The sequence below is a fragment of the Micromonospora sp. L31 genome, assembly GCF_052068075.1.
GTDB lineage: Bacteria > Actinomycetota > Actinomycetes > Mycobacteriales > Micromonosporaceae > Micromonospora > Micromonospora purpureochromogenes.
On record NZ_JBQHDC010000003.1, the window covers coordinates 504,858 to 617,892 of the forward strand.

The 113,035-nt window shown below is 73.2% G+C and carries 105 protein-coding genes and 2 pseudogenes (2 of these 107 only partly in view); 40 read left to right on the forward strand and 67 right to left on the reverse strand.

Features of this window, described 5'->3' with window-relative positions:
• Window positions 1-340, reverse strand: partial view of a hypothetical protein gene (locus tag ACTMS9_RS12035; protein WP_441164917.1) — the 5' portion only. 101 nt of this gene lie to the left of the window's left edge; only the first 340 of its 441 coding nucleotides appear in the window; it begins with the start codon at window positions 338-340; its stop codon lies beyond the left edge, outside the window.
• Window positions 341-597: 257 nt separating this feature from the next.
• On the opposite strand from ACTMS9_RS12035, the gene ACTMS9_RS12040 reads away from it, so the two are divergent.
• Complete coding sequence (locus tag ACTMS9_RS12040) at window positions 598-1,014, forward strand: helix-turn-helix domain-containing protein (RefSeq protein WP_441164918.1); 417 nt, start codon at window positions 598-600, stop codon at window positions 1,012-1,014.
• Window positions 1,015-1,042: 28 nt separating this feature from the next.
• Here ACTMS9_RS12040 and ACTMS9_RS12045 read toward each other — a convergent pair whose 3' ends face one another.
• The 10 genes from ACTMS9_RS12045 to ACTMS9_RS12090 all read right to left on the reverse strand — a co-directional run bounded on the left by ACTMS9_RS12045 (window position 1,043) and on the right by ACTMS9_RS12090 (window position 10,421).
• Window positions 1,043-2,215 carry a hypothetical protein gene (locus tag ACTMS9_RS12045; RefSeq protein ID WP_441164919.1) on the reverse strand — a complete coding sequence of 391 codons (1,173 nt, stop codon included), beginning with the start codon at window positions 2,213-2,215 and terminating at the stop codon, window positions 1,043-1,045.
• Window positions 2,208-2,435 carry a heavy-metal-associated domain-containing protein gene (locus ACTMS9_RS12050; protein WP_441164920.1) on the reverse strand — a complete coding sequence of 76 codons (228 nt, stop codon included), beginning with the start codon at window positions 2,433-2,435 and terminating at the stop codon, window positions 2,208-2,210. Before ACTMS9_RS12050 ends, ACTMS9_RS12045 begins: the two co-directional genes overlap by 8 nt.
• Window positions 2,436-2,593: 158 nt before the next feature.
• Entirely contained in the window at window positions 2,594-4,714 is a 2,121-nt protein-coding gene (locus ACTMS9_RS12055; protein WP_441142274.1) for a DEAD/DEAH box helicase, read from the reverse strand.
• A gap of 173 nt (window positions 4,715-4,887) precedes the next feature.
• Window positions 4,888-6,012, reverse strand: coding sequence for a branched-chain amino acid ABC transporter permease (locus ACTMS9_RS12060; RefSeq protein WP_357618148.1), 1,125 nt, complete (start codon window positions 6,010-6,012; stop codon window positions 4,888-4,890).
• Window positions 6,009-6,899, reverse strand: a complete 891-nt coding sequence (locus ACTMS9_RS12065; protein WP_441142273.1) for a branched-chain amino acid ABC transporter permease — start codon at window positions 6,897-6,899, stop codon at window positions 6,009-6,011. The genes ACTMS9_RS12060 and ACTMS9_RS12065 overlap by 4 nt, the downstream gene beginning before the upstream one ends.
• Window positions 6,896-7,624, reverse strand: a complete 729-nt coding sequence (locus ACTMS9_RS12070) for an ABC transporter ATP-binding protein (protein WP_441164921.1) — start codon at window positions 7,622-7,624, stop codon at window positions 6,896-6,898. Before ACTMS9_RS12070 ends, ACTMS9_RS12065 begins: the two co-directional genes overlap by 4 nt.
• Window positions 7,621-8,364 carry an ABC transporter ATP-binding protein gene (locus ACTMS9_RS12075; RefSeq protein ID WP_334571236.1) on the reverse strand — a complete coding sequence of 248 codons (744 nt, stop codon included), beginning with the start codon at window positions 8,362-8,364 and terminating at the stop codon, window positions 7,621-7,623. The genes ACTMS9_RS12070 and ACTMS9_RS12075 overlap by 4 nt, the downstream gene beginning before the upstream one ends.
• 3 nt (window positions 8,365-8,367) lie before the next feature.
• Entirely contained in the window at window positions 8,368-9,573 is a 1,206-nt protein-coding gene (locus tag ACTMS9_RS12080; protein WP_441142271.1) for a substrate-binding domain-containing protein, read from the reverse strand.
• 255 nt (window positions 9,574-9,828) lie between these two features.
• Window positions 9,829-10,122, reverse strand: coding sequence for a hypothetical protein (locus tag ACTMS9_RS12085; protein ID WP_441164922.1), 294 nt, complete (start codon window positions 10,120-10,122; stop codon window positions 9,829-9,831).
• Window positions 10,119-10,421 carry a DivIVA domain-containing protein gene (locus ACTMS9_RS12090; RefSeq protein ID WP_441164923.1) on the reverse strand — a complete coding sequence of 101 codons (303 nt, stop codon included), beginning with the start codon at window positions 10,419-10,421 and terminating at the stop codon, window positions 10,119-10,121. Before ACTMS9_RS12090 ends, ACTMS9_RS12085 begins: the two co-directional genes overlap by 4 nt.
• 276 nt (window positions 10,422-10,697) lie before the next feature.
• On the opposite strand from ACTMS9_RS12090, the gene ACTMS9_RS12095 reads away from it, so the two are divergent.
• Window positions 10,698-10,964 (forward strand): GntR family transcriptional regulator, encoded by a 267-nt coding sequence (locus ACTMS9_RS12095; protein WP_231925276.1) that lies wholly within the window; start codon window positions 10,698-10,700, stop codon window positions 10,962-10,964.
• Between the two features lie 437 nt (window positions 10,965-11,401).
• Here ACTMS9_RS12095 and ACTMS9_RS12100 read toward each other — a convergent pair whose 3' ends face one another.
• Entirely contained in the window at window positions 11,402-12,538 is a 1,137-nt protein-coding gene (locus ACTMS9_RS12100; protein WP_441164924.1) for a glycerophosphodiester phosphodiesterase, read from the reverse strand.
• Window positions 12,539-12,681: 143 nt separating this feature from the next.
• On the opposite strand from ACTMS9_RS12100, the gene ACTMS9_RS12105 reads away from it, so the two are divergent.
• Both ACTMS9_RS12105 and ACTMS9_RS12110 read left to right on the forward strand, forming a co-directional pair.
• Complete coding sequence (locus tag ACTMS9_RS12105) at window positions 12,682-14,016, forward strand: TrkH family potassium uptake protein (protein ID WP_441142268.1); 1,335 nt, start codon at window positions 12,682-12,684, stop codon at window positions 14,014-14,016.
• The gene (locus tag ACTMS9_RS12110) at window positions 14,006-14,671 is read left to right on the forward strand and encodes a potassium channel family protein (protein WP_441164925.1); all 666 of its coding nucleotides are present in this window, start codon (window positions 14,006-14,008) and stop codon (window positions 14,669-14,671) included. Before ACTMS9_RS12105 ends, ACTMS9_RS12110 begins: the two co-directional genes overlap by 11 nt.
• 39 nt (window positions 14,672-14,710) lie before the next feature.
• Here the strand turns inward: ACTMS9_RS12110 and ACTMS9_RS12115 are convergent, their stop codons facing one another.
• From ACTMS9_RS12115 to ACTMS9_RS12145, 7 genes are all read right to left on the reverse strand, one after another.
• The gene (locus ACTMS9_RS12115) at window positions 14,711-16,345 is read right to left on the reverse strand and encodes a serine/threonine-protein kinase (RefSeq protein ID WP_441164926.1); all 1,635 of its coding nucleotides are present in this window, start codon (window positions 16,343-16,345) and stop codon (window positions 14,711-14,713) included.
• Between the two features lie 71 nt (window positions 16,346-16,416).
• Entirely contained in the window at window positions 16,417-17,970 is a 1,554-nt protein-coding gene (locus ACTMS9_RS12120) for a fused MFS/spermidine synthase (protein WP_441164927.1), read from the reverse strand.
• Between the two features lie 36 nt (window positions 17,971-18,006).
• The gene (locus tag ACTMS9_RS12125; RefSeq protein ID WP_346538042.1) at window positions 18,007-19,020 is read right to left on the reverse strand and encodes a coiled-coil domain-containing protein; all 1,014 of its coding nucleotides are present in this window, start codon (window positions 19,018-19,020) and stop codon (window positions 18,007-18,009) included.
• 392 nt (window positions 19,021-19,412) lie between these two features.
• A complete protein-coding gene (locus ACTMS9_RS12130) occupies window positions 19,413-20,222 on the reverse strand; it encodes an inositol monophosphatase family protein (RefSeq protein WP_441142263.1) in 810 nt (269 codons plus the stop codon).
• Complete coding sequence (locus ACTMS9_RS12135; RefSeq protein ID WP_441142262.1) at window positions 20,215-20,667, reverse strand: response regulator; 453 nt, start codon at window positions 20,665-20,667, stop codon at window positions 20,215-20,217. The genes ACTMS9_RS12130 and ACTMS9_RS12135 overlap by 8 nt, the downstream gene beginning before the upstream one ends.
• Entirely contained in the window at window positions 20,664-22,445 is a 1,782-nt protein-coding gene (locus ACTMS9_RS12140) for a sensor histidine kinase (RefSeq protein WP_441142261.1), read from the reverse strand. The genes ACTMS9_RS12135 and ACTMS9_RS12140 overlap by 4 nt, the downstream gene beginning before the upstream one ends.
• Window positions 22,442-23,659 carry a PP2C family protein-serine/threonine phosphatase gene (locus ACTMS9_RS12145; protein ID WP_441142260.1) on the reverse strand — a complete coding sequence of 406 codons (1,218 nt, stop codon included), beginning with the start codon at window positions 23,657-23,659 and terminating at the stop codon, window positions 22,442-22,444. The genes ACTMS9_RS12140 and ACTMS9_RS12145 overlap by 4 nt, the downstream gene beginning before the upstream one ends.
• 269 nt (window positions 23,660-23,928) lie before the next feature.
• Here ACTMS9_RS12145 and ACTMS9_RS12150 point away from each other — a divergent pair, with 269 nt between their 5' ends.
• On the forward strand, window positions 23,929-26,355 hold the full coding sequence (locus ACTMS9_RS12150) for a M28 family peptidase (RefSeq protein ID WP_441164928.1): 2,427 nt from the start codon (window positions 23,929-23,931) through the stop codon (window positions 26,353-26,355).
• An 81-nt stretch (window positions 26,356-26,436) separates the two neighbouring features.
• On the opposite strand, the gene ACTMS9_RS12155 is transcribed toward ACTMS9_RS12150, so the two are convergent.
• Both ACTMS9_RS12155 and ACTMS9_RS12160 read right to left on the reverse strand, forming a co-directional pair.
• A complete protein-coding gene (locus ACTMS9_RS12155) occupies window positions 26,437-27,600 on the reverse strand; it encodes a PP2C family protein-serine/threonine phosphatase (RefSeq protein ID WP_441164929.1) in 1,164 nt (387 codons plus the stop codon).
• 83 nt (window positions 27,601-27,683) lie between these two features.
• Complete coding sequence (locus tag ACTMS9_RS12160) at window positions 27,684-28,490, reverse strand: alpha/beta fold hydrolase (RefSeq protein ID WP_441164930.1); 807 nt, start codon at window positions 28,488-28,490, stop codon at window positions 27,684-27,686.
• Window positions 28,491-28,869: 379 nt separating this feature from the next.
• On the opposite strand from ACTMS9_RS12160, the gene ACTMS9_RS12165 reads away from it, so the two are divergent.
• Window positions 28,870-30,201: a low temperature requirement protein A gene (locus tag ACTMS9_RS12165; RefSeq protein WP_441164931.1), complete on the forward strand. Its 1,332-nt coding sequence runs from the start codon at window positions 28,870-28,872 to the stop codon at window positions 30,199-30,201.
• A 132-nt stretch (window positions 30,202-30,333) separates the two neighbouring features.
• Here the strand turns inward: ACTMS9_RS12165 and ACTMS9_RS12170 are convergent, their stop codons facing one another.
• Both ACTMS9_RS12170 and ACTMS9_RS12175 read right to left on the reverse strand, forming a co-directional pair.
• Window positions 30,334-30,480, reverse strand: coding sequence for a hypothetical protein (locus ACTMS9_RS12170; RefSeq protein WP_441142255.1), 147 nt, complete (start codon window positions 30,478-30,480; stop codon window positions 30,334-30,336).
• Window positions 30,477-30,740: a hypothetical protein gene (locus tag ACTMS9_RS12175; protein WP_441142254.1), complete on the reverse strand. Its 264-nt coding sequence runs from the start codon at window positions 30,738-30,740 to the stop codon at window positions 30,477-30,479. The genes ACTMS9_RS12170 and ACTMS9_RS12175 overlap by 4 nt, the downstream gene beginning before the upstream one ends.
• A gap of 207 nt (window positions 30,741-30,947) precedes the next feature.
• Between ACTMS9_RS12175 and ACTMS9_RS12180 the strand changes: the two genes are divergently transcribed.
• Complete coding sequence (locus tag ACTMS9_RS12180; protein ID WP_441142253.1) at window positions 30,948-32,282, forward strand: low temperature requirement protein A; 1,335 nt, start codon at window positions 30,948-30,950, stop codon at window positions 32,280-32,282.
• Between the two features lie 249 nt (window positions 32,283-32,531).
• Here the strand turns inward: ACTMS9_RS12180 and ACTMS9_RS12185 are convergent, their stop codons facing one another.
• On the reverse strand, window positions 32,532-32,876 hold the full coding sequence (locus ACTMS9_RS12185) for a hypothetical protein (RefSeq protein ID WP_441164932.1): 345 nt from the start codon (window positions 32,874-32,876) through the stop codon (window positions 32,532-32,534).
• Window positions 32,877-33,118: 242 nt separating this feature from the next.
• Between ACTMS9_RS12185 and ACTMS9_RS12190 the strand changes: the two genes are divergently transcribed.
• Window positions 33,119-33,595, forward strand: a complete 477-nt coding sequence (locus ACTMS9_RS12190; protein WP_441142251.1) for a hypothetical protein — start codon at window positions 33,119-33,121, stop codon at window positions 33,593-33,595.
• Between the two features lie 452 nt (window positions 33,596-34,047).
• On the opposite strand, the gene ACTMS9_RS12195 is transcribed toward ACTMS9_RS12190, so the two are convergent.
• The 3 genes from ACTMS9_RS12195 to ACTMS9_RS12205 all read right to left on the reverse strand — a co-directional run bounded on the left by ACTMS9_RS12195 (window position 34,048) and on the right by ACTMS9_RS12205 (window position 35,640).
• Window positions 34,048-34,302, reverse strand: a complete 255-nt coding sequence (locus ACTMS9_RS12195) for a Smr/MutS family protein (protein WP_030329768.1) — start codon at window positions 34,300-34,302, stop codon at window positions 34,048-34,050.
• A gap of 110 nt (window positions 34,303-34,412) precedes the next feature.
• Window positions 34,413-34,781, reverse strand: coding sequence for a tetratricopeptide repeat protein (locus ACTMS9_RS12200; RefSeq protein WP_280839389.1), 369 nt, complete (start codon window positions 34,779-34,781; stop codon window positions 34,413-34,415).
• Window positions 34,782-34,869: 88 nt separating this feature from the next.
• Entirely contained in the window at window positions 34,870-35,640 is a 771-nt protein-coding gene (locus ACTMS9_RS12205; RefSeq protein ID WP_441142250.1) for an ROK family protein, read from the reverse strand.
• An 88-nt stretch (window positions 35,641-35,728) separates the two neighbouring features.
• Here ACTMS9_RS12205 and ACTMS9_RS12210 point away from each other — a divergent pair, with 88 nt between their 5' ends.
• Genes ACTMS9_RS12210 through ACTMS9_RS12220 form a run of 3 tightly spaced genes read left to right on the forward strand, consistent with a single transcriptional unit; the run spans window position 35,729 to window position 38,506 of the window.
• Complete coding sequence (locus tag ACTMS9_RS12210; protein WP_441142249.1) at window positions 35,729-37,366, forward strand: ABC-F family ATP-binding cassette domain-containing protein; 1,638 nt, start codon at window positions 35,729-35,731, stop codon at window positions 37,364-37,366.
• Between the two features lie 38 nt (window positions 37,367-37,404).
• Complete coding sequence (locus ACTMS9_RS12215; RefSeq protein ID WP_441142248.1) at window positions 37,405-37,722, forward strand: hypothetical protein; 318 nt, start codon at window positions 37,405-37,407, stop codon at window positions 37,720-37,722.
• Window positions 37,723-37,780: 58 nt separating this feature from the next.
• Window positions 37,781-38,506, forward strand: a complete 726-nt coding sequence (locus ACTMS9_RS12220; RefSeq protein WP_441142247.1) for a methyltransferase domain-containing protein — start codon at window positions 37,781-37,783, stop codon at window positions 38,504-38,506.
• A 102-nt stretch (window positions 38,507-38,608) separates the two neighbouring features.
• Here the strand turns inward: ACTMS9_RS12220 and ACTMS9_RS12225 are convergent, their stop codons facing one another.
• Window positions 38,609-39,616 (reverse strand): LacI family DNA-binding transcriptional regulator, encoded by a 1,008-nt coding sequence (locus ACTMS9_RS12225; protein WP_280839394.1) that lies wholly within the window; start codon window positions 39,614-39,616, stop codon window positions 38,609-38,611.
• Between the two features lie 141 nt (window positions 39,617-39,757).
• Between ACTMS9_RS12225 and arfA the strand changes: the two genes are divergently transcribed.
• The 5 genes from arfA (at window position 39,758) to ACTMS9_RS12250 (ending at window position 45,461) form a co-directional block, all read left to right on the forward strand.
• The gene (gene arfA / locus ACTMS9_RS12230; protein WP_441164933.1) at window positions 39,758-41,269 is read left to right on the forward strand and encodes an arabinosylfuranosidase ArfA; all 1,512 of its coding nucleotides are present in this window, start codon (window positions 39,758-39,760) and stop codon (window positions 41,267-41,269) included.
• A 40-nt stretch (window positions 41,270-41,309) separates the two neighbouring features.
• A complete protein-coding gene (locus ACTMS9_RS12235; RefSeq protein ID WP_441142245.1) occupies window positions 41,310-42,638 on the forward strand; it encodes an ABC transporter substrate-binding protein in 1,329 nt (442 codons plus the stop codon).
• 6 nt (window positions 42,639-42,644) lie between these two features.
• Window positions 42,645-43,607 (forward strand): carbohydrate ABC transporter permease, encoded by a 963-nt coding sequence (locus ACTMS9_RS12240; RefSeq protein WP_441164934.1) that lies wholly within the window; start codon window positions 42,645-42,647, stop codon window positions 43,605-43,607.
• Between the two features lie 10 nt (window positions 43,608-43,617).
• Window positions 43,618-44,442, forward strand: coding sequence for a carbohydrate ABC transporter permease (locus tag ACTMS9_RS12245; protein ID WP_441164935.1), 825 nt, complete (start codon window positions 43,618-43,620; stop codon window positions 44,440-44,442).
• Window positions 44,443-44,558: 116 nt separating this feature from the next.
• On the forward strand, window positions 44,559-45,461 hold the full coding sequence (locus tag ACTMS9_RS12250; RefSeq protein WP_441164936.1) for a glycoside hydrolase family 43 protein: 903 nt from the start codon (window positions 44,559-44,561) through the stop codon (window positions 45,459-45,461).
• Between the two features lie 37 nt (window positions 45,462-45,498).
• On the opposite strand, the gene ACTMS9_RS12255 is transcribed toward ACTMS9_RS12250, so the two are convergent.
• Window positions 45,499-45,771 (reverse strand): hypothetical protein, encoded by a 273-nt coding sequence (locus ACTMS9_RS12255; protein ID WP_441164937.1) that lies wholly within the window; start codon window positions 45,769-45,771, stop codon window positions 45,499-45,501.
• Between the two features lie 306 nt (window positions 45,772-46,077).
• On the opposite strand from ACTMS9_RS12255, the gene ACTMS9_RS12260 reads away from it, so the two are divergent.
• Both ACTMS9_RS12260 and ACTMS9_RS12265 read left to right on the forward strand, forming a co-directional pair.
• Window positions 46,078-47,742 carry a glycoside hydrolase family 10 protein gene (locus tag ACTMS9_RS12260; RefSeq protein WP_441164938.1) on the forward strand — a complete coding sequence of 555 codons (1,665 nt, stop codon included), beginning with the start codon at window positions 46,078-46,080 and terminating at the stop codon, window positions 47,740-47,742.
• A gap of 175 nt (window positions 47,743-47,917) precedes the next feature.
• Entirely contained in the window at window positions 47,918-48,457 is a 540-nt protein-coding gene (locus tag ACTMS9_RS12265; protein WP_441142240.1) for a phospholipase, read from the forward strand.
• Window positions 48,458-48,509: 52 nt separating this feature from the next.
• Here ACTMS9_RS12265 and ACTMS9_RS12270 read toward each other — a convergent pair whose 3' ends face one another.
• On the reverse strand, window positions 48,510-51,341 hold the full coding sequence (locus tag ACTMS9_RS12270) for an ATP-binding protein (protein ID WP_441164939.1): 2,832 nt from the start codon (window positions 51,339-51,341) through the stop codon (window positions 48,510-48,512).
• A gap of 151 nt (window positions 51,342-51,492) precedes the next feature.
• Window positions 51,493-51,714: an FmdB family zinc ribbon protein gene (locus ACTMS9_RS12275; RefSeq protein ID WP_154941724.1), complete on the reverse strand. Its 222-nt coding sequence runs from the start codon at window positions 51,712-51,714 to the stop codon at window positions 51,493-51,495.
• Window positions 51,715-51,770: 56 nt separating this feature from the next.
• Between ACTMS9_RS12275 and ACTMS9_RS12280 the strand changes: the two genes are divergently transcribed.
• From ACTMS9_RS12280 to ACTMS9_RS12290, 3 genes are all read left to right on the forward strand, one after another.
• Complete coding sequence (locus ACTMS9_RS12280; RefSeq protein ID WP_441164940.1) at window positions 51,771-53,288, forward strand: lytic murein transglycosylase; 1,518 nt, start codon at window positions 51,771-51,773, stop codon at window positions 53,286-53,288.
• 72 nt (window positions 53,289-53,360) lie between these two features.
• On the forward strand, window positions 53,361-54,377 hold the full coding sequence (locus ACTMS9_RS12285; RefSeq protein ID WP_441142615.1) for a GNAT family N-acetyltransferase: 1,017 nt from the start codon (window positions 53,361-53,363) through the stop codon (window positions 54,375-54,377).
• 97 nt (window positions 54,378-54,474) lie between these two features.
• Window positions 54,475-57,747: a lamin tail domain-containing protein gene (locus ACTMS9_RS12290; protein ID WP_441164941.1), complete on the forward strand. Its 3,273-nt coding sequence runs from the start codon at window positions 54,475-54,477 to the stop codon at window positions 57,745-57,747.
• Between the two features lie 55 nt (window positions 57,748-57,802).
• Here ACTMS9_RS12290 and ACTMS9_RS12295 read toward each other — a convergent pair whose 3' ends face one another.
• The 6 genes from ACTMS9_RS12295 to ACTMS9_RS12320 all read right to left on the reverse strand — a co-directional run bounded on the left by ACTMS9_RS12295 (window position 57,803) and on the right by ACTMS9_RS12320 (window position 64,574).
• Complete coding sequence (locus tag ACTMS9_RS12295) at window positions 57,803-58,393, reverse strand: helix-turn-helix transcriptional regulator (protein WP_441142236.1); 591 nt, start codon at window positions 58,391-58,393, stop codon at window positions 57,803-57,805.
• A gap of 505 nt (window positions 58,394-58,898) precedes the next feature.
• On the reverse strand, window positions 58,899-59,882 hold the full coding sequence (gene hemB, locus ACTMS9_RS12300) for a porphobilinogen synthase (protein ID WP_280839407.1): 984 nt from the start codon (window positions 59,880-59,882) through the stop codon (window positions 58,899-58,901).
• Window positions 59,883-59,894: 12 nt separating this feature from the next.
• Window positions 59,895-61,475 (reverse strand): uroporphyrinogen-III synthase, encoded by a 1,581-nt coding sequence (locus ACTMS9_RS12305; RefSeq protein WP_441142235.1) that lies wholly within the window; start codon window positions 61,473-61,475, stop codon window positions 59,895-59,897.
• Window positions 61,472-62,440, reverse strand: coding sequence for a hydroxymethylbilane synthase (hemC, locus tag ACTMS9_RS12310; protein ID WP_441142234.1), 969 nt, complete (start codon window positions 62,438-62,440; stop codon window positions 61,472-61,474). Before hemC ends, ACTMS9_RS12305 begins: the two co-directional genes overlap by 4 nt.
• Window positions 62,437-63,807, reverse strand: a complete 1,371-nt coding sequence (locus ACTMS9_RS12315; RefSeq protein WP_441142233.1) for a glutamyl-tRNA reductase — start codon at window positions 63,805-63,807, stop codon at window positions 62,437-62,439. The genes hemC and ACTMS9_RS12315 overlap by 4 nt, the downstream gene beginning before the upstream one ends.
• The gene (locus ACTMS9_RS12320) at window positions 63,804-64,574 is read right to left on the reverse strand and encodes a redox-sensing transcriptional repressor Rex (protein ID WP_441142232.1); all 771 of its coding nucleotides are present in this window, start codon (window positions 64,572-64,574) and stop codon (window positions 63,804-63,806) included. Before ACTMS9_RS12320 ends, ACTMS9_RS12315 begins: the two co-directional genes overlap by 4 nt.
• A gap of 433 nt (window positions 64,575-65,007) precedes the next feature.
• Here ACTMS9_RS12320 and ACTMS9_RS12325 point away from each other — a divergent pair, with 433 nt between their 5' ends.
• Together ACTMS9_RS12325 and ACTMS9_RS12330 are read left to right on the forward strand one after the other, a co-directional pair.
• The gene (locus ACTMS9_RS12325) at window positions 65,008-66,294 is read left to right on the forward strand and encodes a sensor histidine kinase (protein ID WP_441164942.1); all 1,287 of its coding nucleotides are present in this window, start codon (window positions 65,008-65,010) and stop codon (window positions 66,292-66,294) included.
• A 36-nt stretch (window positions 66,295-66,330) separates the two neighbouring features.
• The gene (locus ACTMS9_RS12330; RefSeq protein WP_088960141.1) at window positions 66,331-66,984 is read left to right on the forward strand and encodes a response regulator; all 654 of its coding nucleotides are present in this window, start codon (window positions 66,331-66,333) and stop codon (window positions 66,982-66,984) included.
• A 23-nt stretch (window positions 66,985-67,007) separates the two neighbouring features.
• Here the strand turns inward: ACTMS9_RS12330 and ACTMS9_RS12335 are convergent, their stop codons facing one another.
• From ACTMS9_RS12335 to ACTMS9_RS12345, 3 genes are read right to left on the reverse strand one after another with little or no spacing between them, the layout of a single operon-like run.
• Window positions 67,008-67,658: an HAD family hydrolase gene (locus tag ACTMS9_RS12335; protein WP_441164943.1), complete on the reverse strand. Its 651-nt coding sequence runs from the start codon at window positions 67,656-67,658 to the stop codon at window positions 67,008-67,010.
• 21 nt (window positions 67,659-67,679) lie between these two features.
• Window positions 67,680-67,934, reverse strand: a complete 255-nt coding sequence (locus tag ACTMS9_RS12340; protein ID WP_088960139.1) for a glutaredoxin family protein — start codon at window positions 67,932-67,934, stop codon at window positions 67,680-67,682.
• Entirely contained in the window at window positions 67,924-69,537 is a 1,614-nt protein-coding gene (locus tag ACTMS9_RS12345; protein WP_441164944.1) for an AMP-binding protein, read from the reverse strand. The genes ACTMS9_RS12340 and ACTMS9_RS12345 overlap by 11 nt, the downstream gene beginning before the upstream one ends.
• Before the next feature lie 469 nt (window positions 69,538-70,006).
• Between ACTMS9_RS12345 and ACTMS9_RS12350 the strand changes: the two genes are divergently transcribed.
• From ACTMS9_RS12350 to ACTMS9_RS12360, 3 genes are all read left to right on the forward strand, one after another.
• Complete coding sequence (locus ACTMS9_RS12350) at window positions 70,007-70,939, forward strand: ECF subfamily RNA polymerase sigma factor, BldN family (protein WP_441142228.1); 933 nt, start codon at window positions 70,007-70,009, stop codon at window positions 70,937-70,939.
• A 232-nt stretch (window positions 70,940-71,171) separates the two neighbouring features.
• Complete coding sequence (locus tag ACTMS9_RS12355) at window positions 71,172-72,044, forward strand: DUF5667 domain-containing protein (RefSeq protein WP_441142227.1); 873 nt, start codon at window positions 71,172-71,174, stop codon at window positions 72,042-72,044.
• A 104-nt stretch (window positions 72,045-72,148) separates the two neighbouring features.
• A complete protein-coding gene (locus ACTMS9_RS12360) occupies window positions 72,149-73,024 on the forward strand; it encodes an HAD family hydrolase (RefSeq protein ID WP_441142226.1) in 876 nt (291 codons plus the stop codon).
• A gap of 114 nt (window positions 73,025-73,138) precedes the next feature.
• On the opposite strand, the gene ACTMS9_RS12365 is transcribed toward ACTMS9_RS12360, so the two are convergent.
• From ACTMS9_RS12365 to ACTMS9_RS12415, 11 genes and pseudogenes are all read right to left on the reverse strand, one after another.
• Complete coding sequence (locus ACTMS9_RS12365; RefSeq protein WP_441164977.1) at window positions 73,139-74,026, reverse strand: lysophospholipid acyltransferase family protein; 888 nt, start codon at window positions 74,024-74,026, stop codon at window positions 73,139-73,141.
• A 302-nt stretch (window positions 74,027-74,328) separates the two neighbouring features.
• Window positions 74,329-75,402, reverse strand: coding sequence for an NAD-dependent epimerase/dehydratase family protein (locus ACTMS9_RS12370; protein WP_441164945.1), 1,074 nt, complete (start codon window positions 75,400-75,402; stop codon window positions 74,329-74,331).
• Window positions 75,403-75,522: 120 nt separating this feature from the next.
• Entirely contained in the window at window positions 75,523-75,624 is a 102-nt protein-coding gene (locus ACTMS9_RS12375) for a 30S ribosomal protein bS22 (RefSeq protein ID WP_007465623.1), read from the reverse strand.
• A 219-nt stretch (window positions 75,625-75,843) separates the two neighbouring features.
• A complete protein-coding gene (locus ACTMS9_RS12380) occupies window positions 75,844-76,053 on the reverse strand; it encodes a helix-turn-helix domain-containing protein (RefSeq protein WP_088960133.1) in 210 nt (69 codons plus the stop codon).
• Window positions 76,054-76,309: 256 nt separating this feature from the next.
• On the reverse strand, window positions 76,310-77,494 hold the full coding sequence (locus tag ACTMS9_RS12385) for an ABC transporter permease (protein WP_350799861.1): 1,185 nt from the start codon (window positions 77,492-77,494) through the stop codon (window positions 76,310-76,312).
• Window positions 77,495-77,697: 203 nt separating this feature from the next.
• Window positions 77,698-78,534: pseudogene (locus ACTMS9_RS12390) on the reverse strand (ABC transporter ATP-binding protein); the annotation flags it as partial.
• A gap of 31 nt (window positions 78,535-78,565) precedes the next feature.
• Window positions 78,566-79,909, reverse strand: coding sequence for an efflux RND transporter periplasmic adaptor subunit (locus ACTMS9_RS12395; RefSeq protein ID WP_441142611.1), 1,344 nt, complete (start codon window positions 79,907-79,909; stop codon window positions 78,566-78,568).
• Between the two features lie 129 nt (window positions 79,910-80,038).
• Complete coding sequence (locus ACTMS9_RS12400; protein WP_441164946.1) at window positions 80,039-81,523, reverse strand: hypothetical protein; 1,485 nt, start codon at window positions 81,521-81,523, stop codon at window positions 80,039-80,041.
• 587 nt (window positions 81,524-82,110) lie between these two features.
• Window positions 82,111-82,446, reverse strand: coding sequence for a YrdB family protein (locus tag ACTMS9_RS12405; protein WP_441142224.1), 336 nt, complete (start codon window positions 82,444-82,446; stop codon window positions 82,111-82,113).
• Window positions 82,446-83,012 (reverse strand): TetR/AcrR family transcriptional regulator, encoded by a 567-nt coding sequence (locus tag ACTMS9_RS12410; protein WP_441142223.1) that lies wholly within the window; start codon window positions 83,010-83,012, stop codon window positions 82,446-82,448. The genes ACTMS9_RS12405 and ACTMS9_RS12410 overlap by 1 nt, the downstream gene beginning before the upstream one ends.
• Complete coding sequence (locus tag ACTMS9_RS12415) at window positions 83,005-83,796, reverse strand: alpha/beta fold hydrolase (RefSeq protein ID WP_441164947.1); 792 nt, start codon at window positions 83,794-83,796, stop codon at window positions 83,005-83,007. Before ACTMS9_RS12415 ends, ACTMS9_RS12410 begins: the two co-directional genes overlap by 8 nt.
• Window positions 83,797-83,886: 90 nt before the next feature.
• On the opposite strand from ACTMS9_RS12415, the pseudogene ACTMS9_RS12420 reads away from it, so the two are divergent.
• A pseudogene (locus ACTMS9_RS12420) lies at window positions 83,887-84,009 on the forward strand (VOC family protein); the annotation flags it as partial.
• 1 nt (window position 84,010) lies between these two features.
• Here ACTMS9_RS12420 and ACTMS9_RS12425 read toward each other — a convergent pair.
• Complete coding sequence (locus ACTMS9_RS12425; RefSeq protein ID WP_441142221.1) at window positions 84,011-84,931, reverse strand: proline dehydrogenase family protein; 921 nt, start codon at window positions 84,929-84,931, stop codon at window positions 84,011-84,013.
• Between the two features lie 140 nt (window positions 84,932-85,071).
• Here ACTMS9_RS12425 and ACTMS9_RS12430 point away from each other — a divergent pair, with 140 nt between their 5' ends.
• The 3 genes from ACTMS9_RS12430 to ACTMS9_RS12440 are packed head-to-tail and all read left to right on the forward strand — an operon-like array spanning window position 85,072 to window position 87,113.
• Window positions 85,072-85,347, forward strand: coding sequence for a hypothetical protein (locus ACTMS9_RS12430; protein WP_441164948.1), 276 nt, complete (start codon window positions 85,072-85,074; stop codon window positions 85,345-85,347).
• A 1-nt stretch (window position 85,348) separates the two neighbouring features.
• Window positions 85,349-86,515 (forward strand): glutathionylspermidine synthase family protein, encoded by a 1,167-nt coding sequence (locus ACTMS9_RS12435; protein WP_280839427.1) that lies wholly within the window; start codon window positions 85,349-85,351, stop codon window positions 86,513-86,515.
• A 19-nt stretch (window positions 86,516-86,534) separates the two neighbouring features.
• Window positions 86,535-87,113: a CGNR zinc finger domain-containing protein gene (locus tag ACTMS9_RS12440; RefSeq protein WP_357909693.1), complete on the forward strand. Its 579-nt coding sequence runs from the start codon at window positions 86,535-86,537 to the stop codon at window positions 87,111-87,113.
• Between the two features lie 164 nt (window positions 87,114-87,277).
• Here the strand turns inward: ACTMS9_RS12440 and ACTMS9_RS12445 are convergent, their stop codons facing one another.
• Both ACTMS9_RS12445 and ACTMS9_RS12450 read right to left on the reverse strand, forming a co-directional pair.
• On the reverse strand, window positions 87,278-88,084 hold the full coding sequence (locus tag ACTMS9_RS12445) for a sugar phosphate isomerase/epimerase family protein (RefSeq protein ID WP_238450594.1): 807 nt from the start codon (window positions 88,082-88,084) through the stop codon (window positions 87,278-87,280).
• A 76-nt stretch (window positions 88,085-88,160) separates the two neighbouring features.
• Window positions 88,161-89,105, reverse strand: coding sequence for a Ppx/GppA phosphatase family protein (locus ACTMS9_RS12450; protein WP_441164949.1), 945 nt, complete (start codon window positions 89,103-89,105; stop codon window positions 88,161-88,163).
• Between the two features lie 74 nt (window positions 89,106-89,179).
• On the opposite strand from ACTMS9_RS12450, the gene ACTMS9_RS12455 reads away from it, so the two are divergent.
• Entirely contained in the window at window positions 89,180-89,989 is an 810-nt protein-coding gene (locus tag ACTMS9_RS12455; RefSeq protein ID WP_441164950.1) for a hypothetical protein, read from the forward strand.
• A gap of 9 nt (window positions 89,990-89,998) precedes the next feature.
• Here the strand turns inward: ACTMS9_RS12455 and rraA are convergent, their stop codons facing one another.
• Genes rraA through ACTMS9_RS12485 form a run of 6 tightly spaced genes read right to left on the reverse strand, consistent with a single transcriptional unit; the run spans window position 89,999 to window position 95,360 of the window.
• The gene (gene rraA, locus ACTMS9_RS12460; RefSeq protein ID WP_441164951.1) at window positions 89,999-90,481 is read right to left on the reverse strand and encodes a ribonuclease E activity regulator RraA; all 483 of its coding nucleotides are present in this window, start codon (window positions 90,479-90,481) and stop codon (window positions 89,999-90,001) included.
• Window positions 90,475-91,668, reverse strand: a complete 1,194-nt coding sequence (locus ACTMS9_RS12465; RefSeq protein ID WP_441142216.1) for an MFS transporter — start codon at window positions 91,666-91,668, stop codon at window positions 90,475-90,477. The genes rraA and ACTMS9_RS12465 overlap by 7 nt, the downstream gene beginning before the upstream one ends.
• A gap of 50 nt (window positions 91,669-91,718) precedes the next feature.
• Window positions 91,719-92,111 carry a universal stress protein gene (locus tag ACTMS9_RS12470; protein WP_210773628.1) on the reverse strand — a complete coding sequence of 131 codons (393 nt, stop codon included), beginning with the start codon at window positions 92,109-92,111 and terminating at the stop codon, window positions 91,719-91,721.
• Window positions 92,108-93,610, reverse strand: a complete 1,503-nt coding sequence (locus tag ACTMS9_RS12475) for a tripartite tricarboxylate transporter permease (RefSeq protein WP_441142215.1) — start codon at window positions 93,608-93,610, stop codon at window positions 92,108-92,110. Before ACTMS9_RS12475 ends, ACTMS9_RS12470 begins: the two co-directional genes overlap by 4 nt.
• A complete protein-coding gene (locus tag ACTMS9_RS12480) occupies window positions 93,610-94,347 on the reverse strand; it encodes a tripartite tricarboxylate transporter TctB family protein (RefSeq protein WP_441164952.1) in 738 nt (245 codons plus the stop codon). Before ACTMS9_RS12480 ends, ACTMS9_RS12475 begins: the two co-directional genes overlap by 1 nt.
• Window positions 94,348-94,352: 5 nt before the next feature.
• Window positions 94,353-95,360, reverse strand: coding sequence for a Bug family tripartite tricarboxylate transporter substrate binding protein (locus tag ACTMS9_RS12485; protein ID WP_441142213.1), 1,008 nt, complete (start codon window positions 95,358-95,360; stop codon window positions 94,353-94,355).
• Window positions 95,361-95,459: 99 nt separating this feature from the next.
• On the opposite strand from ACTMS9_RS12485, the gene ACTMS9_RS12490 reads away from it, so the two are divergent.
• Together ACTMS9_RS12490 and ACTMS9_RS12495 are read left to right on the forward strand one after the other, a co-directional pair.
• A complete protein-coding gene (locus ACTMS9_RS12490) occupies window positions 95,460-97,154 on the forward strand; it encodes an ATP-binding protein (RefSeq protein WP_441142212.1) in 1,695 nt (564 codons plus the stop codon).
• Window positions 97,151-97,825 carry a response regulator gene (locus ACTMS9_RS12495; protein ID WP_170285406.1) on the forward strand — a complete coding sequence of 225 codons (675 nt, stop codon included), beginning with the start codon at window positions 97,151-97,153 and terminating at the stop codon, window positions 97,823-97,825. The genes ACTMS9_RS12490 and ACTMS9_RS12495 overlap by 4 nt, the downstream gene beginning before the upstream one ends.
• 4 nt (window positions 97,826-97,829) lie before the next feature.
• On the opposite strand, the gene ACTMS9_RS12500 is transcribed toward ACTMS9_RS12495, so the two are convergent.
• Complete coding sequence (locus ACTMS9_RS12500; protein WP_154941669.1) at window positions 97,830-98,513, reverse strand: response regulator transcription factor; 684 nt, start codon at window positions 98,511-98,513, stop codon at window positions 97,830-97,832.
• Between the two features lie 20 nt (window positions 98,514-98,533).
• Window positions 98,534-99,805, reverse strand: a complete 1,272-nt coding sequence (locus ACTMS9_RS12505) for a sensor histidine kinase (RefSeq protein WP_441142609.1) — start codon at window positions 99,803-99,805, stop codon at window positions 98,534-98,536.
• Window positions 99,806-100,038: 233 nt separating this feature from the next.
• On the opposite strand from ACTMS9_RS12505, the gene phoU reads away from it, so the two are divergent.
• Complete coding sequence (gene phoU / locus ACTMS9_RS12510; RefSeq protein WP_210773633.1) at window positions 100,039-100,692, forward strand: phosphate signaling complex protein PhoU; 654 nt, start codon at window positions 100,039-100,041, stop codon at window positions 100,690-100,692.
• Window positions 100,693-100,749: 57 nt separating this feature from the next.
• On the opposite strand, the gene ACTMS9_RS12515 is transcribed toward phoU, so the two are convergent.
• Window positions 100,750-101,517, reverse strand: coding sequence for a phosphoglyceromutase (locus tag ACTMS9_RS12515; RefSeq protein ID WP_441142211.1), 768 nt, complete (start codon window positions 101,515-101,517; stop codon window positions 100,750-100,752).
• Between the two features lie 151 nt (window positions 101,518-101,668).
• Here ACTMS9_RS12515 and ACTMS9_RS12520 point away from each other — a divergent pair, with 151 nt between their 5' ends.
• Window positions 101,669-103,000 (forward strand): MDR family MFS transporter, encoded by a 1,332-nt coding sequence (locus tag ACTMS9_RS12520; RefSeq protein WP_441142210.1) that lies wholly within the window; start codon window positions 101,669-101,671, stop codon window positions 102,998-103,000.
• 439 nt (window positions 103,001-103,439) lie between these two features.
• The gene (locus ACTMS9_RS12525; protein WP_441142209.1) at window positions 103,440-104,744 is read left to right on the forward strand and encodes an MFS transporter; all 1,305 of its coding nucleotides are present in this window, start codon (window positions 103,440-103,442) and stop codon (window positions 104,742-104,744) included.
• Between the two features lie 366 nt (window positions 104,745-105,110).
• On the opposite strand, the gene ACTMS9_RS12530 is transcribed toward ACTMS9_RS12525, so the two are convergent.
• From ACTMS9_RS12530 to mshA, 3 genes are all read right to left on the reverse strand, one after another.
• Entirely contained in the window at window positions 105,111-106,388 is a 1,278-nt protein-coding gene (locus ACTMS9_RS12530) for a hypothetical protein (protein ID WP_441164953.1), read from the reverse strand.
• A 75-nt stretch (window positions 106,389-106,463) separates the two neighbouring features.
• On the reverse strand, window positions 106,464-106,979 hold the full coding sequence (locus tag ACTMS9_RS12535) for a YbjN domain-containing protein (protein ID WP_238451554.1): 516 nt from the start codon (window positions 106,977-106,979) through the stop codon (window positions 106,464-106,466).
• Window positions 106,980-107,036: 57 nt separating this feature from the next.
• Entirely contained in the window at window positions 107,037-108,401 is a 1,365-nt protein-coding gene (gene mshA / locus ACTMS9_RS12540) for a D-inositol-3-phosphate glycosyltransferase (protein WP_441142208.1), read from the reverse strand.
• Between the two features lie 182 nt (window positions 108,402-108,583).
• Between mshA and ACTMS9_RS12545 the strand changes: the two genes are divergently transcribed.
• On the forward strand, window positions 108,584-109,351 hold the full coding sequence (locus ACTMS9_RS12545) for an SDR family NAD(P)-dependent oxidoreductase (protein WP_441164954.1): 768 nt from the start codon (window positions 108,584-108,586) through the stop codon (window positions 109,349-109,351).
• A gap of 31 nt (window positions 109,352-109,382) precedes the next feature.
• Window positions 109,383-110,162 carry a class I SAM-dependent methyltransferase gene (locus ACTMS9_RS12550; RefSeq protein WP_441142206.1) on the forward strand — a complete coding sequence of 260 codons (780 nt, stop codon included), beginning with the start codon at window positions 109,383-109,385 and terminating at the stop codon, window positions 110,160-110,162.
• A gap of 89 nt (window positions 110,163-110,251) precedes the next feature.
• On the opposite strand, the gene ACTMS9_RS12555 is transcribed toward ACTMS9_RS12550, so the two are convergent.
• Window positions 110,252-111,343: a UDP-N-acetylmuramate dehydrogenase gene (locus ACTMS9_RS12555; RefSeq protein WP_441142205.1), complete on the reverse strand. Its 1,092-nt coding sequence runs from the start codon at window positions 111,341-111,343 to the stop codon at window positions 110,252-110,254.
• 70 nt (window positions 111,344-111,413) lie between these two features.
• On the opposite strand from ACTMS9_RS12555, the gene ACTMS9_RS12560 reads away from it, so the two are divergent.
• Together ACTMS9_RS12560 and ACTMS9_RS12565 are read left to right on the forward strand one after the other, a co-directional pair.
• Complete coding sequence (locus ACTMS9_RS12560) at window positions 111,414-112,172, forward strand: maleylpyruvate isomerase family mycothiol-dependent enzyme (RefSeq protein ID WP_357909640.1); 759 nt, start codon at window positions 111,414-111,416, stop codon at window positions 112,170-112,172.
• Between the two features lie 271 nt (window positions 112,173-112,443).
• Window positions 112,444-113,035, forward strand: the beginning of a protein-coding gene (locus ACTMS9_RS12565; protein WP_441164955.1) for an ABC transporter substrate-binding protein. 716 nt of this gene lie beyond the right edge of the window; only the first 592 of its 1,308 coding nucleotides appear in the window; its start codon is at window positions 112,444-112,446; its stop codon lies beyond the right edge, outside the window.

Sequence of the window (113,035 nt, forward strand, 5' to 3'; positions counted from 1 at the left end):
CCGATGCCGTGGGGAACGGGACGACCTTGCCCGACGTCTCGGCGTTGCCGGCCGCAGCGAAAGCGTTCCAGGAGATGTCGACCAGCAGCCGCTTCAACTCGGCGTGCCGGACGGCGGCGCTGTGCTGCAACGCCAGCCGGATGCCCAGCACCACGCCGACCAGGGTGGTGGTGATCGCGCCGGTGGCGGCCAGCACGTGCGCGCCGGTGGCGTCGTCGCCGGTCAGCACCAGCACCAGCAGCCAGATCCAGAAGCCGAGGGCGAACACGCCGGCCTTGGCCACGAAGAACATACTGACCGCACCCGGGCGGTGCGGCACCGGAAGGACGGGGTCGGCCATGCTGCTCCTCATCGGTGCGCCGGACTCGTCAGCGCCACGTCGCTGGTGGCGCCGGCGCGTCGAGCTTAGTTGATATCTGACTATCGACGCTGGATACAGGACCGGCACAAATGCCGGGACGTGACGCCCACCGACGCCGAAGTCCGGTCGGCGGGACCCTCGGGTCGATCGGTCGACGGCTCCGACGCCTTGTCGTACTACCCTGGGAGGGGCGCACCGAATCTGGGCTCCGGCCGGGAAGGGAAGACCCCGCAGGAATGGGTTCCGCAGAGGTATCACCGCAGATGGCCTTCGCACGCTTCGTGCGACGTGCCATCGACGACGCCCGCGACGAGCGGGGTTGGACGGTGAGCGACCTGGCGGCGCACACCGGGGTCGGCCGCTCCACCGTCTTCCGCTGGCTCGCCGGCGACTGGCAGGACTATCCCGAGCTGGCCAAGGTGCGCGGGTTCTGCGCCGCCCTCGACCTGCCCGTCGCGGCGGCGTTCCGGGCGCTCGGGCTGCCCGACGCCGGTCCCGCGCCGCGCCGCCGGGTCGACGACTCCCCCGTCGAGGCGGACGTGCGAGTCATCCTGGAGCGGCTGGCCAACCCGACCGTGCCGGCCGAGGAGAAGCACCACATCCGCGACCTGCTCCGCTACCTGGCCCGCCGCCCGGTCCGCCGAGCCGGCTGAGCGACCGGCCACCCGGCCGCCGTCGTCGTCAGGGCACGGTGACGGTGAACTCGGCGGTGCGCACCACGCCGGCCACCTGGAAGTCCAGGTACATCCGGTAGCGGCCCGGCCCGGGGGCGGTCACCCAGAAGGTGACCGGGTCGCCCGCGGGCGTCGCCACCGGGTGCACGTGCAGGTAACCCAGGTCCCCCTCGCGGAGGGCGACCAGGTGGCCGTACGCGCCGAGGTAGCGTTCCAGCGCGGCGGGGGCGCCACCGGCGCTGACGGTGAAGCGCAGCGGGAGGGCCTTGCCGACCTCCGGGGTGCCCTCGTACCCGACGGTGAAGCCGTCGACGGTCGTGGTGGTGGCCGGGGCGGGCAGCGGCCGAGGGACGTAACCGCCGGGCGCGACCAGGTCCACCCCGAGGGTCGCCGCCGTCTGCCGGCCGTCGTCGGCGACCGCGGTGAAGTCGGCGTACGCCCGCCAGACGCCCGGCTGCCCGAGGGTCAGCGGTACGGACCAGGTGCCGTCGGGCGCCATCGTCGGGTGCAGGTGCTGGTAGCCGCTGAGGTCCCGGCGCACCACGACCAGGTGCATCGGCTTGTCGTGCACGACGGCGAACCGGGTGACCGGCCGGCGCCGCTCGTCGCGTACCTGGAAGCGGAACTCGCCGGACCGGCCGACGCCGAACTCCACGGCCGACGGGGTGAGCGTGTAGCCGCCGGAGCTGACCGAGAGACCGCCCGCGCCGCTGTCGGCGGCCTGGTCGGTGCCGGCGCCGTGGTCGTGCGCGCCGGTGCCGGGGGCGTGGGGGTGGTCGGCGGTGGTCGCGGCGGCGCTGGTCGCCGAGGGCGTGCCCGGGCCGGGGTTGGCCCGGCCGAGGCCGAAGCCGAGCAGCACCGCGAGCACCAGCCCGCCGACGGTCAGCGCCAGCCGCAGGGTGCTCCGGTCCGCCCCCACCGGCGGCCCGCCGACCGCACCGGTCGGGAGTGCGTCGATCAGCTCACCCCGCTCGTCGTCGGCCGGACGCACCCCGAACACCGGCGGACCCGCGTCGCCCACCGGGTGCGCGTCGGCCGGGCCGGACCGCCCGCCCTCGACCGGGTGCCGGTCGCGCACCGGCGGACGCGCGTCGGCCGCCGGCTGGGCGTCGGTCACCCCGGAGCGCTCGCCGCCGGCGGACTCGGGCGGGACCGGCGGGGTGGGCGGGTGCTCAGGCACCGCCGACGGCCAGTTCGTACCCCGCCTCGTCCACGGCGGCCCGGACCGACGCCTCGGACAGCGGCGCGGTGCTGGTCACCGTCGCGGTACCGGCCGCCAGGTCGACCCGCACCTCGTCGACGCCGGGCAGCGCGGACAGCTCCTCGGTGACCGCGCGCACGCAGTGCTCGCAGGTCATCCCGGTGACGGCATAGGTGTGCGTGACGTTTCCCTCGGCCATGCGCCCACGGTACCGCCGACCCGGCTGCCGTCCGCCGTCCGGACGCCCAGCGTGGCGACGGTCGCAATCCACCCGCGCCGGGAACTTTCCGCCCGCACCCGCCGACGACCAGCGGGAACCGCGGCGACTGCGGGGAGCCGCGTCGACCGCGGGGGTCCTCAGCCGGCGACGGCGAGGGCGAGGGGGAGCACGCCCGGGGCACCGGCCCGGCGCAGCAGCCCGGCCACCATGGTCAGCGTCCAGCCGGAGTCGACCAGGTCGTCCACCAGCAGCACCGGCCCGTCCAGTCCGCCCAGCGCGTCGGCCAGCTCGTCCGGCACGGCGAACGCCCCGTGCAGCGCGCGTACCCGCTGGGCGCTGTTGCCGCGCGGCCCGCCGGCCCCGGCGGTGCCGGTCGGGACCACCTGGCCGAGCAGCGGCAGCCGGCCCACCGCGGCGATCCGCTCGGCCAGCGAGCCGACCAGCGCGGGGTGCGTGCGGGACCCGACGGCGACCACGGCGGCCGGGCGGCGCGGCCACGGGTCGTCACCGTGCGCCCACGCCTTGAGCACCTCCACCACCGCCGCCGCCACGTCGTCGGGGACCGGGCCGTCCGCCGCCTCCGGGCCGACCAGGCCGCGCAGCCGCCCACCCCAACCCAGGTCCGACAGGCGTCCCACGGCCCGCCCGGGCAGCGCCTGCTCGCCGGGGGGAATCCGCCCCTTGAGGGGTACGCCGACCGCGTCCAACCCGGTCGGCCAGAGCTTCTTCGGCGGGATCTCCACGCCGGGGCGGCCGAGGAAGGTCTGCGCGGCGGTCAACGCGGCGTCGGAGACCTCCGGCGTGAACAGGGGCGCGGCGCAGCGGTCACACCGCCCGCAGTCGCCCGCGCCGGCGTCGTCCAGGCACTCCCGCAGGTAGCGCATCCGGCAGCCGGAGGTGGTCACGTACTCCCGCATGGCCTGCTGCTCGGCGGTGCGCGCCTGGGCGACGCGGCGCAACCGGGCCTCGTCGTAGACCCAGGGCTCGCCGGTGGCCAGCCAGCCGCCGCGGACCCGGCGGACCGCGCCGTCCACGTCGAGCACCTTGAGCATCAGCTCCAGCCGGGCCCGGCGCAGGTCGACCATCGGTTCGAGGGCCTGGGTGGAGAGCGGCCGGTCGGTGTGCAGCGCGCCGAGCACCGCCCGGACCTGCTCCTCGGGCGGGAAGGCGAGCGAGGCGAAGTAGCGCCAGATGGCCGCGTCCTCGACACCCGGCAGCAGCAGCACCTCGGCGTGCTCCACGGCCCGGCCGGCCCGGCCGACCTGCTGGTAGTAGGCGATCGGCGAGGGCGGCGCGCCGAGGTGCACCACGAACCCGAGGTCCGGCTTGTCGAAGCCCATGCCCAGCGCGGAGGTGGCGACCAGCGCCTTGATCTTGTTGTCCAGCAGATCCTGCTCGGCGGCCCGCCGGTCGGCGTCGTCGGCCTGCCCGGTGTAGGAGGCCACCGACCAGCCGCGGGAGCGGAGGAACTCGGCCGTCTCCCCCGCCGCCGCCACGGTCAGGGTGTAGATGATCCCGGAGCCGGGGAGCCGGTCCAGGTGGTCGGCGAGCCAGGCCAGCCGGTGCGCCGGGCTGGGCAGGTCCAGGACGCCCAGCCGCAGCGACTCGCGGTCGAGGGTGCCGCGCAGCACCAGGGCGTCGCCCAGTTGCTCGGCGACGTCGGCGGTGACCCGCTCGTTGGCCGTGGCGGTGGTGGCGAGGACCGGGGTGCGCTCCGGCAGATTGCCGAGGAAGGTACGCAGCCGGCGGTAGTCGGGCCGGAAGTCGTGCCCCCAGTCGGAGACGCAGTGCGCCTCGTCCACCACCAGCAGCCCGGTGGTGGCGGCCAGCTTCGGCAGCACGGTGTCCCGGAAGTCCGGGTTGTTGAGCCGTTCCGGGCTGATCAGCAGCACGTCCACCGCGCCGGCGTGGATCTCGGCGGTGATCTCGTCCCACTCGTCCAGGTTGGCGGAGTTGATGGTGCGGGCCCGGATGCCCGCCCGGGCCGCCGACTCCACCTGGTTGCGCATCAGCGCCAGCAGCGGCGAGACGATCACGGTCGGCCCGTGCTCGCCGTGCTCCCGCAGCAGGGCGGTGGCCACGAAGTAGACCGCCGACTTGCCCCAGCCGGTGCGCTGGACGCACAGCACCCGGCGCCGGTCCACCACCAGCGCCTCGATCGCCCGCCACTGGTCCTCGCGGAGCCGGGCGTGCTCGCCGGCCAGCCGGCGCAGCACCGCCTCGGCCCGCTCCCGTACCGCCGCCCGATCCTGGCTCATCCGGCATTTCTACCAGGTGCCCGACCCACCCTCACTGGTCAGCGCTGCTGGGCGGCGGCCCGTCTGGCGGCAGGGAACCCCGTTGATCATGAAGTTATCGCCACCGCGCCCGGCGCGTCGCGGCAATAACTTCATGATCAACGGGGTCGAGACGGGGTCGAGACGGGGTGGGGTTAGTGGGGGCGGCGGGGGGTTAGGGCGGTGCGGAGGGGGGTTAGGCGGGAGGTGAGGCTGGCCAGGCCGCCGGGGAAGAAGTAGACGGCCAGGATGAAGACGGTGCCGAGGACGAACAGCGGCTGGCTCAGCGGGCGGCTGAGGACGGCCGGGAGGCTCTCCACGGCGTCGCTGGTGCCGAAGGCGGTGAGGCGGTGGTCCAGGTACATGTAGAGGATGCCGCCGAGCACCGGGCCCCAGCGGGTGCCGGGGCCGCCGAGCACCACCATCACCAGCAGCGACAGGGTCAGCTCCGACGAGGTGATGTGCGGCGAGGCGCCGCCGACGATCAGGCAGTAGACCACCCCGCCGCTCGCGGCGAGGCCGCCGGCCAGGGTGAACGCCACCAGCTTGAACCGGTACGGGTCGAGCCCGAGCACCCCGATCCGCCGCTCGTCGTCGCGCAGCCCGGCCAGCACCCGCCCGGTGGGCGAGCCGGAGACCCGGTGCACCACCAGGACCACCACCGCCAGGTACGCCAGCGCCAGCCAGTACAGGTTGACCGTGTTGGTCACCCCGACCAGGGCCGGCGGCAGCCCGGACACGTCCAGCGGCAGCCCCTCCTCACCACCGGTCCACCCGCCGAAGTCCCGGGCCACCAGGATCGCGCCGACCTGGGCGAAGGCGAGCGTCACCATGGCGAAGGCGATTCCGACGGTGCGCAGCGCGACCGCGCCGAGCAGCGCGGCCAGGGTCGTCGCCCCGGTGACGGCGAGCAGCGCCGCCTGCCACAGCGGCAGGCCGGCCCGGGTGACGAGGATGTCCGTGCCGTACACGCCGGCGGCGAAGTAGAGCGCGTGCCCGAACGAGAGCATCCCGGTACGGCCGAACAGCAGGTCGTAGCCGGCCGCCAGCCCGCCGAAGACCAGGCAGACGGCGAGCAGTTGCAGGGTGCCCGGCGAGTTCAGCGGCCCCTCGAAGATCCCCGGCAGGCTGACCGTCGAGTACGGCAGGATCGCCGCCACCGCCAGCGCCGCCAGCGGCAGCCACGGCCGTACGCCGTGCCAGCGGCGGCGTCCCGGAGTCAGCTCGTCGGGCACCGCCGCGGGCGGAGCCGGGACCTCGGGACTCTTGACCTCGGTCATGCCGTTGCCACCTTTCCGGCGAAGCCCTGCGGACGCAGCAGCAGCACCACGGCGAGCAGCCCGACCACGCAGATGTCGCCCAGTCCGGACTCGCCGTAGTAGTTGACGAACTGTTGCAGCAGCCCCACCGCGACCGCGGCGTACGCGGACCCGACCACCGAGCCCATCCCGCCGATCACCACCACGATGAACGCAAAGATCAGCAGCGAGCCGCCCTGACCGGGCGAGACGGTGCCGAAGTAGACGCTGCCGAGCGCGCCGGCCAGCGCGGCGGCGGCCCCGCCGATCGCGAAGACCAGGGTGAACGCCTTGCGGACGTCGATGCCGAGCGCGGTCACCATCTCCCGGTTCTCCACCCCGGCCCGGATCACCAGGCCGTAGCGGGTCCAGCGGAGGAAGGCGAGCAGCGCGCCGAGCACCAGCACCGCGGCGACGATCAGCAGCAGCCCGCCGTTGGGCACGTTCGCGCCGAAGATCGAGGTCACCTGACGGGTCCACTCAGGGCGCGGGAACGGGCGCGCGTCGGCGCCCCAGGTCGCCTGGAGCAGCGCCACCCCGGCCAGCGACAGGCCGACGGTGACCAGCACCTGCTCGATGGTCCGCGAGTAGAGCGGCCGGATCAGCACCAGTTCCACCAGCACCGCGACGAGGGCACCGGCGAGCACCCCGAAGACGACGGCCACCACGAAGCCGAACCCGTCGGAGCCGGCGCCGGGCAGGTTGCCCGCGGCCCACCAGGTCGCGTACGCGCCGACGCCGAGGAAGAGCCCGTGCGCGAAGTTGAGCACGTCGGCCAGGCCGAAGACCAGGGAGAGTCCGGAGGCCACCAGGAAGTAGAGCGCCGCCAGGCCGAGCCCGGTCAGCGCCAGCAGGATCACCGTGGTCACGAGTGCACCTCCGCCGAGCCGACCCCGAGCAGCGACTTGGTCAGTCCGGTCTCCAGCAGCAGTTCCTGGGCGTTGCCGGCCCAGGCCACCTTGCCGGCGGCGAGCACCACCGCGTCGCGGGCGAGCCGCCGGACCACGGCCAGGTTCTGCTCGACCAGCAGCACCGGCACGGACTCGGCCACCCGTTCCAGCACCTCGGCCACCTCGGTCACCACCTTCGGCGCCAACCCCTTGGTCGGCTCGTCGACCAGCAGCAGCCGGTTGTCGTTGAGCAGCACCCGGCCGATGGCGAGCATCTGCTGCTGCCCGCCGGAGAGCGAGCCGGCCCGTTGCCGTCCGCGCCGGTCCAGCTCCGGGAAGAGCGCGAAGACCTTGTCGTACGCGGGGGTGGTGCCCCGCCGCTCGGCCAGCCGCAGGTTCTCTGCGACGGTGAGGCCGGCGAAGACGCAGCGGTCCTCCGGCACGTAGCCGAGACCACCGCGGACCAGCCGGTGGGTGGGGCGGGCGAGCAGACTCTGCGCGCCCATCCGGATGGCGCCCCGGACCTCGCCGCCCGGCGGCGTCAGGCCGACGATCGCGCGCAGCGTGGTGGTCTTGCCGACGCCGTTGCGCCCGAGCAGCACGGTGACGCCGGTCGGCGCGACCGTGAACGACACGCCCTGGAGGATGTGCAGCCCGGCGATCCGCACGGACAGGTCCTCCACACTGAGAACCGGTTCGCTCATAGCGACTCCCCCAGGTACGCCTCCTGGACGGTGGCGTTGGCCATCACCGTGTCCGGGGTGTCGCAGGCCAGCAGCGCGCCGTGGTGCATCACGGCGATCCGGTCGGCGAGTTCCAGGATCACGTCCATGTGGTGTTCGACCATCAGCACCGCCCGGCCGCTGTCGCCGGTCAGCGACTTGATCACCGCGACCAGCTCGGGCACGTCCTCGGCGCTGACGCCGGCCATCGGCTCGTCCAGCAGCATCACCCGGGGCTCCCCGGCGAGCAGCAGGGCGATCTCCAGCTTGCGCTTCTCGCCGTGGGCGAGGGTGCCGGCGAGCGCCGTACCCCGGTGGTGCAGGCCGACGCGGTCGAGCGCCGCGTCGGCGGCGGCGGCCACCTCCCGGTCGGCCGCCGCCCGCCGCCACAGCTTCATCGAGCCCCCGCGGTACGCCTGCACCGCGAGCCGGACGTTCTCCCGGACGGTGAGCGAGCCGAAGACCGAGGACGCCTGAAAGGTGCGTCCCAGCCCGAGGCGGGCCCGCCGGTGCGGGGGGAGGGCGGTGACGTCCTCCCCGTCCAGCAGGATCCGACCCTCGGTGGGCCGGCGCAGGCCGGTGATCAGGTTGAACAGGGAGGTCTTGCCGGCGCCGTTCGGCCCGATCACGCCCAGGAACTCCCCGGGCGCCAGGTCGAGGTAGACGCTGTCGACGATGGCGACCTCTCCGATCCGCCAGGTCAGACCGCGGGTGGCGAGCACGGTTCAGCCCTTCATCTGGGTGACCGGCGGCGCGGTCTCGTCACCGGTCAGGCTCTTCTGGGCGGCGGCGGTGAACGCGGTGCCGCTGCCGGAGAGCTTGGCCTGGTACATCGGCTGGAGCAGCGCGTGGTCACCGGCGCGGATGGTCATCGACCCCTTCACCCCGTCGAACGTCCAGCCTTCGAGGGCCTTGACCATCTTCTCGACGTCGTCGCCACCCTCCTGCGCGGCGCGGACGACCATCTGCGCGGCGGCGAAGCCGTCCGGGTGGAACAGGTCGATGGTCCCGCCGGGGATCTTCGCCTTGGCGGCCTTCGACGCCTCGGTGTCGCTGGCCCCGTCGAAGTAGTGCGACAGGAAGGAGATCTTGCTGCCGGCGGCGCCGAAGGTCGGCCAGGAGGCGCGGATGTCCAGGCCGGTGACGACCGTGGTCGAGCTCAACACGCCCTGCTGGTCGAGGGTCTGCCACATGGCCGGGGCGGTGGTGCCGGCCCAGGCGACGAAGAGCAGGTCCGGCTTGGCGGCCTTGATCTGGCTGGCGAACGGGGTGAACTCGGTGGCGCTGGCGGGGGCGCGGACGCTGCTGACGCTGGCCCCGGCCCCGCCGATGACGGCCTTCACGGCGGCCTCGTTGGCGTCGCCGAAGGCACCGTCCTGTGCGAAGACGACGACCTTCTTGCCGGCCGGGTCGCCGATGAACGACTTGGCCGTCACCACGTCCTGGTACGACTGCCGGCCGGAGCGGAACGTGTACTTGTTCGCGCCGGTGATCGCGTCGGTGGCGGCCGGGCCGGAGATGAACAGCACCTTGTTCTGGGCGGCGATCGGGGCGACCTGGAGCGCGACGCCGGACGCGGTGGAACCGGCGATGATCTTCGTACCCTTGCCGATCAGGTCCTTGGCGGCGGAGACCGCCTTGGCCGGGTCGCCGGCGTCGTCGACCTCGGTGAGCTCGATCTTGCGGTCACCGACCTTGCCGGTGCCCTTGGTGGCGTAGTCGAGGCCGGCCTTGAACCCCTCGATGTACTGCTTGCCGTAGCTGGCCAGCGCACCCGACTGGGAGTACACCAGGCCGACCTTGACCGGGGCGGCGGAGTCACCGCCACCCGAGGCGGTGTCCTGCGGGCTGCCGCAGGCCGTGGCGGCGAGCGCCGCGGCCATCATCGTGGCGGCGGAGAGGAACGCCCGCCGCGTGTGCCGGACCGTCATCGCGACTCCAGGTGAGGACAGGAAGCATGTTGTCGGCTCACGCTAGAAGTGACGTCACCCACGGGCTATGTGGCCCCGGCACACAAGTGATACGGACGGGGTGGCCGGCCGTAACAATCGCCGGGCGGGTGAAGGTTACATCCCGCTTCGCGGTGGCTTGTACCGCCACCACCCGGCCCGCCCCTGTGTCGCGTCCCGCCATCGCCCCCGGCATCTCCGGCCGTTTCTCAGCCCACCGGTGGAACACCACGGGTGTCACCTCGGTCGTTCGGCACCCATGGTGTTCCACTCGCCAGTTGGCCGGAGTGGCGCGTTGCAGGCGCCGTCGTGGTCGGCCGGGCGCGGGCAGCGTCGGCCGCCGTCGAGCAACCGGTCGCAGAAGACCCAGTGGCGTACGCCCTGCGCGTCCTCGGCCGACACGGTGGTGCCACCGCCGTCCACTTCGGGCAGGAACCCGAGCGCCCGGGTGATCGCACGGGCGAGGCGCAGCCCCGCGGGCAGGTCGGCGGCGACCACCGGCAGGTGCACGACGAACCGCGCCGGACTCACCACCGCGCGCCCGGGGTGAACCGGGACTGCCAGCTCCGCAACGCCCGCTTGATCCGGACGTTCTCCTCCGTGGTCAGCGCCAGGTCGCGCCGAGCGTTGGCCAGCTCAGCGGCGACCCGATGGAGGAACGCGTGCACCTCGACCGGGTCGAGTCCGCGTCGTACCTGATGGAACTGCTGCTCGCGGATCTGTCCCGCGGTCAGCGGCCGGCACGACGCCGAGCGGTACCAGCCGGCGTTCGGCGGACGGTGCGGGTGGCGCCGTGGGGCGCGGCGGAACAGGGAGAGCACGTTGCGCATGAGCCACCTTCCGGTCGTCGCGTCATCGCGTCATCGCGGGTCGTCGCACTGGAGGCGGCCCGGTCCGCCGATAGGGGACGCGGACCGGGCCGCCGGCCCCGCGACCGCAGCCCTCCTCGGCGGTACGACCCCGGAGCCAACCTTGGGTGTCCGCCCCCAGGGTTTGCCGAACCAACCGGAGCCGGACATCCAGCAACCTACTACAGCAGTTACAGCAAGTCGACCCCACACGGTTACGCCAGCTCTACTTATTGCAGTTACTCAAGCAAGTCAGGCATGATCGGACCTGCCGAACCAACCGGAGTCCTCACCATGCCCACTGCACAGCCATCATTCCGGCGCATAGTCGACGAGATCGCCGGCAAGATCAAGAGCGGCGAACTGAAGCCGGGCGACAAGCTCCCGTCTACCAGCGAACTTGCCAAGATCTACGACGTCAGCACCGGCACCGTGTACCGCGCCCTCTCACTGCTGCACGACCGTGAACTGATCATCGGTCAGCCCGGCCGTGGCACTTACGTCGCGGAGCGCCCGGCGCAGTAGGGGTTCTGAGCCTTTCGAGCTGATGTCGTAAACGACTCAGCCGATTGGCAGCCGTGCGCCATCCCGCAAGATCGTGCTCATTCGCCTGGTAGTGGGCCGCTGCGGCCGAGCGACACCTACTTCTGACGTGGAGCGCAATCTCCGCCCGTCGCGGCACCCACCCCGACAGGGCTGATTCGTTTACGTCATCAGCTCTAAAGGGTCGCAATGACACCACCCCACTCCCGGCAGCGGCTGCGGCTCGGCCCAGGTCAACAGGCTCCGCTCGGAGCGCCCGGCCCACTCGGCTGCGTACCGCCGCCGACGAGAAGGGGGTGCCCGGCCGGACCGGACACCCCCTTTCCGCGTACCCGACGGGGAACCTTCGCCACCGCGAGCCGGGCCGGTGGGCGCGGCTCGCGGTGGCGCGGCGGTCGGGGTGGGGCAGCGAGCTGCCGTCAGCGCTCGGCGAGGCCGGCGCGGGCGGCGACCGCGGTGTCGGGCTGGTCGGCGAAGACGCCGTCCAGGCCGAGGCTGTAGAAAAGTTCGTACTCGGCGATGATGTCGCCGCGGGCGTTCGGGTCGGCGCCGATCCGGAAGTCGGCCGGGAGGAACTGGTTCTCGGCGCGGAAGGTCCAGGCGTGCACCACCAGGCGCTCCCGGTGCGCGTCGCGGACGACAGTGGTCGGCGCCCGCAGCTTTCCGGTGGCGTCGCGGGGCACGATCAGGTTCTTGTTCAGGCCGACACCGTCGGCGTAGTCGGCGATCCACGCCAGCCCCGCCGGGGTGGCCAGGTCGGCGTAGGTGCGGGCGTCACCGGCGGCGGTGAAGTCGTACGGGCGACCGGCGGCGTCCAGGAGCTGCACCAGCGGCACGTCGATCATCGCGTCCAGCTTGCGCAGGTTGGCGGTTTCGAAGGACTGGACGAAGACCGGGTCGTGCCGGTGGGTCAGCCGGTTCTTTCGCAGGACCGCGACCAGCGGCTCCTCCAGCGGCAGCCCGATGGCGGCGAAGTAGCTGGGGTGCTTGGTCTCCGGGTAGACGCCGACGGTGCGGCCCCGCTGGCGGCTCTCGGTGCGGGCCAGGTCGATGACCTCCTGGAACGTCGGCACCTCGAACCGGCCGTCGAAGGCGGTGTTCGCCACCCGGACCTGCGGCAGCCGCTCCTTGGCGCGCAGGGTCTTCAGCTCGGCGAGGGTGAAGTCCTCGGTGAACCAGCCGGTGACCGCGACCCCGTCGATGGTCCTGGTGGCCTTGCGTCCGGCGAACTCCGGCCGGGTCGACACGTCGGTCGTACCCGAGATCTCGTTCTCGTGCCGGGCGACCAGCACGCCGTCCTTCGTCGAGACCAGGTCCGGTTCGATGTAGTCGGCGCCCATCCGGATCGCCAGCCGGTAGGCCTCCAGGGTGTGCTCGGGGCGGTAGCCGCTCGCCCCGCGGTGGGCGATCACGATGGGCCGGTGGCTGGCCCGGTCCCGGCCGGCCTGGTCCGCGCGGTCGGCGTCGTCCTCGCGGGCCGACGCCGAGCCGGGGACCGCAACGGCCACCGCGAGCAGGGCGGCGGCCAGGCCGAAGGCGGAAAGGGTACGTCGCAACGCCGTCTCCTGTCGTCGATTGGTCGCCGCCCAGCAGACCGGTCCGGGCTGACCGCCAGTTGGTCGGCGGCTGACCGGCCGGTGAACCCTGCGGGATACGCCATTCACCGACCCGGAGATGCCCGGAACCGGAAGATTGTCTGGTGCGCCGGTTCCTTCGTCACCCCGTCCGGCTGGTGCCGTTCGGCTTCCTGGTGGCGATCGCGATCGGCACCGGCCTGCTGATGCTGCCCTGGGCGACCAGCGAGGAGCGCTACACCCCGCTGGTCACGGCGCTGTTCACCGCGACCTCCGCCGTGTCGGTCACCGGCATGGCCGTCAACGACACCCCGAACTACTGGAACGGGTTCGGGCTGGCGATGATCACCGTGCTCACCCAGATCGGCGGCCTGGGCATCCTCACCGGCGCGGCCCTGGTCAGCCTCGCGGTGTCCCGGCAGCTCGGGCTGCGCAACCGGCTGCTGGTGGCGGCCGAGACGGCCGAGTACGGCGTCGGCGACGTCGGTTGGCTGCTGGCGCGCATCGCCACCACGGTGGTGGTCACCGAGGCGCTGATGACCCTGGTCGTCAGCGGGCGGCTCTGGCTGGCCTACGGCTACCCGCCCGGCCGGGCGCTCTGGTCCGGCACCTTCCATTCGATCCAGGCCTTCAACAACGGCGGGTTCACGCTCTACTCCGACGGCCTGCTCGCCTTCTCCCGGGACCCCTGGGTGGCGCTGCCGCTGGGAATCGGCGCGATCATCGGTGGCCTCGGCTTTCCCGCCCTGTTCGAGGCGGCCCGGCGCTGGCGCCGCCCCGCCCGCTGGTCGGTCGCCACCAAGCTGACCATCTGGGGCAGCGTGGTGCTGGTGGCGGGCGGCTTCCTCGCCCTGCTGCTCGCCGAGTGGGGCAACCCCCGCACCATCGGCACGTACGACGCGCCCGGCAAGGTGCTCGCCGCGTTCACGCAGATCGCCCTCAGCCGCACCGGCGGCTTCGACGTGATCAACATCGAGTGGTTGAGCGAGGAGAGTTATCCCCTGCTCATCGCCCTGATGTTCATCGGCGGTGGCAGCGCCAGCACCGCCGGCGGCATCAAGGTCTCCACGTTCTTCCTGCTCGCCTTCGTGATCTGGGCGGAGTTGCGCGGCGAGCCCGATGTCGTGGTGGGCCGGCGGCGGGTGGTCGGTTCGAGCCAGCGGCAGGCGCTCACCGTGGCGCTGCTCAGCGTGGCGCTGGTGGTCATCGGCACGGTCGGACTGATCCTGATCACCGAAGGGGTCCGGTTCAACGAATCGCTCTTCGAGGTGACCTCGGCCTTCAGCACCACCGGCCTGTCGGTGGGGCTCACCCCGAACCTGCCCGAGCAGGGCCAGTACCTGCTGACCGTCCTGATGTACATCGGCCGGGTCGGGCCACTCACCCTCGGCTCGGCGATCGCGTTGAACACCCGGCGCCGGCTGTACCACTACCCGAAGGAGCAACCCATTGTCGGCTAGAGGAACGAGCGACGGCGCCATCGCCGTGATCGGGCTGGGCCGGTTCGGCTGCCACCTGGCCGGCGCGCTGACCCGGCTGGGCCACGAGGTGCTCGCCGTCGACCGGGACTCGGATCAGGTCCAGCGCTGGGCGCCGTACCTGGAACGGGTGGTGCAGGCGGACGCGACCGAGGAGGACGCGCTGCGCCAGCTGGGCCTGGCCGACTTCCGGCGGGTGGTGGTCGCGATCGGCGTGTCGCTGGAGGCGAGCGTGCTCACCGTCGTGGCGCTGACCGAGATCGGCGTACCGCAGATCTGGGCCCGGGCCACTTCCGACAAGCACGCGAGGATCCTCGCCTCGGTCGGCGCCCACCACGTGATCTTCCCCGAGGCGGAGACCGGAGAACGGGTCGCGCACCTGATCGTCAGCCGGATGCTCGACTTCATCGAGTTCGGCGACGACTTCGCCATCGCCAAGGTGCCGGTGCCGCCGTCCCTGGTCGGCCGGTCGCTGCGCGACCTGGCCCCCGAGCGCTACGGCGTGCTGGTGGTCGGCGCGAAGCTCCCCGAGGAACGCTTCCGGTACGCCACCGCGGACACCGTGCTCAGCAAGGGCACCGTGCTGATCGTCGAAGGGACGATCGCTCAGGTGCAGCAATTCGCCAACCTCGGCTGACCGGTCACTTCCCCTTGCTCTTGCCCCCCTTCGTCGTCGCTACCGGCCGCCTTTTCCCTTGCTGTCACCCGACCCCTTGCCCTTGCCGGAGGTGCCGGACTTCGCCTTCGACGTGCCGGACCCACCGCCGCCCGAGGACTTGACCGTGGTCTTCGCCGGCGGCTTCTTCGTCGCCTTCGGCGGCGGCGCCTTCGGGGTCGGAACGGTGGTCGGCATCGCCCCGGCCACCCCGGAGACCCGGACGCCGCAGGCGTTCTCGCCGAGCTTGAACTCCAGCGGCAGCGGGTTGCCGCCGGCGTACCGGCCGGACAGCGCGATCTTCTCGGAGGCCCCGGGCGCCAACGACTCCCGACCGGCGACCGGGCCCACCCGGACCGTCCGGCCCTCCTGCCGCACCGTCGGGCCGGGCGCGGTGAGCGTCTGCTGGCCGGGGAAGGCGAAGCTCATCGTCCAGTCCCGCAGCTCGCGGGTACCGGTGTTGGTGAGGGTGAGCTGGGCGGCGAAGTCCTTGCCGGAGTCGCTGCGCAGCGCGTACTCGACCTCGCAGGGGCTCGGCTGCTCCAGGCCCATCCGCGCATCGGTGGGCTGGTCGACGCCACCGCTGGCCGGGGTCTTCGAGGTCATCCCCCACATCGCCGCGGTGACCGCGACCAGGCCGGCGGCGGCCACCCCGGCCTCCACCCGACGCCGCCGGGTCGCCGCCCGGCGGCTGCGGGTCCGACCGGAGAAGGGCAGCGCGTCGGTGTCGGCCGACCAGGGCAGGATCGTGGTGCCGGCGCTGGCCAGCAACGCCGGGTCGAGCGTGCCGGGCGCCGGGGAGACCGGCACGGCCGCGATCATCCCGGCCGCCTCGGCCAGGGTACGGGCCAGCTCGGCGGTGGTCGGCCGGTCCTCCGGCCGCTTGGCCAGGCAGCGGTGCGCCAGCTCGGCCACCTCGGTGGGCAGCCCCGGCACCTCCGGCATCGGCTCCGGGTCGTTGTACATGTGCGCCCGCAGCATCTCGGTGGTGGTGCTGGCCTCCCACGGCAGCCGGCCGGTCAGCATCCGGTAGAGCAGCAGCCCGACGGCGTACACGTCCGTGGCCGGGGAGACCTGGCCGTTGTCCAGCCGCTCCGGCGCCAGGTAGGCGGGGGTGCCCAGCAGGGCGCCGTCCGGGCCCTTCTCGCTCTCCCCCACCAGCGCGGAGATGCCGAAGTCGACGACCTTCACCCCGTTCGGGGTCAGCATGACGTTGCCGGGGGTGACGTCCCGGTGGACCACGCCCCGGGCGTGCGCGGTGGCCAGCGCCGAGGTGACCTCGGCGGCGATGGTGACCGCCTCGCGCCAGGCCAACTTCCCGTCCCGGCCGAGCCGCACGGTCAGCGGGGCGCCGTCGACCAGCTCCATCACGACGTACGGCACGGTCAGGCCGACCTGCTCGGACTCGCCGTAGTCGTACACGTTGGTGATGTTGGGGTGGCAGAGCCGCGCGGCGGCCTGGGCCTCGACCCGGATCCGGTGCCGGAAGGCCCTGTCGCTGGCCAGCCGGGAAGCGAGCACCTTCACCGCGACCTGTCGACCCAGCACCTCGTCGTAGCCACGCCACACCACTGACATGCCGCCGGCGCCGAGCTGCTCGATCAACCGGTACCGCTCACCCAGCAGCTGCGCGCCGTTCCGGATTCCACCACCCATGGTCGGACGTGTTGCCCGGGAACGATCCCGCTACACCTCGCTGGTCGTAATCGGTCAGCGGATTCACCCGATCAGGCTGTCGCGAGCAGTTGGTCCACCGGCGCGTAGTCGTCGGTCAGGACCAGCGCGTCGTCGACGAAGGCGGCCAGCTCCCCGCCGGCCAGCAGGTCCGGCACCGTGTCGAGGCGGCCCAGCCGCTGGGTGAGCGCGTCCACCGGCAGCGGCGCGTCCGAGGCGACGATGAGGAAGTTGGAACCCTGCTGACCGGCGATCGCGGCGGCCGGGGCGACCAGCGCGACGTGCCGGAACTCGGCGGCGACCGTGGCCAGCTCGCTGCGGATGAAGCGGCCCGGCGGATAGTCGATGACGTTCTGGACGTACATCCCGCCGGGCCGGAGCACCCGGCGGACCTCGGCGGCCATCTCCCGGGTCGCCAGGTGCCAGGGCACCACCAGATGGCCGAAGGCGTCCCCGACCACGAAGTCGCGGCTGTCGGTGGGCTCGCCGCCGACCAGCATCCGGGCGTCACCCACCACCGCGCGCAGCCCCGGCCCCGGCCGTACGCCCAGCAGCCGCCGGTCCAGCTCGACCAGCTCACCGTCGATCTCGAAGACCACGTTGTCGGTGCCGGGGCGGGTGGCGCTCAGGTAGCGCGGCATGGTGAAGCCGCCCCCGCCCAGGTGCAGCGCGTCCAGCCGCCGCCCCGCCGGCGCGACCACGTCCGCCGCCGCGCCGATCCACCGCGTGTACGCGTACTCCAGGTAGGTGGGGTCGGCCAGGTCCACGTACGAGTGCTCGGCGGAGTTGAGGTAGAGCACCCGCCCACTGGCGCGGGACGGGTCGTCGGCCACCCGCGCGCAGTGGTACGCCGTCTCCACGTCGCACGGGTTCGGGGCGACCGCGCTGAGCCCCGCCCCGAGCAGTCCGAGCACCGCGAGGGTGGCCTTGGTCCGGGCCGCGCCGGGCAGCCCGCCGCCCTCCTGCCGGCGCAGGTGGAACCCGAGCGCGAGGCCGGTGACCCCGAGCAGCACCGCCAGTGCGATCAGGATGACCGTGCTGGGCAGCGCCGCCACCAGCACGAAGCCGGTGACCAGGGTGGCGGTGATGCCGCCCAGCGTGCCGATGCCGGAGAGCCGCCCGACCACCTGCCCGGTGCGGCGCAGGTCGGCCAGTTGGAGCTTCACCACCAGCGGGGTGACCGCCGCGAGCAGGGCCGCCGGGACGAAGACCGCGAGCGCGGTGAGCAGCAGGATGGCGCTGGCCGCGCCGCCGCGCAGCACCTCACCGGCGTACCGGACCACCGGCAGGGTGACCGCCGTGGCGATGCCGGCCAGCACCAGCGCCGGGGCCAGCAGGCCGCGTGGGTCCCGCCGGTCGGCCAGCCAACCGCCCGTCCACGCCCCGTACGCGATGGCGGCCAGCGCGATGCCGATCACCGAGCTGGTGACCTGGAGGGTCACCCCGACGTACGGGCCCACCAGGCGGAGCGAGACCGTCTCCAGCACCAGCACGGCACCGCTGGAGAGAAAGACCAGGAACGCGGCGAGCCCGTTGGGCAGCGCGCGGGCGGTGACCGGCGCGCCGGGTGCCGGGTTGACCACGACGTCGGACGATGAGCTGCTCACCGTCGCGATGGTACGCAGCGTTCCTGGCGCTCCGGGTCAGTACATCGAAAGATGAACATGGTTTGTGTGGTCGGCGGCCGGGCTGCCGGAGCCGCTGTACGACCGCCAACCCGTGTTCGGCATCCAGATCTGCCGGTACCAGATCACGTAGAGCACGCCGAGCCGGCTGGCGTTGTTCTTGAAGTAGTTGGCCAGGCTGTCGCCGTACGCCTTGTCCCCGCCGGTGGCCGTGCGGTCCTCGAACCCGCCGGTGGCGGCGGCGAAGTCGCAGGCCCGCCCCTTCGGGTGCTCACCGCCGCCGCCGCTGCGGAAGCAGGAGACGTACCGCTTGTACCCGGCGGCCTGGGCCTGCCGCAGGGCGTGCAGGGTGCGCGGGGTGATGCAGCCGTCGGTGGTCGGGTCGTTGGCCGAGCAGGACTCCGACGGCCAGGACCCGTCCGAGTTGCGCGGCGCCGGACTCGCCGACCGCGAGCTGCCGCTGAAGCCGGAACTCGTGCCGGAGCTGACCGTGGCGAGCGCCCGCTCGGCGTCCCGCTTCCGCTTGGCCAGCGCGGCGAGCTGCTTCTGCTGCTCGCGCACCTCGTTGTCGATGGCCGCCTTGGCCTGCGCGGCGGCCTGCTTGGCCTCGGTCAGCTCGCGCAGCCGCTTGGCGTCCCGCTGGCCCATCACGTCCAGTTCGGCGGCGCGTTGCAGCAGCGCCTGCGGGCTGGCGCTGTTGAGCAGCGCCGAGGCGGTGCTCAACCGACCCAGCCGGTACGACTGCGCGGCGACCTCGCCGACCTGGGCGTTCAGCCCGACCAGCCGCCCCTCGACCGTCCTCAGCTCGCCGGTCAGGGCGGCCTGGCGACGCTTGGAGTTGTCCAGCTTCGCCTTGGCCTCGATGTGGCCCTTGGCGGCGGCCTCCAACGCCTCACGGAGCTTGGTGGTGCCACCCTCGTTCGGCTCCGCGGCGGCCGGCGCGACGCCGGCGCCGAGCAGCAGCGCCACGACGGCGAGCAGCACGATCAGCGGCCGGCGGGCAGCCGGCCTGGTGAGGCTGGTCCTCGGCACGACAGTGTCCTTCCTCGGCCGCCAGGGGGACGGCGGCGCGGCGGCGGCCCCGCCGGGCTCCGAAAGGACGGGCCTGCGGGCGGCGACCGCCGGACACGATACCGGACCCAGGCCGGTTGACCAGGCCCGCGACCGCCGAGGGCATAGATCGTCGACGCAGCGTCCCGACGTGGTCGCGCAGCGCCGCGACAGCCCGGCCGACCTCGTCCGCACCGGCGTGATCCACTCCGTTCGCGGCGAGTCGCGGCATCCAGCCGCCCTGACAGCCCGACACGCCGCAAACCGCGCGCCTCCGTCCGAGGGATCGGCGTGATCCACTCCGATTGCGGCGTGTCGCGGCATCCAGCAGCCCCGACACGCCGACACGCCGCAAAGCGCGTCGGAGGGGTGGGTCAGCCGCCGAGGAGGGCGTTGCGGACCTCGTGCCAGGTCCGCTCGTCGGCCGCGACCAGCAGCCCCTTGTCGTCGTCGGCCGGGTGGTACTCGGCGCCGTCGAACCGGCGGGCCACCCCGCCGGCTTCCCGCACCAGCAGCACCCCGGGGGCGTGGTCCCAGGGCAGGGTCCGCCAGAAGAGCACGAACTGCTGGTCGCCGGTGAGCAGGTCGAGGTACTCCCGCCCGGCGCAGTGCTGCCCGACGAGCAGTTCGCCGATCCGCGCCCCGCCCGCCTCAGCGGTCCGCCGGGTCTCCGGCGGCAGGAACCGGGTCATCGCGGTGCCGCGCAACGCGCCGAGCGGCGGTACGCCGTCGGCGGTGCGCACCGGCCGGCCGTCGAGCAGGGTGCCCTCCCCGGCGACGGCCACCGCCAGCGTCTCCGCGAGCGGGTCGAGCACCCAGGCGGCGGCCAGCTCGCCGTCGGTGAGCAGCGCGACCATCAGCGCGAACGGGCGGCGGCCGGCGGCGAAGTTGCCGGTGCCGTCGACCGGGTCGACCACCCAGACGTCGCCGTCGCCGCGCAGGTGGCGCAGCAGGGACGGATCGTCGGCGACCGCCTCCTCGCCGACGACGACCGAACCGGGCCGCAGCCGGCGCAGCGCGGCGGAGATCTTCTCCTCCGCCCGCCGGTCGGCCACCGTGACCAGGTCACCGGGGGCCTTCTCGGCGACGTCGGCGTCGTCCAGCCGGCGGAACAGGGGCAGGACGACCTCGGCCGCGGTCTCCCGCAGCAGCTCGCCGACGTCGTCCCGCAGCCGGTCAGCCACGCGGCGGGAGCTTGACCACGCTGACGAAGAACTCGTCGATCTGCCGGACCACCGAGATGAAGCGCTCGAAGTCGACCGGCTTGGTCACGTAGGCGTTGGCGTGCAGCTGGTAGCTGCGCAGGATGTCCTCGTCGGCCTGGGAGGTGGTGAGCACCACGACCGGGATGCGGCGGAGCTGCTCGTCCTCCTTGATCTCCTCCAGCACCTCGCGGCCGTCCCGGCGGGGCAGGTTCAGGTCGAGCAGGATCAGGTCCGGCGCGATCGCGTCGCCGTACTGGCCCTCGCGGCGCAGGTAGGCCAGCGCCTCGGCGCCGTCGGAGACAACGGTGAGCCGGTTGCGCAGCTTGTGCTCCTCGAACGCCTCCTGGGTCATCAACACGTCACCCGGGTCGTCCTCGACCAGCAGGACCTCGATTGGGCTCTTGCCGTCCGCTGGCGCGGTCATCTCACCGTCTCCTTCATGCCACCCGTTGTACCGTGCTCCGGCGCCGCCTCGGGCGCGTCTGCGCCCGCCGGGCCGTCCGGCTGCCGGCCCACGGTCGGCGCGGAGGTCTCCGGCTCACCGTCGGCGTCGGCGTCGGCCGCCAGGGCCGGGTCGTCCCCGGCCGGTTCCGCGCCGGCCGGCTCCTCGCCGGTGACCGCCTCGGCCTCCGCCGCCGCCCGGGCCGCCTCGACGTCCTCGGGCAGCGCCGGCAGGGTGAAGCGGATCGCGGTGCCCTCGTCGGTGTCGGTGTCCACCCAGACCCGGCCACCGTGGTACTCCACGATCTTCTTGACGATCGCCAGGCCGATGCCGGTGCCGGGGTACGCGTCCTTGGCGTGCAGCCGCTGGAAGATCACGAAGATCTTGTCGGCGAACTCCGGCTCGATCCCGATGCCGTTGTCCTGGCAGGTGATCTCCCACTCGTCGTCGACGAGCCGGGCGGAGACGTGCACCTTCGGCGTGACGTCCGGGCGGCGGAACTTGATCGAGTTGCTGACGAGGTTGGCCAGCAGGTTGGTCAGCAGCGGTTCCTCGCCGCGGATCACCGGCATCTCGTCCCAGGTCAGCTCGGCGTCGGCGTACTGGCGGGCGGCCTCGGTCTGCCCGGCCACGTCGCCCATCACCTTGTCGAGGTCGACCTCGGTGAAGCCGGTGGTGAGCCGGCCGATCCGGGAGAAGGCCAGCAGGTCGTTGATCAGGCGCTGCATCCGCTGCGCGCCGTCGACGGCGAAGGCGATGTACTGGTCGGCCCGCTCGTCGAGCTGGCCGGCATAGCGGCGCTGGAGCAGCTGGCAGAAGCTCGCCACCTTGCGCAGCGGCTCCTGGAGGTCGTGCGAGGCCACGTACGCGAACTGCTCCAGGTCGCGGTTGGAGCGGGTCAGCTCCTCGGCCTGCTTCTGCAGCTGGCTGTTGACCCACTCGATGCTCTCGCGCGCCTCGCGCACCTCGGCGAGTTCCCGGGCGATCTTCTGCCGCATCGCGTCCACGTCGCCGGCGAGCTGTTGGAACTCCGGCGGGCCGGACCCGGCGATGCGGTGCTGGTAGTCGCCCTCGGCGACCTCCCGTATCTGCTCGGCCAGCCCGGTCAGCGGCTTGATCACCATCCGGTCCAGCGACAGCAGCAGCACCGAGCCGGCCACCGCCACCACCACCGCCGCGACGATCAGCAGGACCACCAGGATGTTGCTGCTCTGGTAGACCTTGTCCGCCGTGCGCTGCCGCTCGTCGAGGATCTCGGCCTGGAGCACGCCGGCCGAGGCGCGGATCTGCTCGAACTGCTGCCGTGCCTGGTCGGTGATGAGCGCCTGGGCGGCCGCCGTGCCGTCCCGCTCGGTCGTGGTGATCACCGGCTGGGCGACGGCGCTGCGCCAGTCGGCCGCCTGCTGCTCCACCACCGCCAACGCCCGCTGGATATCCGGATAGTCACCGATCAGCGCGTTCATCTTGCTGACGGTCTCCCGCTCCTGCCGGAGGCCGCTGTCGTACGGGGCGAGGTCGGCGCGGTCGGCGCTGACCGCGTACCCCCGGACGGCGGTCTCCTGGTCGAGCAGGGCGTTGAGCAGTTCCTGGCCCTGCACCCGCAGCGGGCCGGTCTTCACCAGCACCGCGTCCATGTTCTGCCGGGTCTTGGTGGCCAGCGCGGCCTCGGCCGCGGCGAGCCCGAGCAGCAGCACCACGACCACGGTGAGCAGCAGGCTCACCCGGCGGCGCAGCGTCCACTCGGGGCGGTACGAGTTCACCGGCCACCGCCGCGGGTGACCAGCAGCATGGCGACGTCGTCGGCGAGCGGACCACCGTTGATCTGCTCGGCCCGGCCGACCAGCCAGGCCGGCAGCTCGGCCAGCGGCACCGCCTGGTTGGCCGGCTCCTCCAGCAGGCCAACCAGCCCCGGCACGTCCAACCGGTCGTCGCCGTCGCCCACCCGTCCCTCGATCAGGCCGTCGGTGTACATCAACAGGGACCAGTCATCGGTGTCGAACTCCAGGTCGAACGCTACGGGTCGGCGAGGTCGTACCCCGAGGAGCAGGCCACCACGCGCCGGGACCGGCGCGACCTTGCCTCCGGAGAGCAGCAGCGGCGGCGGGTGCCCGGCCAGCCGGACGGTGGCCCGGTTGCCGGCCAGGTCCAGCCGGACCGTGGCGACGGTGGCGAAGATCTCCTGAAGGCGGCGCTCGCTCATCAGCACCTGTTCCAGGGCGGGCAGCACGTCGTCGTCGGCGACCCCGGCCAGGATCAGCGCCCGCCAGGCGACCCGCAGCTCGACGCCGAGCGCAGCCTCGTCCACACCGTGCCCGCAGACGTCGCCGACGATCAGGTCGACCCGGTCGGGCCGGGTCTGCACCACGTCGAAGAAGTCCCCGCCGATCAGGGCGGCGTGCCGGCCGGGACGGTAGAAGGTGTGCACCGACACCTCGTCGGTGCTCATCAGCGGCTGGGGCAGCAGGCCGCGCTCCAGGCGGGCGGACTCGGCCTGACGCAGCTCGACCTCGCGCAGCCGCCGGGCGTTCTCGTCGGCCCGCTTGCGTTCCACCGCGTAGCGCAGCGCGCGGGTCAGCAGGACGCCGTCGACCTGCCCCTTGACCAGGTAGTCCTGGGCGCCCTCGGCGACCGCGACGATGCCCAGGTGCTCGTCGGAACGGCCGGTCAGCACGCAGACCGCCGCGCCGCTGGACATCTCCAGCACCTTGCGCAGGCCGTCCAGGCCCTGGGCGTCGGGCAGCCCGAGGTCGAGCAGCACGCAGTCGACGCCGGCCACCCGCTGCCGGGCCTCGCTGAGGCTGGTGGCGACCAGCAGGTCGATCATCGAGTTGGTCTCGGCGAGCAGCTCACTCACCAGGAAGGCGTCGCCCTCGTCGTCCTCGACCAGCAGAACCCGCAGCCGCTCGCCGGGCGGCAGGTTGGGGTTCCGCCCGAGGCCCCCCTGCGGGTACGGCGCCACGGAGGGACCGGCCATGCCGGGCCCCCGGTGCGGCCGGGTCACCGCCGCGAGACGCGGGAGTTCGCTGGTGATGTCGGGCTCCTTCCGAGTGCCCCGCTGATCCTGTATTAGACAACGGTCGCACACAACATGGCCGTGTCGGCACGGGCGTACCCGGGCAAGGCCGTCACACGGACAGCGGTCGGGCGGGAAGGAGCGTTACCGGAGGCCCCGGGGTGTCGCGGCTCACCCCCGGCGCGGTGCAGGATGATCCTCACCCTTCGCCCCACCCCGAGGAGCCCGCCGTGGGCGCACCCGCAGTTCCCGCCGCCGAGGAGTCCGCCGGGCGTACCCCCGTGGTCCGCGCCGCCGACCGGGCGCTCGCCCGGCCGCGCCGTAGGGCGCTCGCCGCCGTCGCCGCGCTGGTCGCGCTGCTCGCGGTCGGTGCCGCCGTCCTGGTCGACCTGCGCACCCCGGCGCCGCGTCCGGCGGACGCGCCGGCCGGCGAGTTCAGTGCCGCCCGGGCGTACCGGACGGTGCAGACCGTCGCGGCCCGCCCGCACGTCGCCGGCAGCCCGGCCAACGATCAGGTACGCGAGCACCTGGTCGGCGCGCTGCGCGGCCTCGGGCTGGAGACCGAGGTGCAGGACACCGTCGCTGACGAGGCGGGGCAGCTCAGCGGGGCCGCGGGCGGCGCCACCCTGGCCCGGGTACGCAACGTGGTGGCCCGGCTGCCCGGGACCGCCTCCACCGGACGGGTCTTCCTGGTGGCGCACTACGACTCGGTGCAGTCCGGGCCGGGCGGCAACGACGACGGGGCCGGGACCTCGACCATCCTGGAGGTCGCCCGGGCGCTGACCAACGGTCCCCGCCCGCGCAACGACATCGTCTTCGTGCTCACCGATGCCGAGGAGGCGTGCCTGTGCGGGGCGCAGGCGTTCGCGTCGAGCCACCCGCTGGCCGCGGACGGCGGGGTGGTGCTCAACATGGAGGCGCGGGGGGCCACCGGTCCGGTGATCATGTTCGAGACCTCCCGGAACAACGCGCGGCTGGTCGACGTCTTCGGTCGCGCCGCCCCGCACCCGGTGGGCACCTCGTTCGCGGTGGAGATCTACCGGGCGCTGCCGAACGACACCGACTTCACCGCGTTCCTGGACGCCGACTTCGTCGGGTTGAACTCGGCGTACATCGACGGGGGCGCGATCTACCACACCCCGCTGGACACCCCGGCGGCGATGGACCGGGGCAGCCTCCAGCAGCACGGGGACAACGCCCTCGGGCTGGCCCGGGAGTTCGGCCGTGCCGACCTGACGGGCCTGCGCTCCGGCCACGACGCCACCTACTTCCCGGTCCCCGGCGGGCTGGTCCGCTACCCCGGCTGGCTGACCTGGCCGCTGGCCGCGCTGGCCGTGGCGGCGGTGCTGGCGCTGGCCTGGCTGGCCCGGCGACGGGGGCGGGTGACCACCGGCCGACTCGCCGCCGGCTTCGGGCTGACCCTGGTGCCCATCGTCGTGGCGCCGCTCGCCGCCCAGCTGCTCTGGGCCGCGATCACCGCGCTGCGTCCCGGCTACGCCGAGCTGCTCGACCCGTACCGGCCGACCTGGTACCGGCTGGCCGTGGTGGCGCTCGCCGCCGCGATCCTCGCCGCCTGGTACGCGCTGACCCGTCGCTGGGCCGGCCCGGCCGCGCTGGCGATCGGCGCGCTGGGCTGGCTGGCCCTGCTCGGGGTGCTGCTGGCCGCGCTGGTGCCCGGCGGGGCGTACCTGGCGACCCTGCCGGCCCTGGCCGGCGCGGCCGCCGGCCTGATCGCCCTGGCCAGCCGGATCGACGGCCCGTGGCCGGTGCTGGCGGTGACCCTGGCCGGCGCGGTCGCCGTGGTGATCCTGCTGCCGACGGTGGTGCTGCTCTTCCCGGCGCTGGGCATGGCGATGGGCGGCGTCGCGGCGCTCTTCGCGGTGTTGCTCGGCCTGGCCGCACTGCCGGTGGTGGATCTGCTGCACCCGGCCGCCGGCGGCCAGCGCGGGATGGTCGCGCTGCGCGCCCGCCGGCTGGGCGCGCTGCCGGCCGTCGCCGCCGGGCTCGCGGCGGTGGTGCTCGCCGGGGTCGGGCTACGGGTGGACCGCTTCGACGCCGCGCACCCGGCGCCCACCCACCTGATGTACGCCCTGGACGCCGGCACCGGCCAGGCCCGGTGGCTCAGCCACGAGGAGGACCCGCAGCCCTGGACCGACGGCTACGTGGACGGGGTGGCGAAGGTCGAGGACTTCCCCGGTCTCGGTGACGCCGAGCTGCGCGCCGGGCCCGCCCCGGCGGCGAACCTGCCGGCACCGAAGCTGGAGGTCCTGGCCGACACCACCGTCGGCCGGCAGCGCACCCTGCGCCTGCGCCTGGTGCCCCAGCGGCCGGTCCGGCTGGCCACGTTGCACGTGGAGACCGCCGGGACGGGCGGCACGGGCATCGAGGCGGCGACGGTGGCCGGCCGGCCGGTGAAGATCGACAAGCGGCAGCCGGACGGCCGCTGGTGGGGCATCGTGTTCCACGCGCCGCCGCCGGAGGGGATCGAGGTCACCCTCACCCTGGAGCCGCGCGGCGGCCACGTGCTGCTGCGGGCGATGGACGCCAGCGACGGTCTCGACGGGCTGCCGGGCTTCCGGCCCCGCCCGGCGGACGTCGGCGTGGTCGGCTCGCACAGCTCGGAGATGCTGGCGGTGGCCCGCACGTATCCGCTGTAGCGGACCGGCGGGGTCGGGTGTGCCGGTCGGGCCCTGTGGAGCTGATGTCACCAACGATTCAGGCAGGGCGCCCGGTCGCCGTCATCGTGGGGCGCTGATGGCCATGACGGCGGTGTCGTCGGTGAGCCCGGCGCCGAAGGTACCGAGCAGATCGGTGACGGCGGCGACGGCGTCAGCGGCGTTGGTGGGGGCGAGATCGGCGGCGAATCGGGCGAGGGCTGCGGTTCCGTAACGGCCGTCGGGGGTCTCGCTGCTGCCGGTACGGGCCTCGGTGAGTCCGTCGCTGTAGAGGAGCAACGTGTCGCCGGGATTCGCGACGACCGTGGTGTTGGTGTATTGGGAGGTCGGGAAGGCCCCCACGATGCGGCCCTTCGTGCATTGGTAGTTGGCGGAACCGTCGGCCCGTAGCAGCAGTGGTTCGGGGTGTCCGCCGCTGGCGATGACCGCGGTGAACCCGCCGACGGCCGGTGTGGGGGTGAGGATGCCGCAGACGACGGTGCAGTAGCGCGCGTCCTCGCGGTATTCCTGCCAGAGCACGGTGTTGAGGTTGTGCAGCGCGGCGGCGGGGTCGGGGGTGTAGACGGTTGCGGCGCGCAACGTGTAGCGGGCCAGAGCGGTCACGGCGGCCGCTTCGACGCCTTTGCCGCTGACGTCGCCGAGAAAGAATCCCCAGCGGCCGTCGGCGAGGGGGAACAGGTCGTAGAAGTCGCCGCCGACCTCGTCGGTGGAGGCCATCCGGTAGTACGCGGCGCTCTCCAGTCCGGGCGGGGTTTGCAGCACGGCGGGGAGCAGACTTCGTTGCAGTTTGCCGACGAGCTGCCGTAGCCGTTGGTCCTCGCGCTCCGCGGCTCTGCGGGCGTCGAGGAGCTCTCGTTCGTAGCTGCGACGTTCGCTGGCATCGAAGACGGCCGTGCGGATGAGTTGGGGTTGGCCTTCGCTGCCGGCCTTGACGACGGAGGTGACGAGGACCGGCATGCGGGAGCCGTCCTTGGTGCGAAGGTCCAGGGCGATGCCGCGGATCTCGCCCTGCATGGCCAGCATGGGTGCGAAGTGGGTTTCGTGATAGATGCGGCCCCCGCCGGTGAGCAGGTCGCTGAAGCGGCGCCGGCCGACGAGTTCCTCGCGGGTGTAGCCGAGCCATGCCAGCAGGGTGCTGTTGATCTTCGCAATGGTGCCGTCCAGGAGGGTGGACAGGTTCCCGCAGGGCGCATTCTCGTACAGGTCTTCGAGGTTGTCCTCGAGCAACGAAGGAAACCCCGCCTCGCTCGGCCGGGCGCTCCCGTCATCGCTCGGACCTTGGCCGGAAGGATCACGCCCGGCAGCGGCGGTCATCGGTAAGCGGCCCTGATGAACGACGTGATCGCTGCGGTCGTGGCCTCCGGCGCGCTCAACTGGGGGCAGTGCCCGGTCGCGTCCAGGGTGACCAGCCGACTTCCGGCGATCTGCGCGTGCACGAACGCGCCGACCTCAGGCGGCGCGATGGCGTCCTGGGCGCATTGCAGGATCAGGGTGGGAACCTTCACTGCGGCGAGGTCGGCGCGGTTGTCGGACAGGAACGTGGCGCGGGCGAACACCTGCGCCATCGCGGGGTCTGTCCGGCAGAAACTTGCCGTCAGCTCTTCACCCAGCTCCGGCCGCTCCGGATTGCCCATGATCAGGGGGGCCATGCTCGACGACCAGCCGAGGTAGTTGCTGTCGAGCGACTCGAGCAACTCGTCGATGTCATCGCGGGTGAAACCGCCTCGGTAGTCTCCGTCATCGATGTAGCACGGCGACGGGGTGACCAGGACGAGTGCGGAGAAAAGGTCCGGTTCGCGGTTTGTCGCGAGGACTCCGATGCTCGAACTGACCGAGTGTCCGACGAAGATCGGCTGCTGAAGGTCCAGGTCCTGGCAGATGCTCAGCACGTCATCGGCGTAGCCGTCCAGGGAGGCGTACCGGTCGGCGTCCCAGGCCGCCGGGTCGGCCTTGCCCGATCCGACGTGATCGAACAGCACTACCTGGGCCCATTGTCCGATTTCGGCAGTTACGTGGCGCCACATGTGCTGGTCGCAGCCGAAGCCGTGCGCGAGCACGACGGTGGGACCGCCCTCACGACCGGCCAACCTCACGTTGTTGCGGTTCCGCACGCGCATTCACCTATCCTCCATCACCCGCACCGTGGGACCAAGTGCCCGCTCACCTGGGCAAACGCATTCGGGACGAGGGGGTCCAAGCGTCGGCGAGACGGCGGCCGAGGACGTTCGGCGCCCACCGGAGCCCGGGGATGATCCGGCCGGAGGCGTAGTTGATCAAAGCGGACAACCGCGCCCCTGACCTGCTGCAACGCCCGGCATGGATGGTCAACGACAGTCACTGCTGGCTCCCGTTCGACCGCCTGGAAACAGCATGATCTTGAACCAGGCGCGCCGCCGGGCTGAGGCTCGGCCGCCGACTGTTCGGCTCACGCGGTATCCGCCTCGGGCTGACGTGAATCACGCCCGGACAGGGCACGCGCGCTGCAAGACTCGCTCAGTGGGTGGCTACCGGTGGTGGGAGCGGATGGGACCCGCCGTCGCGGTGGCCCCTGGCACCCGCGTCGACCGGTTTGAGGTCTTCTTCGACCTGGTCTTCGTGTTCTCGTTCTTCATCATCACCCGGGCCACCGCGGTGGACATCACCGGCGACAGCCTGCTGCACGGCATGCTGGTCCTCGCCGTGCTGTGGTGGGTCTGGGTGGTGCACACGGTGGTCGCGACCCGGGTCCGGCTCGGCGTGGGCTTCGTCCCGGCGCTGATGGTCGTCGCGATGGCCGCGCTGTTCTGCTTCGCGTTGTCCCTGCCGCAGGCGTTTGGTACCCCGGTGCGGTGGGCTGTCGGGCCGGTGGTGCTCGCGGTGAGCTACGTGGTGCTCCGCGGCGTGCACCTGCTGCTGTACTGGCACGTCGCCAGGGAGAGACCCGGCGAGCGCCGCCTGTTGCTGAAGTACTCCCCCGAGCTGGTGACGAGCACCCTCCTGCTGCTGGGTGCCGCGTTCATCCCGCCGTTGATCGACGACCCGGGGTGGGCCGACCTGGTGCGCGACGGGCTCTGGATCGCCGTCGTCCTGTTGCAGTACGGCGCCGGCCTGGTCGCCAACGCGTGGGGCTGGGTGCTGACCTCCGCCGAGCACTGGACCGAACGGTACGACTTCATCCTCATCATCGCCCTGGGCGAGTCGATCATCTCCGTCGGTATCGGCGGCAACCTGCTCGGTGAGCCGGTCACCTGGCGGGGCGTCACCGCCGCGGTGCTCGGCATCTTCTTCACCGCCGCCCTGTGGTGGACGCACTTCGACATGATCGCTCCGGCCGCCCGGATCGCGCAGCACGCGGCGCAGGGGCGCTTGCGGGTCGCCATGGCGCGGGATGTCTACGCGTACTGCCAGCTCGTCATGATCGGCGGGATCATGCTGTTCGCCCTCGGAGCAGAGGAGATCGTGGGGCAGATCGCGGACGGCTCGATCAACCTCGCCGAGCCGACGCACGGCCCGGGTGTGCCGCTGCTGTTCGGCGGGGTGATCTGCTACCTCTGCGGCGGGATGCTGTTCCAACTGCGCGCCCTCGGCACGCTCTCCTGGACCCGCGTCGGCACCGTGCTCGTACTCGCGGCCGCCATCCCCCTCGCCACACACCTCCCCGCAATGGCGGCGCTCAGCCTGCTGACGGCCATCTGCCTCGCGTTGGTGGCGATCGAGATGGTGGTCATGGCGGACGCCCGCCGAGCCCTGCACAAGGCGGTCTTCGAGGAGAAGACCACCTACGAGAAGCACGAGGCCGACTGGCGGGCCCGCTGGCACGAGGGAGCCCCGGACGAAAAACCCCGGTGAGAGGCCATGTCCCGACGTAGCCGGGTCTCCTACTTCCAGCGGAAATGTGCGAATCGGAGCAGACCAGCGCGTTGACCTGGGACTCACCGCCAGCTCAAGATCGCGGGAACAGATCGGGCACAACTCGGCCCGTCACCGGGCCACCGCCAGCCGAGCGCCAGATAGGGCCGCGTCGACCAGGTTCCGCGTCCGGTCGATCGCCTCCGGCCACTCCCCCGCGTACGTGTTCAAAGTGATGATCGGCGTCGCATGCCCCAGCGCCATCTGAACCGTCTTCACGCTCGCCCCGCCTGGATCAACAGCGTGGCGAAGTGGCGCAGACCGTGATAGCCGAACCCCTCCGGTACCCCGTCGACCGCTTCCACGGCCTTCTTCCATGGGTACGCCCACCCGGTTCGCTGGATCGGGTTGCCCCGGCCGCTCGTGAACAGCAACTTCGCCTTGCGAACCACCGGCTTGCGCGGGTTCGTCTCATCGAGAACCTCCACGTCGACCGGCGGGAAGAGTTCGATGTGCCGGACGAGGGCATCGGCGACCACCTGGCCGCACGCTGGTGGAACGGCACCTGGGGACGGCTCACCCGGCGTGACGCGTGGCTCGCTCTCGAGGTCGGTGGCACGTCGCGGCCAGGGCCCGCGACTCCGAGACGGGCAAGGTGCTGCGGTGGGAGTTCGATACGCGGTGTCGGCCTCGGGGCTGAGGCGAATCGCGCCCGGACAGGGGTTGCACGCTGCGACACTCGGGCGGTGGGTGGAAGGCGGTGGGCGGAGCGGCTGGGGCCGGCCGTCGCGGTGGCTCCCGGCGCCCGCGTTGACCGGTTCGAGATCTTCTTCGACCTGGTCTTCGTCTTCTCGTTCTTCATCATCACCCGGGCCACCGCGATGAACATCACCGCCGACAGCCTGCTGCACGCCATGCTGGTCCTCGCCGTGCTCTGGCGGGTCTGGGTGACGCACACCGTGGTCGCGACCCGGATCCGACTCGGCGTGGGCTTCGTCCCGGCGCTGATGGTCGTCGCGATGGCCGCGCTGTTCTGCTTCGCGTTGTCCCTGCCGCAGGCGTTTGGTGACCCGGTGCGGTGGGCAGTCGGACCGGTGGTGCTCGCGGTGAGCTACGTGGTGCTCCGCGGCGTGCACCTGCTGCTGTACTGGCACGTCGCCGGAGAGAGTCCCGGCGAGCGCCGCCTGTTGCTGAAGTACTCCCCCGAGCTGGTGACGAGCACCCTCCTGCTGCTGGGTGCCGCGCTGATCCCGCCGCAGATCGACGACCGGGGGCGGGCCGACCTGGTGCGCGACGGGCTCTGGATCGCCGTCGTCCTGTTGCAGTACGGCGCCCCCCTGGTCGCTGGCGCGTGGGGCTGGGTGTTGACCTCCGCCGAGCACTGGACCGAACGGTACGACTTCATCCTCATCATCGCCCTCGGCGAGTCGATCATCTCCGTCGGCGTCGGCGGCAACCTCCTCGGTGAGCCGGTCACCTGGCCGGCGGTAGCGGCGGCGGTGCTCGGCATCTTCTTCACCGCCGCCCTCTGGTGGACGCACTTCGACGTCATCGCTCCGGCCGCCCGGATCGCCCAGCACGCGGCGCAGGGCCTCGCCCGGGTCGCCATGGCGCGGGACGCCTACACGTACTGCCAGCTCGTCATGATCGGCGGGATCATCCTGTTCGCCCTCGGTGCCGAGGAGATCGTGCGGCAGGTCGCCGACCGCTCCATCAGCCTGACCGAGCCGACGCACGGCCCCGGCGTGCCGCTGCTGTTCGTCGGGGTGATCGTCTACCTCGTCGGCGGAATGCTGTTCCAACTGCGCACCCTCGGCACGCTCTCCTGGACCCGCGTCGGCACCGTGCTCGTACTCGCGGCCGCCATCCCCCTCGCCACACACCTCCCCGCACTGGCGGCCCTCGCCCTGCTCACGGCCATCTGCATCGGCTTGGTGGCGACCGAGATGGTGGTCATGGCGGACGCCCGCCAAGCCCTGCTCAGCGCCGTCTTCGAGGAGAAGACCACCTACGAGAAGCACGAGGCCGATTGGCGAGCCCGCTGGCACGAAGAAGAAGCCCCCGACGAGAAACCCCACTGAGGAGCCACGTCCCGCGGTGTGCGGGAGAAGCGGTCGGCCGTCTGCCGGCAATGCCGGGCTCCACTTGATCCGTTACACATCGACTTCACTCGAAGGGTGCCAGTTGGCCGGCTCTCTCCGGGCTCGGCTGTCACGGTGCGTAACTGGTGTGCCGCCTATCGCTGGGGCATGCGATCCTCGACGCTGGTCAAGACGCGCGATCAGCGGCAGATGAGTGCATCCGTGAATGCACGGTTGGAAACGCCAAGTTCAGAGCTGTCCTGGCAGACAAGCCTCCGCTTGGCTGATCACGAGTTCCCGAATCAGGAGCAGTTCGGTCTTACCCGAGCTGCGTTCAACGTTGCCCCACCGGTCCAGGCAGGAGATCACGTATGTCCATTGCGCACCATTCAGCGACACTGTTACCTCTTGATCGTCGTGAGGCCGATCGGTGGAGCCTGTTGTTTCAGGAGTCCAACCAGAGGTCTGGCGCCAGCCTTCTCGAAGAATCTGGACTCCGGCCTCTACGAGACCGTGCGGGTCACCATTCTCGGCCTCGACGTTAACCACGTTGTCGAGGACGCGGCCGACGATCCGCCATTGCCGAGCGGGCATCCGGACTGCGCAGGTGCTCGGCTCAGCTGACTGATGGGGCATGCGCAGCATGGTGACCGACGGACGTCTGGTGGTCAACAACTCGGCGCCCCGCTGGGCCCCCTCCGCCGCCTCCCGCCCGCTCGGTCTTTGCACTGCGATGACCTGTCCGCGGCATGACAGGGCGCCTGGCACAGTCCGGAACTGATATCACGGCAGGCCCATAAGGGCAGAGCGACCGACTCGGGCTTAGCATGCTCGTCGTGCTCGAACTGTCGGACGACCTGTTGCGGCTGGAGCCCGCTCGGATCGTCTACCTTTCACCGCTGCGGTCAGGCCCAGCTGCCGGTACCTGGGCGATCACCGTACCGCTCGTGCCGTTCTCGGCGGCAGACCGTTTCGATCCTGCGACCTTCCGCCCCGGCACTGATGGACCCGAGATCATCAAGACGGCCATCGTCGGCGAGTTCATTGATCTGCCCGGCAACGACCTGGCCGCACTGACGGGCCGCACCTTCGACTTCCCGATCAACCCGCATGCTGGCTACATCGATGCGAGCATCTGCCTGGGTGGAGGGCATAATCCGGTCGACATCACCCGCATGGAGTTCGGTTCGGCCCGTTCGCTGTACATCGACGTCGTACTGCACGTCGCGTTCGACTTCACCCAGGAAGGCGTCGAGATCGCGAACAGGTCAGCGGTCTTTCACGCTAATTTCCATTTCGAGCAGCTCGACTGACCCCAACCGAGGAACGGCATGCCAGCCGTACTCAATTCGGCAGAAGCGGATGCCTGGCACACCAGCCGTCGTGGACAGTCGGCGTCACGGTCCGTATCCGGCATGCTCAAGGTCCGTGTAACCCATCAACTGAAGTCACCGTGTAACGCTCAAGCGGAGTACGACACGTGCTGAGGAGCACGGGATGGCAACCGATGGCAGCAGCCGATGCGCCGCATCGGCGGCCGGGACGAAGGGGTCAAGCTCCGTCGGCGCAACGGCGGACGGAAGCTTGGCGACCAGTGAGCCTCGGAATGATGATCAGACGCTGGCTAGTTCATCATGATCACAAGGCGCAGATCCGGAACACCGAGCGCGAGTAACGGCGGAAGATGCCGGAAACCGACGGAAGGCGTTTCGGCAGGTCAGGGGCTGCGTTCTGGGGAGGCGTGGAAGGTCGGGAAGCCGAGGCTTTACTTCCAGCGGAAGTGCACGAAGAGCCGGCCGAAGTTCTTCGAGTCCTTCTCGACCCGGTGGTAGAGCTGCTTGACGTCCTTCTGGTCGAGGAACCGCAGCACCCGCTTCTTGAGCTGCCCGGAGCCCTTGCCGGGGATGATCTCGACGAGGGTGGCCTTCTTCGCCACCGCCTCGTCCATGATCCCGCGCAGCGCCCGGTCGATGTCGTGGCCCTTGTTGAAGATCTCGTGCAGGTCCAGCTTCAGCTTCATGCCGCGCCCACCGCCAGGTCAGCTCCCATCCCGCAATCGTAGGCGGGCCCGCGGCCGGCCTGCGGACACGCGTCGGGGCGGCCTGGCAGGGCCGCCCCGAGGATCGTGCGTCAGCGACCGAGCCCGACCCGGGTCTCCACCCGGCGCAGCGCGGTCGCGTAGTCGTCGTTGGTCGAGTGCATCGCCGCGGCGATCCGCAGGTGCCGCAGCGCGTCGGCGTGCCGGTTCAGCCGCTCCAGCGTGCGGCCCAGCACGTGGTGCGCGTAGTGGTCGCTCGGGTCCCGCTCGACCAGCTCGCGCAGCTGCTCCTCGGCCCGGTTGAGCTGGGCCGACTGGAAGTACGCGCGAGCCAGCAGCTGGCGTACCGAGGAGTTGCCGGGCTCGGCCTCCACGATCGGCTCCAGCAGCCGGGCCGCTCCGGTCGGATCACCCGCTTCGAAGAACATGGTCGCCCGCCGGTACTCCGCGAGAAGATCCATCCCGACCCACCTCCTCCTGTCGAGCCGTCTCTCGTCCGACGCTGGCACAACACCGGCCGCGCCGCGAGTGTTCCTGGGCAGGAATCGCTCAGGGGGCCGGGTCGTACCGGCCGTCGACCAGCTCCCACGCCCGGACACCGCCCACGATTCCGGCCGTGTTCGGGACGACCACGACATCCTCGCCCATTCTGGCCAGTTGCTCCGGTCGGATCAGCCGGGAGTTACCCCCGCCCAGGTAGAGCCGGTCCCAGCGGAACACCGGGCGCAGCCCCTCCACCACCTGCCGGATCCGGCGGGACCAGAACGCGTCGCCGAGCCGGCGCCGCTCCGGCTCCCCGACGTACGTGTCGTAGGTGGTGCCCCAGCGCACCGGCGCGTGCGACAGCTCCAGGTGCGGGGCGAGCCGCCCGCCGTCGAACAGCGCGCTGCCCAGCCCGGTGCCGAGGGTCAGCACCAGCTCGCAGCCGGTACCGGCGACCACCCCGGCCCCGTGCACCTCGGCGTCGTTGAGCACCAGCGCCGGCGCCCCGAAGGCGTCGCCGAGCGCGCTGCGGACGTCGTACCCGGACCACTCGGCGACCAGGTCCGGGTCGACCCGGCTGCGCGGCCCGGAACGGGTCACGTAGTGCGGGGTGGCCACCACCACGCCGTGCCGGATCATGCCGGGCATCCCGACGGTCACCCGGTCCGCCGCGGGCAGCCGGGCGCCGAGTTCCACCAGCGTCTTGACGAAGAGTGCCGGCGGCAGGGGGTACGGCGTCGGCACCCGCAGCGGCCGGGCGCGCATCGTGCCGGCGCCATCCAGCACGCTCGCCTTGATCCCGCCACCGCCGCAGTCGATCGCCAGTGTGGTCACCACGGGAGTGAGTCTGCCTCGCGTCCCGGGGCCGCGTACTGCGGGTCGCCCGATCCGGCGGGCGCGGCGGCGACGGTACGCTCGGCTCCTCATGAGCGCCACGCTGATCGTCAAGGACCTCGCCGCCGGGCACGGTGACCGGCTGCTCTTCTCCGACCTGGAGCTGGTGGTCGCCCCCGGCGACGTGGTCGGGCTGGTCGGGGTCAACGGGGCCGGCAAATCCACCCTGCTGCGCACCCTGGCCGGGCTGCTGCCGGTGGAGCTGGGCAGCGTGTCGCTGAACCCGCCGACCGCCACCGTCGGCTACCTGCCGCAGGAGCCCGAGCGCCGGCCGGGCGAGGCCGTCCGCGACTTCCTGGCCCGGCGCACCGGGGTCACCGCGGCGCAGGCCGCGCTGGACGCGGCCACCGAGGCGCTGACCGCGGGCGGGCCCGGCGCGGACGACGCGTACGCGGACGCGCTGGAGCGCTGGCTCGGTCTCGGCGGCGCGGACCTGGAGGAGCGCGCGGAGCAGGTCGCCGCGGAGCTGGGGCTGACCGTCGACCTGGACCACCCGATGACCGCCCTCTCCGGCGGCCAGGCGGCCCGGGCCGGGCTGGCGTCGCTGCTGCTCAGCCGGTACGACGTCTTTCTGCTCGACGAGCCCACCAACGACCTGGACCTGGCCGGTCTGGAACGGCTGGAGCGGTTCGTCACCGGGTTGCGCGCCGGCACGGTGCTGGTCAGCCACGACCGTGAGTTCCTGACCCGGACGGTGACCCGGGTGCTGGAGCTGGACCTCATCCAGCAGCAGGTCCGGCACTTCGGCGGCGGGTACGCGGCGTACCTGGAGGAGCGGGAGGTGGCCCGCCGGCACGCCCGCGCCGACTACGAGGAATACGCCGACACCCGCGCGGCGCTGGAGGCCCGGGCCCGCACCCAGCGCGCCTGGATGGAGAAGGGCGTGAAGAACGCCCGGCGCAAGGCCACCGACAACGACAAGATCGGCCGCAAGTTCCGGGCCGAGGCGACCGAGAAGCAGGCGGCGAAGGCGAAGCAGACCGAGCGGCTGATCGAGCGCCTGGACGCGGTCGAGGAGCCGCGGCGGGAGTGGGAGCTGCGGATGGAGATCGCCGCCGCGCCCCGCGCCGGCGCGGTGGTGGCCTCGCTGCGCGGCGCCGTCGTCCGCCGGGGCGGCTTCACCCTCGGCCCGGTGGACCTCCAGATCGACTGGGCGGACCGGGTGGCGATCACCGGGGCGAACGGCTCCGGCAAGAGCACCCTGCTCGCCGCGCTGCTGGGCCGGCTGCCGCTGGACGCCGGGCACGCCGCGCTCGGCCCGGGCGTGGTGGTCGGCGAGGTCGACCAGGCCCGGGGGCTCTTCCTCGGCGACCAACCCCTGGTGGACGCGTTCGGTGCCGCCGTACCCGAGCTGACCCCGGCGGACGTGCGGACGCTGCTGGCCAAGTTCGGCCTGCGCGCGGAGCACGTGCTGCGGCCGGCGGCGACCCTCTCCCCCGGCGAGCGGACCCGGGCGGCGCTGGCGCTGTTGCAGGGGCGCGGGGTCAACCTGCTGGTGCTCGACGAGCCGACCAACCACCTGGACCTGCCGGCGATCGAGCAGCTGGAGTCGGCGCTGGCCAACTACCCGGGGACGCTGCTGCTGGTGACCCACGACCGGCGGATGCTGGACGCGGTGAGCGTCAACCGGCGGCTGCGGGTGGACGCCGGACGGATCGCCGAGGATTGATCCGTGCCGACCGGCGCGCGGCGGGTGAGAATGACCCCATGCTCAAGTGGGAGTACGCGCTGCTGGTGCGGCGACGTCAGGCGGCCACCAACGACACCGGCTGGGAGGTCGTCTTCGTCTGGTACGGCCCGGACGGCTCGATGGTCGACGTCACGCCGTACGGCGACACCGCGCTGGCCCACCTGAACCGGGCCGGCGACCAGGGCTGGGAGCTGGTGGCGATGAGCGAGGACCCGTCGCTGCCCGGCAACAACGAGCTGCACCGCTACCACCTCAAGCGGCCGAAGGCGAGCGCGGCGCCACGCCAGCGGGTGCGGGGCGGCGGCCGGTCCGCCCGGCGCACCATTTCCGGCTGAACCGGGCGGGCCACGCATACCGGGCGGCAATGCGGGTAACGGCCGGCGGGAGGTGGCCATGGTCGCGCTGGCTCAGACGCCGCCCTCGGCCGAGCGGCTGCGGGCGATCGACGGATTCCTCGCCGAGGCCTGGGCGGACCAGGTCCGCCACGACGAACGGCTGCGAGGGCTCGCCGTGGACGTGCGGTTCGACCGGGGGGTCGCCCACCTGACCGGTGCGGTGGCCGAGCCGGCCGAGCTGCGGATGGTCCGCGACCTGGTGGGCCGGCTGGCCGGGGTCTACGGCGTGTGGTGCCGGGTCGGCGTGGGCGGCCGGGAGCCGGTGGTGGTGGACCTGGGCTGCGGCGGCCAGAAGCAGTACCCGACCAACCTGGGGCTGGACATCTTCCCGGCATCGGGGGTGGACGCCGTGGCAGACCTGTCCGGCTCGCTGCCGCTGGCCGACGACTCGGTCGACGTCTTCTTCGCGGTGCACATCCTGGAGCACCTGATCGACTTCCTGCCGCTGGTGGACGAGTGTCACCGGGTACTGCGTCCGGGCGGCGTGCTGCACGTGATGAGCCCCTGGTGGGGGCACGTCAACGCGGTGGCCGACCCGACCCACGTACGCCTGCTCGACGTGCAGACGATCAAGGGCATCTGCGGGCAACGGCCGCCGGGCACCCCGCGCTGGTACCCCCTGCACGCCGGCTGCGACGGCGCCTCGATCTTCGCCGACCTCACCCCCCTCCCGGCCAGCGAGCCCCCACCCTCCCCCTCCCACCTGGCCCGCTTCTTCGCCTGACCCCCGCCCCACGCCCGTTGATCATGAAGTTATTGCCGCGACACGCCGCCGGGGCGGGCAATAACCTCATGATCAACGAAGACCAGCGAGAGGTGGGGTGGGTCAGTGGGAGTCGGTGCTTTCGCGGGGGGTGAGGCGGTAGGGGGCGGTGAGGTCGCGGGGCGGGGTCTCGCGGTCGCCGTCGACGCGGGCGGCCAGCATCTCGACCGCGAGGCGGCCGATGCGCTCCTTGTCGGGGGCGATGGTGGTGAGGGTGGGCACGCTGAAGCGGCCGTCCTCGATGTCGTCGAAGCCGGCCACCGCGACGTCCTCGGGCACCCGCAGGCCGGCCTCGTGCAGGGCGCGTAGGGCGCCGAGGGCGAGGGTGTCGTTGAAGCAGAAGACGGCGTCGGGGCGTACCCCGGTGGCGAGCAGGTGGCGGACGGCGGCGGCGCCGTCCGCGCGGTGCCAGGCCGGCGCGGGCGCCACCAGGGCCTCGTCGTAGGCGATGCCGGCGTCGGCGAGCGCGGCGGCGTAGCCGGCCAGGCGCAGCCGGGCGCTGGCGCCCTCGGGGGTGCGCTGCGACCCGACGGCGGCGATCCGGCGGCGGCCGAGGCCGACGAGGTGGGCGGTGATCTCCCGGGCAGCGGCCACGTTGTCGATGCCGACGTGGTCGGCCGGGCCGTGGTCCACCCGCTCGCCGAGCAGCACCATCGGCGTGCCGTCGAGGCCGGCGAGGTCCTCGGCGGTGAGCGCCAGCGGGCTGAGGATCAGACCGTCGATCATGTGGTCGCCGATGCCGGCGGCGGCGACCCGCTCGCGCTCGGCCCCACCGCCGGTCTGGTCGATCAGCACGGTCCACCCGCGTTCGGCGGCGGCGGTGACGACGTGCCGGGCCAGTTCCGCGAAGTACGGGATGTCCAGCTCCGGCACGGCCAGCGCGATCACGCCCGTACGCCCCTTGCGCAGGTTGCGGGCGGAGAGGTTGGGCCGGTAGTTCAGCTCGGCGATCGCCTCCTCGACCCGGGCCCGGGTGTCCGGCCGGACGTGCAGGTAGCCGTTGACCACGTTCGAGACCGTCTTGACCGACACGCCGGCCCGCTCGGCCACGTCCTTGAGCCTGTGTCGCACGATCTCATCCCTCCCCGGGGTCGTCGTCCCCGGACTCTATCGCGCGCCGCCCTCTTTACAACGTTGCTTACAACGTTGTAGAAACCTGTGGTACGGGGTGACGGCAGTCACCCCGGGTACGACAAGGAAAGGTGGCACCCCTTGCGCAACGCCCGGCTGACGATCGATCCGGCCTTCGCGATCGGCCCCGCTGACCGGCGGCTCTTCGGCTCTTTCGTCGAGCACATGGGGCGCTGCGTCTACGGCGGGGTCTACGAGCCCGGCCACCCCACCGCCGACTCGCGCGGCCTGCGCGGCGACGTGCTCTCGCTCACCCGCGAGCTGGGCGTCTCCGTGGTCCGCTACCCCGGCGGCAACTTCGTCTCCGGGTACCGCTGGGAGGACGGCGTCGGCCCGGTCGGCGACCGCCCGCGCCGGCTCGACCTGGCCTGGAAGACCATCGAGACCAACGCCTTCGGGCTGGACGAGTTCATGACCTGGGCCGCCGAGGCCGCCGTCGAGCCGATGATGGCCGTTAACCTGGGCACCCGGGGCGTGCAGGAGGCCTGCGACCTGCTGGAGTACGCCAACCACCCGGGCGGCACCCAGCTGTCGGACCTGCGCCGCAAGCACGGCGCCGAGGAGCCGTACGGGGTGCGGCTCTGGTGCCTCGGCAACGAGCTGGACGGCCCGTGGCAGGTCGGCCACAAGACCGCCGACGAGTACGGCCGGCTCGCCGCCGAGACCGCCCGGGCGATGAAGATGATCGACCCCTCGATCAGCCTGGTCGCCTGCGGCAGCTCCAACCGGCGGATGCCCACCTACGCCTCCTGGGAGGCGACGGTGCTGGAGCACACCTACGAACACGTCGACTACATCTCCGCGCACACCTACTACGACCCGTCCGACGGCGACCAGGCCAGCATCCTGGCCTCGGCGGTGGACATGGACAACTTCATCCGCGAGGTGGTCGCCACCGCCGACCACGTGGCCGCCAAGCAGCGGCACCGGCGCAAGCTCAAGGTCTCCTTCGACGAGTGGAACGTCTGGTACGAGTCCCGGCTCAAGGCCGACCTGGACCGGCGCGGCTGGGTCGAGGCGCCCGCACTGATCGAGGACGACTTCACCGCGGTCGACGCGGTGGTCGTCGGTGACCTGCTGATCACCCTGCTCCGGCACGCCGACCGGGTCGGCGTCGCCTGCCAGGCGCAGCTGGCCAACGTGATCGCCCCGATCCGCACCCGCACCGGCGGGCCGGCCTGGCGGCAGAGCATCTTCCACCCGTTCGCCCTCACCGCCCGGTACGCCCGGGGGACGGTGCTGCGCACCGAGCCGGTCACGCCGGACTACGAGACGAAGCGGTTCGGCGCGGTGCCGGTGCTGGACACCGTGGCGGTGCACGACGAGGAGTCCGGCGAGCTGACCGTCTTCGCCGTCAACCGGGGCTCCGACGATCTCCCGCTCGACCTCGACCTGCGCGGCCTGCCCGGCCTGCGCGGAGTCGAGCACCTGAGTCTCGCCGCCGGGGACGACCCGGAGGCGATCAACACCGAGGCCGAGCCCGACCGGGTGACGCCTCGCGCACTGCCCACCCCCACCCCCGACGGCGGTCGCTGCACCGTACGCCTGCCGGCGGTTTCCTGGAACGTGCTGCGTTTCGCGTCGCGGCCCTGACCAGGGAATACTTCACCCCGTCCCCCAAGGAGAAACCCGCATGATGCAGAACGAAATGAGCCGGCGGCGGCTGCTCGGTCTCGGCGTGGGTCTCGGCGCGGCCGCGTCGCTGACCCTCGCCGGTTGCGGCGGCGGCAGCGCCAGCAAGTCGACCGCGACCGGCAACGGTGGCAAGGAGTACACCGGCCCCAAGGTCTCGCTGAACCTGTGGAACGGCTTCACCGGCGGTGACGGCGACATCTTCAAGAAGCTGGTCGAGCAGTTCAACGCCGAGCACCAGAACATCGCGATCGCGGTGAACACCTACCGGTGGGACGACTACTACAGCAAGCTCCCCGGTGCGGTCTCCAGCGGCTCGGGCCCGGACATCGCGGTCATGCACATGGACCAGCTGGCCACCTTCGCCGCCCGCGGCGTGATCACCGAGCTGGACGACGTGGCCAAGGCGCTGGAGCTCAGCGAGGGTGACTTCGCGCCGACCGTCTGGAAGGGCGGCCTCTACAACAACAAGCGGTACGGCATCCCGCTGGACATGCACCCGCTCGGCTTCTACTACAACAAGGCCGTGATGCAGAAGGCCGGCCTGGACCCGAACAAGCCGCCGACCACCCGTGACGAGTTCACCGCCGCGCTGACCGAGCTGAAGAAGTCCGGCGTGCAGGGCTTCTGGATCAGCCCGTTCCAGTTCACCGGCGGCATGACGTTCTACTCGCTGCTGCACCAGTGGGGCGGCACCCTCTTCGACGCCGAGGTCACCAAGGCCACCTTCAACTCCGACCCGGCGATCGAGGCGTGCACCTGGCTGGTGGACCTGATCAAGCAGGGGCACTCGCCGTCGAACGTCGGCCAGGACGGCGACTACCTCGCCCTCAAGAGCGGCAAGAACGCCTTCAACTTCAACGGCATCTGGCAGATCAACGACATCGCCAAGGACCCGAGCGCGCAGATCGGCGTCGCCGAGCTGCCGCAGATCGGCAGCCAGAAGGCCGCCTGGGCGAACTCGCACAACTTCACCATCGTCAAGCAGCGCAGCGCCGACAACAACAAGATCTCCGGCGCGAAGGTGTTCATCAACTGGCTCAGCGAGCACTCGCTGGACTGGGCGAAGGGCGGTCAGGTCCCGGCCCGCAAGGAGGTCCGGGAGGGTGCCGAGTTCAAGGCCATCCCGAACGTCGCCACCCTCGCCCCGGAGCTGGACTACGCGGCCTTCCCGCCGGCGGTTCCCGGGCTGGGCGAGGTGGTCACCACCTTCTACACCTCCTTCAACGAGGCCGTGCTGGGCAAGAAGTCGCCCAAGCAGGCCCTCGACGACGGCGCGGCCAAGGCGACCAAGCAGCTGGAGGACAACCGCAAGAAGTACGGGAGCTGATTTCCCGTGGCGGACGTGATCGAGGTCGGGGCGGCGCGCAAGGACGCGCCGCCCCCGGCGGGCGGGAAGAACCGCCGGGGCGCGACGGAGCGGGGCAGCCGCGCGACCCCGTACCTCTTCCTCGCGCCGTACCTGCTGCTCTTCCTGGCGTTCGGGCTGCTGCCGATCCTCTTCGGCGTCTGGCTGAGCGTCCACCAGTGGGACCTCCAACTGCCCAACCGGCCCTTCGTCGGGCTAACCAACTACCGTGACCTCTTCGACAGCGAGTCGGCCATCTACGGCGACTGGTGGTCCAGCGTCCGGGCCACCACGATCTTCACGGTCTTCTCGGTGCCGCTGCTGGTGGTCGTACCGCTGGGGCTGGCGCTGCTGCTCAACCGGTCGTTCCCGGGGCGGACGTTCTTCCGGGCGCTCTACTTCGCGCCGTACGTGCTCGGGGTGGCGGTGATCGGCCTGCTCTGGCGCTTCCTGCTCGACGCCAACCTGGGCCTGCTCAACCGGCTGCTCGGCGCGGTCGGCCTGCCGTCGGACACCCCGTGGGTGACCGACGTGCCGTGGGCCTGGGTATCGCTGGTCGGGGTCACCGTCTGGTGGACCTCCGGGTTCAACGCGGTGATCTACCTGGCCGGCCTGCAGGACATCTCGCCGGAGCTCTACGAGGCGGCGAGGATGGACGGGGCGAACGCCTGGGACCGGTTCCGCAACGTCACCCTGCCCGGGCTGCGCCCGGTCATGCTCTTCGTGCTGACCACCACGATCCTCGCCTCGGCGAACGTCTTCGGGCAGTCGTTCCTGATCACCCAGGGCGCCCCGGGCCAGCAGACCCGCACCGTGGTCTGGCGGATCGTCGACGAGGGGCTGCGGGACAACGACGCCGGCCGGGCCGCCGCGATGAGCATCGTCTTCGCGCTGGCGCTCACGGTGATCAGCATCGTCAACTTCCGGTTCTTCCGGTACCGGGAAGACTGAGGGGCCGACCATGACGACTCTCCGCCGCTTCACGCGCTACGCGGTCCTGGTGCTGCTGGCCCTGGTCTTCCTGACCCCGTTGTTCTGGATGGCGATCACCTCGGTGAAGACCTACGGCGACGCCCAGAAGATCCCGCCGAGCTTCGTGCCCCACCCGTTCTCCACCTACGGCTACGAGCAGATCCTCGGCAACACCTCGAACCCGGTGTTGCGCTGGTTCGTCAACAGCATGCTGGCGGCCACCCTGCACGCGCTGCTGGTGCTGGTCACCGCCTCGATGGCCGCGTACGCGCTGGCCCGGCTCCGGTTCCGCGGCCGGGCGGTCAGCTTCGCGCTGATCATCGGGACCCTGTTCATCCCGCCCACCTCGCTGATCATCCCGAACTTCGTGATCGCCGACCGGCTCGGCTGGCTGGACACCCTGACCGTGGTGATCGTGCCCGGCGCGGCCAGCGCGTTCGGGGTGTTCTTCCTGCGGCAGTTCTTCCTCAGCATCCCCGCCGAGCTGGAGGAGGCGGCGGTGCTGGACGGCGCCAACCACTGGCAGATCTTCACGCAGGTGCTGCTGCCGCTCTCCAAGCCGGCCCTGGCCACGCTGGCGGTGCTGTCGTTCCTCACCAACTGGAACGACTTCCTCTGGCCGATCTACGTCCTGTTCAGCCCGGAGCGGCTGACCCTGCCGGCGGGCCTGGGCCTGCTCCAGGGCGCCTATGTCAGCGACTACCCGGTGATCATGGCCGGGGCGGTGCTGGCCAGCGTGCCGGTGCTGATCCTCTTCGTGGCGGCCCAGCGGCACATCATCCAGGGCGTTTCGCGCAGCGGCCTGAAGGGATGAGCGCCGGGCACACCCGGCTACGCGGTGCGGCGGCGGTCCTCGCCGCCGCACTGCTCGTCGCTGGCTGCGGCGAGAACGGTGCGGACGACCCAACGAGTACGCGGAGCGACCCGAGCATGTTCACCAACCCCGTGGTACGCGCCGACGCCCCCGACCCGCAGGTGATGCGGGCCGGCGACGCCTGGTGGCTGTTCCACACCAACAGCGGCGGCCGCAACGTGCCGGTGCGGCGCTCGGCCGACCTGGTCGCCTGGAGCGAGGCCGAGGACGCCCTGCCCGAGCTGCCCGGCTGGGCGGACCCGGGAAAGACCTGGGCGCCGGAGGCGATCCAACTCGCCCCGGACCGGTTCCTGCTCTACTACACCGTCGCCGGGCGGGATTCCGGCCGGCAGTGCGTGGGGCGGGCGGTGGCCAGCAGTCCGCAGGGGCCGTACCGGGACGACTCGACCGAACCGTTCATCTGCCAGGCCGAGCTGGGCGGGGCGATCGACGCGAGCCCGTTCCGGGACACCGACGGCAGCCTATGGCTGCTCTGGAAGAACGACGGCAACGCGATCGGGGTGGACACCTGGCTCTGGTCGCAGCGCCTCTCCGACGACGGGCTGAAGCTCATCGGCGAGCCGACGAAGCTGCTGAAGCAGACCGAGCCGTGGGAGGGCACCCTGATCGAGGGTCCGTTCTTCCACCGCCACGACGGGCGGTTGTATCTCTTCTTCGCCGCCAACGCGTACGACCGGGCCACCTACGCCGAGGGCTACGCGGTCTGCGAGAGCCCGACCGGCCCCTGCGTGAAGGCCGCCGAGAACCCGATCCTGAAGACCAACCAGGTCGCCTCGGGTCCCGGCCACGCCTCGATGGTCGTCAAGGACGGCCGGACCTGGCTGGTCTACCACGCCTGGCCGCCCGGCCAGGAGGGCAGCACGGACCCCGGCCGCCAGGTCTGGCTCGACGAGGTCTCCTGGGAGAACGGCAAACCCGTCGTGAAGGGCCCCACCGCCACCCCCCAACCCCGCCCCTGACCCCCACCCCCATCCCCCCGCCCCCGTGGGCGCACTTTCACGGAAAGAGTGGCCAACTCGGCGTAGCAGAGCGCGGCGAGCAGGCGACCACCCCGGCGATGGCGAACGAGATCACCACGCCGGGCCCGGCGCTGTCCCGGGCCTCGATGCCGGTCAGCGTGAAGATGCCGGTGCCGATCACGATGCCGATGCCGAAGCCGGTGAGGTCGCGCGCGCCGAGGTGGCGCTTCAGCCCGAGCTTGCCGTCGCTCCCGTCGGCCTCGTCCTGGGCCAGCACGTCCTTGATCGGTTTGGTGCGCAGCACGGACACCGCGTTCGCCCCTTCCTTGACCGCCCCCGTGGCGGCCGGTGACCGGCGATGCTACCCAGCACAGACCCTCGCCAATCACCACTTCACGGGCCGATCGGGCGCTGACCCCGCGTGTGGGGACCGTCACGGTTCGCACGGTGGCCGGCTTGGCCACCCCCGGCGAGTTTGCCGGTATCCGGACATCCAGGTCGGACCCTTGCGCGAAGCCCACCAGGTGTGAAAATTTCCTACCAGCGGTAGATAGCCGCTGGCGAATCTTGCCACGGACGCCGCGACAACCGGGAGCCCGACGAAGGGACACACCGCATGAAGGCAACTCGGCTCCGAGCCGCCGGGCTGGCCGTGGCACTGCTCGGCGCGCTGGTCGCCGGCTCGCCCGCGAGCGCCGCACCGGACACGGCGGCCACCGAACCCGCCACCACCGACTGCATCACCGACCCGACCACCCCGAAGCGCCAGTTCCGGGCCATGTGGATCGCGTCGGTCACCAACATCGACTGGCCCAGCAAGGCCTCGCAGACCGCCGCCGACCAGGTGGCCAAGCAGCAGGCCGAGTACCTGGCCTGGCTCGACCTGGCGCAGAAGCTCAACCACAACGCCGTCGTCGTCCAGGTCCGGCCGACCGCCGACGCATTCTGGCCCTCGCCGTACGAGCCGTGGTCGGAGTACCTCACCGGGGTGCGCGGCCAGGACCCGGGCTGGGACCCGCTGAAGTTCCTCGTCACCGAGTCGCACAAGCGGAACCTGGAGTTCCACGCCTGGTTCAACCCGTACCGGGTCTCCATGCCGGCCCCGGGCGGCGCCGGCGCGGACCTCACCAAGCTCGCGCCGAACCACCCGGCGCGGCAGCACCCGGAGTGGACCTTCGCCTACCCGCCGGCCGGCGTGGCCGGCAGCCGGCTCTACTACAACCCCGGCATCCCCGAGGTCCGCGAGTTCGTCCAGACCGCGATGATGGACGCGGTCAACCGGTACGACGTCGACGGCGTGCACTTCGACGACTACTTCTACCCGTACCCGAGCGGCACCCACCAGGTGCCGGACGACGCCACCTTCGCCGCCCACAACCGGGGCTTCACCGACAGGGCGGACTGGCGGCGGGACAACATCAACCTGCTGATCCAGGAGATGAACGCCAAGATCAAGGCGGTCAAGCCGTGGGTCAAGTTCGGGGTCAGCCCGTTCGGCATCTGGCGTAACAAGTCGGCCGACCCGCTGGGCTCGGACACCACCGGCAGCCAGTCGTACGACATCATCTCCGCCGACACCCGCAAGTGGGTCAAGCAGGAGTGGATCGACTACGTGGTGCCGCAGCTCTACTGGTACATCGGCCAGTACCCGGCCGCCGACTACGCCCGGCTGGTGCCGTGGTGGGCCGAGACGGTACGCGGCACCCGGGTGCAGCTCTACATCGGCCAGGCCGACTACAAGAGCGGCGAACCGGTGTACGGGCCGTTCTGGCAGAACCCGCGCGAGCTGTCCGACCACCTGACGCTCAACCGGTCGTACCCGGAGGTGCTCGGCAACGTGCACTTCTCGGCCGTGCAGGTGCGGGCCAACCGGCTCGGCGCCACCGACATCTACGCCGGCGAGCACTACTCCCGGCCGGCGCTGGTGCCGGCGATGCCGCACCTGCCCGCCAAGCCGCTGCTGCCCCCGCTGGTCACCGGGGCGGAGCGGTCCGACGATGGGGTGCGGCTGAGCTGGCGGCAGCCGGCCGACGGCCAGGGCCCGTTCGGCGACGCCACCTCGTACGCGGTCTACCGCTTCGACTCCGGCGAGCGGGTCGACGCCTGCGGCTTCGCCGACGCGTCCCACCTGGTCGGCACCCTGCGCGCCGACGACGCCACCGCGGTGCAGTCCTTCGTGGACGCCACGGCGGAGCCGGGGCGGACGTACACGTACCACGTGACCGCGCTGGACCGGCTCTGGAACGAGAGCCTGCCCAGCCCGGCGCGGGTGGTGCGCTGACCCAGCCGCGAATGCCCCGGGCGGTGTTACCGCCCGGGGCATTCGTCTGTTTCATCGTCTGTCATCAATAGTACCCGCCGGTAACACCTCCACGTATGGGAATTGATCGAAACTGATGCGACCAACGGTGATCCACCGGTCACCGGTCGTAGGCCACCCCCGCGGAGGTACCCGAATGCCCAGACGACTTGCCACCCTCTTCGCCGCCGGCGCGTTCGCACTGCTCGCCCTGCTCGGCGTGAGCTCGCCCGCGTTCGCGGTGACTCCCCAGCAGAAGCTCTCGGTGCTCTCCAGCTGGACACAGACCAGCGCCACCAGCTACAACGCCTGGAACTCCGCCCGGCTGAACAAGGCCGCCTGGGCCGACTACGCCTTCGACTGGTCCACCGACTACTGCTCGTCGAGCCCGGACAACCCGCTCGGGTTCAACTTCACCCTCTCCTGCGCCCGGCACGACTTCGGCTACCGCAACTACAAGGCCATGGGCCAGTTCTCCGCCAACAAGTCCCGCCTCGACAGCGCCTTCTACGAGGACCTGAAGCGGGCCTGCGCCCCGTACAACGCCGTCGTCCGGCCGGCCTGCTACAGCCTGGCCTGGACGTACTACCAGGCGGTCAAGACCTTCGGCTCCGTGGCCGCCGTCCAGCAGTCCGACATCGACCGGGCCGCCCGGATGAAGGCCGACGCGGAGCGCCGCGCCGCCCTGCGCGGCTGACCCCGCCGCCGTCGACTCCGCCGGGCGTCCCAGACCGGGGCGCCCGGCGGTGTCAGGCCCGCTCCCGGCGGTCCAGCTCCTGCCGGCCCGGGCCACCCTGCCGGGGCGCGGCCGCCCCGGCGGTGCGGAACCGGATCGAGTCCGCCCCCAGGTCGGGGTGCTCCACCGCCAACGCCAGCGCCGCCGCCTCCTCCAGGCCCAGCTCGCCCCCCTCGCCGTACGCGGCGTCGAAGGCGGCGTCGCCGAGCACCCGGCGCAGCTCGGCCTGGCGCTCCAGCCAGTAGCTGCCGTAGATGGCCGGGGTGGCCCGCAGTTGCGCCCGGGTCGCCTGCGCCGCGCCGAAGAGCCGGGCGGCGGTGCCCAGCTCACCACCGGCGGCGCAGCGGACCGCCACCGCGTTGACCGTGTCGCAGGCCCGGCCGTGGTAGCCGTGGCTCATCCGGGACCGGAGCGCCACCAGCAGGTGCTCGTGCGCGGCGACCAGATCGCCCCGGGCCAGGGCGACCATGCCGAGCAGCATGTCCACCGACCGCCGGCCCCGCTCGACCGGCCGCGCCGCCTCCACCGGGCGGGCCGCGCCGAGCAGCTCCGCCGCCTCGTTCAGCGCGCCCCGCCGCCACAGCAGCTCGGCCAGGTTGTAGATGGCGAAGAGCGCGTCGCCGGTCACCTGCTGCTCGTGCGCCCAGTCGATCACCTCGCGGCAGACCCGCTCCGCCTCGGCGAACTGCCCCATGTCGATCAGCGGCGCGGCCCGCCCGGCCAGCACCCGGGCGAGCAGCCCGGCGTCACCGGCCTGCCGGGCCGCCGCCTCCGCCCGCTGCGAGTAGCGCAGCTCCTCGGCGAACTCGCCGTCCGCGCCGGCGTGCAGCGAGTGCAGGTGGTACGCCGCCGCCAGCTCCGCCTCCGGGATCACCTCGCCGGTCTCGGCGATCCGCCCGTAGAGCCGGAACAGCCAGAGCCGCGCCTCCCGGGACAGCCCCCGCTCCCGCCACCACTGGTCCAGCCCGCCGGCCAGCCGCAACCCGGCCCGGGCGCTGCCCCCGGTGGCGCACCAGCGCAGGGCGGCCCGCAGCTCACTGGCCAGCGGGTCGAGCGCGTACAGCGAGAGGGTCACCGGTTGGCCGTCCGGGCCCAGGTGGGCGCTCTCCAGCGCGTGCGCCGACCAGGCGACGTGCCGGTCCCGCGCCGCCTGCTCCTCGCCGGCCTCCACCAGCCGGCGGGCCGCGTACGCCCGGATCGGATCGAGCATCCGGTACGTGCTGCCCGACGCGTGCGGCTCGGCCAGCAGCATCGACTTGTCCACCAGCACCGACAGCGGATCGAGCGGGTCGTCGTCGAGCAGCCACTCCACGGTGGACAGCTCCACCGGGCCGGCGAATACCGCCAGCCAGCGCAGCAGCCGTGACGCGCGTGGCCCCAACGTCCGGTACGACCAGGTGACCGTCGCCTGCATGGTGAGGTGCCGCTCGGTGGCGGAACGCTGCACCGCCCGGTGCGCGGCCGACGGGGGCACGGCCCCGGCCGCCGCGGCGGCCAGGTCCACGGTGTCCTGCTGGTTGCCCATCCAGCCCCGGTCCGCCGGCAGCTCCGGCACGACCCGCCCGGCGTCCAGGGTGCCGAGCACGTCGTCGAGGCGGGCGGCGAGCTGCCCGGCAGAGAGCACCCGGAGCCGGGCGGCGGCCAGCTCGATCGCCAACGGGAGGCCGTCCAGCCGTCGCACCACCCGACGCAGGTCACCGGCCTCCGCCCAGTCCGGCGGCCGGCCGCCCCGGGCCGCCGCGGTCCGGTCCAGCAGCAGCGCCACCGCGTCGCTCTCGGTACGCCCCGGCTGCGGGTCCACCGAGAGCGGCGGGATCCGCCAGACCACCTCGCCGGGCAGGCCGAAGGACTCCCGGCTGGTGGCCAGCACCCGCACCTTGCTCCCGCCGGCGAGCAGCCGGGAGATCACCTCGGCGCAGGCCGCCGGCTGGGCGTCGCAGGTGTCCAGCACCACCAGCATCTGCCGGGCGGCGGCGTACTCGACCAGGGTGTCCAGCATCGGGCGGCCCGGCTCGGGGCGCAGCCCGAGCACCGCGGCGACCGCGAACGCCACCAGCCCCGGGTCGGTGACGGTGGCGATGTCGACGAACCACACGCCGTCCGGGTACGCCTCGACCATCCCGCCGGCCAGCTCGACGGCCATCCGGGTCTTGCCGGCGCCGCCGGCCCCGAGCACGGTGACCAGCCGGTGCCGGCGTACCAGCAGGTCGAGCTCCGCGCGCTCGGTCTCGCGGCCGATGAAGGAGGTGACCTGGGTGGGCAGGTTGTGCGGCACCGCGTCGGCGGTGCGCGGCCGGGGGAACTGCCGTTCCAGGCCGGGCGCGACGAGCTGGAAGAGCCGCTCCCGGTCGTCGAAGCCGCGCAGCCGGTGCAGGCCGAGGTCGAGCAGGGACGCGCCGGACGGCAGCGGTTCGGCGTGCCGGGCGGTCGCCGCCGAGCAGAGCACCTGCCCGCCGTGGGCGGCGGCGGCCACCCGGGCGGCCCGGTGCACCTCAGGGCTGGCGTACTCGCCGTCGCGCGGCTCCGCGTAGCCGGTGTGCAGCCCCATCCGCACCCTGGGGGTGGCTTCGGGGGTGGGCCAGTCGTGGGTGGACAGCGCGCGTTGGGCGGTCAGGCAGGCGGTCAGCGCCGCCGCCGCGTCGGGAAAGGCGAGGAAGAACGAGTCGCCCTCGGTCAGCAGCTCCGCGCCGTCGGTGCCGGCGAGGGTGTCCCGGAGCAGCCGGCGATGCTCCCACAGCACGGGGCGGTAGCCCGACCCGAGCAGCTGGGCCAGCCGGGTCGAACCCTCGATGTCGGTGAACACGAAGGTCACCCACCCGCTCGGGAGGTGGATCCGTGGCGACATGCGTGGAACCTCCGCCCCTGACGTCGGCTTCATGCTGCCCTATGGTCGGGCCGTCACGCATCGTGAGAACGGCCGGGCGGCGTCCGCCCCAAGGTGCCATTGCCGCCGGTCAGCGGCAAGATCTGCCGCCGAACGGGCCGGTCGTGGCCGCTCAGCAGCAGCCGCCACCGCCGCAGCAGCCACCGGCCGGCGCCGGCGGAGCGCCGCCCACCGGTCCACCACCGCCCCGGCCGGTCACCGCGACGGTGGAGAGCAGCTTGACCGTGTCGGCGTGTCCCTGCGGGCAGGACGCCGGATCACCGGCCCGGGCCATCGGGCGGTTGACCTCGAAGGTGTCGCCGCAGGCGCGGCAGCGGAACTCGTACCGGGGCATGCTCCCAGCGTACGACCGGGCCTGACGGTCGCACCCGGATGGGTGATACTCGACGGGTGGCGAGCGGCGAGGAACCATCGACGGTGCGACCCCTGCGACCGGCGACGCCGCCCGACGGGCCGCTCGGCAGCTCCGGCGCCGCGCCGGACCCGACCCCGGTCCCCCGCCCCCGCCGCCCCTTCCTCGACCGGTCCACGGCCGAACCGTCGACCGCGGCCACCGCCGGCGGCGCGCCGGCCACTGTGGAGCTGACCGACGGTGGGGCGGCGCAAGCCGGGCCGGGGACGCACGGCACGGCGAAGGCGGACGCCGGGACGACCGACGTGGCGGAGGCCGGCGCGGCGGAGGCCGGCGCGGCGGAGGCCGGCGCGGCGGAGGCCGGCGCGGCGGAGGCCGGCGCGGCGGAGGCCGGCGTGAAGGCCGCCGACGCCGAGAAGGGCGACGCGGAGAAGGCCGGCACGAGCAAGGCCGGAGCGGACAAGACCAGCACGGAGGCCGGTGACGGGAGCAGGGCCGGCGCGGAGGCCACCGCCACGCCCACCGACGCCCCGAAGAAGGAGCCGACGAAGGACGGCGCGGAGCCGGCGAAGGACGACGCCAAGGCCGGCGGCGAGCCGGGACGGCGTCGCCGGATGCCGTTCGCGCACGCCGTGCGGCTTCCGCCGCCCCGGCAGGCGGTTGTCGGCGCGGCCCGGGCCACCCGGGCCTGGTCCCGACGCCCGAGCGGCCGGCTGACCCTGCCCGGGGTGTTCCTCGTCGCGCTGGTCGCCGCCACGGCGGTGGTCGGCGCCGTGGTGGTCCCGTCGGCCGTCCGGTCGCCCAAGCCGGTGGCCGTGGACGCGACCGACGGCGCCGTGGTCGTACCCGCGCCGGGTGCGCTGCCCGGCGCGACCGCCGTGCCGATGCTGCCGGGCGGGACGGCGTTGCCCGGGCTGCCGCCCGCGACCGCGCTGCCCGGCGGCGTGCCGCCGACCGGGCCGGTCGCCCCGCCCGCCACCGGCCGCCCGGCCGACGCCCTGGCCGCCTGGGCCCAGACCACCGGCGCGCGGGTCGGCATCTCACCGGTGGCCATGCAGGCGTACGGCTACGCCGAGCTGGTGCTCGCCGAGACCAACCGCAGCTGCCAACTGAGCTGGACCACGCTCGCCGCGATCGGGTACGTCGAGTCGCGGCAAGGGCAGGCAAACGGCGCCAGCCTCCAGTCGACCGGCCGGGCCGAACCGGAGATCATCGGCGACCCGCTCGACGGGCAGGGCGGCCGGTCCCGGATCACCGACACCGACCGGGGGCTCTTCGACCGGGACACCGTCTACGACCGGGCGATCGGGCCGATGCAGTTCATCCCGACCACCTGGCAGGAGATCGGCGTCGACGCCGACAACGACGGCCGCAAGGACCCGCACGACCTGGACGACGCGGCGCTCGCCGCCGCCCGGTACCTCTGCAAGGGCGGCCGGAACATGACCATCCCCGGCGACTGGTGGGGCGCCATCCTGTCCTACAACGATGTGCGCCGGTACGCCCAGGATGTCTTCGACAGGGCCAACCAGTACGGGGTGGCCAGCCGTACGTGACGTGATCGTTCGCATACATTGCCGGACCGGACACTTCCCCCCGGCAGCCGATGACGGCAAGCTAGACGGGTGATGGTGCGCGAGTGGGATCCCCGGACCGCGTCGTCCGACGAGGTCGCGTCCGTGCTGGACACGCTGAACGCGGTCCTGGCGGCGGATCTCCCGCAGGATCCGCCCTGGCGGGAGAGTTCCCTGCGGGAATACCTCTCCGAGGTGATGCCGGGTGAGCGGCGGATCTCCTGGGTCGCTCAGGCGGAGCCCGGGCCGGACGGCGGGCCCGGCCCGATCCTCGGCCACGTGCACGTGCTGCTGCTCGGCGACATCGGCGTGCTGGAGGTGCTGGTGCACCCCGACGTCCGGCGTACCGGGCTGGGTCGTGAGCTGGTCCTGCTCGCCGCCCGCCGGGTCTACCAGGAGGGCTTCCAGTCGATCGGCGTCGAGGTGGTCGGTGACACGCCGGCGATCGCCTTCTACGAGTCGCTCGGCTTCACCCGGGAGTACGTCGAGACCCGCAGCGTGCTCGACCTCGGCGCGGTGGACTGGCCGGCGCTGGCCGAGATGGCCACCGGGATCGGCGCCGGCTACCACCTGGAGTTCTGCCCGGGCGGCCCGCCGGACGACCTGATCGAGGCGTACGCGCGGGCCAAGGCCGAGGTGCGCGACGTCGACGACGGCGAGCTGCGCCCCAGCTCGTACGACCCGCAGCGGCTGCGGGACAGCCTGGACACGCTGCACCGGCGGGGCATGAAGCCGTACATCGTGCTGGCCCTGCACGAGCACAGCGGCGAGGTCGCCGGGCTGACCGAAGTGGTGGTGCCGGCGCAGCACCCCACCCGGGCCGACCAGTACGACACGATCGTGGTGCAGGACCACCGCGGCTACGGCATCGACCGGGCGATCAAGGCCCGGATGCTGCTGGAGCTGCGCTCGGCCGAGCCGACGCTGGCCGAGGTGCAGACCTGGAACGCCCAGGCCAACGAGGCGATGCTCAAGGTGAACGCCGAGCTGGGCTACCGCCCCGACCGGGAGTGGTGCGAATACAGCGTGGACGTCGCCGAGCTGGTGCACCGACTCGACGCCGCCCGCTGACCGCGAGTTCACCACACCGCCCCCCGCGGGGGATGGACGGCGGACAGCAACGACACTTAACGTGCGTTAGTTCCCGTCCACCCATCGTGGAGGCCCTATGCGCCCGCGCCGCAGATTCGCCGCGCTCGCAACCGCCGCCGCCGTCACCCTTCCGGTCATCGGCGTCGCACCCACCGCGGCCATCGCCGCGCCCACCGACCTGTTCATCTCCGAGTACGTCGAAGGCTCGTCGAACAACAAGGCGATCGAGCTGTTCAACGGCACCGGCTCCCCGGTCGACCTCACCGCCGGCGGCTACCAGCTCCAGCTCTACTTCAACGGCTCGACCACGCCGACGAACGTCGCGCTGAGCGGCACCGTCGCCGCCGGCGACGCCTTCGTCTTCGCCGCCTCCTCGGCCGCCCCGGCGGTCCTCGCCCAGGCCGACCAGACCACCGGCGCGTCGCTGTTCAACGGGGACGACGCGATCGTGCTGCGCAAGGCCGGCGCGGTGCTCGACTCGATCGGCCAGGTCGGCGTCGACCCCGGTACCGAGTGGGGCAGCGGGCTGACCAGCACCGCCGACAACACGCTGCGGCGGCTGCCGTCGGTCTCCATCGGGGACACCGACCCGTCCGACGCGTTCGACCCGGCCGCCCAGTGGACGGGCCTGCCGACCGACACCTTCGACGGTCTGGGCGCGCACACCGTGGACGGCGGCGGCCCGGTGGACCAGCCGGCCACGCTGAACTGCGGCGGCGCGCTGACCCTGGAGGCCGGCGCGACCGCCACCCGCCAGGTCACCGCCACGGACGCGGACGACACGGTCACCGATCTCGCCGTCACCTCGGTGAACCCGACGCCGGCCACCGGCTCGATCAGCCGGACGGCCTTCACGCCGGCCACCGCCGGCGGCGGCACCGCCACCGCCACGGTCACCGTGACCGGCCTGCCCGCCGGGGCGTACGCGGTGACCCTGACCGCCACCGACGCCGAGGGCGGCACCGCCACCTGCACCCTGACCGTGCAGGCCACCACCGTGCTGGCGGTGGGCGAGGTGCAGGGCCCGACCCGGGACGACGAGAACGGCCACACGGACCGCTCCCCGCTCGCCCCGGCCAGCGGCAACGGCACCAGCTCCACGCTGTACGACGTGCGCGGCGTGATCACGCAGAAGTCGCTCACCCGCACCTCGGCCGGCGCCGACCAGTACGGCTTCTACCTGCAGAGCCGTACGGGCGCCGAGGACGGCGACCCGCTCACCTCCGACGGCCTCTTCGTCTTCACGGGCTCGTTCACCACGCTGATCGGCGGCTACGCGCCGACCGTCGGCGACGAGGTGGTGCTGCGTGGCCGGGTGTCGGAGTTCTTCAACCAGACCCAGCTTTCCGGCGCCTCGCTGGTGCGCAGGCTGGACTCCGGCCTGGACGTGAACACCGCCGTCGCGGTGGACGACGCGGTCCCGCCGGCCGAGGCGGCCGACGCGAATCGGTTCTGGGAGCGGCACGAGGGCACCCGGATGCGGGTCCGCTCGGGCAGTGGGGTGTCCGCCCCGCGCCACATCTTCGCCTCCACCGCCGACTCCGAGATCTACGTGGTGGACCGCGAGGACCCGATCATGAAGCGGACCGACCCGTACGCCCGGCGGGTGTTCCGGGACGCCCACCCGCTGGACGACATCCCGGGCACCCTCTTCGACAACGGCAACAACCAGCGCGTCCTGCTGGGCGCGGGCGGGGTCAAGGCCACGGCCGGCGACTCGGCCACGCTGCTGCCGCCGGCCCGCACCTTCGACACCCTCGCCACGGACGCGTTCGGCGCGGTCTCCTACGGCTTCAGCAAGTTCACCGTGCAGCCGGAGACGCTCTCCCTCACCGCGGGCGCCGACCCGTCGGCGAACAACCCGCCGCAGCCGGCCGACCGCAACCGTGAGGTCGCCGTCTCGACCTACAACGTGGAGAACCTGTACGACTTCCGGGACGACCCGTTCGACGGCTGCGACTTCACCGGCAACCCTGGCTGCACCGGGGTCCGGCCGCCGTTCGACTACGTGCCGGCCGACGAGGCCGACTACCGGGAGCACCTGGCCGCGCTCGCCGACCAGATCCGCACCGACCTGCACTCCCCGGACCTGATCCTGGTGCAGGAGGCCGAGGACCAGGACATCTGCACGGTCTCCGGCACCGAGTTGGTCTGCGGCGACACCAACGACGCCGACGGCGCTCCGGACACCCTCCAGGACCTGGCGCTGACGATCGCGGCCGCCGGTGGCCCGGCCTACGTCGCCGCGTACGACCGGACCGGCGCGGACGCCCGGGGCATCACCTCCGCGTTCCTCTACCGCACCGACCGGCTCTCGCTGGCCGAGGCGACCGCCACCGACCCGCTGCTCGGCGCCACGCCGACGGTGGAGTACCGGTCGGCGGGGCTGCCGTCCAACGCGGACGTGCAGAACCCGAAGGCGCTCAACGCGCAGCTGCCCGCCGACACGGACACCTCGACGGGCAAGGACGGCGACAACGTCTTCACCCGCGCCCCCCAGCTGGGCAAGTTCGTGGTGAGGGCGACGCCGGACGGCTCGGAGTCCTACCTGCTGTACGCGCTGAGCAACCACTACTCGTCCGGCCCGGACACCAGGGTCGGGCAGCGGACCGAGCAGGCGACGTACGGTGCCGCGATCGTCACCGCGATCGAGGAGTCGGACCCGCACGCCCGGGTGGTCTACGGCGGCGACATGAACGTCTTCCCCCGCCCGGACGACCCGATCGCCACCGCGGCGAACCCGACCCCGTCGGACCAGCTCGCCCCGCTCTACGGGGCCGGCCTGCACAACCTCTGGGACGACCTGGTCGCGGACGTGCCGGCGGCGGCGTACTCGTACAACTTCAGCGGGCAGGCGCAGACGCTGGACAGCATCTTCGTCAACGACGCGCTCCACGCCGACCTGGTGCAGGTGCGGACGGCGCACGTCAACGCCGACTGGCCGTCCGACGTCAGCGGCGACGGGTCGCGTGGCGCCAGCGACCACGACCCGTCGGTCGCCCGGTTCCGCGCGCAGCCGTCGCTGCGGGTGGCCGACGCGTCGGTGGCCGAGGGCGACAAGGGTGACAGCACCCTGACCTTCCAGGTCACCGTCTCCCGCCCGCTGTCGGCGCCGACGACGCTCTGCGCCGCCGCGGTCGGCCTGACCGCCTCGGCCGGTTCGGACTTCGACCCGTACGTCGGCTGCCGGGTCCTGCCCGCCGGGCAGACCTCGCTGGCCTTCCCGGTGACCGTCCGGGGTGACCGGAAGGTCGAGGCGGACGAGAAGATCGCGTTCGCGGTCGCCGGCCCGCTGAACCTGCGGCTGGCCGATCCGCTGGCGGTGGGCACCATCACGAACGACGACTGAGGTTCCTGCTGTCCCGACGGCCCGTCGGCCAGGCCTGCGCCTGGCCGGCGGGCCGTCACCAGTCGGGGCGGATCCGGGGCGGGGGCGGGTCACCGCGGTACTTCGCCACCCGCACCTCCCACTGGCTGCGCCGACGCATGGCGTCCCGCACCGCCCGGTTGCGGTGGAAGGTCTCCGGGGGACGCGCCAGCCCGTAAATGTCGGCCCACCACTCGCCGGTCTCCGGGTCGAGAATGGTGTCCAGGTGGGAGGGGTAGCGCCGCTCCGCGCCGTCGCGGGTGTCCTCGCGGTCCCGCATCGGCTGGAGCACCCGGCCGAACTCGTCGACGACCGCGAGCCGGAAGCCGGCGGCCGCGATGATGCGACGTAGCAGGGCGACGCTCGGGATCAGCGTCCCCGCCTCGATCTTGCCGATGGTGCCGTGGTGCACCTCCGCCCAGCGGGCCAACTCCCGCTGGCTCGCGTCGGCACGACGCCGAACGGCGCGCACGATGCCGGCGGCCGGCCAGGGCAGGTCGAACGGCTTGCTGAGGAAGGTCGGCTGTCCGCCGCACCCCTCGGTATCGCCGCCGGGCCGGCCACCGGGCTGGTCGCCGTCGCCGTCGGCCTCCCCGACGGGCTGGTCGGTGGGGATCACCTCACTCATGGCGTCACCGTCGCGGCTGCCCGGGCTCCGCCACCACCCCCGTTGCACTGTCCTGTGGACAACCGACGGCCCTGTGGAGAACCTCCGCTGCGCGCCGCACCGCGCTCAGTAGCGCTCGGTCACCGGACCTACCGGATCGTCGAGGACAACGGTGAGTGATGGCCGGCTGAGTCCTGCGGCAGACCCGCGTGAAGCCTCGACCGCAGGGCGGCCCCCTGAACAGCCCGAACCCCCCGCCTCACCCACACCCCCACCCCACCCCTCCCGGCGCTTTGCTCTGCTGCCCTATCGGCGACGGCGACCGAGTGTGTGCGTCGCCTCCAGGGCAGCAGAGCAAAGGGAAAGTGAGGGGTGAGCTGCCGGGGGGCGGAAGATACGGACAGTGATGACGCTGGCCCCGGGGAGGCGGCAACGACCGGCGAGAAAATGGGCGGCGGTCCGCAGCCGCCCAGCAGACGACGCGGACCACGGGATGTCGCGGACCAGGGGGATGACGCGCTGGCGGTCAGTAACGCTCGCGGAGCAGCTGGGCGGCCTCGACCGCCCAGTAGGTGAGGATGATCTGCGCGCCGGCCCGGCGGATCGAGGTGAGCGTCTCCAGGATCACCCGCTCCCGGTCGATCCAGCCGTTCGCGGCGGCCGCCTCGACCATCGCGTACTCGCCGGAGACCTGGTAGGCGGCGACCGGGACGTCCACCGCGGCCCGGACCGCCGCGACCACGTCGAGGTAGGGCAGTGCCGGCTTGACCATCACCATGTCGGCGCCCTCGGCGACGTCCAGCTCGACCTCGCGCAGCGACTCCCGCAGGTTGGCCGGGTCCTGCTGGTAGGTGCGGCGGTCGCCCTCCAGCGCCGACTCGACGGCGTCGCGGAACGGACCGTAGAAGGCCGAGGCGTACTTCACCGCGTACGCCAGCACCGCGACATCCTGGTGACCGGCGGCGTCGAGGGCCCGGCGGACCACGCCGACCTGGCCGTCCATCATCCCGGACGGCCCGACCACGCCGACCCCGGCGGCGGCCTGGGCCACCGCCATCTCGGCGTACGCGGCCAGGGTGGCGTCGTTGTCGACGCCGCCGTCCGGGGTGAGCAGCCCGCAGTGCCCGTGCGAGGTGAACTCGTCCAGGCAGAGGTCGCTCATCACCACGGTGGCGTCACCCACCTCGGAGACGACGTCCCGGATGGCCACGTTGAGGATGCCGTCCGGGTCGATGCCGCCGGAGCCGGTCGCGTCCCGCGACGCCGGCACCCCGAAGAGCATGATCCCGCCCACCCCGGCCTGGACCGCCTCGACGGCGGCCTTGCGCAGCGAGTCCCGGGAGTGCTGGAGCACCCCCGGGAGCGACGCGACGGCCCGTGGCTCGGTCAGCCCCTCCTTGACGAACATCGGCACGACCAGCTCGGCCGGGTCGACGCGGGTCTCGGAGACCAGCCGCCGCACGGCCGCGTTACGGCGCAGCCGGCGGGGCCGGATCTCGGGGTACGGCACGACAGCCTCCTGTCAGCGGAACCTCAGAGCGGTCGGCCCCTGCACCTTCGAGCCGCGGCGCTGCTTGGCCGGCATGGCGGCCAGCTTCTCGCGCAACTCGACGGCGTAGGCGGCGAGCGCCTCCACCAGGTCGGGCACCGAGGCGTGCGCAGGCTGCACGTCGACCCGCAGGCCGAACTCCGTCGCCGTCTCCGCCGTCTTGGGCCCGATAACTGCAACAACGGTACGCGCGTGCGGCTTCCCGGCGATACCGACCAGGTTCCGGACGGTGGAGGACGAGGTGAAGAGCACCGCGTCGAACCCGCCCGACTTGATCGCGTCCCGGATCTCGGCGGGCGGCGGGGCGGCCCGGACGGTCCGGTACGCGGTCACGTCGTCGACCTCCCAGCCGCGCTCGGTGAGCCCGGCGGCGAGCGTCTCGGTGGCGATGTCGGCGCGCGGCAGCAGCACCCGGCCCACCGGGTCGAGGATCTCGTCGTGCGGCGAGAACTCGGCCAGCAGCCCCTCGGAGGACTGCTCGCCGGACGGGACCAGCTCCGGCTGGATGCCGAAGGCGCGCACCGCGTCGGCGGTCGCCTCGCCGATGCAGGCGATCTTGACGCCGCCGAAGTGGCGGGCGTCCAGGCCGTGCTCGGCGAACTTCTCCCAGACCGCCCGGACGGCGTTGACCGAGGTGAAGATCACCCAGGCGTAGCGGCCGTCGACCAGGCCCTTGACCGCCCGCTCCATCTGGGCCGGGGTGCGCGGCGGCTCGACCGCGATCGTCGGCACCTCGCACGGGATCGCCCCGTACGCGCGCAGCCGGGCGCTCATCGCACCGGCCTGCTCCTTGGTGCGGGGCACCAGCACCTTCCAGCCGTACAGCGGCCGGTTCTCCCACCAGCTCAGCTTGTCGCGCTGGGCGACGCCCTCACCGACGGTGAGCACGACCCGGCCGGTGAAGCCGAGCGCCGCCGCGACGAAGGAGTCGACGGTCGACGTGGTGGTGTACTGCGTCTCGCCGGTGCCGTCGCCGGTCACCCCGACGCCGGTGGTGCCGTCCACCCCGGCGGCCAGCAGGCCGTCCCGGATGGCGGCGAGGTCGCCCGCGTCGACCGCGAGGGCCAGCGAGCCCCGGCCGACGGCCGCGGCCAGCGCGTCGAAGTCCAGCGTGCTGACGTCCTCGACGTCGGCGGCGGTGCGCACGCCCGGCAGCGGCACACCGGCGTACGTGGCGACACCCTCGGCCTGGCCGACCCCCGGGACCACCTCGAAGTGCGCGGCGGTACGCGCCACCGCCTGCACCTCCTTGACCACCGAGTCGTGGCCGAACGGGTCACCGGCGACCAGGTGCACCGCGTTCAGCCCGGAACGGGCGGCGGAGATGAGCACCTTGGCCACGTCGCCCGGCACACCCTCGGCGGGCGTGAACTGGGCGTCGGACCTGGCCTGGGCGCGGACGGCGTCGAGCAGCGACTCGGGGACCCCCCGGTCGTACACCACCTGGTCGGCGTCGACCAGGGCGTCGTGCGCCCGGCGGGTCAGCAGGCCCGGGTCGCCGGGGCCGGCCCCGACGAACGCGATCCGGCCTACGGGCTTACGGGTGCGGGTCATTCTGTGCTCCCAAATTGCTGGGTCCCCGGGCCGGTGTGTCCTTCGTGGCCGAGGATCGAGTCGGCGCCGAGTTCGAGGAGTTCGGCGGCGAGTGCCTTGCCGATCTCCGCCGCGTCGGCGGGCGTACCGGTGCGGGACAGCCGGAGGTCTCGGGTACCGTCCGGGCTGATCACCGCCCCGCGCAGGTAGATCTCATCACCGGCGTCGCCCTCGGCGAGTTCGGCGTAGGCGGCGACCGGAGCGGAGCATCCGGCCTCCAGGGTGGCCAGGAACGCCCGCTCCGCGGTGACCGCGGCCCGGGACGGTGCGTGGTCGAGCACCGCGAGCAGCTCGACCAGGTCCTGGTCGTCGGCCCGGCACTCCACCGCCAGCGCGCCCTGGGCGGGCGCAGGCAGCATCAGCATCGGGTCGAGCGTTTCGGTGATCACGTCGGTCCGGCCCAGCCGGGCCAGGCCGGCCCGGGCCAGGACGACGGCGTCGAGGTCGGCCTCCGGGCCGAGCACCCGCCGCAGGCGGCTGTCCACGTTGCCCCGGATCGGGGTGACCTCCAGCTGCAGCCCGAGGGCGTGCAGTTGGGCGATCCGGCGCAGCGCGCCGGTGCCGACCACGGCGCCCGGCGGCAGCTCGGCGAGGGTACGACCGCCCGTGGCGACCAGCGCGTCGCGCGGGTCCTGCCGGGGCGGCACCGCCGCGATGTGCAGCCCGGCCGCCGCGGCGGTGGGCAGGTCCTTGTACGAGTGCACCGCGAGGTCGATGACGCCGGCGGTCAGCGCGTCGCGCAGGGCGGAGACGAAGACTCCGACGCCGAGCCGGTGCACCGGGGCCGACGAGCGGTCACCGGCGGTGACCACCTCGACCAGCTCGACCTCGCGGCCGGTGGCCGCGGTCAGGGCCTCGGCGACGTGGCCGGACTGGGCCATCGCCAGGGCGCTGCCCCGGGTACCGAGGCGCAGGGGCGTGCTCATCGCTCACCTCCGGTGGGCGGGACGTCGACGACGTCGAAGGAGGGCCGGCCGTCGGCGTTCTCGACGACGTCGGGAACGGTGTCGACCGGCGAGGTCTGCGGCACCTGGAGGTCGAACAGCTCCCGCAGCAGGGCGGCGTACTGGTCGCCGCCGGGCTCGGCGGCGAGCTGGCGGACCCGCACGGTGGGCTGGTGCAGCAGCCGCTGCACCACCCGGTGCACCGTCCGGGCGACCTCGGCGCGCTGGTCGTCGTCGAGGTCGGGGCGACGCTGGGCGAGCCGGCGCAGCTCGGCGGTGACCACGTCGTCGGCGCGGCCCCGCAGCGCGGCCACGGTGGGCGCCACGTCGGCCCCGCGCAGCCAGCTCAGGAACGACTCGACCTCGCCCGCGACGATCCGGGCGACCTCGGCGGCGTCGGCGGCGGCCGGACCGTCGGCGAGCAGCGCGGCCATCCGGTCGATGTCGATCACCTCGACGCCGGGCAGGTCGGCCACCCCGGGCTCGACGTCGCGCGGCACGGCCAGGTCGAGCAGGACCAGCGGGCCTCGCTCGGCGTCGCGGCGGGCCAGCGCCCGGGTGACCCGGTCGAGGGTGAGGACCGGTTCGGTGGCCGCGGTGGCGGCCACCACGATGTCCACCGTGGAGAGCGCGTCGACGAGCTCGGCCATCGGCACGGCGTTCGCCCCGTACGACTCGGCCAGGCGTACCGCCCGGTCGGCCCCGCGGTTGGTGACGGTGAGCGGCCCGGCGCCCAGCCGGGACAGCGTCGCCACGCCCAGCGCGCCCATCGCGCCCGCGCCGACCACCATGGCGGGGCGGCCGGAGAGGTCGCTGTCGAGGTGATCGGCGGCCAGGTCCAGCGCGGCGGTGACCACGCTCTGCCCGGCGCGGTCGATGTTCGTCTCGGCGTGCGCCCGCTTGCCCACCCGCAGCGCCTGCTGCATCAGCTCGTGCAGCAGCCGCCCGGCCGAGTCGGCCCCGGTCGCCCAGTGGTACGCGTCGCGCAGCTGGCCGAGGATCTGCGCCTCGCCGACCACCATCGAGTCGAGCCCGGCGGCGACCCGGAAGACGTGGTCGACGGCGGCGGCGTCGTAGTGCACGTAGAGGTGGCTGGCCAGCGCCGCCGGCGGGGCGCCGGCCTGCTCGGCGAGGACGGCGCAGATGTCGCCGAGGCCGCCGTGGAAACCGGACACGGCGGCGTAGACCTCCACCCGGTTGCAGGTGGAGACCAGCACCGCCTCGGCGACGTACGGCTGGGCGACCAGGCGGTCCAGCGTGCGGGTGAGGTCGGCGGGGGCGACCGCCAGCTGTTCCAGGGTGGCGACGGGGGCGGTGCGGTAGGACGCGCCGACGACGAGCAGTTTCACGTGCCGATCGCCTCCTGGGTGTCGGTGGCCGCGAGCCCGCCGGGCAGAGCGGTGAGGGCGGACCCGCCGGTGGCGGGGAGCGCGGTCAGCGACGCCTTGCGGTGCTCGTGGAAGGACAGGATCTGCAGCTCGATGGCGAGGTCGACCTTGCGCACGTCGACCCCCTCCGGCACCGAGAGTACGCACGGTGCGAAGTTCAGGATGCTCGTCACGCCGACGGCGACGAGCTGGTCGGCGACCGGCTGGGCGGCCGAGGCCGGGGTGGCGATCACGCCGATCGAGATCAACTCCTCGGCGGCCACCCGGGCCAGGTCGTCGACGTGCTGCACGACCAGGCCGTTGATCACCTCGCCGACCCGGGCGCGATCGGCATCCAAGAGGGCGGCGATCCGGAAGCCACGGCTGGCGAAGCCGTCGTAGCCGGCCAGAGCGTGACCGAGATTACCCACTCCGACCAGGGCGACGGCCCGGCACTGGGTGAGCCCGAGCACGTACTCGATCTGCTCGATCAGCAGCGTGACGTCGTAGCCGACGCCCCGGGTGCCGTACGAGCCGAGGTGGGAGAGGTCCTTGCGGAGCTTGGCCGAGTTGACCCCGGCGGCGCCGGCCAGCCCCTCGCTGGAGACGGTCTCGTGACCGCTCTCGGCGAGGTTGTGCAGCGCGCGGAGGTACTCGGGGAGCCGCGCGACGGTCGCCTCCGGAAGATCCGGGAGCGCCGGTACGGCACCGGCGCGGCCGGGCGCGCCAGGGTGACGGTGCTGACTCATGAGACTCCGTGCGGTGCGATCCTCGGCCAGCTCCGGTGCCCGGCCATTTCGGGACCCCCGCTCGCGGCCGAGAGTGCCGGCCGTGCTAGCGGGGCGCGTCGGAACTACAGAGTAGGCGCTTGTGAAGACGTGCACAAATCGCGATCTTGCTGACTCGCGACGCCCGTCCACCAGGCCCTCCATTCCGCAAGATCGATCCGGCGGCCTTGGCCGGCGCCGCTCGGCGATTATTGCTCAATCCCGACTTCTCTGACCAATCACACAAGGCGCGGCGGGCCCGTGGCGTACCCCTCACCTGCGCCGGAGCCGGTCCCACCCGGCGCGGCCGGCCGGGCCCGGCGTGCGGTGCCGGCCGGGGGTAGGGCCAACCCGACCCGGAACGGGGCAGCCCGCCGGATGGGCATTCCGGGCCTGGCGTCCCTAGCCTCGGAGCATGACCACCGCCACCGCGGTCACGCCGGTACCGAGCGTGAGCCGCCAGCTGATGCGCGACACCGGGTACGTCCTGCTCGGCCTCCCCCTGGCGCTGTTCGGCCTGGTGGTGCTGACGGCCGGCCTCGCGCTCGGCGTCGGGCTGGCGGTGCTGGTGGTGGGCGTGCCGATCATGACCGGCACGCTCTACACCGCGCGCGGCCTGGCCGACGTGGAGCGGCTGCGGCTGCCCACGGTGCTCCGGATGCCCCGGATCCGCCCCCGCTACCTGACCCCGCCACCGGCGGCCGGCCCCTGGCGGCGGATCTTCACCCCGATCCGGGACGGGCAGTCCTGGCTCGACCTGGCGCACGGCATCGCCCGGTCCGTGGTGGCGGTCGTCACGTTCGCCATCACCGTCGCCTGGTGGGTCGTCGCGCTCGCCGGCACCCTCTACCCCGCGTACGACTGGGCCCTCCCCTACGGCCCGGGCGACCGCAGCCTGGCCGACCTGCTCGGTCTCGGCGACGGGCCGGTGGCCCGGATCGGCCTGAACACCGCGATCGGCCTGATCTTCCTGCTCACCCTGCCGATCGTGGTCCGCGGCTGCGCGCTGCTCCAGGCCGGCTTCGCGCGCGGCCTGCTCACCGGCGTGGCCGAGATGCGTGACCGGATCACCGTGCTGGAGGAGCAGAAGCGGGCGGCGGTGTCGGCCGAGGCGGCGGCGCTGCGCCGGCTGGAACGGGACATCCACGACGGCCCCCAGCAGCGACTGGTCCGGCTGGCGATGGACCTGAGCCGGGCCCGGCAGCAGCTCGCCACCGACCCGCAGGCCGCCGCCCGCACCCTGGACGAGGCGATCGCCCAGACCCGGGACACCCTGGCCGAGCTGCGGGCGCTCTCCCGGGGCATCGCGCCGCCGGTGCTGGTCGACCGGGGCCTGCCCAGCGCGGTGGCCGCCCTGGCCGGCCGCAGCCTGGTGCCGGTCGACCTGACCCTCGACGACCGGCTGGGCAACCCGAAGGGCCGGCTCGACCCGCTGGTGGAGAGCACCGCCTACTTCGTGGTCGCCGAGGCGCTGACCAACGTGGCCAAGCACAGCGGCGCGACCGGCTGCGCGGTGACCGTGCAGCGCCACGACGACCAGCTCGACGTCACCGTCAGTGACGACGGGGCCGGCGGTGCGCACGTGGCGAAGGGGCACGGCCTCGCCGGCATCGCCGACCGGGTACGCGCCGCCGGCGGCGTGCTCCGGGTGGACAGCCCGGTCGGCGGCCCGACCGTCGTGCGGGCCGTGCTGCCGCTGTGACCCCGGCACCCGCCCGGACGTGGTAGACACCGCGACATGCGAGTACTGATCGCCGACGACGCCGTACTGCTCCGGGAAGGCCTGGTCCGGCTGCTCACCGAGCAGGGACACGAGGTGGTGGCCGCCGTCGGGGACGGTGAGGCGCTGGTGGAGGCGGTGGTGGCGCACCGGCCGGACGTCTCGATCGTGGACGTGCGGATGCCGCCCACCCACACCGACGAGGGGCTGCGCGCGGCCGTCCGGGCCCGCGAGCTGGTCCCCCGTACGCCGATCCTGGTGCTCTCCCAGTACGTCGAGGTGTCGTACGCCGACGACCTGCTGTCCACCGCGGGCGGGGGCGGCGGCGGGATCGGCTACCTGCTCAAGGAGCGGGTGGCCGCGATCGACGAGTTCCTCGACGCGCTGGCCCGGGTGGCCGCCGGCGGCACCGTGCTCGACCCGGAGGTGGTCGGCCAACTGCTGGTCCGGCGCCGTCGAGACGACCCGCTGGGCGAGCTGACCCCGCGCGAGCGGGAGGTGCTGGCGCTGATGGCCGAGGGCCGTTCCAACGCCGCCATCGCGAAGTCCCTGGTGGTCACGGACGGCGCGGTGGAGAAGCACGTCCGCAACATCTTCACCAAGCTCCACCTGCCCCCGGACACCGACCACCACCGCCGGGTCCTGGCCGTCCTCGCCCACCTCCGCGCCTGACCCCACCGGCGGCGGGGCCAGGATCAGGGGAGGTGGGTGGCGAGGGTCACCGCTTCGGTGAGGGTGTCGGCGACGGGGTGGGGGGTGGCGCGCAGGGCGGCGGGGTCGGAGAGGCCGCCGGTGTAGAGGACGCAGCGGGCGCCGACGCTCTCGGCGGCGTGCGCGTCGTCGACCGAATCGCCGATCAGCACCACCGACTCGCCGGCCAGCCCCAGCTCGGCCAGGTGCTTCTCCAGCCACTCCGCCTTGTGGCCGCCGCCGACCGTGGCGCGCAGCCCGTCCACCCGGGCGAAGTGCGGGGTCAGGCCGTAGGTGTGCACGGTCGGCACCAGCTCGTCGTGGAACCACATCGACAGCAGCGACTGGCTGCCCGGCCAGGCGGCGATCGCCGCCAGCGCGTCGTCGGCCAGCGCGCAGCTGGTCAGCCCGGCCCGGTACGCGTCGTGGAAGATCCGGTCGAGCGCGCCGAACGCCTCCGCGTCGATCGCCCGCCCCAGCATCTCGGCGTAGTAGTCGACGATCGGCCGGCGGAACCGCACCCGGTGCTCGTCGACGGTCACCGACGGGCCGCCGGCGCTGGCGAAGGCCACGTTGGTGGCCTGCACCACCAGGCTGAGGTCGTTGAGCAGGGTGCCGTTCCAGTCCCACACCAGGTGGTCGCGCGCAGGGGTCATCGCAGCAGCCTAAGGGCCACCTCAGAGCTGCGGCGTGGTCAGGTCCCGCAGCAGCCGATCCTCCTCGACCCGCCAGTAGCCGTGCTCCTTGCCGTCGAGCAGCACCACCGGCAGCCGGTCCCCGTAGTCCCGCTCCAGCTCGACATCGCCGGTGACGTCCTTCTCCACCCACTTGTCGCCGGTGACCGCCACCACCCGGTCCAGCGCGGCCTTGGCGTCCTCGCAGAGGTGGCAGCCGGGCCGGGTGATCAGGGTGAGCCGGGCGTCACTGGACATCGGGGACCTCCGTGCGTCGGGGCCGGGGCGGCGTCGCCGGGGACGGCGCCGACCGCAGCTGGGTCTTGCGTACCTTCCCGATCACCGAGTACGGCAGTTCGTCGACGAACTCGACGGCGGTCGGGCACTTGAACCGGGCCAGGTTACGCGCGCAGTGGGCGAGCAGTTCCTCGCCGGTGACCGGACGCCCCGGCGCCGGCACCACGTACGCCCGCACAGTCTCACCCGTACGCGGGTGCGGCACACCCAGGACGGCCGAGCCGACCACCCCCGGGTGCGCCTCGAGCACCAGCTCGACCTCGCGCGGGTAGACGTTGAAGCCGTTGACCAGGATCAGCTCGCCCAGCCGGTCGACCAGGAAGAGGTCGCCGTCGTCGTCGGCGTAGGCGACGTCGCCGGTGGCCCACCAGCCGTCCGCGTCCGGGCCGCCCCGGCCGTCCGACCAGTAGCCGGCGAACAGGTTCGCCCCGCGGACCACGATCTGGCCGGGGTCGGTGCCGGGCGCGGAGTCGGCGAGCCACGGTTCGTCGTCGGGGTCGTCGTCCGGCTCGGCGACGCCGTCGCGCCACAGGTCGGTCCCGTCGCCGCCGACCAGGCGCAGCTCGACGCCGGGCAGCGGCCGGCCGATCGAGCCGGGCTTCGGCTCGCCGCCGACCAGGGTGGTGGTGAGCACCGGCGCGGTCTCGGTCAGGCCGTACCCGACGTGCACCGGATGCCCGGTGACCTCGGTGAAGCGCGCCGCGGCGGCCGGGTCCAGCGGCGCCGCGCCGCAGACCGCGACCCGCACCGACGCCATCGCCGCGACGACCGCGTCGGCGTCCGCCGTGGACCAGGCCAGGAACATCGACGGTACGCCGACCAGCACGCTGACCCGGTGCCGGGCGATCTCGTCGAGCGCGCAGCCGGGGCCGAGCTCGTCGACCAGCACTCCGGTAGCGCCGTGGTGAATCACCGCGCCCAGCCCCGTGTTCAACCCGTACGCGTGGAACAGCGGCAGCGCGAGCAGCACGGTGTCCCCGGGCCCGACCACCGGCGGGGAGATCCGGCCCACCTGGTCCTGGTTGGCGGCCAGCGCCCGGTGCGGCAGCATCGCGCCCTTGGGCTGCCCCTCGGTGCCCGAGGTGTAGAGCAGCACCGCGAGGTCGCCGCTGGCTCGCGCCGGCGGTTCCCCCGCCTCCTCGGGCAGGGTGGTGTGCACGGCGGCGAGCGCCGGCAGCTCGAGACCGGCCACCCGGTCCCGGACGGCCTCGGTGCCGCAGAGCAGCGTCGCGCCGGAGTCGGCGAGCACGTGCCGCAGCTCGCGGGCGGTGAGGCCGGGGTTGACCGGCACCGCGACCAGCCCGGCGCGCAGCGTGGCGAGGTAGGCGACCACGAAGTCCGGCGTGTTCGGCAACGCGATCGCCACCCGCGCCGGCGGGTCGGTCGGCGCGGCAGGCCCGGCGGCGGCCAGGGCCCGGGCCACGGCGCTCACCCGGGCGTCCAGTTCGGACCAGGTCAGGGTCTGCTCGCGCCAGTGCAGCGCCGGTCGGTCGCCGTGGTCGGCGGCCGCCCGGCGAAGCCGGTCGGCGAGGTCGGGCGCGGAGCTGTCGGTGGCGTCCTGCACGGTCGCTGAGTCTGGCACAGCAGTCCCGGAGGGACCATGCTTGCGCCGGGGGCACGCCGCCCTTCCGGCGACACGCCGACACGCCGAAGGCGGTTCACTTCCGCTCCGACCTGGACTTTCCACCCGGGATCAAGGCGCGACGTGAAAGTCAACCGCACACGACGGACAACTGGTCCGCCATCTGTGCGACGGGGCGGGAAATACTTTGGCCCTGTGTAACGGACTTGCCACGCGCGGGTGACGTTGGCCCTATCATCACTCGGGTCGGCTCACCCCATTTGCCGTGAGTCGACACCCCTCAGCCCGAGGAGGCCCCCGTGCCTGTGAGCGCATTGGACCAGCACCTCAGGGGGATCTGCCGCACGTCGGCACACCCCTGTGCGACCCTGCCCGCCCGGGGCGGACCGGACGCTGCGGCGATCCGTCGCCGCACCGCCCGGCCGGCCGGCGCGCGGACCGGGGAGGCGCGGTGACCACCTTCGGCTATGCGGAGCGGCCCGCCGGCCTGACCGGCCCGACACCCCGCACGTCGCCCAACGAGCGGCTGGATCCGGGGCACGGCTCCGAGCGGCGCAACCGGCACAACGAGGCCCCGGCCCGGCCCGCCGTACCCGGTGGGAACGCGAAGTCGGCCGGCGGCCGGGTCGCGTCGCCGGCCCGCCCGACCATGCCGGCGCAGAGCCGGCGGGTCGGCGAGCCGCCGGCGGTGACCGACCCGTCCGGCGCCGAGACCGCCGTGCTGCCGGCCGTGCCCGCCGCCGACACCGCCGTGCTGCCCGCGGTGCCGGCGGCCACGACGCCGGCGACCGGGTTCCCCAGCCGGCCCGACCCGTCCGACCCGGCCACCGAGGTCTGGGCGCTGGTGGAGCGCGCGCAGGCCGGCGAGGCCGAGGCGTTCGGCCTGATCTACGACCGGTACGTCGACACCGTCTTCCGCTTCGTCTACTTCCGGGTCGGCAACCGCCAACTGGCCGAGGACCTCACCTCGGACACCTTCCTGCGGGCCCTCAAGCGGATCGGCAGCTTCACCTGGCAGGGCCGCGACCTCGGCGCCTGGCTGGTCACCATCGCCCGCAACCTGGTGGCGGACCACTTCAAGTCCGGCCGCTACCGGCTGGAGGTCACCACCGGCGACGTGCTCGACGCCGACCGGGAGGACCGGGGCCCGGAGGGCAGCCCCGAGGCGGCGGTGGTCGAGCACATCACCAACGTCGCGCTGCTCACCGCCGTCAAGCAGCTCAACCCGGAGCAGCAGGAGTGCATCGTGCTCCGCTTCCTCCAGGGTTTCTCAGTTGCCGAGACGGCCCGCGCGATGGGCAAGAACGAGGGCGCGATCAAGGCATTGCAATATCGCGCCGTCCGCGCCCTGGCCCGCCTGCTCCCGGACGGTTTCCAGCCCTGAGCCCCTGCGACGACGATCACTCTTCGTGATTTCGGCAGCGGCCGGCCCGTAACCCGTGCCCGTCGCGGACCGTTTCTCCGGGTGCGACCGGTGGTTGCCCCGGCGCCCCCGGACCACCCGGTCCGGAGCAGCGCGGCCGGCCAACACCTTCGTCCGTCGGTGTACGCCGCCGCCGGTCGCTGGGAACCACCGCGGCCGAGGCGGCCGTGACCAGCGAGAGGGGGTGCCTGCGGTGGACAGTGACCTCTTCTCCCGTCGTCGGGCCGCACGTTTCGCCCAGCTTGTCGACGAGGCGAACGGCGGCCGGCGTCACCATGTCCGGTCCCGTGCCGACGACCGGCTCACCGCCCTGGTGGCGGTCGGTCAGCGACTCGTCGCCGCGCGGCCGGACGTCGAGGTCGACGCGGAGTTCCGCGCCGGGCTCCGGGCCATGCTGGTGGCGACCGCGGAGCGGGAGGGCATGGGCGCGGCGACCGCGACCACACCCGCCCGCCCGACCGAGGTGACTTCGCGTGGCTCGCTGCTGGGCGCGGTGACCGCCCGCCAGATCCGCGCCCGGGGCGCCATCCTGGTCGGCATCGCCGCCGGCGCCGTCGCCGTGTCGGGCATCTCCGCCGCCAGCGAGGACGCGGTCCCCGGCGACGCGCTGTACGGCATGAAGCGCTCCACCGAACGCGCCCAGCTCGCCCTGACCAGCTCCGACCTCAGCCGGGGCCAGCTCTTCCTCGACTTCGCCCGTACCCGGCTGGACGAGGCCGGCATGCTCCGCGGCGACCTGGCCGGGTTCAGCGCGGTGCTGGACGACATGGACGCCGACACCCGCCAGGGCGTACGGCTGCTCACCACCGCCGCCGCCCACCGCTCCGACCCGGCCGGGCTGGATGCGGTGAACACCTTCGTGGCCGGGCAGCGCAAGGCGGTCGGTGGGCTGCTCGACGGGGCCAGCCGCGCCGAGCGGGACCGGACCCGCCGTTCGCTGGCCCTGCTGGACGCCATCCGCAAGCGCTCCGACGCGCTGCGCGCCGCCATCGCCTGCGGCCTGCCCGCGCCGGTCGGCAGCGACGCGCTCGGCCCCGCCCCGGCGACCTGCCCGAGCGACCGCTGAGCGGCAGAGCCGTTCACGCCACAGTTCCACCTTCGGACGGCCGTCCGTAACCGACCCCCGACTACGCTCAGGGGTGCAGCGGTCGTCGTACGGAGGGAGGTCGGATGGCCCGCACCCGCAAGGTCACGGTCAGCACCGACGTCCACGGGCACACCGCCGGCTGGGCCGACGCCGAGCTCGACCGGCCCGTCCCCGCTGAGCCGGACCCCACCGCCGCGGCCTTCTTCGACGTGGACAACACGATGATGCAGGGCGCCTCGATCTACTGGTTCGCCCGTGGGCTGGCCGCCCGCAAGTACTTCACCACCGGCGACCTGGCCCGGTTCGCCTGGCAGCAGGCCCGGTTCCGGCTGCTGGCCACCGAGAACGCCGTCGACATGTCGCAGGCCAAGGAGGCCGCCCTGGCCTTCATCGAGGGCTGGCGGGTGGACGAGATCGAGCGCCTCGCCGAGGAGATCTTCGACGAGCTGATGGCCCCGCGCATCTGGGCCGGTACCCGCCGGCTCGCTCAGCGGCACCTCGACGCCGGCGAGCGGGTGTGGCTGGTCAGTGCCGCCCCGGTGGAGATCGGCCGGGTGATCGCCACCCGACTCGGCCTGACCGGTGCGGTCGGCACGGTGGCCGAGGTGGTCGACGGCGCGTACACGGGGCGGCTGGTCGGCGACCTGATGCACGGGCCGGCCAAGGCGGAGGCGGTCGCCCAGCTCGCCGCGGTCGAGGGGCTGGACCTGACGCGCTGCGCCGCCTACAGCGACTCCGCCAACGACCTGCCGATGCTCACCGCCGTCGGGCGGGCGGTCGCGATCAACCCGGACGGGACGCTGCTGCGGCAGGCCCGCGAGCGGGGCTGGGAGGTGCGGGACTTCCGCACCGGGCGGCGGGCGGTCAAGATCGCCGTACCGTCCACCGCCGCCGCCGGCCTGCTCGCCGGCGCGGTCAGCGCCGGCCTGGCCCTGCACCGCCGCCGCCGCACCCCCTGACCCCACCACGAAGCGCCCACTCGTAGCGAGAAAGCGTGGCTATTCGCGGAGGAATAGCCACGCTTTCTCGGTACGTGCGCCTCGGCAGGAGGGGCGCGACGGTCGAGGGGTGGGTCAGGGGCCGAAGGGGTCGGGGCGGCGTTCCAGGAGTTTGTGCAGGGTCTGCTGGATCGTTTCGCGGACCTGGTCGGCGAGGTTGAACACGACCAGCGGGTCGTCGGCGGAGTCGGTGAGGTGCGCCGTCGGGATCGGCGGGCAGAACTCGATCAGCCACTTGCTCGGCAGCGGCACCATGCCCAGCGGCCCGAGCCACGGGAACGTCGGCGTGATCGGGAAGTACGGGAGCTTCAGCAGCCGGGCGAGCGGCTTGATGTCGGCGAGCATCGGGTAGATCTCCTCGCCGCCGACGATGGCGACCGGCACGATCGGGGTGCCGGTGCGCAGCGCCGCCGAGACGAAACCGCCCCGACCGAAGCGTTGCAGCTTGTAACGGTCGGAGTAGAGCTTGCCGATGCCCTTGAAGCCCTCGGGGAAGACGCCGACCAGTTCACCGTTGCCGAGCAGCCGCTCCGCGTCCGGGTTGCAGGCGACCGTGCCGCCGGTCTTGCGGGCGATCTCGGAGACCACCGGCATCCGGAACACCAGGTCGGCGCCGAGCAGCCGCAGGTAGCGGCGCGCCGGGTGCTGGTCGTGCAGGGCGGTGGCGAGGATCAGCGCGTCCAGGGCCACCGTGCCGGAGTGGTTGCCGACGACCAGGCCCGCCCCGTCGGCGGGCACGTTCTCCAGGCCGGAGACCTCGGTGCGGAACCAGTCCCGGTAGAGCAGGCGCAGCAGCGGGTGGAAGACCGAGTCGGTCAGGTCCGGGTCGAAACCGAACTCGTCGACCTCGTACTCGCCGGAGAGCCGCCGGCGCAGGAAGGCCAGGCCGGCGGCGACCTTGCGGTCCCAGTGATCCCCCGGCCGGTCCGGCACCGCCGCCCCGCCCGGCGGGTCCGCCGGCATCCGCCCGGCCTCGTCGCCCTGGGTGGCCCGGTCCCGCGCCCCGGTCGCCGGCTCGTCGGCCCTGGTGTTCAGCTCGTCGGTCCCGGCGTCCGGCTCGTTGCCGGTGGACGAGGTCGCGCCCGCCCGGGCGGACGGGACCCGCTCATCGGTGGCTGAGGTGTCCGGCTCGGCCAGGGCCGCCGGCTCCGGGGCGGCGGCGGCTGTGGTGCGCCGGTGCCCGTTGCTTCGCGCCGGCTGAACGTCCGGCCCGGCCACGGTCAGCGGTACGTCGTACCGGCCGTCGGGCCGCTCCTCGGACCGGCTCACGAGCGCTCCCGGACGGCCGACCGGACCTGGCGGATGCTCTCCAGCACGAGCTGCTCGGCGGTAGCCAGGGTGTTGCGGGTGAGCACCACGCCGCCGTGGTGGGCCCGGATGAAGTCGTCGAACGCGGCGGCGGTGGAGCGCGGGGTGAAGCCGTACTCCCGCTCCAGCCGGCTGGTGTCGACCACCCGGCCGTGCACGAAGAGGTCGACCTGGTCGAGGCCGTAGCGGCCGAAGCCGAGGTTGCGGGCGAGCGCGGCGGCCCCGGACAGGCCCGGCTCCAGCACCGGCACGGCGACCCGACCGGCCCGGCGGATCGCCTGGGAGAGCGAGAGCACCCCCGGCCCGGCGACGTTGTAGGTGCCCGGGTGCTCCTCGGCGATGGACCGGTGCAGCACCTCCAGGGCGTCGTCGAAGTGCACGAACTGCAACCGCGGGTCGCGCCCGAAGACGGTGGGCACCACCGGCTGGGAGAAGTAGCGGGTGAGCGTGGTGTCGGCGGTGGAGCCGATGAACGGCGCGAAGCGCAGCACGGTCGCGGTCACGTCGGGACGGCGGCGGCGGAAGCCGCGGACGTACCCCTCGATGTCGAGGATGTCGCGGCCGAAACCGCCGCGCGGCACCTCGCGCGGCTCGGTCTCCTCGGTGAAGACCGCCGGGTCGCGGAAGGACGCGCCGTACGCGGCCGTGGAGGAGCGGACCACCAGCTTGCGCAGCCGCGGCGCCCGCTGGCAGGCGGCGAGCAGCTGCATGGTGCCGATGACGTTCTGCTCTTTCATCGCCGCCCGGCCGCCGTGCTGGGGGTCGGGCGAGCTGACCAGGGCGAGGTGCACCACGGCGTCGACGTCCAGGTCGACGAGGAGCCCGCCGAGCGAGCCGAGGTCGAGCCGGACCCGCTCGACCCGGTCGAGCAGGTCGGTGAACTCGGGGCCGGGGGTGGCCGGGTCGACGCCGATGACCCGCTCGATGCGCGGGTCGGCGGCGAGCCGGGCGGCGACGTGCGCGCCGAGATAGCGGCCGACCCCGGTCACGACGATGACCCCCGGAGCACCTGAGGTGCCACCGGGGGTCATCTCGTACGCCCTGACCGGCAGACGGGACCGAGCCGGGACGTCCGCGGCCTGATCACCTGAGCCTCCGAGGGTCGACAGTTGGCAAGTGGTGCCGGAAGCCGGGCCGTGGCCCGGCCCCGGTCACTTACCGAGACGGCGACGCTGGACGCGGGTCTTGCGCAGCAGCTTGCGGTGCTTCTTCTTAGCCATGCGCTTGCGGCGCTTCTTGACCACCGAGCCCATACGACAGCCTTTCAATGCAAACGTGCGGGGCGGACGAGCGGCGCCACGTCGGTGGCGCCGGTGACCGCTTGCGGACAACGGACCGGACCAGCCTGGTGGCGTCGGGGCTCACCGGCGAGGGTCACGATCGGCTCCAGGGTAGCCGGAGTGCGTCAGCAGGACCAACGCGCCCCCGTCGATGCCCGTTACGTCGCAGTCGGCGCACCGCCCGGCGACGGGTCAGGCGGTTTCCTGAAACGCGCCCCGGAGATAGTCGTGCACCGCGTGCTCCGGCACCCGGAACGACCGGCCGACCCGGACCGCGGTGAGTTCACCGCTGTGCACCAGGCGGTAGACCGTCATCTTGGACACCCGCATGACCGACGCCACCTCGGCGACGGTGAGGAACTTGACATCCGACAGCCGACCGTCGGACTGCGACCCGGCCATGGCTCACCCGACCCATCCCATGCCCGGCGCGTACCGAGCGACCGGAGCTTCCGTCCGGGCCGGCAACGCGCGTGTTACCAGTACGGTAGCGGGGCCGCTGTGACCGGCGCGATCCCTTCGTACAACTGATCATGCGCCGACCGTCGTTCACCCGACCGTGACCTGCCGTTTCGCCCCCGCCTGCGCTCAGCGTCCCGTTCCCGGGACCGGTGGCGGGCACCCGTCGCGCGAGGCCCGCGCCGCCGACCGGGTGGGCTCACTCGGCGCGCAGCGCGACCACCGGGTCGAGCCGGCCGGCCCGCTGCGCCGGCACCACCCCGAAGACGATGCCCACCGCCGCCGACACCCCGAACGCCAGCGCCAGCGACCACCAGGTGATCGCGGCCGGGATCGGCGACAAGGCGTCCACCAGCAGCGCGGTGCCCACGCCGAGCGCCATCCCGGTCAGCCCGCCGATCGCGGTGAGCAGCACCGCCTCCAGCAGGAACTGCACCCCGATGTCGCGGGGGCGCGCGCCGACGGCCTTGCGCAGGCCGATCTCCCGGGTCCGTTCGCGCACCGAGACCAGCATGATGTTGGAGACGCCCACCCCGCCGACGAGCAGCGAGATGCCGGCGATGGCGGCGAGCACGCCGGTGAGCACCCCGAGGATGTCGCCGAGCACGCCGAGGATCTGCTGCTGGGTGACCGCGCTGAACTCGGTGTCCGGGTGCCGGCGGGACAGCTCGGCGACGATCCGGTCGCCCAGCTCGCCGATCCGCTCCCGGTCCGGGGCCTTGACCGCGATGCCGTCCACCCGCTGGGTGCCCCAGAGTCGCTGGGCCGCGGTGACCGGCACGTGCACCTCGTCGTCCCGGTCGACGCCGAGGCTCTGCCCGAGCGGCGCGAACACCCCGATCACCCGGAACCGGACGCCGGCGAGCGCGACCTGCTGGCCGAGCGGATCCCGGTCGGGAAAGAGCGCGCGGGCCACCGAGTCGCCGAGCACCGCCACCCGGCGGCTGGTGTCCACGTCCGCGCCGGTCAGGTAGCGGCCCCGGGCCAGCGAGCGGGTGAAGACCGTCGGGGTGGTCTCCAGCACTCCCTGCACGGTCGTGAAGTCGGAGCGGTTGCCGGCGCGGGCCGTCGCGCCGGAGGCGATGGTGACCGCGACCCGGCTGGGGTCGCCGACCACCCGGGAGACCGCGTCGACGTCGGAGAGGGTCAGCGGGGAGACCACTGGCGCGGTGCCCACGTCGATCCGGCCGGGGACCACCAGCAGCAGGTTGGAGCCGAGCCCTTCGACCTGCTGTTCGACCTTCTGCTTCGTACCGGTGCCGATGGCGACCAGCAGCACCACGGACGCCACCCCGATGATCACGCCGAGCATGGTCAGCGCGCTGCGCATCCGGTTGGCCCGCAGCGCGTCCAGCGCCACCCGCCACGCCTCGGCGAGCCTCACGACGCCCCGCCGGCCCGCTCGTCGCCCGCCCGGCCCGTCCCGGCCGCGTCCACTCCGGAGGTGCCCCGGGCCGCAGCGTCCGCCCCGGGTCGCGGTCCGGCCGCAGGGTCCGCGTCCGGTCCCGGCCGGTCGGCGGCGTCCACCTCGGATCCCGGTCCAGCCCCTTCGGGGGTACGCCGGTCGCCCGCCGGATCGCGCGGAAGGCGTCCGGTGGCTCCGGCGGCGCCGCCGGAGCCACCGGACGGGTGCCCCGGGCCGCTTCCGGACGCGGACCGGGGCTCCGCGCTGGGAGCGGCCACCAGTGTGTCAGGTGCCGCCACGGGCCCGGACGCCGGTCGATCATGAACGGTCGAGACGCTGTCCGACACCACCACCCCGTCGCGCATCGCGATCCGCCGCCGGGCCCGGGCCGCCACCTCGTTGTCGTGGGTCACCATCACCAGCGCCACCCCGGACTCGGCGTTGAGCTGCTCCAGCAGGGCCAGCACCGCCTGGCCGGTCACCGTGTCCAGGTTGCCGGTCGGCTCGTCGGCGAGCAGCACCGTCGGATCGGTGACCAACGCCCGGGCGATCGCCACCCGCTGCTGCTCGCCACCGGAGAGCTGGTTGGGGCGGTGGTCCAGCCGGTGCCCCAGGCCGACCCGGCCGAGCATCGCGGCCGCCCGCGCGCGCCGCTGCCGGGCCCCGACGCCGCGGTAGACCAGCGGCAGCGCCACGTTGTCCACCGCCGACGTCCGCGGCAGCAGGTGGAACGCCTGGAAGACGAAGCCGATGGTCTCGTTGCGCAGGGTGGCCAGCTCCGGCGCGGAGAGGGCGCCGACGTCCCGACCGCCGATCACCAGCCGACCGCCGGTGGGCTGGTCCAGCCCGCCGAGCAGGTGCATCAGGGTCGACTTGCCGGAGCCGGACGGCCCGACCACGGCCACGTAGTCCCCCGGCGCCACGGTCAGCGAGACGCCGCGCAGCGCCGGCACGGAGACACCGTCGAGCTGGTACGTCCGGGAGACGTCCACCGCCTCGATCGCCGCCGGACCGCTCACGGCCTTTCCCCCGTCGGCTCACTCCGCGCGCTCACCGGACTTCCTGGCCGTCCTGGACCTGGTCGGTGCCGCGCACCACGACGCGGTCGCCGGCCTGCACCCCGTCGAGGATCTGCACCAGGTCCTGCCCCTGGACGCCCACCGTCACCTGCGCCCGGTCCGCCCGGCCGTCGCGGACCAGCCAGACGGCGTCCCGGCCGTCGGCGGAGAAGACCGCCGATGCGGGGACGGTGACCGCGTCGGCGGCCTCGCGTACCCGCAGGTGCACCACGGCGTTCATGCCGGGGCGGGGCGCCGGTGCGACCTCGCCCTCGCCGAGCCGGCCCGCGCCGAGCGCGAGCCGCACCCGGTAGGTGACCCCGCCCCGGGCGGAGCTGGTGGGCAGCACGTCGACCGAGCGGACCGTGGCGTCGTAGCTGGCGCCGGTGACCGCGTCCAGTTCGACGTCGGCGACCAGGCCGGGGCGGACCAGCAGCACGTCGGTCTCGTCGACCTCGGCGAGCAGGCCGAGCGCGCCGGTGTCCACGATGGTCAGCACGGGCGTGCCGGCGGTGACCCGGCCGCCGGCGACCACCGCGTCGTCCACGCCCGGCGGCGGCCCGGCGCGGGACGGGGAGAGCGCCGACGGGTCGATCCCGGCGGGCACCTGCCCGCCGCCGAGCAGGGCGGACAGGTCGCTGCCGCCGCCGGCCGGGGCGCCGCCGGGCTGCACGACTCCCCCGATCGGGGCGCGCAGGGTCAGCGCGTCGACGGTCGCCTTCGCCAGGTCGTACGCCTGCCGGGCCTGGAGCCGTTGCGCGGCCGACAGCGCGCCGACCGCCGAGTTGAGACCGGCTACCCCCCGCTGCACCGAGCGGACGGCCTGGTCGGCGGTACGCGCCGCGGCGGCGTACTGCTGCTGGGCGGAGGTCACCTGGGCGAGCAGCGCGTCCCGTACCTTCTGGTCGGCTATCTTCCCGGCGGCGTCCCGGGCGGCGTCGAACGCCTCGTCGGCGGCCTTGTCGGTGCCGCGACGGCGGGTGCCCAGGTCGCTCACGCCGGCGCCCCGGCCGGCCCGTTCGGCGGCCCGGAGGGCGTCGCGGGCCTGCCGGAGGCGCTCCTGGGCGGACGGGGAACTGATCACGGCGAGCACCTGACCGCGCCTGACCCGCTGGCCGGGCTGGACCCGCAGACTGCTGACGGTGCCGTCGGCGGGTGCGGTGAGGGTGGCCGCGGCGCGGGCGGTCACGGTGGCCGGAGCGTCGATCACCTCGGCGACGGCGGCCCGGCTGGCCGGGGCCAGCGCCACGGCGGACTCGTCGTCCCCGCAGGAGGCGGCGGTGGTGCCGGTGAGGACGACGACGGTGAGCAGGGCGGTGAGCAGGCGGGGCCGCATGGCTACGGGGGGCCGCGGCGAATCGGGGCGGCGCACGGGCCAACCTTAGCCCGGCGTCGATACGACGCCGAGCGGCGCGATCGGCCTATCGGGCGGACCGCGTCCACCCGGCGACGGGTCCGCCCGCTGTCATCGGACGGTCGCCCGGACGTAGGCGACGCACTCGTCGTGCAGGGCCGTCCACGGGTCGCCGAGGACCTGCTCGGACGCGTCGTCCAGCGACCGCCGGTCGTGCACCACGGCCCGGAAGAAGTCGAGCACCTGCTGCTCGCCGTACCGGTCGGCGAGGTGGCGGACGGCCAGGTAGCCGACGCCGTAGCTGCCGCCGACCCGATCGGCCGGAGCGGCGTCGGCCGGGGTCAGGGCGTCCAGCCGGCCGTTCCACCCGCTGGCGACGAGCTGCCCGGCCTCGTCCAGCCCCTCGTAGCGGCTCACCGGTGCCCCGTCGGCACCGGCGTACTCGGCCAGCCCCTCCACCAGCCACCAGGTCTGCTTGCCCGGGTAGCCCCGTGCGGGGAGCGAGGCGGCGTGGGTCAGCTCGTGCCGCAGCAGCTCACCGGTGGCGGTGGCGGTCAGCCCGTCGGCGTTGAGCACCACCTCGTGGTGGCCGCCGCCGACGGTGACCGCGTACCCGGCGGTCCACTTCGGTCGGCCGCCGCCGTACCAGCGTCGCCACTCGGGGCCGCCGGCGTAGAAGATCCGGTAGCGGTCCGGCGGTGGACCGGCGACCGCGTACCGGTCGGCGACCGTCGCCGCGGACTCGGCCTCGGCGAGCAGGCTGGGCAGCTTCCCGCGCAGCGCCGGGGTGGTGGCCACCATGGTGCGCGGGCCGACGGCGACGACCAGGTCGCTGACCTCCCAGGGTCGGACCCCGGCCTGCGCCGAGCGGGACTCCTCGACGGCGACCAGCAGCGGTGCGCCGCCGGTCTCCCGCCAGCGGGTGCCGATCAGGACCGGGCTGGGCGCGCAGTCCGGCACGAGGAAGCAGTACCGGAAGGTCACCAGTTGCCGCCACTGCCCCGACTGCCCGGCGACCGGGGTGGGCAGCCCGGACGGCTCGGCCCGCCACACCGTCACCCGGAGCGCGCGCAGTGCGGCGAAGCGGCGGCCCAGGTCGGCGCGGGCGGCGGGGTCCGCAACGGCGAGGAAGCCGCGCCGGTCCCCGCCGAGCAGGGCGTCGGCCTGCCGGGCGAGCTGGGCGGAGAGCTGGTCGCCTACCCGGCGGGCAGCCGCCGTGGCTGGGTCGGGCGTGCGGGCGGCGGGGCGGTCCACCGTGGCGCGGTCGGCGGTGCGGTCGGCGGTGCGGTCGACCAGGCCGGCCAGCAGCGCCGCCGGCACCCCGCAGCCCACCATCGCCAGCACCACCGCGAACGCAGCCCAGAGCGGCCAGCGGCGGCGTGAGCGTGGCTCGCCCACCCCGGCGGTTGGACGCGACTCGTCCACTCCATCGGCCGGGCGCGGCTCGTCGATCCCGTCAGCCGGGCGCGACTCGTCGCCATCGGCCGCGCGCGACTCGTCCACCCCGTCGGTGCGGCGCGGCTCTCCCATCCCGTCGGTCGGGCGCGACTCGTCCACCCCGTCGGTGAGGCGCGGCTCGTCATGCCCGTCGGTCACCGGCGAAGGGTACGACCAATCGGGGCGATCCGGCCAGAGCCGCCCGCGCGTCGGCAGCATGCCGGCGGGCCTGCATACGCGGTACGAACCTTCTGCCGCAGGACGGTGGCCTGCACGGACGGTGACCGGCGCGGGGTCGGAAGGGGGTGACTACTCACCTATCGAGCTGATGACGTGAACGACTCACGGAACGCCGACCCCGGTGGCGGTGGCGACGGACGTCGTCTCTGCCGTCCGGACGAGACGGGCCGTCACCGCCGGCCGCCGGACGACAGCCACGCGGGCGTCAGGGGTGGCCCGAATCGTTCACGACATCAGATCGAAAGGGCGCGACCACCGCAGGTGGGATGCCGGGGACGGGCCCACCACGAAAGCCACCACCCGTGGACGGGCCGCCCACGGGAGCCACCACCAGCGGTCGCCGTCAGCGGGTCACCCCGACAGGCGCCGGCTCGGGCCCGCCAGCAGCCACCACAGGAGGCGGGACAATGAGCCACCGACAAGCGCCGGGATCGCCCCGCCAGCAGACACCAGCGGGAGGGAGGACCACGAGCTACCCGGCGGCCCGAGCAGGCGACCGGGACCGGTCAGGCCGGGTGACCGCCGCGGCTGAGCAGGGCCCGGTCCACGGCCCACAGGGCGACCAGACCCACCGCGAGCAACGGGTGCCCGGCGAGGGCGAGCAACACGCCGGCGGCGAGGAAGCAGGCCGCCTGGACGGCGTACCTGGCCGGCGGGGCGAGCCGGACCCGGGCCCGGGGCGAGCAGAAGCTGCCCCAGACCAGCGCGATCAGCAGCGGTGCGCCGAGCCCGGCGAGCAGTCGGACGGCCAGGCCCGCGTTGAGGGTGAAGCCCCACCAGCCGGCGGCGACGAGCATCGCCACCTCCACCAGGAAGGCGATCGTCAGCAGCGCGGCCCTCATCAGGACCTCCAGTCCCGGTACGCGGTGTCCAACGCGGCCACCAGCTGGTCGAAGGACCGGTCGAGGCCTCGGGGCAGGCCGAAGCCACCGGCCGCCTCCAGGGTGATGAAGCCATGGACGGCGCTGCGGAACAGGCGTGCGGCGTCGACCGCGGCGTCACCGGTCAGGCCGTACCCGCGCAGGATCGCGTAGACGGTGTCGAGGGCCCGCCGGCCGGCGGCGACGTGCTCGGGGTCGGTCGGGTCGGGCACCCGCTGCGCCGCCGGGTAGCGGCCGGGGTGCCGGCGGGCGTAGTCGCGCCAGGCGGTGGCGACCGCCCGCAGCCCGTCCGCCCCGGCGCGCCCGGCGGCGGCCGAGGCCATCGCGTCGGCGAGTTCGTCGACGGCCAGCGCGGCCAGCTTCTGGCTCAACGCGTCGGCGCCCTTGACGTGCTTGTAGAGGCTGGGCAGCGCGACGCCGAGCCGGCCGGCGAGCGCGGCCAGGGTCAGCCGCTCGTAACCGACCTCGTCGGCGAGGCGGGCCGCCTCGCGGACCACCGTCGACGGGGTGAGCCCGGCCCTAGGCACGCGTGGTCACCGCCAGGAACTCGACGAGCTGGGCAGCCGTGGCCGCCGGCTGGTCGGCGTGCGGGTAGTGGCCGGAATCGGCGATCATGCGGGCTTCGGCGGTGACGAAGAGGCGGCGGGCGGACCGGGCCTCGCCCCCCGGGTCGGCGAAGTCGGGGTCCTTCGCGCCCATCAGCACCAGCACCGGCTGCCGCACGTCGGCCGCCCGGGCCGTCCAGTGCGGGGCGACCGGCGCGACCACACCGCGGACCGCCGCCATCCGGCCGCGCAGGCCGGCGACCAACTCCTTGCGGTACGCGGCGTCGTCGGCGGGCCGGCCACAGGGAAAGAGCGTCCGGTGGAACATGCCGAACAGCCGGGGACTGCGCAGCACCGCCGCCTGGGCCAGCCGCATCGCCGGGTTGGGCCTGGGCTGGGCGACGAACGCGCCGATCTGCACGATGCCGTTGACCTGCTCGGGCGCGTCCCCGGCGGCGAAGACGACGGCCGCCGCGCTGGACGAGCTGCCGACCAGGGTGGCCGGGCCGCCGAGGGTACGCACCACGGCCAGCAGGTCCGAGCCGACCTCGGCCGGGGCGTACGACGGCCAGTGGGCGCTGGAGTCGCCGTGCCCCCGGACGTCCACCGAGGCCACCCGGTAGCCGGCCGCGACCAGCAGCGGGATCAGGTGGCGGAAGGATCGCCGGTTTTCCCCCATGCCGTGCGCGAGGACCACCAGCGGCCCCTCGCCGTGCACCTCGTACGCGATGGCGCCGCCGTCCCGCTCCACCTGGCTAATACTCATAGCCATGAAGCTAAGTGCATTAGCCAAATCTGTCAACGCGGACTTGACCTGAAGTCCTCCGGGCCGGTCGAAGCGGACCTGGTCACGAGACTGGAACGGGCCGGCGGGACGAGAGTCTCCGCCGGCCCGTACTGGGACCGCTGGGGGGTGACGGTGGCCGATCCGGACGGCTACCGGCTGGCGCTGAGCACCCGGGGCTGGTCGAACGCCTGAGTCACTTCTTGGAGACCAGGGCCCGGCCGAAGAACATCAGGTTCGCGGGACGCTCGGCGAGCCGGCGCATCAGGTAGCCGTACCAGTCCTCGCCGTAGGGCAGGTAGGTCCGCACGGTGTAGCCCTCGCCGACCAGCCGGGCCTGCTCCTCCGGCCGGATGCCGTACAGCATCTGGAACTCGAAGCGGTCCGGGCCGCGGTCGAACCAGCGGGCCCGGTCCTCGCCGATGGCGATCAGGCGCGGGTCGTGGGTGGCCAGCATCGGGTAGCCGTCCCCGGACATGAGCACGTTCAGGCAGCGGACGTACGACTTGTCCACCTCACGGGCCGACTGGTACGCCACCGACTCGGGCTCCTTGTACGCGCCCTTGCAGAGCCGTACCCGGGACCCGGCGCCGGCCAGTTCGCGGCAGTCCGACTCGGTCCGCCGCAGGTACGCCTGGAGCACCGCGCCGGTGGCCGGGAAGTCCTTGCGCAGCCGGGCCAGGACGCTCAGGGTCGAGTCGGTGGTGGTGTGGTCCTCCATGTCGAGGGTGACCGTGGTGCCCGCCTCGTCGGCCGCCAGGCAGATGGCCCGCGCGTTGTCGTAGGAGAGCTGCTCGTCGAACTTCTGGCCCAGGGCGGAGAGCTTCACGCTGACCTCGGCGGGCGGGGTGAGCCCGGCGCTGGATAGCAGCTTCAGCAGCTTGAGGTACTCGTCGCGGGTCGCGTTGGCCTGCTCGGGAGTGACGGTGTCCTCGCCGAGGTTGTCGATGGTGACCGCGAGGCCGTCGGCGACGAGTTCGCGGGTTGCGCGCAACGCGTCGTCGGTGCCGGCGCCGGCGACGAACCGGCGGACGACGTCCCGGGTGAACGGGGCCGTCGCGATGAGCCGCTCGACCTGGGATGACCGGGAGGCGGCGAGGATGACGGAACGGAGCATGAGCCGAGCGTAACGCCCGTGCACCGCGCTCCGTCGGGGGGCGGCCGAGCCGCCGCGACGCCTCTTGACAGGCGTCCCAATGGCATCACGAGCACCGCCGGGGGGCGACGGAAGTGGCGTCGATCAGCTACAACGATGCCGTGGATGGACACCCCCGCCGCCGGCTCCGGTCGGCCTCCGTGCAGCTGGGCGCGCTCACCGCCCTGGCGCTCGCCCTCTCCGGCTGCAACATGACCTCCGACGACGATGATGACGACTGCGCCCTGGGTCCGACCGGCGGCGGGGACACGGTCGCGCTGGCGATGCGGGTACCGGCGGTCACCACCGGCACCGCCGGCGCCGAGCCCCGGCCGGTCGCCGCGGCCCTGCCCGAGCGCGGCGGCTTCGGCACCCACCTCGCCTCCTGCGGGGGCTGAGGTGCGACGCGAGGCGGCCACCCCCCGCCCGGACTGGGACGCCACCATCCGCGAGCAGGGCCTGGTGTACGTCGACACCGAGCTGCCCGACGGCGGGACCATGTCGTACTGGGACGAGACGGCGGCGTACGCCTTCGACCTGGCCGAGGTGCTACGGCTGGAGGAGGCCACCGAGGAGCTGCACCGGATGTCGGTCGCCGCGGCCGAGCACGTCGTCGCCCGCGGCCGGTACGCCGAGTTCGGCATCCCGGCCTGGGCCGCCGAGGCCGTCGCCCGGTCGCTGCGCGAACGACCGCCGACCCTCTACGGCCGCTTCGACCTCGCCTACGACGGCAGCTGGCCACCGAAGCTGCTGGAGTACAACGCCGACACCCCCACCGCGCTGGTCGAGGCGAGCATCATCCAGTGGTACTGGCTGGAGCAGACGCACCCGGACGCCGACCAGTGGAACAGCCTGCACGAGCGGCTGGTGGGCGCCTGGGCCAAGATCGGCGCCGGCCTGCACGACCGGCGGGTGCACGTGACCTGGTCGAACGAGGAGGAGTCGGGCGAGGACCAGATCACCGCCGGGTACCTGGCCGAGACCGCCCGCCAGGCCGGGCTGGACGTGACACTGCTGCCGATCCAGCACGTCGGCTGGGACGGCCGGCGCTTCGTCGACGCCGACGACCGACCGCTGACGACCTGCTTCAAGCTCTACCCGTGGGAGTGGATGCTGGCCGAGCCGTACGGGCCGGCGGCGCTGGAGCCGGGCACCCCGACCACCTGGATCGAGCCGGCCTGGAAGCTGCTGCTGTCCAACAAGGCGCTGCTCGCCGTGCTCTGGGAGCTGTACCCGGGGCACGAGTACCTGCTGCCGGCGTACCTGGACTCGCCGCGCGGGATGCCGGAGTACGTGGCGAAGCCGCTGCTGGGCCGGGAGGGGGCCGCGGTGCGGATCGTCACCGGCGACACCGAGATCACCAATCCGGGCGACTACGGCGACGAGGGCTTCTGCTACCAGGAGTTCCGGGCACTGCCGGACTTCGCCGGCAACCGTACGGTGCTGGGAAGCTGGATCGTCGACGGCGAGTCGGCCGGCGTCGGCCTGCGGGAGAGCGAGAGTCTCATCACTGACGGCTACGCGCGGTTCCTGCCGCACTACATCGACGCGCCGCGCGCCCCGTGAGTCGTCTACCGTTGGTGTCGTGAACTTCGACGCGTACGCCCGGACCGGCGTTGACCTCGTCAACGCCCGCCTGGACGACCTCGACGACCTGCGGGCCCTCTTCCCGGACGACAACGCGTGGATGCGCGACGAGGTCGCCGAACGGGACCTGGTGATCTTCCGGCGGGCGCAGAAGCGCCTCCGCGACGTGTTCGAGTTCGGCACCTCGGGGCGGGACGTCCAGGCGGTGGCCGAGCTGAATGCCCTGCTGGAGGCTTTTCCCGTGCAGCCGCGAATTTCCGGGCACGACTCCAGCGACTGGCACATGCACGTGACCAGCCGGGGCGCGTCGGTCAGCGCGGAATACCTGGCCGGCGCGGTCTGGGGCCTGTCGGTCTGGCTCTGCGAGTACGGCAGCGCCCGGTTCGGGGTCTGCGCGGACGAGCGCTGCGGCAACGTCTACCTGGACACCTCGTCCAACTGCTGCCGCCGGTTCTGCTCGGAGCGCTGCGCCACCCGCTCCCACGTGGCCGCCCACCGCGCCCGCAAGCGCGCCGCAGTCGGCGAGCAGCAGCTCCCCGTCCCGGCCCAGGCCGACTCCCTCACCCCCGTCCCCTGACCCACCCGACCGCGGCGCTCGCGCGGTCGGGCGGTCGGGCGGTCGGGCGGTCGGGCGGTCGGGCGGTCGGGCGGTCGGGCGGTCGATCATGAAGTTGTTGCCCCGACACGCCGAGGCGGAGGGCAACAACTTCATGATCGACGGGGAGAGAGACCCCCCGGAGGTCAGGCGTCTACCGGGGAGGGGGCGGTGAGGTGGGCGCGGGCGAAGGCGAGGGCCTCGCGGAGGTCGGCCTCGCGGTCGGCGCGGCTCTTCGCGCCCCGGGTGGTGACCTCGACGGCCACCGAGCCGGTGAAGCCCCGGCCGGCCAGTGAGCGCAGCAGCTCGGCGCAGGGCTGGCTGCCGCGCCCGGGCACCAGATGCTCGTCGCGCCCCTCGCCGGTGCCGTCGCCGAGGTGCACGTGCGCCAGCCGGTCGCCCATCCGGTCGGCCATCGCCAGCGAGTCGGTGTGCGAGGCGGCGCAGTGCGACAGGTCGAGGGTGTACGAGGCGTACCCGGCCTCGGTCGGGTCCCAGCCGGGCACGTACGGCACGAACTGCCGGCCGGCCATCCGCACCGGGTACATGTTCTCCACCGGGAAGCGCAGGTCCGGGTACTCGCCGGCGATCGCGTCGAGCCCCTCGGCGAAGTTGCGGGCGTAGTCCCGCTGCCAGGTGAACGGCGGGTGCACCACCACCACCGGCGCGCCCAGGGTGGCGGCCAGCTCGGCCGAGCGGCGCAGCCGCTCCCAGGGGTCGGGGCTCCACACCCGCTGGGTCACCAGCAGGCACGGCGCGTGCACCGACAGGACCGGCACGCCGTAGTGCTCGGAGAGGCCGCGCAGCGCGCCGGCGTCCTGGCTCACGGCGTCGGTCCAGACCATCACCTCGACGCCGTCGTAGCCGAGCGCCGCGGCAAGCTGGAACGCCGCCGCGGTCCGCTCAGGGAAGACCGAGGAACTGGACAGGAGCACGGGGACGCGGGAAGTCACACCCCTCAGGGTAGCCCGACCGGTCGCCACGCTTCAGGACGAGCGGCGTCAAATGGCGCAGAACGACCGACGCGGATCACATCGGCTCCAGCTGATCCAGCCGGCGGAGGATGACGCCCTCCCGCAGCGCCCACGGGCAGATGTCCAGCGCCGGGACGTCCAGGCGACGCATCACCGCCTCGGCCACCACCGCACCGCCGAGCAGTTGGTGCGCCCGCCCCGTGCTGACCCCCTCCAGCTCGGCGAGCTGGGCCGGTGGGATGTGCCGGATGAAGCCGAGCACCTGCTGCAGCCCGGTGCGGGTGAGGCTGCGCCGGGCCCAGAGCCCGGCCGCGGACGGCGCCGCGCCCGCCAGCCGGGCCAGCATCCGGAAGGTCTTGGAGGTGGCGACGGGACGCTCCCAGCCCACCCCGGCGAGCTTCTCCACCACCGGGTCGAGCAGCCCGTCGACGTACTCCCGCAGCTCCTCCACGGCCTCGGCGGACGGCGGCGCCTGCCCGGTCGGGTCCACCGGCAGCCGCTCCCGGCTCAACCGCCCGGCCCCCAGCGGCAGGGAGACCGCGACGTCCGGGTCCTCGTCGATGCCGGCCGCCAGTTCCAGCGAGCCGCCGCCGATGTCCATCACCAGCAGCCGCCCCGCCGACCAGCCGAACCACCGTCGCACCGCCAGGAAGGTCATCCGCGCCTCGTCGGCGCCGGAGAGCACCTCCAGCCGTACGCCGGTCTCGTCGCGGACCCGGGCCAGCACCTCGGCGGCGTTGGTGGCGTCGCGCACCGCGGAGGTGGCGAAGGCGAGCAGGTCGTCGGCGGCCATCCCGGCGGCGGCGGTACGCGCCATGCCGACCGCCTTGACCAGCCCGTCGGCGCCCTCCTCGGTCAACGCCCCGTCCGGGCCGATCTGTTCGGCCAGCCGGAGCACCACCTTCTCCGAGTGCGCCGGCCAGGGGTGCGCCCCATGGTGGGCGTCGACCACCAGCAGGTGCACGGTGTTGGAACCGACGTCGAGGACACCCAGTCGCATGCTGTCGACCCTAGGGCCAACACGTTTCCGCGGCTCGCCGGCCGGCCCCGGTCACCCCGCGTACGCTGGTCCGGGTGACGAGCCAGGTGGAAGTGCACGTACTGGTTGACGATCCGGGCGACCCGCGCAGCCGTGAGGTGGGGCTGGACTTCCCCCGCGAGTGGGTCGAGTTCGTCGACCCGGCCGACGAGCGGCACCTCGTCCGCGCCGACCTGACCTGGCTGTTGTCCCGCTGGACGTGCGTCTTCGGCAAGGGCTGCCACGGCATCATCGCCGGCCGGGCCACCGACGGCTGCTGCTCGCACGGCGCGTTCTTCACCGACGGCGACGACGAGAAGCGGGTCCGGGCGGCGGTCAAGCGACTCACCCCGCAGACCTGGCAGCACTTCCGCCGGGGCGTCAAGAACTGGACCGCGGACGACACGATCGACGGCAAGAACCCGGCCCGGCGCACCGCCACCCGGGACGTGGACGCGCCGTGCGTGTTCCTCAACGACGCCGACTTCCCCGGCGGTGGCGGCTGTGCCCTGCACGGTCAGGCGCTGCGCGACGGGGTGCACCCGCTGGAATACAAGCCGGACGTCTGCTGGCAGCTGCCGATCCGCCGCGAGCAGGACTGGACCAAGCGACCGGACAACACCAAGGTGCTGGTCTCCACGCTGACCGAGTTCGACCGGCGGGGCTGGGGCGCGGGCGGGCACGACCTGGACTGGTGGTGCACCTCGTCCACCGACGCGCACGTCGGCACCGAGCCGATGTACGTCTCGTACGGCCCGGAGCTGACCGCACTGATCGGCGCGCCCGCGTACGCGAAGCTGGCGGAGCTGTGCGGGGCGCGGCTGCGCCAGGGCCAGGTCGCGCCGCACCCGGCCAGCGAGGGCTGACCGCCGAACCTATTCCCGCGCGTCGGCCGGCAGGACGACCACGCCGTCGTCGTCGCTGTGCACCTCGGCTCCGGGCGTGAAGACGCAGTTGCCGAACGACACCGGCACGTCCCGCTCGCCGGCTCCCGTCTTCGCACTCTTGCGCGGGTTGGCGCCGAGCGCCTTGATCCCGATCGGCAGGGCGGCCAGCGCGGTGACGTCCCGGACCGCGCCGTTGATCACCACCCCCGCCCAGCCGTTCGCCGCCGCGGTGCCGGCGATCAGGTCGCCCATCAGGGCGGTGTGCACCGATCCGCCGCCGTCCACCACCAGCACCCGGCCCTCCCCCGGCTCGGCGACGATCGACTTGAGCAGGGCGTTGTCCTCGAAGCAACGCACCGTGACGGCCGGCCCGGCGAAGGCGCGGGCGGCGCCGAACTGGCGTAGCTGGGTGTCGCAGGAGCCGAGCACGTCGCCGTACCGGTCGTAGAGGTCGGCGGTCGGAGTCAGCATGGTTCTTCCCTCTCTGGTCGGGGTGTCGGATCGGGGGGTGGGCCCTGGTGCAGTCCGGTCGCGGCGAGGGCCGCGCCGGCCAGGCCGGCGGCGGTGCAGGCGAGCACGCCGGCCGCCCCGGCGCCGGCGGCGAGCGCGCCGGCGGCGCTCGGGATGACGACCTGACCGAGCCGGTTGCCGGTGAGGCGCAGGGACATTGCCCGGCCGCGCAACCCGGGCGGGGCGGACTCGGCCAGGAACGACATGGTCAGCGGTTGCCCGGCCCCCAGGCCCAGGCCGGAGACCGTGACCACCACCACCATCGCCCAGAGCGGCAGGGGCGGCAGCAGCAGCCCGACACCGGCGGCGGAGAGGGCGACGGTGCCGACCAGCAGCCGGCGCCGGCCGACGGCGGCGACCAGCCGGCCCAGCAGCAGCCGCGAGGCCATCGACGCGACCGCCCGCAACCCCAGCAGTACGCCGATGGAGCCGGCGGCGATGCCCCGCTCGGCACCGAGGGCGGGCAGGTAGACCAGGGTGATGTCGACCGCCGCCAGGACGACGCAGCTGACCGCGAGGGCGCGCACCAGTCCGGGCTGGCGGAGCAGGCCGGCCAGTCCGCCGGCGGCCGGACCCGCCGCCTGCCGGTGGTGCGCCGAGGGGCGGAGGAACGCGGCAGCGACCAGCAGTGGCAGGGTGAGCGCCGTGGCGCCGAGGAAGATCGCCCCGGTGTCCGGGATCGGGCGGTCCCCGCCGAAGACCACGATCAGGCCGGGTCCCAACGCCTGGCCGAGCGAGGCGGCGAAGGTGTAGTAGCCGAAGGCCGCGTCGTACCGGTCCGCCGCGGTGCGGTTGGCGACCAACGCCTGCTGGCCCACCACCGCGCAGAGGTGGCCGGTGCCGAGCACCATGCTGGCCACGACCAGGCCGGCGACCGAGTCGGCGAAGAGCACGAAGCAGGCGCCGGCGGCGGCGAGCAGGCCCGACCCGGCCAGCACGATGCGGCGTTCGCCGAACCGGTCGACCGCGTGGCCGGAGGGAACCGCCAGCACCAGCGGCACGACGGCGAAGCTGGCCCCGAGCACGCCGAGCCAGGCCGCCGGCACGTCCAGGTCCAGGGCTCGGTACGCCGACGCCGGGCGCAGCATGAAGGTGACCGCCTGCACCACGATGGTGTGCGCGAGCAGCAGGCCCGTCTGAGTACGCACGGGGACCCCGGTCAGCCCGGGATCCCCGTGCCCGACGCGGGACATCCCACTCAGTCGGCCTTCACGGCGAGCACCGGGCAGGGCACCCGGAGCAGGATCTCCTGCGCGGTCGACCCCATGATCAGCTTGCCCACCGGGGTGCGGTGCCGGATGCCGATCACCACCAGCGAGATCTCCTCCGCCTCGGCGATCTCGGCGATCTCCTCGGCCGCGTCCCGGCCCCGCACCAGCTGCCGGACGGTGTGCGGCACCCCGTCCGCGGTCAGCTCGCGAACCACCCGGGCCAGGTCGCCCTCCTGGGCGAAGCGCGGGTCGACGTAGGCGTCGCCGCGCGAGGTGTTCACCACCAGCACCGGCTCGTCGCGGAACCGGGCCTGCTCGACGGCGGCCCGCAGGGCCGCCTCACCCAGGGCCGAGGGGACGTACCCCACCAGCACGGTCATCGGGTCACCAGCCTTTCCCGAACTCCTCGGACGACGAAGCGGCCGAGCACCGGCCAGAGCAGCACCACCAGGACCACGGCGTAGATCGTCCAGGAGACCCAGCCGCCGAGCAGGCCGTGCAGCTCGCCGCCGGAGAGCTGCAACGCCCGCCGGCCCTGGAGCTCGGCGCGCGGGCCGAGGATCACCCCGACGATCAGCGGCAGGATCGGCAGCCCGAAACGCCGCATGCCGAACCCGAGCAGGCCGAGGGTGAGCAGCAGGAACAGGTCGAACGGCTGGGCGTTGACGGCGTACGCGCCCATCGAGGCGAAGAAGAGGATCCCGGCGTAGAGGTACGGGCGGGGAATCCGCAGCAGCCGCGCCCAGGCGGGCGCGAGCGGCAGGTTCAGCACCAGCAGCAGCAGGTTGCCCACGAAGAGGCTGGCGATCAGCGTCCAGACCAGACCGGACTCCCGCTCGAAGAGCAGCGGGCCGGGCTGGATGCCGTACTGCTGGAAGGCGGCCAGCATCACCGCGGCGGTGGCGTTGGTGGGGATGCCGATCGCCAGCATCGGCACCAGCGTGCCGGCGGCGGAGGCGTTGTTGGCCGCCTCCGGGCCGGCGACGCCCTCGATCGCGCCCCGGCCGAACTCCTCCGGGTGCTTCGTGAGCTTCCTCTCCGTCGTGTACGAGAGGAACGTCGGGATCTCCGCGCCGCCCGCCGGGAGCGCCCCGAACGGGAACCCGTACGCGGTGCCGCGCAGCCACGGCTTCCAGGACCGCTTCCAGTCCTGCTTCCCCATCCACGGCCGCCCGACCGGGATCACCTCGGCGGCGCGGCGGCGCAGGTGCGCGGCGATCCAGAGGGCCTCACCGACGGCGAAGATGCCGACCGCCACCACGACCACGTCGATGCCGTCGGCGAGCTGCGGGATGCCGAAGGTGAGCCGCTGCTGACCGGTCTGGTCGATCCCGACCACGCCGATCACCAGGCCGATCAGCAGGGAAGCGAAGCCGCGTACCCGGGAGGCGCCGAGCACCGCGGTGACCGCCACGAACGACAGCAGCATCAGCGCGAAGTAGTCCGGCGCGCCGAGGCTGATCGCGAACTGCACCACCGGCGGGGTCACCAGCACCAGCAGCAGGGTGGCGATGGTGCCGGCGACGAACGAGCCGATCGCGGCGGTGGCCAGCGCCTGCGCCGCGCGTCCCGCCTTCGCCATCTTGTTGCCCTCGATCGCGGTCACCACCGAGGACGACTCGCCGGGGGTGTTCAGCAGGATCGAGGTGGTCGAGCCGCCGTACATGCCGCCGTAGAAGATGCCGGCGAACATGATGAACGCCTGGGTGGGCTCCATCCCGTAGGTGACCGGCAGCAGCAGCGCCACCGTCATCGCCGGACCGATGCCGGGCAGCACGCCCACGGCGGTGCCGATGGTCACCCCGAGCAGCGCGATCAGCAGGTTCATCGGGGTCACCACGTTGGCGAACCCGTCGAGCAGGTTTCCGAGGTTGTCCATTACAGGATCCCTTGCAGCACGCCCGCGGGCAGGTTCACGCCGAGCCCGATGGCGAACGTGTAGAAGGTGATCAACGACAGCGCGACGGCGATCAGCAGGTTGCGCACGTGGTGCCGGTTGCCCAGCGCGTAGGCCGAGCCCCAGAAGAGCAGCGTTCCGCTGATCACCCAACCGAGCCGGTCGATGAGCACGGCGTTGACCAGGAAGGCGCCGATCAGCAGCAGTACCGTCCGCCAGTCGATCGGGGTGGTCAGGTCGACGTCCTCGCCGGCCTCCGGCTCACCGCTGCCGCCGCGCGCCACGTCCACCGCGTAGATCGCGGCGACGATCAGCAGCAGCACACCGAGCAGGATCGGCACGGGCTTCGGGCCGATCGGGTCGGCGGTGCTGATCGCGTGCCCGGTGCGGGCCGCGTCGACGATGACCAGCCCGCCGACCAGCGCCAGGAACGCGCAGACGGCGTACTGCGCCCGGTCCGGCTTCCCGGTCAGCGCCGCACCGTCGGCCGGGTTCGCGGCGGCGGGCGCGTCGTCGGCCGCGGCGGGCCGCGCCACCGCCGGCAGGTCCGGCGTACGCTCCGCGGCCGGCGGGACCGCCTCGGCCCCCGCCGCGGGGGTCGCCGGATCGGCGGCCCCTGCGGTCGGCTGCGCCGGGATCGGCGGTACGGCGGGGACGCTCTCCCCACCCGCCGCCGGGCGGGGCGGCGAGTCGCCGCCCCGGTCCGGTGAGGTCGTCATGCCGCTCATGCCAACCCGAGCTGCTTGAGCAGGTCCGCCACCGACTTGTCCTGCTCGGTGAGGAAGGTGGCGAACTGGTCTCCGGTGACGAAGGCGTCGGTCCAGCCCCGCTTGGCCAGCTCGGCCTTCCACTCGTCGGACTCGTGCATCTTCGTCAGCGCGTCGATCCAGACCTTCTTGTCGGCGTCGCTGATGCCGGGCGGCGCGACGATGCCCCGCCAGTTGGTGAAGACCAGGTCGATGCCGGCGGACTTGAGCGTCGGCACGTCCTTGAGCGCGTCGATCGGCGCCTCGCTGGTGACCGCGAGGACCCGGATCTGGCCGGCCTCGACCTGGTCGAGGAACTCGCCGAAGCCGCTGGCGCCGAAGGCCACCTTGCCACCGAGCACGGCCGGCAGCAGCTCGCCGCCGCCGTCGTACGAGACGAAGTTGACCTGGCGCGGGTCGATGCCGACGGTCTTGGCGAGCTGCATCGGCAGCAGGTGGTCCGGGCCACCGGGGGACGAGCCACCGCCGACCGCGATGCCCTTGGGGTTGGCCTTCCAGGCCGCGACGAGGTCGCCGATCGTCTTGTACGGCGAGTCCTTCGGCACCACGATGGCGCCGGCCTCCTCGATCAGCTTCGCCAGCGGGGTGGTCTGGGTCAGCGTCGCCGACGACTTGGAGGTGTACGAGGCACCGACCACGCCCAGCCCCATCTGCATGGCGAGCTTGCCGTTGCCCTTCTCGTTCACCGTGCGCTGGAGGCCCACGGTGCCGCCCGCGCCGGGCAGGTTGAAGACCTGCACGCCGGTGGCGATCTTGGCGTCCTCCATCACCTTGGCCGCGGTACGGGCGGTGGTGTCGTACCCGCCGCCGGGGGTGTTCGGCACCATGATCCGAAGTCCGGTGGCCGGTTTGCCGTCGCCGCCGGACCCACCCTCGTTCTTGTCCGCGGTGGCCCCGCAGGCGCCCAGCGCCAGCGCCGTGGCGGCGGCGACGCCCATGACCAGGAGTTTTCTCCGAGTTGCCATCATGTTTCTCTTCCGTTTCGAAGGAGTCCGGCGGCAAGATGATGACCCCCGGGCAGATCCCCCGTCTGCCTTCTGTCACCAGCGGAAATTGAGGTCTTTGTGGTCGCGGTCACGCCCCGCCGTACCTTGGCCGGGCAGTTGCTCGTGCTCCAGCTCGCGATCATCGTGGTCGTGCTGGTGGCGGTGGCCGCCGTCTCGCTGGCCCAGTCCGCGGCGACCTTCAACCGGGTGGAGGGGCGGCGGGTGGCCGCCCTCGGCGAGGAGCTCGCCGGCAGCCCGCTGCTGCGCGACCGGCTCAACCAGCCGGCACCGGCGGAGCTGGTCGCCCCGCTGGTGCAGAACGCGCTGAACCGGTCCGGGGTGACCTCGGTGACCGTGGCCGACGCCCGGGGTCGGGTGGTCAGCTCCACCGACCCGACGCTGGTGGGGAGCCCGCTCGTGCTCGGCGATCCCGACGTGGCGCGGGGCCGGGCCTGGTCCGGCGAGCTGGAGGTCGGCGGCTCCCGGGAGCTGGTGGCCCAGGTGCCGGTGCTCGGGGCCCGTGAGTACAACCTCGGGCGGCACCTCGGCGTGGTGATGATCGGCGAGGCCGCGCCGACCTGGTCCGAACGGCTGGTCGGCGCCTCGTCGTACCTCTTCACCTACCTCGGCATCGCCAGCCTGCTCGGCGTGGCCGGGTCGTGGCTGCTGGCCCGGCGGATCAAGCGGCAGACCCTTGGCCTGGAGCCGCGGGAGATCGCCGGCCTGGCCGAGCACCGGGAGGCGCTGTTGCACGGCATCGCCGAGGGGGTGATCGCGCTGGACCCGCAGCAGCGGATCACCCTGGTGAACGCGGTCGGCCGGCGGCTGCTCGACCTGCCCGAGGACTGCCTGGGCCGCAGCCTCGCCGACCTGAGGATCTCCGGCCGGTTGCGGGACGTGCTGGCCGGCGCCGACAGCGACCCGGAGGCCCGGGACGAGGTGGTCGTGCGCGGCGGCCGGGTGCTGGTGATGAACCGGATGACGGTGACCAAGGACGGCCGCCGGCTCGGCTCGGTGACCACCCTGCGCGACCGCACCGAGCTGGCCCGGCTGGAGCAGGAGATCGGTTCGTTCCGCAGCACCACCGAGCTGCTGCGCGCCCAGACCCACGAGTTCGCCAACCAGCTGCACACCATCTCGGGGCTGATCCAGATCGGTGAGCACGACGAGGTGGTCCGGTACGTCGACGCGCTGAGCAGGCACCGGGCCTCGCTCGACCTCACCGTCACCAGCCGGATCCACGACACCGCGGTGGCGGCGCTGCTGATGGCGAAGTCGGCGCTCGCCGCCGAGCGCCGGGTCGAGCTGCGGATCTCCGAGCGGACCGGCCTGGACCGGCTGGAGCCGGCGGTCGCCGCGGACGTCGCGACGGTGCTGGGCAACCTGGTCGACAACGCCGTCGAGGCGGTGGCCGGCGGCCGGGAGGGTCCGACGCCGTCGGCATCCGGCGCTTCGAACGACGCCGGGCCGGGTGGCGGCGACGTGCCGGACCGGCCGGCCTGGGTGGAGGTCGAGCTGCGTCGGGACGCCTCCTCGGTGGAGATCGTGGTCCGCGACTCCGGCCCGGGGATCGCCCCGCAGCTGGCCCAGGAGGTCTTCACCCACGGCTTCACCACGAAGGCGGCCCGGGGCGGCGAGCGGGGCATCGGGTTGGCACTCACCCGGCTGGTCTGTCACCGTCGCGGCGGCGAGGTGGCGGTGACGAACACCGAGGAGGGCGCGATGTTCACGGCCCGGATGTCGGTGACCGGCACTCTGGAGGGGGTCCGGTGATCGACGTACTGGTGGTCGACGACGACTTCATGGTGGCCCGGATCCACCGGGGCTTCGTCGAGCGGATCGACGGCTTCCGGGTGGTGGGCACGGCCAGCACCGGCGAACAGGCGATCGCCGCCGTCGACGAGCTCCGCCCCGACCTGGTGCTGCTCGACCTCTACCTGCCGGACATGTTCGGCCTGGACGTGGTGACCCGGCTGCGGGCCGCCCGGCACGACTGCGACGTGCTGGTGATCAGCGCGGCCCGGGAGGCCGAGGCGGTACGTCGGGCGGTCCGCTACGGCGCGGTCAACTACCTGCTCAAGCCGTTCGGCTTCGACGAGCTGCGGACCCGGCTGGAGCAGTACGCCGCCCGGCGCAACGCGCTGCGCGCCACGGTGGTGAGCGACCAGGCCGACGTCGACCGGGTGCTGTCCCGCAGCGGCGCGCACATCGCCACCTCGAAGCTGCCCCGGGGCCTCAGCGCCGAGACCGCCGAGCTGGTCGAACGCACCCTGCGGGGACACTCGGGGACGTTCTCCGCCGCCGAGTGCGCCAACGCGGTGGGCATCTCCCGGGTCAGCGCCCGCCGTTACCTGGAGCACTTCGCCGACACCGGGCGGGCGGAGGTCAACCTCCGGTACGGCTCCGCCGGCCGCCCGGAGCGTCGCTACGGTTGGGTCTCCTGACGGCCTACGGTTCGAACTTGTAGCCGAGGCCGCGCACGGTGACGATGAACCGCGGCGCGGACGGCTCCGGCTCGACCTTCGAGCGCAGCCGCTTGACGTGCACGTCCAGCGTCTTGGTGTCGCCGACGTAGTCGGCGCCCCAGACCCGGTCGATGAGCTGCCCCCGGGTGAGCACCCGGCCGGCGTTGCGCAGCAGCAGCTCCAGCAGCTCGAACTCCTTCAGCGGCAGCTGGACCGCGGCGCCGTCGACGGTCACCACGTGCCGCTCGATGTCCATCCGGACCGGGCCGGCGGCCAGCGTCGGCGCGCCCGACTCGGTCACCTCGGGGCTCTGCCGGCGCAGCACCGCCCGGATCCGGGCCACCAGCTCCCGTGGCGAGTACGGCTTGGTGACGTAGTCGTCGGCCCCGATCTCCAGGCCGACCACCTTGTCGATCTCACTGTCCCGGGCGGTGACCATGATGATCGGCACGTGCGAGCGCTGCCGCAGCTGCCGGCAGACCTCCGTCCCGGACATCTCGGGGAGCATCAGGTCGAGCAGGACGATGTCCGCGCCGGTCCGGTCGAACTCGGTGAGGGCGGAGGGCCCCGTCGCGGCGACGGACACCTCAAAACCCTCCTTGCGGAGCATGTACGACAGGGCGTCGGAGAACGACTCCTCGTCCTCGACCACCAGAACGCGGCTCAACGGTGCTTCCTCTCGTGCGGTCAGACCTGGCGAAGCTCGGCCGGGCCGGCCTCGATCCCAGCCGACGGCAGTATCGTCTCCAGGTCGGCCGGGGGGCTGGCCGGTAACCGGAGAGTGAACGTCGAGCCCCCTCCAAGAGTGCTCGCCACCACCACCCGGCCGCCATGGTTGCTGGCGATGTGTTTGACGATGGCCAGGCCGAGGCCGGTGCCACCGGTGGAGCGGGAGCGGGCCTGGTCGGCCCGGTAGAACCGTTCGAAGATCCGGTCCACCTCGTTGGGGGCGATGCCGATGCCCTGGTCGGTGACGGCGATCTCGACGTGTTCCTCGTCGGCACGGGTGGCGACCCGGACGGTGGTGCCCTCGCCCGAGTAGTTGATCGCGTTCTCCACCAGGTTGGCCACGGCGGTGGCGATCTGGGCGTCGCTGCCGTACACGGTCAGCCCCTTCTGGCCCTCCGTCACCACCTGGATCTGCCGGGCGGCGGCCGTGGTCCGGGTCCGGTCGATCACCTCGGCGACCACCCAGTCGACCGCGACCGGCTCCGGCGCGGGTTGCGGCTCCGCGCCCTGCAGCCGGGTCAGCTCCAGCAACTCCTGCACCAGCCGGCCCAGCCGGGTCGACTCGTGCTGGATCCGCTCGGCGAAGCGGCGGGCGGCGACCAGGTCCTCGGAGAGGTCCGGCGCGGCCGCGCCGGCGGGTTCGGTGGCGTCGAGCAGCGCCTCGGCGAGCAGTTGCAGCGCCCCGATGGGGGTCTTCAGCTCGTGGCTGACGTTGGCGACGAAGTCCCGGCGGACCCGGGCCAGCCGGTGCGACTCGGTGACGTCGGCGGCCTCGATCGAGATGTAGCCGGCGCCGAGCCCCATCGCCCGCAGGTGCACCCCGAGCGGGTTGACGCCGGGGTTGTCGCGGCCGCGCGGCAGGTCCAGCTCGATCTCGCGCCGCACGCCGGTGCGGCGCACCTGCCCGGCGAGGGTACGGATCAGCGGGTGGGCGGCGATGGAGCCGGGCGTGGCGCCGGTGCGGAGCAGGCCCATCGCCCGGGCGGCCGGGTTGACCAGCACCGGCACGTCGTCCGGGTCGAGCACGACCACGCCGGCGCGCAGTGAGTCGATCGTCTTGCGGCCGAGCCCGGTGAGGGGGCCCTGCTGGTCGTCGGGAATCACGAGCCTCCCTGAGCTCCAGCGGGAGCCACCGCTCCCCGACGACGCCGCCCGGCGCCGCCACTCGCGGACGGGCCCGGACAGCAGCAGACCGGCAACCAGGCCGGTCGCCAGCGCCACGGCCACCACGACCGCCACCACCCATTCCACCCGGCGATCGTAGGGTCATTGTTAACCTGGCTATCGCCCATAACGGGACGAATCATCCTCACTTCCGCAGAAGTTCACTCGCGGGTCCCGCGTCGTTCACCGGAGTTCACCTCCGGTCCGCTCCCCCCGCCTACGGTTGGCGCGCACCCGCTCGACCCATATGCCGGACGCCCCTGCCCCGGGGCCGGCGGCACCGACCCCAGGAAGTGACGATGCGCGACGAGTTCCGGGCCGACCTGCAGATTGTCAGCCAGCTGCTGGTGGACATGGCGGAAGGGGTCCGCGCCGCGATGCGCCAGGCCACCCGCGGCCTGCTCACCGCCGACCGCGAGGCGTCCGAGGCTGTGATCGCGCGGGACGCCGAGATCGACGACCTCTACCGGCACGTCGAGGAGCGGGTCTGCGACCTGCTCGCCCGGCAGGCGCCGGTCGCCTCCGACCTGCGGGCCATGATCACCGCACTGCACGTCGCGGCGGACCTGGAGCGGATGGGCGACCTGGCCGACCACGTGGCCAAGACGGCGCTGCGCCGGCACCCGTCGCCGGCGGTGCCGGCCGAGCTGCGGCCGGTCTTCACCGACATGGCCGCCATCGCCGACCGGATGGCGGAGAAGATCGGCACGGTGCTGGCCAAGCCCGACGCCGACCTCGCCGCCGAGCTGGACCGCGACGATGACGCCATGGACGACCTGCACAAGAGCCTGTTCGGCGTGCTGCTCGGCGACGACTGGCCGTACGGGGTGGAGACGGCGATCGACGCCACCCTGCTCGGCCGCTTCTACGAGCGCTTCGCCGACCACGCGGTGAACGCCGGCGAGCACGTGGTCTACCTGATCACCGGCCAGAGCACGCCCTCGGCGAGCTGACCCGGGCGACGACGAAGGCCCCCGGTCCGTGCGGACCGGGGGCCTTTCGCGGGTACGTCAGCGGCCCTGGTTGGCCACCGCGGCGGCGGCCTCCTTGGCGGCGGCCGGGTCGAGGTAGGTGCCGCCCAGGGTGTGCGGGCGCAGCTGGGCGTCGAGGTCGTAGCGCAGCGGGATGCCGGTGGGGATGTTCAGCTTGGCGATCGCCTCGTCGCTGATCTGGTCGAGGTGCTTGACCAGGGCGCGCAGCGAGTTGCCGTGCGCGGCCACCAGCACCGTACGGCCGGCCAGGATGTCCGGCACGATCGAGTCGTACCAGTACGGCAGCATCCGCTCGACGACGTCCTTGAGGCACTCGGTGCGCGGCATCAGCTCAGTCGGCAGCAGCGCGTAGCGCGGGTCGCCGACCTGCGAGAACTCGTCGTCGTCGGCGATCGGCGGCGGCGGCGTGTCGTACGAGCGGCGCCAGAGCATGAACTGCTCCTCGCCGTACTCCTCAAGGGTCTGCTTCTTGTTCTTGCCCTGGAGGGCGCCGTAGTGCCGCTCGTTGAGCCGCCACGACCGGCGCACCGCGATCCAGTGCCGGTCGGCGGCGTTGAGCGCCAGCTCGGCGGTGCGGGTCGCGCGGCGCAGCACGCTGGTGTGCACCACGTCGGGCAGCAGGCCGTGCTCGCGCATCAGCTCGCCGCCGCGCCGCGCCTCGTTCTCGCCCTTCTCGGTCAGGTCGACGTCCACCCAGCCGGTGAAGAGGTTCTTGGCGTTCCAGTCACTCTCGCCGTGCCGCAGCAGGACCAGCGTCCCGACGGTGGGCCCCTCGCTCGCAGTCATGCCGATCATCCTGCCGCACCCCGCCGGTGGACACGCGGGTGGTGGCCGTGACGACCACCACGTGGAAAAACCGATGACCCGCGTTCCGGGCCAGCACTAGGTTGTAAGGCGCTTAGAACTTGGCGGTCATTACCGAAGCGGGGGCGCGGGCGTGCGGACGGTGCGAAGTTGGTTCCGGGACACCACCGGCGGGCTGCCGAGGACCTTCTGGTACCTCTGGACCGGCACCCTGATCAACCGGCTCGGTTCGTTCGTCCTGGTCTTCCTCGCCATCTACCTCACCCAGGAACGCGGCTTCTCCCCCACCCAGGCCGGCCTGGTGCTGGGCCTGTGGGGCGTCGGCGGCGCGGTCGGCACCACCGTCGGCGGCGCGCTCACCGACCGCTGGGGACGACGTCCCACGCTGCTCACCGCGCACCTCGGCGCGGCCACGATGATGCTCGCGCTCGGCTTCGCCCGGCCGCTCTGGGCGGTGGCCGCGGGCGCGCTGCTGCTCGGCATGTTCGCCGAGGCGGCCCGACCGGCGTTCGGCGCCATGATGATCGACGTGGTGCCGGAGAAGGACCGGTTGCGCGCCTTCTCGCTGAACTACTGGGCGATCAACCTCGGCTTCGCCTGCGCCGCGGTGCTCGCCGGGTTCGCCGCCCAGGCCGGCTATCTGCTGCTCTTCGTGGTCGACGCGGCCACCACCGTGGTCACCGCACTGATCATCTTCACCCGGGTGAAGGAGACCCGCCGGGTCTCGGCCGCCCCGGCCCGCCCCGGTGGCGCCGCCCCGCTCGGCGCGCTGCGCACCATCGCCGCCGACCGGGTCTTCCTCGGCTTCGTGGCGCTGAACCTGTTCGCCGCGCTGGTCTTCCTCCAGCACATCTCGATGCTGCCGATCGCGATGGGCGACTCGGGCCTCAGTCCCGCCACCTACGGCTCGGTGATCGCGCTCAACGGAGTGCTGATCGTCGTCGGGCAACTCTTCGTGCCCCGGCTGATCAGGGGGCGCAGCCGGTCGCACGTGCTCGCCCTGGCCTCGCTGGTGATGGGCGTCGGTTTCGGCCTGACCGCGTTCGCCGACGCCGCCTGGTTCTACGGCCTCACCGTGCTGATCTGGACCCTCGGCGAGATGCTCAACTCGCCGTCCAACGCCACCCTCATCGCCGAGCTCTCCCCCGACCGGCTGCGTGGCCGCTACCAGGGCGTCTTCTCGCTGTCCTGGCAGATCGCCGGGGCGGTCGCGCCGATCCTCGGCGGCCTGGTCCGGGAACGGGCCGGCAACACCGAACTCTGGCTCGGCTGCGCCGCCATCGGCGCGCTGATGGCGGTGGCCCACCTGGTCTCCGGGCCGGCCCGCGAGCGGCGGGCCGCCCAGCTCCGGCCGGCGACGCAGCCGGTCACGCCGGTCACCGCCGTCCGGCAGCCGGCCCCCCAGGCGGCCGAGGCCGCCGCCACCGCCCCGGCCGAGCCGGTCGCGGCCCACACCCCTTCCTGAGTACGCCGACCGCCGGGCACGCGGACCGGCCGAGGCCGTGCCGTCCTGCCGTCCTGCCGACCCGCCGCACCCAACAGGACGCGCGGACCGGCCAGGGCCGCCCTGCCGACTGCCGGCACCCGACCGGACGCGCGGACCGGCCGGGGCCGCTGCCGCCCGCCCGGCGGCCTGCCGGGCTCGGGCGAGGCAGGGCACCCTGCGGGCCCTTTCGAGCTGATGACGTGAACGAATCAAACCCAGCGAACCCGGAGCCCGAGTCGTTGGCGACATCAGCTCGACAGGACCTCCGACCACCGTCCGCCTCCGGCCCGCCCGAACCGTGCGGTAACCCGGGACACCGCTGGCGGTGCCGCGCTGGTGATCACCGACACGGTGGCGCGGTCGGGCGGGGCTGCATACGGTCGGGGACGGATCGGTTAACAAGGTTTCTGGAGGACGGGTGCACGGGTTGCGGCGCTGGTGGGACGGAACTGCCGGCGGTCTGCCCGCCACCTTCTGGTACCTCTGGGCGGGGCTGCTGGTCAACCGGGCCGGCGCCTTCGCGGTGCTCTTCCTGTCGCTCTACCTCACCGCGGCGCGCGGGGCCAGTGAGTCGCTGGCCGGCGCAGTGGTCGGTGCGTACGGAGCGGGCGGGGCGGTCGGGGTGCTGCTCGGCGGGGTGCTGGCGGACCGCTGGGGCCGGCGGGCCACCCTGCTCGCCGCGCACCTGTCGGCGGCGGGGCTGATGGTGGGGCTGGCGTTCAGCCGGCACCTCGCGGTGATCGCGGCGCTGGCCGCGCTGGTCGGGATCGCGCACTCGATGCCGAGCCCGGCCTTCGTCGCGGCGATCGTGGACGTGGTCCCCGAGCACCGCCGCTCCCGCGCGTTCAACCTCCAGTTCTGGGCGTTCAACCTCGGCATGGCGGTGGCCTCGCTGCTGGCCGGGCTGCTGGCCGAGGCGAGCTTCCTCGCGCTCTTCCTGGTCGACGCCGCCGCCACCCTGGCCGCCGCCGTGCTGATCGCCTGGAAGGTTCCGGAGACCCTGCCCCACCGCCGCACCGGACCGGCGGGAAGCCGGCCGGACCAGGCCGGGCGGACTGCCGGCGAGCCGGTGGCCGCGGCGGCCGGGCGATCCCGGCCGCCGGGGCTGCACACCGCGCTGACCGACCGGACCTTCCTGGTCTTCGTCGGGCTCACCTTCGTGCTGGCCGTGCTCACCATGCAGACCTCGACGATCATGCCGCTGGCCATGCGCGCGGACGGCCTGAGCCCGTCGGCGTACGGGACCGTCGTGGCGCTGGGCGGTGCGCTGATCGTGGTGGGGCAGCTCTTCGTACCCGGGCTGATCGACCGGCGTCGGGCGCACCGGGTGCTGGCCCTCTCCACCGGCCTGCTCGCGGTGGGGTTCGGCGCGCTGGCCGTCGCCGACCAGCTCTGGGTCTACCTGGCCGCCGCGGTGGTCTGGACGGTCGGCTCGATGCTGGCCGCGCCGCCGAACGCGCAGATCAACGCCGACCTGGCCCCGCCCGAGCTGCGGGCGCGCTACCAGTCGGTGTTCTACCTGACCTTCCCGGCCGCGTCCTTCGTCGCACCGACGCTGGGCGGGGTGAGCCTGCAGTACCTCGGGGAGCGGCACTGGCTGGTGGTGGCGGCCCTGGGCCTGCTCGCCGCAGGCGGGCACCTGCTGGCCGGGCCGAGCCGGGAGCGCCGGGTGGCGGCGCGGCGGGTGGCCGCACCGGCGCGGGCCTCGCAGCCGGTGGGCTGACAGCAGAACGCCCACCACGACCGTGGTCGTGATGGGCATCCGCACCGCTTGCCCGGCGGCGGCGGGCGACACTCACCCCCGTAAGCGTCGCCCGCTCGCGCCGCCGGTTCCACGGGTGGCACCGTCCCCCAACGATGTGCTCCACCCGTTTCTTGCGCCTCACTCGGTGCTCGGATCTGATCGATCCGCCGCTCCCCCGAACGGTTCCGAGCGTGGCGCGGTGCAATAAAGTTAGTTCGCCCGGATTCCGGATTCAACCCGGATCGCTGTCTCGCCGGTCACAGCGCCGACGTGGCGTCCGACACCCCTGCTCCGGGCCTCGCAACGGTCAACACGGCGTACCCCGCGGCCATTCCCGTAAACACGTCAGGCGTCCTCCCGATCGGGTGATTCCGTCCGGAAGAAGTTGCTCTGCCGACCGTCGCGCAGCTGCTCCTGGTAGATGAGGTTCAGCCGGCGCGTGTCGAAGGTCCGGAACCAGTCGTCCCAGCTGATCACCTGGACCCGGCTGCTCTCCCGGTAGCCCGGGATCTCGAAGGTCAGCACCCCCGGCCGGCCCTCGCGCTCGGTGCCGGCGATGGTCGCCGGTTGGGCGCCACGGGCCCGCGCCCAGTTCTGGATCACCTCGTGGTTGCTGGTGACCAGGCTGCGGCCGGGGCGCTCGGGGCGGTCCGCCGGGGAGGAGATCACCTGCGACGACCGTACCGACCGGGAACTGGACCGGCCGGTCCGTGCGCCGGTGGTCCGGGCCGGGGCGGCCGCGCCGACCGCGGCCGGCGGGGCGATGACCCGCTGGGCGGGCGTGGCCCCGGCCTTCGCCGGCGTGGCCTTCGCCCGAGCCCCGGCCTTCGCCGGCGCGGCCTTCTTCGCCGGCGCGGCCTTCTTCGCCGGTGCGGTCTTCTTCGCGGGCGCGGCCTTCGCGCGAGCGCCCGCCTTGGCCGGCGCGGCCTTCGCCCGGGCGCCCGCCTTCGCCGGCGTGGTCTTCTTCGCCGGGGCCGTCTTGGCGCGAGCGCCGGCTTTCGCCGGGGCCGTCTTGGCCCGGGCGCCCGCCTTCGCGGGCGCGGTCTTCTTCGCCGGCGCGGCCTTCGCGCGAGCGCCCGCCTTCGCGGGCGCGGCCTTGGCCCGGGCCGCCTTCGCGGGCGCGGCCTTGGCCCGGGCCGCCTTCGCGGGCGCGGCCTTGGCCCGGGCCGCCTTGGCCGGTGTCGCCTTCGCCCGGGCGGTCGCCGCCTTGCGGGCCGCCGGGGCGGCCTTGCGGGCCGGCGCCGCCTTGCGGGCGGGGGCCGGCGCGGCCTTCGCCCGGGCGGTCGTGGTCTTCCGAGCGCCCGTCGTCTTCTTCGCGGCGGCCTTCGTCGCGCCGGCCTTCTTGGCGGGCGCCCGGCCCGTCGGGCCGGTGCTGCGTCGGGCCGCGGCGCCGGGGCGGCCCTCGGACCGCAGGGTCCGCGCGAGCGTCTTGACCAACTCGGGCTTGCGCAGAGCGGAGATGCCGGAGACACCGCGACGCCGCAACTGACCCCGGATGTCGTCGACCCGCATCCGCGAGATCTCCGACTCCGAGATCCCCGGAGTGTTCGGCGTCTGGTTGCCCGCCTGCTGCTTGGTCCTGGTCGCAGTTCCGCCGCGACCTGAGCTGTTCCGCTGAGCCATCGCACGCTCCTCGACAGTCCGTCTCGGCCTGCGGCGGGTCCCGTTTCGCCGCACCGCAGCGGTGCGGCATACCCGTCAGGACCGGTCCGAACCTCCGGCGGACGGCTCGAAAAGGTGGGCGAAGGCGGCGAGGTTGGCGGTGGACTCGCCCCGCTTCACCCGCCACTCCCACTCCCGGCGGATCGAGCTGCCGAAGCCGATCTCCAGCATCGTGTCGAACGACTCGTCCGCGTAGGTGAGCACCGCGCCGAGCAGCCGGTCCAGCTCGTCGGCGTCGATCCCGGCCGGGTTGACCCGCCCGGTGAGGTAGACGTCGCCCACCGCGTCGATGGAGAACGAGACGCCGTACATCCGGGCGTTGCGCTGCAGCAGCCAGGCCCACAGCTCCTCGCGCCGCTCGTCGGGCTGGCGCATCACGAACGCCTCGACCCGCAGCGCGTGCTCACCGACGATCAGGTTGCAGACCGTCTTGAGCTTGTGCGTGCCGGGCAGGGTGACCGCGTAGGAACCCTCGCCGGTCGATTCCCAGTCCAGCTCGCGCTCGGTGCAGACGGACTCGATCAGGGCGGCCAGGTCGCTCTTCGCGCTCATCGCACCCACTCTACGGGCGCCCGCCGGGACGCACCGGACGCGCGGCAGTGGCCGGGGTCACCAGGAACAGGACAGCGCCGGGTCCCCGGCGAGCTGGGCGGCCAGCCGGCCCCGGTGCTCGGCGATCGCCTCCCCGTAGACGGCGAGCAGGCCGGAAACCGTGCGCTGCCAGGAGAAGTTGCGGGCGTGCCGGGCCGCGCCCGCCGCCAGGTCGGCCCGCAGCGCCCGGTCGGGCAGCAGGCGGGCGAGCGTAGCGGCCCAGTGGGCCGGGTCGTGGCCGTCGACGAGCACCCCGCTGACCCCGTCTCGCACGGCGGTGACCAGACCACCGACGGCGGCCGCGACGACGGGCGTACCGCAGGCCTGCGCCTCCAGGGCGACCAGCCCGAACGACTCGTTGTACGAGGGCACCGCGACCAGGTCGGCGGCCCGGTAGAGGGCGGGCAGGTCGTCGCCGGTCTGCGGGGGCAGGAAGCGCACCCGGTCGGCGACACCGAGCGATCCGGCCAGCTCCATCAGCGAGGTGGGCCGGTCGAGCCCGCTGCCGCTCGGGCCGCCGCAGATCACCACGGTCAGCTCCTCGGCGAGGGCCGGGGCGCACTCGCGCAGCGCGGCGACCGCGCGGATCAGCACGTCGGGCGCCTTGAGCGGCTGGATCCGACCGACGAAGGCCACCACGTACCCGTCGGTGGGCAGGCCCAGCCGGCGGCGGGCGGCGCGGGTGGCCGCGACCCGGTCGCCGGGGGCGGGACGGAAGCGGTCGAGGTCGACGCCGGGCTCGACCACGGCGACCCGGGCCGGTTCGGCGTCGTAGCGGCCGATCAGGTCGGCCGCCTCGACCCGGGTGTTGGCCACCAGCCGGTCGGCCTCGGCGACCACCTGCTCCTCACCGATCACCCGGGCCTTGGGCTCGGGGCGGTCACCGGCGGCGAGCTGGGCGTTCTTGACCTTTGCCAGGGTGTGCGCGGTGTGCACCAGCGGCACTCCCCAGCGTTCCTTGGCCAGCCAGCCGACCTGCCCGGAGAGCCAGTAGTGCGAGTGGATCAGGTCGTAGTGGCCGGGCGGGCGGGCCGCCTCGGCGCGCAGCACGCCGGCGGTGAAGGCACAGAGCTGCCCGGGCAGGTCCTCCTTGGTCAGCCCCTCCAACGGCCCGGAGGTGATGTGCCGGACGTGCACGCCGGGCGCCATCTCGACCACCGGGGGCAGGTCACCGGAGGTGGCCCGGGTGAAGATCTCCACCTCGACGTCGGCCTCGGCGAGCCGCCGGGCGACCTCCAGGATGTAGACGTTCATCCCACCGGCGTCACCGGTGCCGGGCTGGTGCAGCGGGGAGGTGTGCACCGACAGGGTGGCGATCCGCCGGGGGCGGGGCCACGGTCGGGCACCTCGCTGACGACCGACGCCGGTGTGCATTTCCGCCACGTCCGCTCCTTCTGTCACGGTTTATGCCGTCCCGCACGACCGGCGCTTCTCGGTCAACTCACGCGCCGGGTGTCATCTTCCCCATCGGGTCACGGAAATGCGCCCGCGCTCTCCCCCGGCGTGACCCAGTTCATCGACCGCCCCCGCCCGGGCCGGCCCGCGCCGGAGGGGACAATGTCCGGATGACCTCTGTCGCGATCGTCACCGGGGCGTCCAGCGGGATCGGCGCGGCGACCGCCCGTCGACTGGCCGCGGAGGGCTTCCACGTGCTGGCCGCCGCCCGGCGTACCGACCGGCTGGCCGGGCTGGTCAAGGAGATCGAGGCGGCCGGCGGCACGGCCACGGCGGTGGCCTGCGACGTCACCTCCGACGAGTCCGTGGCCGAGTTGGCCGCCGCGGCGCAGGCGGCGCCCGGGCCGATCACCCTGCTGGTGAACAACGCCGGCGGCGCGCGCGGGCTGGACCCGGTGGAGTCCGGCGCGATCGGCGACTGGCAGTGGATGTACGACGTCAACGTGCTCGGCACGCTCCGGGTCACCCAGGCGCTGCTGCCCGCGCTGGAGGCGTCCGGCGCCGGCACCATCGTGATCGTCTCCTCCACCGCCGGCTTCACCGTGTACGAGGGCGGCGGCGGCTACGCCGCGGCCAAGCACGCGCAGACCGCGATCGCCGGGACGCTGCGGCTGGAGTTGTGCGGGCGGCCGGTCCGGGTGATCGAGATCGACCCGGGCATGGTGCGGACCGACGAGTTCGGGCTGGTCCGCTTCGGCGGGGACGCCGACAAGGCCGCCGCCACGTACGCGGGGGTGCCCGAGCCGCTGGTCGCCGAGGACGTGGCCGACTGCATCGCCTGGTGCGCCACCCGCCCGCACCACGTCAACGTGGACCGGCTGGTCGTCCGCCCGCTGGCCCAGGCCGCCCAGCACAAGGTGCACCGGGTCGGGCAGTGAGCCGGGCCGGTCGCGGGTGAGGGCCGGGCCGGTGCGGCCGCAGGGCGTGGTGACCCGGGGGACGACGAACCCCAACCGGCTGCGGCGGGTGGACAACTGGATCGTGGCCACCTGCGGCGACCGGCTTCGCGCCGCCGCCGACCCGCTGGTGGTGGACCTCGGCTACGGCGCCACCCCGGTCACCGCCGTGGAGCTGCGCGCCCGGCTGGCCACCGGGGTCCGCGCCGACGTGCGGGTGGTCGGGCTGGAGATCGATCCGGTACGCGTGGCCGCCGCCGCGCCCGCCGCCGACCCGCCCGGGTTGACCTTCGCCCGGGGCGGTTTCGAGCTGGCCGGCCTGCGTCCGGTGCTGGTGCGCGCGTTCAACGTCCTGCGCCAGTACGACGAGAGCGAGGTCGCCGCCGCCTGGCGGACGGTCACCGACCGGCTCGCCCCGGGCGGGGCGCTGGTCGAGGGGACCTGCGACGAGCTGGGCCGGCTGGGCAGCTGGGTGCTGGTCGACGCGGCCGGCCCGCGCACGCTGACCCTGGCGGCCCGCCTGGCGACCCTGGAGACCCCGGCCCAGCTGGCCGAACGCCTGCCCAAGGCGCTGATCCACCGCAACGTCCCCGGCGAGCGGGTGCACGACCTGATCCGCGCCCTCGACGACGCCTGGCAGGCCGCCGCCGGCTACGCCCCGTTCGGCCCCCGCCAGCGCTGGCTCCGCGCCGTCAGCGCCCTCAAACAGTCCGGCTGGCCCGTCCTCGACCGCCCACCCCGCTGGCGCCAGGGCGAACTCACCCTCCCCTGGCCCGCCGTCGCCCCCACCTGACCCGCCGACTCCCGTTGATCATGAGGTTGGCCGCACCGCAGGAGATCGACACCGCCGCCAACCTCATGATCAAGGCGGCCCGGGGCGGGTCAGATGGTGCAGTTGATCAGGACGGGTTCGGGGTGGAGGGTGACGGCGAAGCGGGTGTGGACCGTGTCGCGGATGTCGCGGGCGAGGGCGACCAGGGCAGCCGTGCTGGCCGTGCCGGTGTGGTTGGTCAGGGCCAGGGTGTGCTTGCTGGAGATGGCGGTGCCCTCGGGGCCGGGGTGGCCCTTGGTGAAGCCGGCCTTGTCGATCAGCCAGGCGGCGCTGACCTTCACCATGTCGCCCGGGCAGGGCCAGGAGGGCGGCTCACCGAGGTCGGTGGCGCGTTCGCGCAGCAGCTCGTACGCCTCCCGGTCGAGCACCGGATTGGTGAAGAACGAGCCCACCGACCAGGTGTCCGGGTCGGTGGCGTCGAGCACCATGCCCTTGCCGGCGCGCAGCTTCAGCACCGTCGCGCGGGCGTCGGCCAGCGGCACCCGGTCGCCCACCTCGACGCCGAGCGCCCGGGCCAGCTCGGCGTAGCGCACCGGGCCGGAGAGCGTCGAGCGGCGCAGCCGGAAGTCGACCGAGAGCACCACCCAGCGGTCGCTGTACTTGAAGATGCTGGACCGGTAGGCGAAGCCGCAGTCCGCCGCGTCGACCCGGCCGAGGCTGTCGTCGGCGCGGTCGTACACCTGGACGCCGGTGATGCTCTCGGCGACCTCCTGGCCGTACGCGCCGACGTTCTGGATCGGGGTGGCGCCGGCCGAGCCGGGGATGCCGGAGAGGCACTCCAGCCCCGACCAGCCGTTGTCCACGGTGGCGGCCACCAGGTCGTCCCAGGGCTCGCCGGCCTCGACCCGTACGGTGACGGTGTCGGCGTCCTCGGCGACCACCCGCAGCCCCCGCGACCGGACCAGCACGACCGTGCCGGGGAAGCCCTCGTCGCCCACGACGACGTTGCTGCCGCCCGCGAGGATGAGGACGGACTCGTCCCGCTGTCGCGCCTGGCGCACGGTTCGTACGATTTCCTCGGCGCTGGTGGCGGTCTCCAGCCGGCCGGCGGGGCCGCCGAGGCGCAGCGTGGTGTATCTCGCCAGGCTGGCCGGGTCGGCGGGGTCGGCTCCGGTCGTCGGCTGGGCGTAGACGTCTGACACGCCTCTCACCCTAGGCTGAGGGGTAGCCGCGGCACCCACTGGTGGCCCGGTCACCCCCGGGAGGATTGCGATGAGCAGGTTGCACGGCACGAAGGACTTCTGGATCGGAGCGCTCCGGGTGGACGGCCCGGCGTTCGCCGCCGCGGTGGCCGAGGCGCCGCCCGAGACACCGGTGCTGTCCTGTCCGGGCTGGACGGTCGCCGACCTCACCCTGCACCTCGCCGGCATCTACCACTGGGTGCACTCGTTCGTCGGCTCCGGCGAGACCGCCCAGCCGGCCCGCCCGGACCGCGCGGAGCTGCCCAGCGGGGTGACCCCGCTCCAGCTGTGGCAGCGCGGGTACGACCAGCTGATGACCCAGTTCGACACCCTCGACCCGGAGGCGCCGGCGTGGAACTGGGCGCCGCAGCCGAAGAAGGCCGGGTTCTGGCCGCGCCGGATGGCGCACGAGACGGCGGTGCACCGCTGGGACGCCCAGCTCGCCATCGCCGCCGGTGAGCCGATCGAGGCCAAGCTCGCGGCGGACGGGATCAGCGAGGTGCTGGACACCTGGCTGCCGGCCGGGCGCCGGGCGGTGCCGGGCCAGTGGCACGGGGTGGTGCAGCTGACCGCGACCGACGCCGCGCAGGACTGGTACCTGCGGCTGCGCGGCGAGGGGGTGGCCCTGCTCGACACCGCCACGGTCTTCGGCCACGAGGACCACCACGCCCGGGTCCAGGTCACCGGCACCGCCAGCGACCTGCTGCTCGCCCTCTGGGGTCGGATCGGGTACGACGCCCTGGGCGTCACCGGCGACCGCACCCTGCTGGACGGCCTGCGCACCGGCTGACCGCACCGGACCTCCCGGTCCCGCATCCGCGCCTTCCGCAAAGAGTGGCCATTCCCCGCGAATGGCCACTCTTCGCGTATCCGGGGGTCGTCAGGTCACGGCTCGGACGCGACGAGAGAGCGCTCTCTTGACACCGGTCAACGGAGCCGCAACGCTGTCGTGAGAGCGCTCTCTCAGCCCCTCACGATCGCGTCAGGACCCGGGCTGCGGCTCGCTCACCAGCAGGTCCACCCGCTTCACCACCGATTGACCTGAGAGGACTCCGAGGAAGATGGGTACCTTTTCGCGCCGCCGTCTGGCGGCGGTGGCCCTGGCGGCCACCACCGCCCTGCTCGGCACCGCCGCCTGCGCCGGCGAGGACGACTCCGCCAAGGACGGGCCGATCACGCTGACCGTTGACGTGTTCGGCCAGTTCGGCTACGAGGAGCTCTACAAGGAGTATATGGCCAGCCACCCCGACGTGAAGATCGTCGAGCGGGGCACCGGCAGCAACCTCGACGAGTACTCGCCGAAGCTCACCCAGTGGCTCGCCGCCGGCAAGGGCGCGGGCGACGTGGTGGCCATCGAGGAGGGGCTGCTGGTCGAGTACAAGGCCAACCCGCAGAACTTCGTCAACCTGCTCGACCACGGCGCCGCCGACCTCAAGGGCAACTTCCTGGACTGGAAGTGGAACCAGGGGCTCACGGCCGACGGCAAGCAGCTGATCGGCCTCGGCACCGACGTCGGCGGCATCGCGATGTGCTACCGCAAGGACCTCTTCGCCAAGGCCGGCCTGCCGACCGAGCGGGACCAGGTCTCCAAGCTCTGGCCGACCTGGCAGGACTACATCGCCACCGGCGAGAAGTTCAAGGCCGCCAACACCG

What these genes read in the sequence shown, in the direction of transcription:
- ACTMS9_RS12245 (WP_441164935.1), top strand. Translation starts at nt 43,618, where the DNA reads ATGACGACTCTCCGCCGCTTCACGCGCTACGCGGTCCTGGTGCTGCTG.
- ACTMS9_RS12200 (WP_280839389.1), bottom strand. Translation starts at nt 34,781, where the DNA reads ATGGATCTTCTCGCGGAGTACCGGCGGGCGACCATGTTCTTCGAAGCG.
- ACTMS9_RS12395 (WP_441142611.1), bottom strand. Translation starts at nt 79,909, where the DNA reads ATGCGGCCCCGCCTGCTCACCGCCCTGCTCACCGTCGTCGTCCTCACC.
- ACTMS9_RS12370 (WP_441164945.1), bottom strand. Translation starts at nt 75,402, where the DNA reads ATGACCCCCGGTGGCACCTCAGGTGCTCCGGGGGTCATCGTCGTGACC.
- ACTMS9_RS12560 (WP_357909640.1), top strand. Translation starts at nt 111,414, where the DNA reads ATGAGCAGGTTGCACGGCACGAAGGACTTCTGGATCGGAGCGCTCCGG.
- ACTMS9_RS12515 (WP_441142211.1), bottom strand. Translation starts at nt 101,517, where the DNA reads ATGACTGCGAGCGAGGGGCCCACCGTCGGGACGCTGGTCCTGCTGCGG.
- ACTMS9_RS12220 (WP_441142247.1), top strand. Translation starts at nt 37,781, where the DNA reads ATGGTCGCGCTGGCTCAGACGCCGCCCTCGGCCGAGCGGCTGCGGGCG.
- ACTMS9_RS12145 (WP_441142260.1), bottom strand. Translation starts at nt 23,659, where the DNA reads ATGGCCGGTCCCTCCGTGGCGCCGTACCCGCAGGGGGGCCTCGGGCGG.
- phoU (WP_210773633.1), top strand. Translation starts at nt 100,039, where the DNA reads ATGCGCGACGAGTTCCGGGCCGACCTGCAGATTGTCAGCCAGCTGCTG.
- ACTMS9_RS12215 (WP_441142248.1), top strand. Translation starts at nt 37,405, where the DNA reads ATGCTCAAGTGGGAGTACGCGCTGCTGGTGCGGCGACGTCAGGCGGCC.
- ACTMS9_RS12235 (WP_441142245.1), top strand. Translation starts at nt 41,310, where the DNA reads ATGATGCAGAACGAAATGAGCCGGCGGCGGCTGCTCGGTCTCGGCGTG.
- ACTMS9_RS12415 (WP_441164947.1), bottom strand. Translation starts at nt 83,796, where the DNA reads ATGAGTATTAGCCAGGTGGAGCGGGACGGCGGCGCCATCGCGTACGAG.
- ACTMS9_RS12450 (WP_441164949.1), bottom strand. Translation starts at nt 89,105, where the DNA reads ATGCGACTGGGTGTCCTCGACGTCGGTTCCAACACCGTGCACCTGCTG.
- ACTMS9_RS12475 (WP_441142215.1), bottom strand. Translation starts at nt 93,610, where the DNA reads ATGGACAACCTCGGAAACCTGCTCGACGGGTTCGCCAACGTGGTGACC.
- ACTMS9_RS12090 (WP_441164923.1), bottom strand. Translation starts at nt 10,421, where the DNA reads ATGCGCAACGTGCTCTCCCTGTTCCGCCGCGCCCCACGGCGCCACCCG.
- ACTMS9_RS12535 (WP_238451554.1), bottom strand. Translation starts at nt 106,979, where the DNA reads ATGAGCGCGAAGAGCGACCTGGCCGCCCTGATCGAGTCCGTCTGCACC.
- ACTMS9_RS12185 (WP_441164932.1), bottom strand. Translation starts at nt 32,876, where the DNA reads ATGCCCGCTCGGCAATGGCGGATCGTCGGCCGCGTCCTCGACAACGTG.
- ACTMS9_RS12250 (WP_441164936.1), top strand. Translation starts at nt 44,559, where the DNA reads ATGTTCACCAACCCCGTGGTACGCGCCGACGCCCCCGACCCGCAGGTG.
- ACTMS9_RS12135 (WP_441142262.1), bottom strand. Translation starts at nt 20,667, where the DNA reads ATGACCGCGCCAGCGGACGGCAAGAGCCCAATCGAGGTCCTGCTGGTC.
- ACTMS9_RS12330 (WP_088960141.1), top strand. Translation starts at nt 66,331, where the DNA reads ATGCGAGTACTGATCGCCGACGACGCCGTACTGCTCCGGGAAGGCCTG.
- ACTMS9_RS12295 (WP_441142236.1), bottom strand. Translation starts at nt 58,393, where the DNA reads ATGAGTGAGGTGATCCCCACCGACCAGCCCGTCGGGGAGGCCGACGGC.
- ACTMS9_RS12115 (WP_441164926.1), bottom strand. Translation starts at nt 16,345, where the DNA reads ATGGGTGGTGGAATCCGGAACGGCGCGCAGCTGCTGGGTGAGCGGTAC.
- ACTMS9_RS12095 (WP_231925276.1), top strand. Translation starts at nt 10,698, where the DNA reads ATGATCGGACCTGCCGAACCAACCGGAGTCCTCACCATGCCCACTGCA.
- ACTMS9_RS12375 (WP_007465623.1), bottom strand. Translation starts at nt 75,624, where the DNA reads ATGGGCTCGGTGGTCAAGAAGCGCCGCAAGCGCATGGCTAAGAAGAAG.
- ACTMS9_RS12210 (WP_441142249.1), top strand. Translation starts at nt 35,729, where the DNA reads ATGAGCGCCACGCTGATCGTCAAGGACCTCGCCGCCGGGCACGGTGAC.
- ACTMS9_RS12365 (WP_441164977.1), bottom strand. Translation starts at nt 74,026, where the DNA reads ATGCCGGCGGACCCGCCGGGCGGGGCGGCGGTGCCGGACCGGCCGGGG.
- ACTMS9_RS12360 (WP_441142226.1), top strand. Translation starts at nt 72,149, where the DNA reads ATGGCCCGCACCCGCAAGGTCACGGTCAGCACCGACGTCCACGGGCAC.
- ACTMS9_RS12425 (WP_441142221.1), bottom strand. Translation starts at nt 84,931, where the DNA reads ATGCTCCGTTCCGTCATCCTCGCCGCCTCCCGGTCATCCCAGGTCGAG.
- ACTMS9_RS12040 (WP_441164918.1), top strand. Translation starts at nt 598, where the DNA reads ATGGGTTCCGCAGAGGTATCACCGCAGATGGCCTTCGCACGCTTCGTG.
- ACTMS9_RS12340 (WP_088960139.1), bottom strand. Translation starts at nt 67,934, where the DNA reads ATGTCCAGTGACGCCCGGCTCACCCTGATCACCCGGCCCGGCTGCCAC.
- ACTMS9_RS12325 (WP_441164942.1), top strand. Translation starts at nt 65,008, where the DNA reads ATGACCACCGCCACCGCGGTCACGCCGGTACCGAGCGTGAGCCGCCAG.
- rraA (WP_441164951.1), bottom strand. Translation starts at nt 90,481, where the DNA reads ATGCTGACTCCGACCGCCGACCTCTACGACCGGTACGGCGACGTGCTC.
- ACTMS9_RS12055 (WP_441142274.1), bottom strand. Translation starts at nt 4,714, where the DNA reads ATGAGCCAGGATCGGGCGGCGGTACGGGAGCGGGCCGAGGCGGTGCTG.
- ACTMS9_RS12060 (WP_357618148.1), bottom strand. Translation starts at nt 6,012, where the DNA reads ATGACCGAGGTCAAGAGTCCCGAGGTCCCGGCTCCGCCCGCGGCGGTG.
- ACTMS9_RS12050 (WP_441164920.1), bottom strand. Translation starts at nt 2,435, where the DNA reads ATGGCCGAGGGAAACGTCACGCACACCTATGCCGTCACCGGGATGACC.
- ACTMS9_RS12405 (WP_441142224.1), bottom strand. Translation starts at nt 82,446, where the DNA reads ATGAGGGCCGCGCTGCTGACGATCGCCTTCCTGGTGGAGGTGGCGATG.
- ACTMS9_RS12070 (WP_441164921.1), bottom strand. Translation starts at nt 7,624, where the DNA reads ATGAGCGAACCGGTTCTCAGTGTGGAGGACCTGTCCGTGCGGATCGCC.
- ACTMS9_RS12545 (WP_441164954.1), top strand. Translation starts at nt 108,584, where the DNA reads ATGACCTCTGTCGCGATCGTCACCGGGGCGTCCAGCGGGATCGGCGCG.
- ACTMS9_RS12335 (WP_441164943.1), bottom strand. Translation starts at nt 67,658, where the DNA reads ATGACCCCTGCGCGCGACCACCTGGTGTGGGACTGGAACGGCACCCTG.
- ACTMS9_RS12260 (WP_441164938.1), top strand. Translation starts at nt 46,078, where the DNA reads ATGAAGGCAACTCGGCTCCGAGCCGCCGGGCTGGCCGTGGCACTGCTC.
- ACTMS9_RS12285 (WP_441142615.1), top strand. Translation starts at nt 53,361, where the DNA reads ATGGTGCGCGAGTGGGATCCCCGGACCGCGTCGTCCGACGAGGTCGCG.
- ACTMS9_RS12265 (WP_441142240.1), top strand. Translation starts at nt 47,918, where the DNA reads ATGCCCAGACGACTTGCCACCCTCTTCGCCGCCGGCGCGTTCGCACTG.
- ACTMS9_RS12320 (WP_441142232.1), bottom strand. Translation starts at nt 64,574, where the DNA reads ATGAGTCAGCACCGTCACCCTGGCGCGCCCGGCCGCGCCGGTGCCGTA.
- ACTMS9_RS12380 (WP_088960133.1), bottom strand. Translation starts at nt 76,053, where the DNA reads ATGGCCGGGTCGCAGTCCGACGGTCGGCTGTCGGATGTCAAGTTCCTC.
- ACTMS9_RS12485 (WP_441142213.1), bottom strand. Translation starts at nt 95,360, where the DNA reads ATGGCAACTCGGAGAAAACTCCTGGTCATGGGCGTCGCCGCCGCCACG.
- ACTMS9_RS12080 (WP_441142271.1), bottom strand. Translation starts at nt 9,573, where the DNA reads ATGACGGTCCGGCACACGCGGCGGGCGTTCCTCTCCGCCGCCACGATG.
- ACTMS9_RS12160 (WP_441164930.1), bottom strand. Translation starts at nt 28,490, where the DNA reads ATGCGCGTGCGGAACCGCAACAACGTGAGGTTGGCCGGTCGTGAGGGC.
- ACTMS9_RS12470 (WP_210773628.1), bottom strand. Translation starts at nt 92,111, where the DNA reads ATGACCGTGCTGGTGGGGTACGTCCCCTCGGCCCTGGGTGAGGCGGCC.
- ACTMS9_RS12195 (WP_030329768.1), bottom strand. Translation starts at nt 34,302, where the DNA reads ATGAAGCTGAAGCTGGACCTGCACGAGATCTTCAACAAGGGCCACGAC.
- ACTMS9_RS12270 (WP_441164939.1), bottom strand. Translation starts at nt 51,341, where the DNA reads ATGTCGCCACGGATCCACCTCCCGAGCGGGTGGGTGACCTTCGTGTTC.
- ACTMS9_RS12480 (WP_441164952.1), bottom strand. Translation starts at nt 94,347, where the DNA reads ATGACGACCTCACCGGACCGGGGCGGCGACTCGCCGCCCCGCCCGGCG.
- ACTMS9_RS12530 (WP_441164953.1), bottom strand. Translation starts at nt 106,388, where the DNA reads ATGGCTCAGCGGAACAGCTCAGGTCGCGGCGGAACTGCGACCAGGACC.
- ACTMS9_RS12305 (WP_441142235.1), bottom strand. Translation starts at nt 61,475, where the DNA reads ATGACCCGCACCCGTAAGCCCGTAGGCCGGATCGCGTTCGTCGGGGCC.
- hemC (WP_441142234.1), bottom strand. Translation starts at nt 62,440, where the DNA reads ATGAGCACGCCCCTGCGCCTCGGTACCCGGGGCAGCGCCCTGGCGATG.
- ACTMS9_RS12290 (WP_441164941.1), top strand. Translation starts at nt 54,475, where the DNA reads ATGCGCCCGCGCCGCAGATTCGCCGCGCTCGCAACCGCCGCCGCCGTC.
- ACTMS9_RS12275 (WP_154941724.1), bottom strand. Translation starts at nt 51,714, where the DNA reads ATGCCCCGGTACGAGTTCCGCTGCCGCGCCTGCGGCGACACCTTCGAG.